General features: G+C 64.4%; 114 protein-coding genes and 1 pseudogene (1 of these 115 only partly in view). 50 read left to right on the forward strand and 65 right to left on the reverse strand.

What is annotated here, in order from left to right; translation table 11 throughout:
- A pseudogene (locus ESZ60_RS01825) lies at window positions 1–126 on the reverse strand (IS701 family transposase); the annotation flags it as partial.
- Window positions 127–605: 479 nt separating this feature from the next.
- Between ESZ60_RS01825 and otnK the strand changes: the two are divergent.
- From otnK to pdxY, 8 genes are all read left to right on the forward strand, one after another.
- On the forward strand, window positions 606–1,865 hold the full coding sequence (gene otnK, locus ESZ60_RS01830) for a 3-oxo-tetronate kinase (protein ID WP_134678711.1): 1,260 nt from the start codon (window positions 606–608) through the stop codon (window positions 1,863–1,865).
- Window positions 1,862–2,500 carry a 3-oxo-tetronate 4-phosphate decarboxylase gene (gene otnC / locus ESZ60_RS01835; RefSeq protein ID WP_134678712.1) on the forward strand — a complete coding sequence of 213 codons (639 nt, stop codon included), beginning with the start codon at window positions 1,862–1,864 and terminating at the stop codon, window positions 2,498–2,500. Before otnK ends, otnC begins: the two co-directional genes overlap by 4 nt.
- Before the next feature lie 378 nt (window positions 2,501–2,878).
- Window positions 2,879–3,100 (forward strand): glutaredoxin-like protein NrdH, encoded by a 222-nt coding sequence (gene nrdH / locus ESZ60_RS01840; protein ID WP_134678713.1) that lies wholly within the window; start codon window positions 2,879–2,881, stop codon window positions 3,098–3,100.
- Window positions 3,101–3,107: 7 nt separating this feature from the next.
- Entirely contained in the window at window positions 3,108–3,524 is a 417-nt protein-coding gene (gene nrdI, locus ESZ60_RS01845) for a class Ib ribonucleoside-diphosphate reductase assembly flavoprotein NrdI (protein WP_134678714.1), read from the forward strand.
- Window positions 3,506–5,632, forward strand: coding sequence for a class 1b ribonucleoside-diphosphate reductase subunit alpha (nrdE, locus tag ESZ60_RS01850; RefSeq protein ID WP_134678715.1), 2,127 nt, complete (start codon window positions 3,506–3,508; stop codon window positions 5,630–5,632). Before nrdI ends, nrdE begins: the two co-directional genes overlap by 19 nt.
- Window positions 5,633–5,705: 73 nt before the next feature.
- Entirely contained in the window at window positions 5,706–6,677 is a 972-nt protein-coding gene (gene nrdF / locus ESZ60_RS01855; protein WP_134678716.1) for a class 1b ribonucleoside-diphosphate reductase subunit beta, read from the forward strand.
- Between the two features lie 55 nt (window positions 6,678–6,732).
- Entirely contained in the window at window positions 6,733–7,413 is a 681-nt protein-coding gene (locus ESZ60_RS01860) for an MOSC domain-containing protein (protein WP_134678717.1), read from the forward strand.
- Complete coding sequence (gene pdxY, locus ESZ60_RS01865; protein ID WP_134678718.1) at window positions 7,410–8,246, forward strand: pyridoxal kinase; 837 nt, start codon at window positions 7,410–7,412, stop codon at window positions 8,244–8,246. The genes ESZ60_RS01860 and pdxY overlap by 4 nt, the downstream gene beginning before the upstream one ends.
- Here the strand turns inward: pdxY and ESZ60_RS01870 are convergent.
- The 11 genes from ESZ60_RS01870 to ESZ60_RS01920 all read right to left on the reverse strand — a co-directional run bounded on the left by ESZ60_RS01870 (window position 8,243) and on the right by ESZ60_RS01920 (window position 21,783).
- The gene (locus ESZ60_RS01870; RefSeq protein ID WP_134678719.1) at window positions 8,243–10,546 is read right to left on the reverse strand and encodes a Tex family protein; all 2,304 of its coding nucleotides are present in this window, start codon (window positions 10,544–10,546) and stop codon (window positions 8,243–8,245) included. The genes pdxY and ESZ60_RS01870 overlap by 4 nt on opposite strands.
- Window positions 10,547–10,608: 62 nt before the next feature.
- Window positions 10,609–12,138 (reverse strand): UxaA family hydrolase, encoded by a 1,530-nt coding sequence (locus tag ESZ60_RS01875; protein WP_134678720.1) that lies wholly within the window; start codon window positions 12,136–12,138, stop codon window positions 10,609–10,611.
- 11 nt (window positions 12,139–12,149) lie between these two features.
- Window positions 12,150–13,163 carry a zinc-binding alcohol dehydrogenase family protein gene (locus tag ESZ60_RS01880; RefSeq protein ID WP_209021222.1) on the reverse strand — a complete coding sequence of 338 codons (1,014 nt, stop codon included), beginning with the start codon at window positions 13,161–13,163 and terminating at the stop codon, window positions 12,150–12,152.
- Window positions 13,160–14,572, reverse strand: coding sequence for a mannitol dehydrogenase family protein (locus ESZ60_RS01885; protein ID WP_134678721.1), 1,413 nt, complete (start codon window positions 14,570–14,572; stop codon window positions 13,160–13,162). Before ESZ60_RS01885 ends, ESZ60_RS01880 begins: the two co-directional genes overlap by 4 nt.
- Window positions 14,569–15,768, reverse strand: a complete 1,200-nt coding sequence (gene uxuA, locus ESZ60_RS01890; protein WP_134678722.1) for a mannonate dehydratase — start codon at window positions 15,766–15,768, stop codon at window positions 14,569–14,571. The genes ESZ60_RS01885 and uxuA overlap by 4 nt, the downstream gene beginning before the upstream one ends.
- Window positions 15,765–16,820, reverse strand: a complete 1,056-nt coding sequence (locus ESZ60_RS01895; RefSeq protein WP_134678723.1) for an L-idonate 5-dehydrogenase — start codon at window positions 16,818–16,820, stop codon at window positions 15,765–15,767. The genes uxuA and ESZ60_RS01895 overlap by 4 nt, the downstream gene beginning before the upstream one ends.
- 9 nt (window positions 16,821–16,829) lie before the next feature.
- On the reverse strand, window positions 16,830–18,236 hold the full coding sequence (locus ESZ60_RS01900; protein ID WP_134678724.1) for a TRAP transporter large permease: 1,407 nt from the start codon (window positions 18,234–18,236) through the stop codon (window positions 16,830–16,832).
- Window positions 18,237–18,239: 3 nt separating this feature from the next.
- Window positions 18,240–18,812 carry a TRAP transporter small permease gene (locus ESZ60_RS01905; RefSeq protein WP_134678725.1) on the reverse strand — a complete coding sequence of 191 codons (573 nt, stop codon included), beginning with the start codon at window positions 18,810–18,812 and terminating at the stop codon, window positions 18,240–18,242.
- Window positions 18,813–18,875: 63 nt separating this feature from the next.
- Window positions 18,876–19,850 (reverse strand): sialic acid TRAP transporter substrate-binding protein SiaP, encoded by a 975-nt coding sequence (locus ESZ60_RS01910; RefSeq protein WP_134678726.1) that lies wholly within the window; start codon window positions 19,848–19,850, stop codon window positions 18,876–18,878.
- 40 nt (window positions 19,851–19,890) lie between these two features.
- Complete coding sequence (locus ESZ60_RS01915) at window positions 19,891–20,598, reverse strand: FadR/GntR family transcriptional regulator (protein ID WP_134678727.1); 708 nt, start codon at window positions 20,596–20,598, stop codon at window positions 19,891–19,893.
- A 132-nt stretch (window positions 20,599–20,730) separates the two neighbouring features.
- Window positions 20,731–21,783 carry an Ldh family oxidoreductase gene (locus ESZ60_RS01920; protein WP_134678728.1) on the reverse strand — a complete coding sequence of 351 codons (1,053 nt, stop codon included), beginning with the start codon at window positions 21,781–21,783 and terminating at the stop codon, window positions 20,731–20,733.
- 56 nt (window positions 21,784–21,839) lie between these two features.
- Between ESZ60_RS01920 and ESZ60_RS01925 the strand changes: the two genes are divergently transcribed.
- The 4 genes from ESZ60_RS01925 to ESZ60_RS01940 all read left to right on the forward strand — a co-directional run bounded on the left by ESZ60_RS01925 (window position 21,840) and on the right by ESZ60_RS01940 (window position 25,116).
- Window positions 21,840–22,805, forward strand: a complete 966-nt coding sequence (locus ESZ60_RS01925) for a GntR family transcriptional regulator (RefSeq protein WP_134678729.1) — start codon at window positions 21,840–21,842, stop codon at window positions 22,803–22,805.
- Window positions 22,806–22,840: 35 nt separating this feature from the next.
- Complete coding sequence (locus ESZ60_RS01930; protein ID WP_134678730.1) at window positions 22,841–23,749, forward strand: SMP-30/gluconolactonase/LRE family protein; 909 nt, start codon at window positions 22,841–22,843, stop codon at window positions 23,747–23,749.
- Between the two features lie 72 nt (window positions 23,750–23,821).
- Window positions 23,822–24,637 carry a thymidylate synthase gene (locus ESZ60_RS01935; RefSeq protein ID WP_134678731.1) on the forward strand — a complete coding sequence of 272 codons (816 nt, stop codon included), beginning with the start codon at window positions 23,822–23,824 and terminating at the stop codon, window positions 24,635–24,637.
- Window positions 24,637–25,116: a dihydrofolate reductase gene (locus ESZ60_RS01940; RefSeq protein ID WP_134678732.1), complete on the forward strand. Its 480-nt coding sequence runs from the start codon at window positions 24,637–24,639 to the stop codon at window positions 25,114–25,116. The genes ESZ60_RS01935 and ESZ60_RS01940 overlap by 1 nt, the downstream gene beginning before the upstream one ends.
- Here the strand turns inward: ESZ60_RS01940 and ESZ60_RS01945 are convergent.
- On the reverse strand, window positions 25,113–25,895 hold the full coding sequence (locus ESZ60_RS01945; protein ID WP_134678733.1) for a 3-hydroxybutyrate dehydrogenase: 783 nt from the start codon (window positions 25,893–25,895) through the stop codon (window positions 25,113–25,115). The two genes, ESZ60_RS01940 and ESZ60_RS01945, sit on opposite strands and share 4 nt — an antisense overlap.
- Window positions 25,896–26,172: 277 nt before the next feature.
- Here ESZ60_RS01945 and ESZ60_RS01950 point away from each other — a divergent pair, with 277 nt between their 5' ends.
- Genes ESZ60_RS01950 through ESZ60_RS01955 form a run of 3 tightly spaced genes read left to right on the forward strand, consistent with a single transcriptional unit; the run spans window position 26,173 to window position 28,510 of the window.
- Window positions 26,173–28,029 (forward strand): extracellular solute-binding protein, encoded by a 1,857-nt coding sequence (locus ESZ60_RS01950; protein WP_134678734.1) that lies wholly within the window; start codon window positions 26,173–26,175, stop codon window positions 28,027–28,029.
- The gene (locus ESZ60_RS21660) at window positions 28,026–28,160 is read left to right on the forward strand and encodes a hypothetical protein (protein WP_280633991.1); all 135 of its coding nucleotides are present in this window, start codon (window positions 28,026–28,028) and stop codon (window positions 28,158–28,160) included. The genes ESZ60_RS01950 and ESZ60_RS21660 overlap by 4 nt, the downstream gene beginning before the upstream one ends.
- Entirely contained in the window at window positions 28,160–28,510 is a 351-nt protein-coding gene (locus ESZ60_RS01955) for a hypothetical protein (RefSeq protein WP_134678735.1), read from the forward strand. The genes ESZ60_RS21660 and ESZ60_RS01955 overlap by 1 nt, the downstream gene beginning before the upstream one ends.
- Window positions 28,511–28,513: 3 nt before the next feature.
- On the opposite strand, the gene xth is transcribed toward ESZ60_RS01955, so the two are convergent.
- Both xth and ESZ60_RS01965 read right to left on the reverse strand, forming a co-directional pair.
- The gene (gene xth / locus ESZ60_RS01960) at window positions 28,514–29,299 is read right to left on the reverse strand and encodes an exodeoxyribonuclease III (protein WP_134678736.1); all 786 of its coding nucleotides are present in this window, start codon (window positions 29,297–29,299) and stop codon (window positions 28,514–28,516) included.
- Window positions 29,300–29,337: 38 nt separating this feature from the next.
- A complete protein-coding gene (locus ESZ60_RS01965; protein ID WP_167620036.1) occupies window positions 29,338–29,673 on the reverse strand; it encodes a HesB/IscA family protein in 336 nt (111 codons plus the stop codon).
- 74 nt (window positions 29,674–29,747) lie between these two features.
- On the opposite strand from ESZ60_RS01965, the gene ESZ60_RS01970 reads away from it, so the two are divergent.
- Window positions 29,748–30,881: a deoxyguanosinetriphosphate triphosphohydrolase gene (locus ESZ60_RS01970; RefSeq protein ID WP_134678737.1), complete on the forward strand. Its 1,134-nt coding sequence runs from the start codon at window positions 29,748–29,750 to the stop codon at window positions 30,879–30,881.
- Between the two features lie 19 nt (window positions 30,882–30,900).
- Here ESZ60_RS01970 and copM read toward each other — a convergent pair whose 3' ends face one another.
- Window positions 30,901–31,266, reverse strand: coding sequence for a CopM family metallochaperone (copM, locus tag ESZ60_RS01975; RefSeq protein ID WP_134678738.1), 366 nt, complete (start codon window positions 31,264–31,266; stop codon window positions 30,901–30,903).
- A gap of 159 nt (window positions 31,267–31,425) precedes the next feature.
- Here copM and ESZ60_RS01980 point away from each other — a divergent pair, with 159 nt between their 5' ends.
- The gene (locus ESZ60_RS01980) at window positions 31,426–31,848 is read left to right on the forward strand and encodes an OsmC family protein (RefSeq protein WP_134678739.1); all 423 of its coding nucleotides are present in this window, start codon (window positions 31,426–31,428) and stop codon (window positions 31,846–31,848) included.
- Window positions 31,849–31,887: 39 nt separating this feature from the next.
- Here ESZ60_RS01980 and ESZ60_RS01985 read toward each other — a convergent pair whose 3' ends face one another.
- Both ESZ60_RS01985 and ESZ60_RS01990 read right to left on the reverse strand, forming a co-directional pair.
- On the reverse strand, window positions 31,888–33,483 hold the full coding sequence (locus tag ESZ60_RS01985; protein WP_134678740.1) for a peptide chain release factor 3: 1,596 nt from the start codon (window positions 33,481–33,483) through the stop codon (window positions 31,888–31,890).
- Between the two features lie 32 nt (window positions 33,484–33,515).
- Window positions 33,516–34,265 carry an NAD kinase gene (locus tag ESZ60_RS01990; RefSeq protein ID WP_134678741.1) on the reverse strand — a complete coding sequence of 250 codons (750 nt, stop codon included), beginning with the start codon at window positions 34,263–34,265 and terminating at the stop codon, window positions 33,516–33,518.
- A gap of 142 nt (window positions 34,266–34,407) precedes the next feature.
- Here ESZ60_RS01990 and glyA point away from each other — a divergent pair, with 142 nt between their 5' ends.
- Complete coding sequence (glyA, locus tag ESZ60_RS01995) at window positions 34,408–35,691, forward strand: serine hydroxymethyltransferase (protein WP_134678742.1); 1,284 nt, start codon at window positions 34,408–34,410, stop codon at window positions 35,689–35,691.
- Window positions 35,692–35,709: 18 nt separating this feature from the next.
- On the opposite strand, the gene ESZ60_RS02000 is transcribed toward glyA, so the two are convergent.
- On the reverse strand, window positions 35,710–36,090 hold the full coding sequence (locus ESZ60_RS02000) for a hypothetical protein (protein WP_134678743.1): 381 nt from the start codon (window positions 36,088–36,090) through the stop codon (window positions 35,710–35,712).
- 71 nt (window positions 36,091–36,161) lie between these two features.
- Here ESZ60_RS02000 and ESZ60_RS02005 point away from each other — a divergent pair, with 71 nt between their 5' ends.
- Window positions 36,162–36,929: an alpha/beta fold hydrolase gene (locus tag ESZ60_RS02005; RefSeq protein ID WP_167620042.1), complete on the forward strand. Its 768-nt coding sequence runs from the start codon at window positions 36,162–36,164 to the stop codon at window positions 36,927–36,929.
- On the opposite strand, the gene ESZ60_RS02010 is transcribed toward ESZ60_RS02005, so the two are convergent.
- Window positions 36,926–37,225 (reverse strand): hypothetical protein, encoded by a 300-nt coding sequence (locus ESZ60_RS02010; protein ID WP_134678745.1) that lies wholly within the window; start codon window positions 37,223–37,225, stop codon window positions 36,926–36,928. The two genes, ESZ60_RS02005 and ESZ60_RS02010, sit on opposite strands and share 4 nt — an antisense overlap.
- 199 nt (window positions 37,226–37,424) lie before the next feature.
- Here ESZ60_RS02010 and ESZ60_RS02015 point away from each other — a divergent pair, with 199 nt between their 5' ends.
- Entirely contained in the window at window positions 37,425–37,601 is a 177-nt protein-coding gene (locus ESZ60_RS02015) for an entericidin A/B family lipoprotein (RefSeq protein WP_134678746.1), read from the forward strand.
- A gap of 56 nt (window positions 37,602–37,657) precedes the next feature.
- On the opposite strand, the gene ESZ60_RS02020 is transcribed toward ESZ60_RS02015, so the two are convergent.
- The 3 genes from ESZ60_RS02020 to ESZ60_RS02030 are packed head-to-tail and all read right to left on the reverse strand — an operon-like array spanning window position 37,658 to window position 41,370.
- Window positions 37,658–38,569 carry a hypothetical protein gene (locus ESZ60_RS02020; protein ID WP_134678747.1) on the reverse strand — a complete coding sequence of 304 codons (912 nt, stop codon included), beginning with the start codon at window positions 38,567–38,569 and terminating at the stop codon, window positions 37,658–37,660.
- A 40-nt stretch (window positions 38,570–38,609) separates the two neighbouring features.
- Entirely contained in the window at window positions 38,610–40,409 is a 1,800-nt protein-coding gene (lepA, locus tag ESZ60_RS02025) for a translation elongation factor 4 (RefSeq protein ID WP_134678748.1), read from the reverse strand.
- Window positions 40,410–40,461: 52 nt separating this feature from the next.
- Complete coding sequence (locus ESZ60_RS02030) at window positions 40,462–41,370, reverse strand: DMT family transporter (RefSeq protein WP_134678749.1); 909 nt, start codon at window positions 41,368–41,370, stop codon at window positions 40,462–40,464.
- An 80-nt stretch (window positions 41,371–41,450) separates the two neighbouring features.
- Between ESZ60_RS02030 and ESZ60_RS02035 the strand changes: the two genes are divergently transcribed.
- The 5 genes from ESZ60_RS02035 (at window position 41,451) to ESZ60_RS02055 (ending at window position 44,417) form a co-directional block, all read left to right on the forward strand.
- Window positions 41,451–41,636 (forward strand): heavy-metal-associated domain-containing protein, encoded by a 186-nt coding sequence (locus tag ESZ60_RS02035; RefSeq protein WP_134678750.1) that lies wholly within the window; start codon window positions 41,451–41,453, stop codon window positions 41,634–41,636.
- Window positions 41,637–41,791: 155 nt separating this feature from the next.
- On the forward strand, window positions 41,792–42,097 hold the full coding sequence (locus ESZ60_RS02040; protein WP_134678751.1) for a hypothetical protein: 306 nt from the start codon (window positions 41,792–41,794) through the stop codon (window positions 42,095–42,097).
- A 7-nt stretch (window positions 42,098–42,104) separates the two neighbouring features.
- Complete coding sequence (locus ESZ60_RS02045) at window positions 42,105–42,785, forward strand: NAD-dependent deacylase (protein ID WP_134678752.1); 681 nt, start codon at window positions 42,105–42,107, stop codon at window positions 42,783–42,785.
- Window positions 42,786–42,854: 69 nt separating this feature from the next.
- Entirely contained in the window at window positions 42,855–43,997 is a 1,143-nt protein-coding gene (locus ESZ60_RS02050; protein WP_134678753.1) for an alpha-D-ribose 1-methylphosphonate 5-triphosphate diphosphatase, read from the forward strand.
- 78 nt (window positions 43,998–44,075) lie between these two features.
- Window positions 44,076–44,417: a carboxymuconolactone decarboxylase family protein gene (locus ESZ60_RS02055; RefSeq protein ID WP_134678754.1), complete on the forward strand. Its 342-nt coding sequence runs from the start codon at window positions 44,076–44,078 to the stop codon at window positions 44,415–44,417.
- Window positions 44,418–44,614: 197 nt separating this feature from the next.
- Here the strand turns inward: ESZ60_RS02055 and ESZ60_RS02060 are convergent, their stop codons facing one another.
- Window positions 44,615–45,079, reverse strand: a complete 465-nt coding sequence (locus ESZ60_RS02060; protein ID WP_134678755.1) for a GatB/YqeY domain-containing protein — start codon at window positions 45,077–45,079, stop codon at window positions 44,615–44,617.
- A 165-nt stretch (window positions 45,080–45,244) separates the two neighbouring features.
- On the opposite strand from ESZ60_RS02060, the gene carA reads away from it, so the two are divergent.
- Window positions 45,245–46,390: a glutamine-hydrolyzing carbamoyl-phosphate synthase small subunit gene (gene carA, locus ESZ60_RS02065; RefSeq protein ID WP_134678756.1), complete on the forward strand. Its 1,146-nt coding sequence runs from the start codon at window positions 45,245–45,247 to the stop codon at window positions 46,388–46,390.
- Between the two features lie 248 nt (window positions 46,391–46,638).
- Window positions 46,639–48,714: a glycosyltransferase gene (locus ESZ60_RS02070; RefSeq protein ID WP_342365224.1), complete on the forward strand. Its 2,076-nt coding sequence runs from the start codon at window positions 46,639–46,641 to the stop codon at window positions 48,712–48,714.
- Window positions 48,715–48,729: 15 nt separating this feature from the next.
- Here ESZ60_RS02070 and ESZ60_RS02075 read toward each other — a convergent pair whose 3' ends face one another.
- Window positions 48,730–51,546, reverse strand: coding sequence for a [protein-PII] uridylyltransferase family protein (locus ESZ60_RS02075; RefSeq protein ID WP_134678757.1), 2,817 nt, complete (start codon window positions 51,544–51,546; stop codon window positions 48,730–48,732).
- Window positions 51,547–51,815: 269 nt separating this feature from the next.
- Here ESZ60_RS02075 and ESZ60_RS02080 point away from each other — a divergent pair, with 269 nt between their 5' ends.
- From ESZ60_RS02080 to ilvN, 3 genes are all read left to right on the forward strand, one after another.
- Window positions 51,816–52,649, forward strand: a complete 834-nt coding sequence (locus ESZ60_RS02080; protein WP_134678758.1) for an arginyltransferase — start codon at window positions 51,816–51,818, stop codon at window positions 52,647–52,649.
- A gap of 169 nt (window positions 52,650–52,818) precedes the next feature.
- Window positions 52,819–54,576: an acetolactate synthase 3 large subunit gene (locus ESZ60_RS02085; RefSeq protein ID WP_134678759.1), complete on the forward strand. Its 1,758-nt coding sequence runs from the start codon at window positions 52,819–52,821 to the stop codon at window positions 54,574–54,576.
- A gap of 25 nt (window positions 54,577–54,601) precedes the next feature.
- Window positions 54,602–55,162 (forward strand): acetolactate synthase small subunit, encoded by a 561-nt coding sequence (gene ilvN / locus ESZ60_RS02090; RefSeq protein WP_134678760.1) that lies wholly within the window; start codon window positions 54,602–54,604, stop codon window positions 55,160–55,162.
- A 4-nt stretch (window positions 55,163–55,166) separates the two neighbouring features.
- Here the strand turns inward: ilvN and ESZ60_RS02095 are convergent, their stop codons facing one another.
- Together ESZ60_RS02095 and ESZ60_RS02100 are read right to left on the reverse strand one after the other, a co-directional pair.
- The gene (locus tag ESZ60_RS02095) at window positions 55,167–55,511 is read right to left on the reverse strand and encodes a hypothetical protein (protein ID WP_134678761.1); all 345 of its coding nucleotides are present in this window, start codon (window positions 55,509–55,511) and stop codon (window positions 55,167–55,169) included.
- Between the two features lie 261 nt (window positions 55,512–55,772).
- Window positions 55,773–56,522, reverse strand: a complete 750-nt coding sequence (locus ESZ60_RS02100; RefSeq protein ID WP_134678762.1) for a M48 family metalloprotease — start codon at window positions 56,520–56,522, stop codon at window positions 55,773–55,775.
- A 146-nt stretch (window positions 56,523–56,668) separates the two neighbouring features.
- On the opposite strand from ESZ60_RS02100, the gene ESZ60_RS02105 reads away from it, so the two are divergent.
- Entirely contained in the window at window positions 56,669–56,923 is a 255-nt protein-coding gene (locus ESZ60_RS02105; RefSeq protein WP_134678763.1) for a hypothetical protein, read from the forward strand.
- Here ESZ60_RS02105 and ESZ60_RS02110 read toward each other — a convergent pair.
- Window positions 56,920–57,168, reverse strand: coding sequence for a DUF167 domain-containing protein (locus tag ESZ60_RS02110; protein WP_134678764.1), 249 nt, complete (start codon window positions 57,166–57,168; stop codon window positions 56,920–56,922). The two genes, ESZ60_RS02105 and ESZ60_RS02110, sit on opposite strands and share 4 nt — an antisense overlap.
- 143 nt (window positions 57,169–57,311) lie before the next feature.
- Between ESZ60_RS02110 and ESZ60_RS02115 the strand changes: the two genes are divergently transcribed.
- Both ESZ60_RS02115 and ESZ60_RS02120 read left to right on the forward strand, forming a co-directional pair.
- Entirely contained in the window at window positions 57,312–57,878 is a 567-nt protein-coding gene (locus tag ESZ60_RS02115) for a nitroreductase family protein (RefSeq protein ID WP_134679000.1), read from the forward strand.
- Window positions 57,878–58,561 (forward strand): EI24 domain-containing protein, encoded by a 684-nt coding sequence (locus tag ESZ60_RS02120; RefSeq protein ID WP_134678765.1) that lies wholly within the window; start codon window positions 57,878–57,880, stop codon window positions 58,559–58,561. The genes ESZ60_RS02115 and ESZ60_RS02120 overlap by 1 nt, the downstream gene beginning before the upstream one ends.
- Here ESZ60_RS02120 and ESZ60_RS02125 read toward each other — a convergent pair.
- Both ESZ60_RS02125 and mce read right to left on the reverse strand, forming a co-directional pair.
- Entirely contained in the window at window positions 58,558–58,818 is a 261-nt protein-coding gene (locus tag ESZ60_RS02125; protein ID WP_134678766.1) for a DUF1467 family protein, read from the reverse strand. The genes ESZ60_RS02120 and ESZ60_RS02125 overlap by 4 nt on opposite strands.
- Window positions 58,818–59,222, reverse strand: coding sequence for a methylmalonyl-CoA epimerase (mce, locus tag ESZ60_RS02130; protein ID WP_134678767.1), 405 nt, complete (start codon window positions 59,220–59,222; stop codon window positions 58,818–58,820). Before mce ends, ESZ60_RS02125 begins: the two co-directional genes overlap by 1 nt.
- A gap of 146 nt (window positions 59,223–59,368) precedes the next feature.
- Between mce and ESZ60_RS02135 the strand changes: the two genes are divergently transcribed.
- Window positions 59,369–60,100: a response regulator transcription factor gene (locus tag ESZ60_RS02135; RefSeq protein ID WP_134678768.1), complete on the forward strand. Its 732-nt coding sequence runs from the start codon at window positions 59,369–59,371 to the stop codon at window positions 60,098–60,100.
- Here the strand turns inward: ESZ60_RS02135 and ESZ60_RS02140 are convergent.
- The 7 genes from ESZ60_RS02140 to ESZ60_RS02170 all read right to left on the reverse strand — a co-directional run bounded on the left by ESZ60_RS02140 (window position 60,067) and on the right by ESZ60_RS02170 (window position 68,263).
- Window positions 60,067–60,783 (reverse strand): GNAT family N-acetyltransferase, encoded by a 717-nt coding sequence (locus tag ESZ60_RS02140; protein WP_134678769.1) that lies wholly within the window; start codon window positions 60,781–60,783, stop codon window positions 60,067–60,069. The genes ESZ60_RS02135 and ESZ60_RS02140 overlap by 34 nt on opposite strands.
- 23 nt (window positions 60,784–60,806) lie before the next feature.
- On the reverse strand, window positions 60,807–61,988 hold the full coding sequence (locus tag ESZ60_RS02145) for a DUF1501 domain-containing protein (RefSeq protein ID WP_134678770.1): 1,182 nt from the start codon (window positions 61,986–61,988) through the stop codon (window positions 60,807–60,809).
- 9 nt (window positions 61,989–61,997) lie between these two features.
- Window positions 61,998–63,365, reverse strand: a complete 1,368-nt coding sequence (locus ESZ60_RS02150; RefSeq protein ID WP_134678771.1) for a DUF1800 domain-containing protein — start codon at window positions 63,363–63,365, stop codon at window positions 61,998–62,000.
- A gap of 146 nt (window positions 63,366–63,511) precedes the next feature.
- Window positions 63,512–65,287, reverse strand: coding sequence for an aspartate--tRNA ligase (gene aspS, locus ESZ60_RS02155; protein WP_134678772.1), 1,776 nt, complete (start codon window positions 65,285–65,287; stop codon window positions 63,512–63,514).
- 60 nt (window positions 65,288–65,347) lie between these two features.
- Window positions 65,348–65,953: a CPBP family glutamic-type intramembrane protease gene (locus tag ESZ60_RS02160; protein ID WP_245155549.1), complete on the reverse strand. Its 606-nt coding sequence runs from the start codon at window positions 65,951–65,953 to the stop codon at window positions 65,348–65,350.
- Between the two features lie 26 nt (window positions 65,954–65,979).
- Window positions 65,980–66,768, reverse strand: coding sequence for a glycoside hydrolase family 25 protein (locus ESZ60_RS02165; RefSeq protein ID WP_134678774.1), 789 nt, complete (start codon window positions 66,766–66,768; stop codon window positions 65,980–65,982).
- 115 nt (window positions 66,769–66,883) lie between these two features.
- Window positions 66,884–68,263, reverse strand: coding sequence for an FAD-binding oxidoreductase (locus ESZ60_RS02170; RefSeq protein ID WP_134678775.1), 1,380 nt, complete (start codon window positions 68,261–68,263; stop codon window positions 66,884–66,886).
- Between the two features lie 96 nt (window positions 68,264–68,359).
- Here ESZ60_RS02170 and ESZ60_RS02175 point away from each other — a divergent pair, with 96 nt between their 5' ends.
- Window positions 68,360–70,054 (forward strand): chloride channel protein, encoded by a 1,695-nt coding sequence (locus ESZ60_RS02175; protein ID WP_425331300.1) that lies wholly within the window; start codon window positions 68,360–68,362, stop codon window positions 70,052–70,054.
- Between the two features lie 9 nt (window positions 70,055–70,063).
- On the opposite strand, the gene ESZ60_RS02180 is transcribed toward ESZ60_RS02175, so the two are convergent.
- From ESZ60_RS02180 to ESZ60_RS02190, 3 genes are all read right to left on the reverse strand, one after another.
- Entirely contained in the window at window positions 70,064–71,032 is a 969-nt protein-coding gene (locus ESZ60_RS02180; protein WP_134678776.1) for a DUF808 domain-containing protein, read from the reverse strand.
- 84 nt (window positions 71,033–71,116) lie between these two features.
- Window positions 71,117–71,479, reverse strand: a complete 363-nt coding sequence (locus ESZ60_RS02185) for a hypothetical protein (protein WP_134678777.1) — start codon at window positions 71,477–71,479, stop codon at window positions 71,117–71,119.
- A 17-nt stretch (window positions 71,480–71,496) separates the two neighbouring features.
- Window positions 71,497–72,018 (reverse strand): RNA polymerase subunit sigma, encoded by a 522-nt coding sequence (locus ESZ60_RS02190; protein ID WP_167620037.1) that lies wholly within the window; start codon window positions 72,016–72,018, stop codon window positions 71,497–71,499.
- Window positions 72,019–72,175: 157 nt separating this feature from the next.
- Between ESZ60_RS02190 and cobS the strand changes: the two genes are divergently transcribed.
- From cobS to ESZ60_RS02210, 4 genes are read left to right on the forward strand one after another with little or no spacing between them, the layout of a single operon-like run.
- Entirely contained in the window at window positions 72,176–73,150 is a 975-nt protein-coding gene (cobS, locus tag ESZ60_RS02195; protein ID WP_134679002.1) for a cobaltochelatase subunit CobS, read from the forward strand.
- Window positions 73,150–73,869, forward strand: a complete 720-nt coding sequence (locus tag ESZ60_RS02200; protein WP_134678779.1) for an aspartate/glutamate racemase family protein — start codon at window positions 73,150–73,152, stop codon at window positions 73,867–73,869. Before cobS ends, ESZ60_RS02200 begins: the two co-directional genes overlap by 1 nt.
- A complete protein-coding gene (gene cobT / locus ESZ60_RS02205; protein WP_134678780.1) occupies window positions 73,869–75,737 on the forward strand; it encodes a cobaltochelatase subunit CobT in 1,869 nt (622 codons plus the stop codon). The genes ESZ60_RS02200 and cobT overlap by 1 nt, the downstream gene beginning before the upstream one ends.
- Window positions 75,738–75,778: 41 nt before the next feature.
- Window positions 75,779–77,590, forward strand: a complete 1,812-nt coding sequence (locus ESZ60_RS02210) for an aminopeptidase P family protein (RefSeq protein ID WP_134678781.1) — start codon at window positions 75,779–75,781, stop codon at window positions 77,588–77,590.
- Window positions 77,591–77,627: 37 nt separating this feature from the next.
- Here ESZ60_RS02210 and ESZ60_RS02215 read toward each other — a convergent pair whose 3' ends face one another.
- A complete protein-coding gene (locus tag ESZ60_RS02215; RefSeq protein ID WP_134678782.1) occupies window positions 77,628–78,686 on the reverse strand; it encodes a DUF475 domain-containing protein in 1,059 nt (352 codons plus the stop codon).
- A 122-nt stretch (window positions 78,687–78,808) separates the two neighbouring features.
- Here ESZ60_RS02215 and ESZ60_RS02220 point away from each other — a divergent pair, with 122 nt between their 5' ends.
- Window positions 78,809–79,492, forward strand: coding sequence for a DUF1045 domain-containing protein (locus ESZ60_RS02220; protein ID WP_167620038.1), 684 nt, complete (start codon window positions 78,809–78,811; stop codon window positions 79,490–79,492).
- Window positions 79,493–79,565: 73 nt separating this feature from the next.
- Window positions 79,566–80,687: an amidohydrolase family protein gene (locus tag ESZ60_RS02225; protein WP_134678784.1), complete on the forward strand. Its 1,122-nt coding sequence runs from the start codon at window positions 79,566–79,568 to the stop codon at window positions 80,685–80,687.
- Between the two features lie 2 nt (window positions 80,688–80,689).
- On the opposite strand, the gene ESZ60_RS02230 is transcribed toward ESZ60_RS02225, so the two are convergent.
- From ESZ60_RS02230 to ESZ60_RS02265, 8 genes are all read right to left on the reverse strand, one after another.
- On the reverse strand, window positions 80,690–81,916 hold the full coding sequence (locus tag ESZ60_RS02230) for a glycerate kinase type-2 family protein (RefSeq protein WP_134678785.1): 1,227 nt from the start codon (window positions 81,914–81,916) through the stop codon (window positions 80,690–80,692).
- The gene (locus ESZ60_RS02235) at window positions 81,916–82,866 is read right to left on the reverse strand and encodes a 2-hydroxyacid dehydrogenase (RefSeq protein WP_134678786.1); all 951 of its coding nucleotides are present in this window, start codon (window positions 82,864–82,866) and stop codon (window positions 81,916–81,918) included. Before ESZ60_RS02235 ends, ESZ60_RS02230 begins: the two co-directional genes overlap by 1 nt.
- On the reverse strand, window positions 82,866–83,219 hold the full coding sequence (locus ESZ60_RS02240) for a tRNA-binding protein (RefSeq protein WP_134678787.1): 354 nt from the start codon (window positions 83,217–83,219) through the stop codon (window positions 82,866–82,868). Before ESZ60_RS02240 ends, ESZ60_RS02235 begins: the two co-directional genes overlap by 1 nt.
- Window positions 83,216–84,022 (reverse strand): pyrroline-5-carboxylate reductase, encoded by an 807-nt coding sequence (proC, locus tag ESZ60_RS02245; protein ID WP_134678788.1) that lies wholly within the window; start codon window positions 84,020–84,022, stop codon window positions 83,216–83,218. The genes ESZ60_RS02240 and proC overlap by 4 nt, the downstream gene beginning before the upstream one ends.
- 47 nt (window positions 84,023–84,069) lie before the next feature.
- Window positions 84,070–84,570: a type III secretion system chaperone family protein gene (locus ESZ60_RS02250; RefSeq protein WP_134678789.1), complete on the reverse strand. Its 501-nt coding sequence runs from the start codon at window positions 84,568–84,570 to the stop codon at window positions 84,070–84,072.
- 247 nt (window positions 84,571–84,817) lie between these two features.
- Entirely contained in the window at window positions 84,818–85,861 is a 1,044-nt protein-coding gene (locus tag ESZ60_RS02255) for a 5-(carboxyamino)imidazole ribonucleotide synthase (RefSeq protein WP_134678790.1), read from the reverse strand.
- Window positions 85,854–86,339 carry a 5-(carboxyamino)imidazole ribonucleotide mutase gene (gene purE, locus ESZ60_RS02260; protein WP_134678791.1) on the reverse strand — a complete coding sequence of 162 codons (486 nt, stop codon included), beginning with the start codon at window positions 86,337–86,339 and terminating at the stop codon, window positions 85,854–85,856. Before purE ends, ESZ60_RS02255 begins: the two co-directional genes overlap by 8 nt.
- 87 nt (window positions 86,340–86,426) lie before the next feature.
- Window positions 86,427–86,645, reverse strand: a complete 219-nt coding sequence (locus ESZ60_RS02265) for a YdcH family protein (protein ID WP_134678792.1) — start codon at window positions 86,643–86,645, stop codon at window positions 86,427–86,429.
- 169 nt (window positions 86,646–86,814) lie between these two features.
- On the opposite strand from ESZ60_RS02265, the gene ESZ60_RS02270 reads away from it, so the two are divergent.
- Window positions 86,815–87,225 (forward strand): Hsp20 family protein, encoded by a 411-nt coding sequence (locus ESZ60_RS02270; RefSeq protein WP_134678793.1) that lies wholly within the window; start codon window positions 86,815–86,817, stop codon window positions 87,223–87,225.
- Window positions 87,226–87,238: 13 nt separating this feature from the next.
- On the forward strand, window positions 87,239–87,466 hold the full coding sequence (locus ESZ60_RS02275) for a DUF1150 family protein (protein ID WP_134678794.1): 228 nt from the start codon (window positions 87,239–87,241) through the stop codon (window positions 87,464–87,466).
- Between the two features lie 70 nt (window positions 87,467–87,536).
- Here the strand turns inward: ESZ60_RS02275 and ESZ60_RS02280 are convergent, their stop codons facing one another.
- The 5 genes from ESZ60_RS02280 to trxB all read right to left on the reverse strand — a co-directional run bounded on the left by ESZ60_RS02280 (window position 87,537) and on the right by trxB (window position 92,762).
- Window positions 87,537–87,995, reverse strand: coding sequence for a hypothetical protein (locus ESZ60_RS02280; RefSeq protein ID WP_134678795.1), 459 nt, complete (start codon window positions 87,993–87,995; stop codon window positions 87,537–87,539).
- A gap of 97 nt (window positions 87,996–88,092) precedes the next feature.
- Window positions 88,093–88,899 carry a glycosyltransferase family 2 protein gene (locus ESZ60_RS02285; protein ID WP_134678796.1) on the reverse strand — a complete coding sequence of 269 codons (807 nt, stop codon included), beginning with the start codon at window positions 88,897–88,899 and terminating at the stop codon, window positions 88,093–88,095.
- Window positions 88,896–89,675: a hypothetical protein gene (locus ESZ60_RS02290; RefSeq protein WP_134678797.1), complete on the reverse strand. Its 780-nt coding sequence runs from the start codon at window positions 89,673–89,675 to the stop codon at window positions 88,896–88,898. The genes ESZ60_RS02285 and ESZ60_RS02290 overlap by 4 nt, the downstream gene beginning before the upstream one ends.
- Window positions 89,676–89,766: 91 nt before the next feature.
- On the reverse strand, window positions 89,767–91,476 hold the full coding sequence (locus ESZ60_RS02295; protein WP_134678798.1) for a bifunctional sulfate adenylyltransferase/adenylylsulfate kinase: 1,710 nt from the start codon (window positions 91,474–91,476) through the stop codon (window positions 89,767–89,769).
- A 272-nt stretch (window positions 91,477–91,748) separates the two neighbouring features.
- On the reverse strand, window positions 91,749–92,762 hold the full coding sequence (gene trxB / locus ESZ60_RS02300) for a thioredoxin-disulfide reductase (protein WP_134678799.1): 1,014 nt from the start codon (window positions 92,760–92,762) through the stop codon (window positions 91,749–91,751).
- Between the two features lie 164 nt (window positions 92,763–92,926).
- Here trxB and ESZ60_RS02305 point away from each other — a divergent pair, with 164 nt between their 5' ends.
- A complete protein-coding gene (locus ESZ60_RS02305) occupies window positions 92,927–93,427 on the forward strand; it encodes an Lrp/AsnC family transcriptional regulator (RefSeq protein WP_134678800.1) in 501 nt (166 codons plus the stop codon).
- A gap of 18 nt (window positions 93,428–93,445) precedes the next feature.
- Here the strand turns inward: ESZ60_RS02305 and pgeF are convergent, their stop codons facing one another.
- From pgeF to lgt, 3 genes are read right to left on the reverse strand one after another with little or no spacing between them, the layout of a single operon-like run.
- Entirely contained in the window at window positions 93,446–94,210 is a 765-nt protein-coding gene (pgeF, locus tag ESZ60_RS02310; RefSeq protein WP_134678801.1) for a peptidoglycan editing factor PgeF, read from the reverse strand.
- Window positions 94,194–95,252 (reverse strand): class I SAM-dependent methyltransferase, encoded by a 1,059-nt coding sequence (locus ESZ60_RS02315; protein WP_134678802.1) that lies wholly within the window; start codon window positions 95,250–95,252, stop codon window positions 94,194–94,196. The genes pgeF and ESZ60_RS02315 overlap by 17 nt, the downstream gene beginning before the upstream one ends.
- Complete coding sequence (lgt, locus tag ESZ60_RS02320; protein WP_134678803.1) at window positions 95,249–96,148, reverse strand: prolipoprotein diacylglyceryl transferase; 900 nt, start codon at window positions 96,146–96,148, stop codon at window positions 95,249–95,251. The genes ESZ60_RS02315 and lgt overlap by 4 nt, the downstream gene beginning before the upstream one ends.
- 122 nt (window positions 96,149–96,270) lie before the next feature.
- Between lgt and ESZ60_RS02325 the strand changes: the two genes are divergently transcribed.
- The gene (locus ESZ60_RS02325) at window positions 96,271–96,543 is read left to right on the forward strand and encodes an accessory factor UbiK family protein (protein WP_134678804.1); all 273 of its coding nucleotides are present in this window, start codon (window positions 96,271–96,273) and stop codon (window positions 96,541–96,543) included.
- Here ESZ60_RS02325 and ESZ60_RS02330 read toward each other — a convergent pair.
- A complete protein-coding gene (locus tag ESZ60_RS02330) occupies window positions 96,513–96,833 on the reverse strand; it encodes a DUF6476 family protein (protein WP_245155550.1) in 321 nt (106 codons plus the stop codon). The genes ESZ60_RS02325 and ESZ60_RS02330 overlap by 31 nt on opposite strands.
- On the opposite strand from ESZ60_RS02330, the gene ESZ60_RS02335 reads away from it, so the two are divergent.
- The 3 genes from ESZ60_RS02335 to ESZ60_RS02345 all read left to right on the forward strand — a co-directional run bounded on the left by ESZ60_RS02335 (window position 96,832) and on the right by ESZ60_RS02345 (window position 100,014).
- Window positions 96,832–97,890: an RluA family pseudouridine synthase gene (locus ESZ60_RS02335; protein ID WP_134678805.1), complete on the forward strand. Its 1,059-nt coding sequence runs from the start codon at window positions 96,832–96,834 to the stop codon at window positions 97,888–97,890. The genes ESZ60_RS02330 and ESZ60_RS02335 overlap by 2 nt on opposite strands.
- 60 nt (window positions 97,891–97,950) lie before the next feature.
- Window positions 97,951–98,856: an RNA polymerase sigma factor RpoH gene (gene rpoH / locus ESZ60_RS02340; protein WP_134678806.1), complete on the forward strand. Its 906-nt coding sequence runs from the start codon at window positions 97,951–97,953 to the stop codon at window positions 98,854–98,856.
- A gap of 141 nt (window positions 98,857–98,997) precedes the next feature.
- Window positions 98,998–100,014: a hypothetical protein gene (locus ESZ60_RS02345; protein ID WP_134678807.1), complete on the forward strand. Its 1,017-nt coding sequence runs from the start codon at window positions 98,998–99,000 to the stop codon at window positions 100,012–100,014.
- A gap of 2 nt (window positions 100,015–100,016) precedes the next feature.
- On the opposite strand, the gene ESZ60_RS02350 is transcribed toward ESZ60_RS02345, so the two are convergent.
- The 6 genes from ESZ60_RS02350 to ESZ60_RS02375 form a co-directional block, all read right to left on the reverse strand.
- Entirely contained in the window at window positions 100,017–101,060 is a 1,044-nt protein-coding gene (locus tag ESZ60_RS02350; RefSeq protein WP_134678808.1) for an SPOR domain-containing protein, read from the reverse strand.
- Between the two features lie 65 nt (window positions 101,061–101,125).
- Window positions 101,126–101,761, reverse strand: a complete 636-nt coding sequence (gene upp, locus ESZ60_RS02355) for a uracil phosphoribosyltransferase (RefSeq protein ID WP_134678809.1) — start codon at window positions 101,759–101,761, stop codon at window positions 101,126–101,128.
- Entirely contained in the window at window positions 101,758–102,726 is a 969-nt protein-coding gene (locus ESZ60_RS02360; RefSeq protein WP_134678810.1) for an adenosine deaminase, read from the reverse strand. The genes upp and ESZ60_RS02360 overlap by 4 nt, the downstream gene beginning before the upstream one ends.
- Complete coding sequence (locus tag ESZ60_RS02365) at window positions 102,723–103,916, reverse strand: phosphopentomutase (protein WP_134678811.1); 1,194 nt, start codon at window positions 103,914–103,916, stop codon at window positions 102,723–102,725. The genes ESZ60_RS02360 and ESZ60_RS02365 overlap by 4 nt, the downstream gene beginning before the upstream one ends.
- Window positions 103,913–105,196: a thymidine phosphorylase gene (locus ESZ60_RS02370; RefSeq protein WP_134678812.1), complete on the reverse strand. Its 1,284-nt coding sequence runs from the start codon at window positions 105,194–105,196 to the stop codon at window positions 103,913–103,915. The genes ESZ60_RS02365 and ESZ60_RS02370 overlap by 4 nt, the downstream gene beginning before the upstream one ends.
- Window positions 105,193–105,588, reverse strand: coding sequence for a cytidine deaminase (locus ESZ60_RS02375; RefSeq protein WP_134678813.1), 396 nt, complete (start codon window positions 105,586–105,588; stop codon window positions 105,193–105,195). Before ESZ60_RS02375 ends, ESZ60_RS02370 begins: the two co-directional genes overlap by 4 nt.
- Before the next feature lie 147 nt (window positions 105,589–105,735).
- Between ESZ60_RS02375 and ESZ60_RS02380 the strand changes: the two genes are divergently transcribed.
- Window positions 105,736–108,015, forward strand: a complete 2,280-nt coding sequence (locus ESZ60_RS02380) for an NADP-dependent malic enzyme (RefSeq protein ID WP_134678814.1) — start codon at window positions 105,736–105,738, stop codon at window positions 108,013–108,015.
- A gap of 103 nt (window positions 108,016–108,118) precedes the next feature.
- Window positions 108,119–110,023, forward strand: coding sequence for a propionyl-CoA synthetase (locus tag ESZ60_RS02385; RefSeq protein WP_134679004.1), 1,905 nt, complete (start codon window positions 108,119–108,121; stop codon window positions 110,021–110,023).
- Window positions 110,024–110,043: 20 nt separating this feature from the next.
- On the opposite strand, the gene aroA is transcribed toward ESZ60_RS02385, so the two are convergent.
- Window positions 110,044–110,076, reverse strand: the final stretch of a protein-coding gene (aroA, locus tag ESZ60_RS02390; RefSeq protein WP_134678815.1) for a 3-phosphoshikimate 1-carboxyvinyltransferase. The gene runs 1,299 nt beyond the window's last position; 33 of the gene's 1,332 nt are visible here — the last part of the coding sequence; its start codon lies off the right edge, out of view — the gene reads right to left on this strand; it ends in the stop codon at window positions 110,044–110,046.

Consider the following 110,076-nt stretch of genomic DNA (forward strand, 5'->3'; position numbering starts at 1 on the left):
GTCGAAAAACTGACCGGCCGATGCCGCAACCCGTTCCTGCGAAAACAGCGGCCGAATTCGAGCCTTCACCTCACGTAGCGAGGACGCCCAAAGCTCAAGCGTCTCTTCGACCGACAACCCCGCAATCCATGATCCCTAACTTACTCATGGTAGCGCATTGATTCAGATTGAAGCGAAAAATGCAACTGTAATGGAAGGTGTCAGCGTCCCGTCTTGCGCGGGGCCATTCCGGCGATCTCGGCGCATTCGGACCGGACGAATCCACGACCGCCCGCGGCATCATAGGGCCAATCCCTGCAAGCATGGCTCGAGCCCAATGGGCAGCAATTCGCGGCGGGCAATGCCCGCGCATTACGACTGCCCGCGCGATGATACGCAGTGATTTTCCGGTCACGAATGAGGCGATCCCGGTACCAGATTTCCGGCTCAACGGCACTGCTATCTGCGTGCCGATGCGAGAGTTTATCCGCTTGTGCCGCCATGGGCTGCCCGCTGGGCGCGCATATTAAACGCGCGACACGCGCTGCGGGCCTCTTGATGAACATCCGTTGACCCGATCCCCCCGCCCGGTTCTATATCGGCCGGGGAAAACGGGAGAGAGATCCATGGCCATCATCCTCGGTGCGATTGCCGATGATTTCACCGGCGCGACCGATCTGTGCAGCACTTGGGTCAAGGCCGGGCTGCGGGTCGTGCAGACCATCGGCCTGCCCGCGCCGGATGAGACCCCCGATGCCGATGCGGTGGTGATCGCGCTGAAATCCCGCACCATTCCGCCCACCGAGGCCGTCGCGCAATCCCTCGCCGCGCTGGACTGGTTGCGGTCGCAGGGCGTGCGGCAGATCCTCTTCAAATATTGCTCGACCTTCGATTCGACGCCCCAGGGCAATATCGGCCCGGTGACCGATGCGCTGATGCAGGCGCTGGGGCAAGAGATTGCCGTCATCTCGCCCGCCTTCCCGAAAAATGGCCGCACCATCTACAAGGGTCAGCTTTTCGTCGGCGACCTGCCCTTGGCCGAAAGCCCGATGAAGGATCACCCGCTGACGCCGATGCGCGACTCAAACCTGATCCGCTTGATGGATGCGCAGGCCTGCGGTCGAACTGGCCTCATTCCCTTGCAGATCGTCCGGCAGGGCCCCGAGGCGATCCGCGCGGCCTTTGCCACACTTTCCGCGCAGGGCTATCGCTATGCCGTCCCCGATGCCGTCGAGGATCAGGACATGCTGAGCCTTGGCCGGGCGCTGGCCGATATGCCGCTGGTCACCGGCGGCTCGGCGGTGGGGATGGGCCTGCCCCAGAACCTGCGCGAGGCCGGGGCCCTGGGGGCGGCGCTTGCCCCTGCCCTCCCTTCGGCCCCCGGTCGCGCCGTCGTGCTTGCGGGAAGCTGCTCGGCGGCGACTCGCGCCCAGATCGCCCATGTCGCGCCGCTCTGGCCCGATTACCGAATCGAGATCGACCGTGTCGCGGCGGGCGAGGACATCGCCGCCGAGGCTCTTGCCTGGGCGCAGGCGCAATCCGGGCCGATCCTGATCCATGGCTCTGCCGATCCCGAAGAAGTCGCCCGCAACCAAAGCCGCTATGGCGTGATGGCGGCTGGCGAGATGATCGAGCACACGCTTTCCGCGATTGCCCAAGGGCTATTCGCGATCGGTTTTTCGCGTTTCCTCGTCGCCGGGGGCGAAACCTCGGGCGCAGTGATCTCGGGCCTTGGGATCAGCGCATTGCAGATCGGCCCCGAGGTCTGCCCTGGCGTTCCATGGTGCGGCGCAAGGGTCGCGGGGCGCGATCTGGCGCTTTGCCTCAAATCGGGGAATTTCGGCGCGCCCGACATGTTCGTGCAGGCTCTGGAGATGCTGGAATGACCGAATCCCGCCAGCGCGATGAGATCGCGCGCCTCGCGAAATCGCTTTATGATCGTGGGCTGACCTTCGGGTCTTCCGGCAATATCTCGGTCAGGACCGAGGAGGGCTGGCTGATGACGCCGACCGGCTCGAGCATGGGGGCGATCGACCCGGCGCGGATCTCGAAGCTCGACGAGGCGGGAAACCTCATTTCGGGGGACAAGCCCACCAAGGAGAGCTTCCTGCATATGGCGATGTATCGCCAGCGCCCGCGCGCCGGCGCCATCGTGCATCTGCATTCCACCCATTCGGTCGCGGTCAGCTGCCTGCATGACATCGACCATAGCGATGTGCTGCCGCCGCTCACTGCCTATTACGTCATGCGAGTCGGCCGCCTGCCGCTGATCCCCTATTTCGCGCCGGGCGATCTGGATCTGGCCAGGGCGGTCGAGGAAATGGCCTCGGATCACCATGCCGTGTTGCTGGCAAATCACGGTCCGGTCGTGGCGGGAAAATCGCTCGAAGATGCGGTTTACGCGACCGAAGAGCTTGAAGAGACGGCAAAGCTTTTTCTGGCCCTGCAGGGGATGCGGACCCGCCCTCTGACCGCGGAACAGGTCGATGACCTGAGGGCACGATTCCCGCGCGATTTTTGATGTGGACGGATCGAAATGCGGGGGCTAGAACCTGCCCCCTCGACCGCTGGCGAGATCGCCGGATTGGGTCAAAAGCCGCGCGTGCGCAGGGGCGCTGCGCGCTTATCCGCATCTGGGGCAGAGAATCATCTGTTATCCGATCCGGTCTGAGTTCTGCATTTAGACCACAAGATATGGGTAGCGAAGCCCTTTCAATGTCTATATACTGGGGGAACGCGCCGACGAGAGGATGCGATTTCGAAAGAAATCCGGTCGAATCTCAGACGCGAATGTAACTGTAGGTAGTTCATGAATGACTGGTTCCGGCGAGCACTTCCGCGGGATTTCCGGTCATCGTCGTTGCCTGCAGAACCGTGACAAAGAAAAGGGACCAGAGGCATGAGCATCACCGTCTATTCCAAACCAGCCTGCGTGCAATGCACGGCGACCACGCGCGCGCTTGATGCCCGTGGTCTGGCCTATGACGTCGTGGATCTGACCGAGGATGACGCCGCCATGCAGATGGTCACCTCGCTCGGCTATCGCCAGGCCCCGGTCGTCATCGCCGGCGAAGAACATTGGGCGGGCTTCCGTCCGGACATGATCGGCCGCCTCTCCTGAGGTCGCGATGGGCGGGCTGGTCTATTTCTCTTCGGCATCAGGCAATACCGCGCGCTTCGTCGCGCGGCTGGGCTACGATGCGGAGCGAATCCCGGCCTCGCCCGCCGAGGCGATGCCCGAGCCGGCCTCGCCCTATGTGCTGATCTGCCCGACTTTTGCCGATGGCGAGGGTCGGGGTGCCGTGCCGAAACAGGTGATCCGCTTCCTGAACGATCCTGCCCGCCGCGCGGCTCTGCGCGGTGTGATCGCCGGAGGCAATCGGAATTTCGGCACGACCTTCGCCCTCGCGGGCAAGGTCATCTCTGACAAATGCAATATCCCGCTGCTTTATCGCTTCGAACTGGCGGGAACCGATCTTGATGTTGCCCGCGTGCAGTCGGGCCTTGAAAAATTCTGGGGGACAGAATGCTTGATGATGGCGTAAAGGCCGAGCTCGACTATCACGCATTGAACGCGATGCTGAACCTTTACGACAGTGAGGGCCGCATCCGCTTCGACGCAGATCGCAAGGCAGCGCATCAGTATTTCCTGCAGCATGTGAACCAGAACACGGTCTTCTTCCACTCGCTGGATGAGAAGCTCGATTACCTGGTCGAGGAGGGCTATTACGAGCCCGAAGTGCTGGATCAATATTCCAAGAACTTCCAGCGCGCGATCTGGGATGCCGCCTACAAGCGCAAGTTCCGCTTCCCGACCTTCCTCGGCGCGTTCAAATATTACACCAGCTACACGCTGAAGACCCGCGACGGTCAGCGCTATCTTGAGCGCTACGAGGACCGCGTCGTGATGGTCTCGCTGGCCTTGGCGCGCGGCGATGAGACGCGCGCGATGAGCTTCATGGAAGAGATCCTCTCGGGCCGCTTCCAGCCCGCGACCCCGACCTTCCTGAACGCGGGCAAGAAATCGCGCGGCGAGTTGATCTCGTGCTTCCTGCTTCGTCTCGAGGACAACATGGAATCGATCGGGCGCTCGATCAACTCGGCGCTGCAGCTCTCGAAGCGCGGCGGCGGCGTCGCCCTGATGCTGACCAACCTGCGCGAGGCCGGCGCCCCGATCAAGGGCATCGAGAACCAGTCCTCGGGCGTCATCCCGGTGATGAAGCTGCTCGAGGACAGCTTCAGCTATGCCAACCAGCTCGGCGCGCGCCAGGGCGCGGGCGCGGTCTACCTGAACGCGCACCACCCCGACATCCTGCGCTTCCTCGACACCAAGCGCGAGAATGCCGACGAGAAGATCCGCATCAAGACGCTGAGCCTCGGCGTGGTCATTCCCGACGTGACCTTCGAGCTCGCGAAGAAGAACGAGGACATGTACCTGTTCTCGCCGCATGACGTCGAAAAGGTCTATGGCGTGCCCTTCTCGGAGATCTCGGTCACCGAGAAATATGCCGAGATGGTCGATGACAAGCGCATCAAGAAGAAGAAGATCAACGCCCGCGAATTCTTCCAGACCCTGGCCGAGATCCAGTTCGAATCCGGCTATCCCTACATCATGTTCGAGGACACGGTGAACAAGGCGAACCCGGTTCACGGGCGCATCACCATGTCGAACCTGTGCTCGGAGATCCTGCAGGTCAACGAGGCCTCGGAATTCAACGAGGACCTGAGCTATTCGCATCTGGGCACGGATATTTCCTGCAACCTCGGCTCGCTGAACATCGCGGCGACCATGGACGGGCCGGATTTCGGCGCGACCGTCGAGGCCGCCATCCGCGCCCTGACCGCGGTGTCGGAAATGTCCTCGATCGACTCGGTGCCCTCGATCCGTCGCGGCAACGATGAGGCCCATGCCGTCGGCCTCGGCCAGATGAACCTGCATGGCTTCCTTGCCCGCGAGCGCATCCATTACGGCTCGCCCGAAGGAGTTGAATTCACCAGCGTCTATTTCGCCGCCGTCGCCTATCACGCGATCCGCGCCTCGAACCTGCTGGCACAGGAACATGGCGCGACCTTCAAGGATTTTGACAAGTCGAAATATGCCGACGGCTCGTTCTTCGACAAATACACCAACCGCGATTGGCTGCCGGTGATGGCCGATGTCGCCCGCGTCTTCGAGGGCATCCAGCTTCCGACCCGCGCCGACTGGGCGGCGCTGAAGGAACAGGTCATGGCGCATGGCCTCTACAACCGCAACCTGCAGGCCGTACCGCCGACCGGTTCGATCAGCTATATCAACAACTCGACCAGCTCGATCCACCCGATCGTCGCCAAGATCGAGATCCGCAAGGAAGGCAAGATCGGCCGCGTCTATTACCCGGCGGCGTTCATGTCGAACGAGAACCTCGAATATTACCGCGACGCCTATGAGATCGGCCCCGACGCGATCATCGACACCTATGCGGCCGCGACCGAGCATGTCGATCAGGGTCTGTCTCTGACACTGTTCTTCCCCGCCGAGGCGACCACCCGCGACATCAACCGCGCCCAGATCTATGCCTGGAAGAAGGGCATCAAGACGATCTACTATATCCGCCTGCGCCAGACCGCGCTGGAAGGAACCGAGGTGCAGGGCTGCGTTTCCTGCTCGCTGTGATCGGCCGTCGCGGTGGGGGCTGTCTGCCCCCACACCCCCGAGGATATTTGAACAAGAAAGAAAGGTTCTTCGGATGAAGGATCAACTGCTGCGGACCCCCTTGCGCGCCATCAACTGGAACCGCCTCGAGGACGAGAAGGATCTCGAGGTCTGGAACCGCCTGACCGTGAACTTCTGGCTGCCCGAGAAGGTGCCGCTGTCGAATGACGTGCAAAGCTGGGCCACCCTGCGCCCGGAAGAGCGCGAGCTGACCATTCGCGTTTTCACCGGCCTGACGCTTCTGGACACCGTGCAGAACACCATCGGCGCGCCCTCGATGATGCCCGACGCCCAGACCCCGCATGAAGAGGCCGTGCTCTCGAATATCTCGTTCATGGAGGCCGTTCATGCGCGCAGCTATTCCTCGATTTTCTCGACTTTGTGCCTGACCAAGGAGGTCGACGAAGCCTTCCGCTGGTCCGAGGAAAACCCGCATCTGCAAGCCAAGGCGCGGCTGATTCTTGAGGAATACAAGGCGGGCTCGAACCCGCTGAAGCGCAAGATCGCGAGCGTCTTCCTGGAAAGCTTCCTGTTCTATTCCGGCTTCTACCTGCCGATGTACTGGTCCTCGCGCGCGAAGCTGACCAATACCGCAGACCTGATCCGCCTGATCATCCGCGACGAGGCGGTGCATGGCTATTACATCGGTTACAAGTTCCAGCGCGCCGCCGAGAAGCTGTCCGCCGAGAAGCAGCAGGAGTTGAAGGATTTCGCCTTCGCGCTGATCTTTGATCTTTACGACATCGAGCAGAAATACACCGCCGAGCTTTATGACGGGATCGGCCTGACCGAGGACGTGAAGGCCTTCCTGCATTACAATGCCAACAAGGCGCTGCAGAACCTTGGCTATGAGGCACTATTCCCGCCCGCCGCTTGCGAGGTCAATCCCGCGATTATGGCGGCGCTGTCGCCGGATAGCGAAAACCACGATTTCTTCAGTGGCTCGGGCTCGTCTTATGTGATCGGCAAGGCCGTCGCGACCGAAGACGAAGACTGGGATTTCTGATCCTGACGCCCGCCGCTTTCGGCGGGCGTTTTCTTTTGAATGGCGGTTTCTTTCGATGCTCAAGATGACCTTGCTGACCGGCCGAGTGGCCCCTCTGCCCGGCTCGGCCCGGCTGAGCGGCATTGCCAAATCCCCGGTGGATCGGACCTTGCAGCTTGGCCCCACTGGTCTCGAGGGCGACGAGCAAGCCGATCTGCGCGTGCATGGCGGCATCGAAAAGGCCGTGCATCACTACCCGCGTGAGCATTATGCCGATTGGCAGGCCGATCTGGGTCCGCTGCCCCTTCTGGCCGCGCCGGGGGCTTTTGGCGAGAATATCTCGACGCTTGGGCTCATCGAAACAAGTGTGGCGGTGGGCGATATCTTTCGGATGGGAAGTGCGCTGGTGCAGGTCAGTCAGGGTCGCCAGCCCTGCTGGAAGCTGACCCAGCGCCTTGGCGTGCCGGACATGGCGCGGCGCGTGCAGGGTTCTGGCCGCACCGGCTGGTATTACCGCGTGCTTGAGCCCGGTCTTGTCGCGCCGGAAGACGCGCTGGAACTGGTCGAGCGCATCGCCCCGGATTGGAGCCTGCATCGCATCTGGCACGCTTTCTATATCGACCGGATGAATGCAGCCGAATTGCGCGGCATCGCGGATCTTGAGGTGCTGGCCGAGAACTGGCGGCGCTACGCGCAGAACCGGCTAGACAGCGGCCGCATCGAGGATTGGACACGTCGATTGAAGGGCAGCGCATGACCCCGCCGCTGGTGATTTCGGTGCAAAGTCAGGTCGTGATGGGCCATGTCGGAAACTCTGCCGCGGTCTTTCCGATGCAGGCGGCCGGGCTGGAGGTGGCACAAATCCCGACCGTGGTGTTTTCCAATACGCCCGACTATCCGACGCTTCGCGGTCGCGCGATGCCAGCCGATTTCTTTGCCGATCTTATTCAAGGCGTTTGGGAGCGCGGTCTGCCGCAACGCGCAAGCGTCATCCTTAGTGGCTATATCGGCTCGATCGAGGTCGGCTTGATGCTGTCCGAACTTGTCGCCAAGGCCAAGGAGGCAAATCCCGACCTGATCTATTTCTGCGATCCGGTCATGGGAGACGAGGTTCCCGGCCTTTATGTCCCGGTCGCGATCGCCGATATCTTGCGCGACGAACTGCTGCCGCAGGCCGATATCGCCTCGCCCAACCCGTTCGAGATCGCCTATCTGACCGGCCAGCCCATCGAGACGCTGGCCGACCTGCCCCGCGCCGCAAAATCGCTGGGAATGTCTCCGGGAGCCAGCCTGATTGCCACCGGATGTCAGTTGGTGGAAACCGAAGCAGGGATGCTCGAAAGCGTCGTCTTGGGGCCGGACGGGATCAGCCGACACCCAACGGCGCGCCTGCCTGTCGCGCTGGCAGGCACAGGAGATCTGTTCGCGGGACTGGTAGTCGCCGCCCGGGCGCGTGGCCGAAATCTGGCGGCGGCGGTCGAATTCGCGCAAGCACAGACCTCGCGCGCCTTGACTTGCGCCGCGCGCCTCGGCGCGAAAGAGGTGGTCCTGTCAGACCCCGAGTTCCGCGCCACGCTCTTGACGCTTTAGGGTTTTTTCAGCGCGTTCAACAGGGCCGCCCCAAGTGCCCCCGGCGTCGAGGATGCCGCGGGCTGCGCGGTTTTCGGGCCGCGCACGGGTTGGGATTTGGGGCTGCGCTCTGCCTGCGCCTCGCGGGCGCTGGTCCCGCCATCCTTGCGCATGGTCAGGCCGATACGCTTTCTGGGCACGTCCACCTCGGTCACGCGGACGCGGACCACGTCGCCGACCTTCACGACCTCATTGGGGTCCTTGACGAAGCGGTCGGCCAATTGGCTGATATGGACAAGACCGTCTTGATGCACCCCGATATCGACGAAGGCGCCGAAGGCCGCGACATTGGTGACCGTGCCTTCCAGCGACATGCCGGGCTTGAGGTCTTTGATATCCTCGACACCCTCGGCAAAGCTCGCGGTGACGAAGCTCGGGCGCGGGTCCCGGCCGGGCTTTTCCAGTTCCGACAGAATGTCGCGGATGGTCGGCAAACCGAAGCTGTCGTCGACGAATTGCTCGGCTCGGATGCCCTTTAACGCGGCAGCATCGCCCATGATCTGGCGGATGTCGCGCCCGCAAGCCGCGACGATCTTGCGGGCAACGCCATAAGCCTCGGGGTGGACGGAGGAGGCATCCAGCGGCTCTTTCCCGTCGCGGATACGCAGGAACCCCGCACATTGTTCAAAGGCGCGCGGTCCCAGCCCCGCCACCTTTTTCAGCGCCGCGCGCGAGGCAAAGGCCCCCTTGGCATCGCGGTAAGCGACAATGTTTTGCGCCAGCGACGGGCCAAGCCCCGCGACATGGGAAAGCAGCGGCGCTGAGGCAGTGTTCAGATCGACGCCGACCGCGTTCACCGCATCTTCGACCACTGCTTCGAGCGTTTTCGCAAGCTGGCGCTGGTCCACGTCATGCTGATACTGGCCGACGCCGATGGATTCCGGCGGCACTTTGACCAGTTCCGCCAGCGGGTCCTGAAGACGGCGGGCAATCGACACCGCGCCGCGCAGCGACACGTCCAGATCGGGGAATTCCTTCGCCGCGAGTTCCGAGGCCGAATAGACCGAGGCCCCTGCCTCGCTGACGATGACCTTGACCGGGGCTTTCACCCCTGCGGGCAGGCGCTTCAAGACATCGGCCACCATACGTTCGGTTTCACGGCTCGCGGTGCCATTGCCGATGGCGATCAGTTCGACCTTGTGGCGCAGGATTGTCGCGGCCAGCGCCGCCTCGGCGCCGCGCAGGTCGTTCTTGGGCTGGAAGGGGTAAAGCGTCGCCGTGTCCAAAAGCTTGCCGGTCGCATCGACCACGGCCAGCTTGACGCCCGTGCGGATGCCCGGATCAAGCCCGATGGTCACGCGCGGCCCGGCGGGCGAGGCCAACAGCAAGTCTTTCAAATTGCGGCCAAAAACCCGGATTGCCTCGGCATGGGCGCGGGTCCGCAGATCGGTGAGCAGATCGATATACATCGTATTCGAAAGCCGCACCCGCCACGCCCAGCCCGCGACTTTGCGCAACCATTGATCGCCCGGAGCCTGTCCGAGATTTCCCAGTGAAGCGGCGACGATACCTTCGGCCCGCGCCGCGCCGGTTTCCGGCTCGGGGGCGATCTCGATTGTCAGAACCTCCTCCTTGGCAGCGCGCAGGATCGCCAAGGCGCGGTGGCCGGGAATGGCGGACCATTTCTCGGTATGGTCAAAATAATCGCTGAATTTCGCGCCTTCGGCTTCTTTGCCCGGCGTGACCCTCGCGGTGATCTGGGCATCGGTCTGCATGAACCCGCGCAGACGCCCCAGAAGATCGGCATTTTCGGAAAGCTCTTCGACCAGAATATCGCGCGCGCCGTCCAGCGCGGCCTTTTGATCGGCGACATTCTCGGTCAGGTAGCTGGCCGCCAGCGCCGCCGGACCTGCCCCACGATTGTCCTGAATGGCGCGCAAAAGCGGCTCTAACCCGTTTTCCCGCGCGATCATCGCCTTGGTGCGGCGCTTGGGCTTATAGGGCAGGTAGATATCTTCCAGCGTGGCCTTGGTTTCGGCCCCGACAATGGCGCGGGTCAACTCATCCGTCAGCTTGCCCTGCCCCTTGATCGATTCAAGAATCGCCTTCCTGCGGGCCTCAAGCTCGCGCAGATAGGCCAGCCTTTCCGCGAGATTGCGCAGCTGCGTATCGTCAAGCCCGCCGGTCACTTCTTTGCGGTAACGGGCGACGAAAGGCACCGTCGCACCGCCATCCAGAAGCTCGGTCGCCGCTGCAACTTGCGCCGCAGAAGCATTGATTTCATTGGCAATCGTACGGGCGATCCGGTCGGTGGTGTCCATCGTCAGGCTCCTCAAGTTCGGAGGAATGTCATAGCCTGCGATGTCCCTTGCGCCAAGCCCGATCAGGTCACGATGCCGATCTGCCAAGGCACGAATTCATCCTGCCCATAGCCCAGCAGTTCACTTTTCGATTTCACCCCCGAGGCGCAGTCGATCATCATGCGGAAGATCACCTCGCCCAGTTCCTCGATGGTGGCCTCGCCCTCGATGATGGTGCCGCAATTGAGGTCCATATCGTCCTCTTGCCGCCGCCACGTCGCCGTATTGGTCGAAAATTTCAGCGACGGCGCCGGCACGCAGCCAAAGGCCGAGCCGCGACCGGTGGTGAAGCAGATCAGATTTGCCCCCGAGGCCACCTGCCCCGTCGCCGAAACCGGATCGTAGCCGGGGCTATCCATGAAGACCATGCCGTGTTCGGTCACCGGCTCGGCATATTCATAGACCCCGCGCAGGTTGGTGGTCCCGGCCTTGGCGACTGCGCCCAGCGACTTCTCAAGGATCGTGGTCAGCCCGCCGACCTTGTTCCCGGCCGAAGGGTTGTTGTTCATCTCGGCCCCGCCGCGGGCGGTGTGTTCCTTCCACCAGTCGATGCGGGCGATCAGCTTTTCGCCGACCTCCTGCGTCTCGGCGCGGCGGGTCAGCAGGTGTTCTGCGCCATAGATTTCGGGCGTCTCCGACAGGATCGCCGTGCCGCCATGGCTGACGAGGATATCGACGGCATGGCCGAGCGCCGGGTTCGCGGTGATGCCGGAATAGCCGTCGGAACCGCCGCATTGCAGGCCCACGACCAGTTCCGAGACCGGCACCGGCTCGCGCGTCACGGCATTGGCTGCCGCGAGCATGTCTTTGATCTGGGCAATGCCATGCTCGATGGTCTTGGTCGTGCCGCCTTGGTCCTGAATGGTAAAGGCTTTCAGCTTGGCCCCCTCGGCCAGACCGCCTTGCGCCATGATATCCGCGATCTGGTTCGTCTCGCAGCCAAGCCCGATGAACAGCACGGCGGCGAAATTCGGATGCGTGGCAAAGCCCGAGAGCGTCCGGCGCACGATCCGCATGGATTCGCTTTTGCCATCCACCGCGCAGCCGATGCCGTGGGTCAGCGCCACGACCCCATCGACATTCGGAAAATCGGCCAGAGCCTCGGGGCGGATATCGCGGCGGAAGTGATCTGCGATCGAGCGCACCACCCGCGCCGAGCAATTCACCGAGGAAATGATCCCGATATAATTCCGCGTCGCGATCCGCCCGTCAGGACGACGATATCCCATGAAGGTCATCGGTTCGTTCGCCGGAGCCGTGGGCCGGGCATCGACGCCGATGGCGTGATCCATCTCAACATCGGTCATGGCGAGGTTATGGACATGGATATGCTCGCCTGCCCGGATCAGGGTCGAGGCCAACCCGATGATCTGGTTGTAGCGGCGCACCGCCTCGCCCGCCGCGATGTCGCGCGTGGCGATCTTGTGGCCGGGAGGGATGTCGCCAAGCGTGGTAATGCCTTCCTCGGGCAGGCTCGTTCCTGCGGGGATCGGTTGCGTGGCGATGACGACATCGTCTTCAGGCCGCAGGCGGATGATGCGTGGCGCTGTCATGGCTTCGCTCCTTACAGGTCGATGATGGCCTTGATGACGCCCGCCTCGGGGCGCGACCAATCCTGAAATAGTTGCACCCCGTCCGAGAGGGAACCGCGATGGGTGTTCAGCGCGCGGGTCGGCACCCGGCCTGACCGCATCTGCGCCACGACCTCGGCAAAATCGTCGGGCTGCGCGTTGCGGCTGGCGATCAGTGTCGCCTCGCGCTTGTGGAATTCGGGATCCGAGAAGCGGATATCCTGCCGCACCACCGAAAGCAGCACATAGCGTGCGCCATGGGCGAGGAAACCGAAGCCGCGCTCGATCGGAGGCGCGGCTCCGGTCGCATCGATCACCACGTCGAACCAATCGTTATTGGTCTGGTTGGCGGCGTTCGTTTCGGCCTCCTGATCCGCGAACAGCACGGCATCCGCAGCAAGGCCGGACTGGGCGAAAGCCAGACGATCCTCGCGCGTGTCCATGACGGTGACATGCGCGCCGCGCGCCTTGGCGAAGATGATCGCGGACATGCCGATGGGGCCAGAGCCCGTCACCAGCACCCGATCCCGCGCGGTGATGCCGCCGCGCTTGACGCCATGCGCGCCGATGGCGAGAAACTCGATCATCGCGGCATCGTCCAACGGGATACCGTCCGCCGGGATGACGTTCTGCGCGGGCACCGAGATCAGTTCGGCCATCCCGCCATCGGTATGGACGCCCAGAACCTTGATATTGCAGCAGGCATTTGTCAGCCCAATGCGGCAGGCCTGACAGGTTCCGCAGGACAGGTAAGGCACGATATAGACCGCATCCCCGGCCTTCAGCGCGCTGCCCTCGGGCGCTTCCTCGACGGTGCCGGAAAGCTCATGCCCCATGACGCGGGGATATTCGAGGAAAGGATGCTTGCCGCCGAAGATATGGAAATCAGTGCCGCAGATGCCGACATGCCGGATGCGGACCAGCACCTCGCCCTCGCCGCGCTTGGGTTCGGGGCGCGAGATCAGGGCCAGCCGGCCCGGTTCTTCGCAGATCAGCGCTTTCATCATGCGCTCCTTTTCGAAGTCGAGAATTGCGAAAAGGCTGCGCCGACCGCATCGCGCCACAGGGCGTTGCCGGCCAGAGCAGCCGGGAACAGGCCGGGAAGCGCGAGGATCGCGGCGGCAGGGTCATCGGCCTGCGCGGCTGTCAGCAATTCGGCGCGGCGGGGGTCGTCGGCCTGCCCCCGCAGGCGCAAAGCCGCAATCCATGCCCCCACCACTCGGGCAAAGGGGGCGATATCCTGCGCAGCGGCGAGCGCGTCGGCGGCAGGTAACAGGATGCGCTGGGGCAGTTTCTGGCTGGTATCCATCGCGATCTGGATATTGCGATGCGCAATCGCCGGATTGGCGAAACGCGCCATAAGATCATCGGCATAGCGGTCCAGATCGATCCCCGCCACCGGGTCCAGCGTCGCCCTCGCCGCCTGCATATGGGCGCGGGCCTGCGCCGCCAAAGCAGGCACGGCCATGACATCGCGAACATGTTCCAGCCCGTTCAGAATGCCCAGATGCGCGATCAGCGTATGGGTGCCGTTCAGCATCCGCAGCTTCATTTTTTCATAGGGTTCGACATCGGCGACCATGACCGCGCCGACCTTGTCCCAAGCGGGACGGCCCTGCGGGAACTCATCCTCGATGATCCATTGGATGAAAGGCTCGGTCTCGATCGCCAAGGCGTCCTCGACGCCAAGCAGCGCCGCCGCACGGGCACGGGTGTCCTCGGTCGCGGCGGGGACGATGCGGTCGACCATCGTGCAGGGAAAGGATACTTCGGTCGCGATCCAGTCGGAGAGTTCGGGATCAGCGATGGCGGCGAATTCCGTGACCAACCGGTGCAGCACCCGCCCGTTCGAGGGCAGGTTATCGCAGGTCAGCACAGTAAACGGCGCAACCCGTTCAGCGCGACGACGCGCGAGGCCCGCGACCAGCAGACCGACCGCGCCCGAAGGGGTCGCAGGATTCGCAAGATCGGCGGCAATCGACGGATGTGCCGGGTCCAGCCCACCTGAAGCCGGATCGACGCCATAGGCTTTTTCGGTCACGGTCAGCGTCACGATGCGGATCGCCGGATCGGCGAGGTGGTCAAGCAGAGCGGACAGGTCGGAGGCGGCGCAAAGCCAATCCTCGGTCACGCCGATCACCTCGGCGCTGTCGCCATCGGGACCGCGCGTGATGACGGTATACAGCCCGTCCTGCGCCTCAAGTTCACGGATCGGGCTTGCGGAGCGCAAGTTCACCGCGATGATGCCCCAAGCTTCGGGATCGAGGTTCAGCGCGCGTTGGGTGTAGACCGCCTGATGCGCGCGATGAAACGCGCCGAAGCCCAGATGCAGGATGCCCGGCAGCAGCGTCGCGCGGTCGAATTCCGGCGCGGCGACCGTGTCTGGCAGAACGGATTGCGAGGAAAGGTGGCTCATGCGCAGGCCCCCAAACGCGGGTGCGACAGCGTGCGCTCGATTCCGCGCAATTCGGCAAGGCCCTTCAGACGACCGATGGCGGGATAGCCGGGCTGCGCACCCCGGGTCAGATCGTCGAGAATCTCCTGCCCGTGATCAGGGCGGATCGGGATCATGTGATCCTCGCGGCCCTCCTCGCGGCGGCGTTTTTCTTCGGCCAGAAGTGCTGCGATGACCTCGACCATATCGGTGCCGCCTTCGAGATGCTCATCCTCGAAGAAGGAACAGGGCGTGGTGTCGGCCTCGCGCGTCACGTTGCGCAGGTGGACGAAATGGATGCGGTCGGCGAAATCGCTGGTGATTTGCGGCAGGTCGTTGTCGGGACGCGCGCCAAGTGAGCCCGAGCAGAGCGTCACGCCATTCGCGCGGGCATCCACCTGCCCCAGCATATGGGCGTAATCCTCGCGGGTCGACAGGATGCGCGGCAGGCCCAGAAGCGGCCATGGCGGGTCATCGGGATGCGCGCAGATGTTGATGCCGACTTCCTCGGCGACGGGGACGACCTGCGACAGGAAATCGACCAGATTGCCCCGCAAGCGCGTGGCGTCGATGCCCTGATAGGTGCGCAGCTTGGCCAAAAGCTGGTTCAGAGAATAGCCATCCGCCGAGCCGGGCAGCCCCGCACCGATATTGCGACCAAGCTCGGCGACACGGGCATCGGACATGGCTTTGAAGCGGCGGGCGGCCTCGTCGCGCAGGGCCTCGGGATAGTCCTCAGCCGCGCCGGGGCGTTTCAGGATATGCAGATCGAAGGCTACAAAATCGGGCAGATCGAAGCGCATGGCGCGGGCCTGCTGATGCGTTTCCCAGCGCAGGTCGGTGCGTGTCCAGTCCAGCACCGGCATGAAATTGTAGCAGACCGTGCGGATGCCGCATTGCGACAGGCTGCGCAGGGTCTCTTGCCAATTCGCGACATGGGCGCGCCAGTCGCCAGTCTGGGTCTTGATGTCTTCCGACACGGGCACGCTTTCGACCACGTCCCATGTCAGGCCCCCGGAAAGGATTTCGTCCTGACGTTGGCGGATGCCTTCGACGGTCCAGGCCTCGCCGGTCGGGACGTGATGGAGCGCGCTCACGATGCCATGCACCCCGGCCTGCAGGGCGTCGCGGACGGTGACCTTGTCGACCGGGCCGAACCAGCGCCATGTGTATTTCATCGGTAGCTCTCCTCAGAGGCGAAGGTCAGCTGGACCTTGCAGGCGATGCTGCGATCCGAGGCCAGTTCGAACGCCTCGCGCGCGCGTTCCAGCGGCAGGCTGTGGCTGATGATCGGGCGGACGTCGATGGCGCGGGTGCCGATCAGGTGGACGGCCTCGGCGAATTCGGGATGGAAGCGCTGCGAACCGCGCCAGATGATCTCCTTGCCGACCAGCGCGTTCAACGGGATGGTCATGTCGCCAGAGACGCCGACCTGAATGATCGTGCCGCGTGGGCGGATTGCGGCAAAGGCGGTGCGCAGCGCCGGACCCGCTGCCGAGCAGTCGAAGATCAGGTCGATCTGGCCTTTGTCCTTTTGCAAGGGCTCCAGTGCTGTGGCGTCGGTTGCAACATTGATCGTGCTGGTCGCGCCCATCGCGCGGGCGCGCTCCAGCGCGGCATCGGTCAGGTCGGTGACGATGACCTCGCGTGCACCCGCATGCCGCAAAGCGGCAAGGACCAACAGCCCGATCGGCCCGGCCCCGGTGACCATGATCCGCTTGCCGGAAAGGTCGGGGGCTTGGGCCACGGCATGCAAGCAGACAGCGAGAGGCTCAGAACAGGCGGCCTCGCCTTCGGTCACGCCCTCGGGGAAGGCATGGACCTGACGCGCGGGCACGGTGAGAAGATCGCGGAACATGCCCTGCTCATGCGGCAGGCGCATCGCGCTGCCGATGAAATGCATGTCAAGGCAATGCACCGGCATGTCGCGCTGGCAATATTCGCACGCCCCGCAGGGCTGGGACGGGCTGACCGCGACCAGCGTGCCGGGGACCAGATCCACCCCCTCGCCCGCCTGAACCACCCGGCCCGATGCCTCATGCCCCGAGATGATCGGCTCGCGCACCCGGACCGGGCCGAAACCGCCATCATGGTAGTAATGCAGATCCGAGCCGCAGATCCCGCCCGCGGCCATGCGCAGCAAAACCTCGCCGGGGCCGGGAGGGGCGACCCGATCCGTCTCGACCCGCAGGTCATGCGCGCCGTAAAGACGCGCGACACGCGTTTGCATGACGACCTCCTATCGGATCAGGCCAAGCTGCGTCGGCAGCCAGAGCGTCAGTTGCGGGATGAAGGTAATCAGAAGCAGCGCCACAATGAGCGGAATCATCCAAGGCAGGATCGCCAAGGCCGTGCGCTCGACCGAGAGTTTCGAGATGCGTGACAGAACAAAGAGCACCATGCCAACCGGCGGCGTCAGCAGCCCGATCATCAGGTTCAGCGTCACGATCAGCCCCAGATGCACCGGGTCGATGCCATAGCGCGCAGCCACCGGCATCAGGATCGGCACAAGGATCGAGATCGCGGCGATGGTGTCGAGGAACGCCCCCACGATCAGCAACAGCACGTTCACGATCAAGAGGAAGGTCCACCAATTGTCGGTCAGCGCGAACATCGCATCCGAGAACAGCGTGGCCGCCTGCGATACGGTCAGCAGCCAGGCGAAGATCGAGGCGGCGGTGACGATGAACAGCACCGAGGCCGTTGTCTCGATCGTGTCGAAACTGGCCTTGGCAAGTGTGCGGAAGGTCATCGTGCGGTAACGCACGAGGCCCAGAAACAGCGACCACAGAACGGCGGCGACAGCGGCCTCGGTGGGGGTGAACCAGCCCATGGTCATGCCGCCGATCAGCAGGACCGGGGCCATCAGCGCCATGACCGCATGCCAGTCGAAATACCAGTCCAGAGCGATCAGCGCGGCAAGCCCGATCAGCACGGCGATGTTCACAGAAAGACCGGCCATGACCAGCAAATAGATCGCGACCGGGAAGCACAGGACAATCAGCACCTCAAGCCCCGCGCCCAGAAGCTGGCGCAGTTCAAAGGGCGTATCCGAGCCCCAGCCCTTGCGACGGGCAAAGATATAGACCGTCAGCATCATCAGCGAGGTCATCACTAGCCCCGGCAGGATGCCGGCCATGAACAGCGCCCCGATCGAGGCATTTGCCATCATCCCGTAGATCACGAAGGGCAGCGAGGGCGGAAAGATCGGCCCCAGCGTCGCCGAGGCGGCGGTGACCCCCACGGCGGCCTCGACCGGGTAGCCGTGATCCTTCATGGCCTTGATCTCGATCGTGCCGATGCCGGCGGCGTCGGCCAGTGCCGTCCCCGACATGCCGGAAAACACCACCGAGCCGATGATATTGACCTGCGCGAGCCCGCCTTTCATCCAGCCGACGAGCGACAGGGCAAAGTGATAGATCCGGCCGGTGACGCCTGCGATATTCATCAGGTTCCCGGCCAGGATAAAGAAGGGCACGGCGATCAGGGGGAAGCTCTCGACCCCCGCGATCATGCGCTGCGCCGCGATGATGTCGGGCGCGACATTATAGGTCAGCAGATAGGCGAGCGAGGCCACCGCCATCGACACCGCCACCGGCACGCCGATGATCATCAGGGCCAGAAATGAACCGATCAGAAGAAGCATGGGTCAGATCCCCGTATAGCCGGACTCGGCCGCTTCTTCGCGGACGGTCTTGCGGTGGGTCAGGTCGCGGACGAAGTTCTGAAGCGCGCGCAGCAGCATCAGCACGAAGGCTGCGAAGACGGTGTAGAACACATAGCCGCGCGGCAGGTCGATCGTGACCATGCGCTCGCTGCCGACGATGCCGATATAGCGCCACATCAGCCAGGACATATAGGCAAAGAAGCCGATCGAGATCACGTCCACCCCGATCTGCAACCAGCGGCCCACCCGTTGCGGCAGGAAATTATAGAGCAGGTCGACGATGATATGGCGGCACATCCGGACGCACATGACCGACCCCAGGAAAACGATCACGACCAGGCAGTTCGCCGCGATTTCCTCGGTCCAGGCCAGGCTGTTATTCAATGCGTAGCGCGTGAAGAACTGCAGGAAGACGCAAAGGGCCATGCCCCAGAACACCACGAGCGTGAGCCAGTCCTCGATGGCATAGGGCGAAAGATCGACGGGACCGCCATGCTCTTCGAAGGCATGCGCCATTTCTTCCACGCTGACGGGGGCGTGCTGCTGGTCTGCCATGTCACTGGCTCCGGTAATGGTTCGGGAAAACCCCGGTGCCAGGGACACCGGGGCAAATGGGGGTTACTGGACCGCGCGGATGGCTTCCCAGTCCTCTTTGACATAGCCGAAATCTTCGAGCTTCACGTTTTCCAGCACGGTCTTTTCGAAATCGGCCTTGTCGACCTCGGTCACGCCGATGCCCATGCCCTTGAACTTCTCGACCAGCGCGGCCTCGCGCTCTTCGACGATCTTGGTGCCGCGCTCGGCGGCCTCAAGCATGACCTCGGTAAAGATTTGCTTGTCCTCGTCGGAGAGGCTCGACCAAAGCTGTTTCGAGACGACCGTGTTCAGGTGATCGACGATATGGCCGGTCAGGGCGATATTCTTCTGAACCTCGTAGAACTTCTTGGCCTCGATGGTCGTGAGCGGGTTTTCCTGCGCCTCGACCGTGCCGTTCTGCAGCGCCAGATAGACCTCGGCAAAGGCGATGGGGGTGGTGTTCGCCCCGCAGGCGCGCGGCATCGCCAGATAGGCCGGAACGTCCGGAACGCGGATCTTGAGCCCGTTCATGTCGGCGCAGGCCTTGATGTCCTTGTTCGCGGTGGTGTGGCGCGTACCGTAATAGGTCACGGCGGTGATATGGTTCCCGGTCGCGTCCTCATAGCCCTGCGCGAGCTTCTTGAAGACATCGCTTTTCGTATAGGCGATCAGATGCGAGGGATCGCGGAAGATATAGGGGTAATAGGTCACCCCGATCGGCTTGTAATCGCGCGAGGCAAAGCTGGAGCCCGAGATAATGATGTCGACGGTGCCGAGCTTGAGCCCCTGGTTGATGTCGGATTCCTTGCCCAGCTGCGATGCGGGAAAGACATCGATCTTGTAGCGGCCATCGGTGCGCTTGGCGATCTCTTCGGCGGCCCAGACGGATTCCGTGTGGAACGGCTCGGATGTCTCATAGACATGGGCCCATTTCAGCGCGGTTTGCGCATGGGCTGCGATGGTGCTGGCCATCAGCATGGCGGCAACCCCAAAAAGGCCCTTCATCGTGAACTTCATGCATTCCTCCCAGTAGCGTTGAGTTCAGTCTTCTTGGCAGTCAGGCTTGCTGGTGACGTTCCACCAGAAAGCTTTCGGTAAATCTTCGCTGCGACTCACTCAGGTGGTGGCGCATCGCCTCGCGCGCGGCAGGTGCGTCGCCATCGGCGATGGCATCGCGGATCGCGCCATGTTCGGAAAGCGCCAGGCGCCAGGTGCGCGGTCCTTCAAAACGGCTCGAAAATTCCATGAAAAGCGCGGAAAGCCGTTTCTCGTAGATCTGTTGGGTAAAGTTGGCGAGGACCGAGTTCCCCACCCCGGCCGCGATCAGGATGTGAAATTGCCCGTCCAGCGCGACCAGCCTCGGCCTGTCCTCGAGCGCGGCCCCCATCTCGCGCAGGTTGTCGTCCAGCCTTGCGATCAATTCGGGGGAAGCATGGCGCGCGGCCTCTTCGGCGATCGCCGCCTCGACGATGCTGCGCGCCTGAAGGATTTCCAGCGGGCCCTCGGCGTCTATAGGGGCCGCGCCGCCCGCAGCCGGACCGGCACCGACATAAATGCCCGATCCCATGCGGATCTCGACTTGCCCCTCGACCTCGAGGGCGATCAGCGCCTCTCGCAGCGACGGGCGCGAGACGCTGAGCAATTCGGCCAGATCACGCTCGGAGGGCAGCCGCTCTCCGGGTGCGAGTTCCTGGCTGGCGACAAGCGCCATGATCTGATCAGCCACCTGCCGATACTGCCGGCGTGGGCGCGGGTCATTGAGCATCTTTCCTCCGCAACGCCGCCTCCTCGCGGCGTTTGGCCAAAACTGGTTTGACCAGTTTCAGATTAAGGTTCGATTTCCGCACCGGTCAAGAGATTTTTCAGGTGTAGGAAAACCACCCTCTGCGGGAACTGGTCAGGCCACCGGGGCGATATCAAAACGCCGGGCAAGTTCGTGGAAATGCTGCGCCGTCGTCGGGTCGAGCGGCACCCCGTTCCGTTCGCGGTCGCGTGCAACATCCCATTCCCTATCGCCCGGAGCCATGACGCGGCATCCTTCGCGGGCCGGGGAATTGCGCAAGCTCTCGACATATCGAGACATTCCCGCATGGAACTGGTCGCGGTCCAGGAATGCCTCGGGGTTCAGGGCCAGCATGAACGCGCCCATCTGACGCGGAGTCGCGAAATCCGGGCCATCCATCGGCAGAATGTCAAAGCTGAGCTTCATGCCGGTCAGCACGGCGCTGAAGATCTCGGCCACCCCACCCAGTGCCGCGCCCTTGAAGCCAAAGGCCCCGCCGAGCGGTGCCAGCATATCGACAAGCTGGGGGTCGGTCACGTCCCGGCCGGTCGGGTCCGAGGCGACCGAATCGGGCAGGTCCTGCCCGAGGCTCCGATAGAGCAGCACCCGGTTATAGGGGATCGAACTTGTCGCCATATCCAGGAACCACGGGTCGCCGCCTGGGGTCGGCACTGCGACCGAGATCGGATTGGTCCCGTGAAAACGCGCAGCCCCATCATGCAGGCGAACGAAACTGTCTGAATTACAAAAGCTTATCCCAATGAACCCGGCCTCGGCAGCAGCCAGCGAATAGGCCCCGGCGGGACCGAAATGCGAATTGTTGCGGATCGCGACGGCACCCAGACCGAATTGCCGCGCAAGTTCCACGGCACGTTCCATCCCCGTATAGCCGCCCAGCGCGCCTTGGGCGTGGTCCGCATCCAGCACCTCGACCGCGCCGAAGCCGCCGACCTTTCTCGGCTCGGGATTGCAGTTCAACCGCCCTCCTTCGAGCGCCTTGATGTAATGTGGCAGGAGGCGGACGCCATGGCTGTCCACGCCGAAACGCGTGCCATGCATCATGGATCGCGTGGCCGCGACGGCGGTCGCCTCATTCGCCCCTGAGGCCAGAAAGGCTGCACGGCAAAATCGTTCCAGTTCGCGCAGTCCGACATAATCTCCGGTCATTGTCTCCCCCTCAATTGTCTCTTGCACACAGTATCCATAGCAAGGATCATCGCACAATGGCCGAGATCAGCCGCCTTGCCCCCCGCCTCTATCAGCAGGCGACCGAGATGCTTTCCCGCGAGATTCGGGCGGGCGCTCTGCCGCATGGGACGATGGTGACGCAGATGGGGATTGCGGCGCGCTTCGGGATCAGCCGCGCCCCTGCGCGCCGCGCGCTCGAGGACCTGGCGGCGGTGGGTTTGCTTTTGCGGCTGTCCTCGGGGCGCTATCAGGTCCAGGGCTCCGCGCCGGGCGGCACGGGCGGCCCGGCATTGTCACGCCCGCAGCTTGTCGCGCAGCCCGGCTGGGAAATGCTCTATCCCGAGATCGAGATGGAAGTGGTTTCCCGCACGTCCTTTGGCAGTTGGCGTCTGAACGAGGCGCAGCTTGCCCGCCATTACGGTGTCAGCCGCACCGTCGCCCGCGATGTGGTGGCAAGACTGCAGAATCGCGGATTGCTGCGCAAGGATGACAGCGGCCGCTGGCTCGCTCCGGGTCTGACATCGCATCACATCGACGAATTGTTCGAACTGCGCTGGCTGCTCGAACCCGTGGCCATGGAAAAGGCGCTGCCGCATCTGCCCGCTGACATGCTGGGCGCGATGCAGGCCGAGCTAGAGGCCGCGATGGCCCCCGAAGCCGAGCGCAATGCCGCCCTGCTGGACCGGCTTGAACACCAGCTTCACGTCGAGCTTCTGTCCCATTGCGGCAATGACGCGCTGATCCGGGCGCTGCGACTGCCGCAATCCCTGCTGATCGCGCATCACATGCTCTATCAGCTGACGCTGGAGCTATTCGGCACGGAACCTTTCCTGGGCGAGCATCTGGAAATCGTCAATCGTATGGGCACTGGGGATCTGGAAGGCGCAAAGGCCGCGCTGGTCGCCCATCTGCGCATCTCGCGGCGGCGCTCGATGCTGCGCGTCGAGGCGGTCAGGGACATGATCCAGCCTGACCCGCTTGCCTATCTTGAACGCATTTGATGCTGTGAGACCATCACAAGAGACAGGAGCCGTCCATGACCGTTTATGAGCAGCGAGACCCCCGCTTTCGCGCGCTGATCCATGCCAATGCACAGCTGCGCCAGATCGGGACCGGCTTCGAATGGACCGAGGGTCCGGTCTGGTTCCCGGCGGCCCAGATGCTGCTTTTCTCGGACATTCCCGCCCATCGCATGATGCGCTGGACCGCCGAGACGGGTTGCTCGATCTTTCGCGAGGATTCGGATTATTCGAACGGGAACACCCGTGATCCGCAGGGCCGCCTTGTCACATGCCATCACGGGATGCGCGGGGTCGTGCGCACCGAACATGACGGCAGCCGCTCGATTCTCGCCTCGCATCACGGCGGCAAGCGTCTGAACTCGCCCAATGACCTGATCGTGCATTCGGATGGCAGCGTCTGGTTCACCGATCCGACCTACGGCATTCTTTCGAATCTCGAGGGCTACAAAGCGGACCCCGAACAGGAGGGCAGCTTCGTCTATCGCCTGCCGCCCGGGGGCGGCGCGCCGCGTGCCGTGATCACCGATTTCGTCCAGCCGAACGGATTGTGCTTCTCGCCCGATGAAAAGGTGCTTTACGTCGCCGAATCCGGCGGAAGCCAGGACCCCGAGGCTCCGCCAGCCATTCGCGCCTTCGATCTGGGACCGGATGGCGTGCTGACAAACCGTCGCGACTTTGCCCTGATCGACCGGGGGCGGCCCGACGGGATCCGCTGCGACGCGAATGGCAACCTGTGGTCCTCGGCGGCGGATGGCGTGCATGTCTTTGCCCCGGACGGGGTTCTGCTGGGCAAGATCCTGGTCCCCGAGGTCGTGTCGAACATCTGTTTCGGCGGGGCGCGTGGCAATCGGCTCTTCATTACGGCGACGACCAGCCTTTATCAGATTGCGGTCAATGCGGCTGCCGCGGACTGGCCCGCCTGACGCCGAGCGGCTGGAATTCGACCGCGCTATGCGCTAGTTCGCGATGGCAATCTGAACCGGAAGGAATCCCCGATGCGGCAATATCTGGATGCGCTGCGCTTAGTCCTTGACCAGGGCATGCCGTCGACAGACCGCACCGGGACCGGAACGATCTCGCATTTCGGGCTGCAATGCCGCTATCCGCTGGCCGAAGGGTTTCCGCTGGTCACCACCAAGAAACTGCATCTGCGATCGATCGTGCATGAGCTTTTGTGGTTCCTCTCGGGCGAGACGAATATCCGCTACCTCAAGGAAAACGGTGTCTCGATCTGGGACGAATGGGCGGATGAGAATGGCGACCTCGGGCCGGTCTATGGCCATCAATGGCGGCATTTCCCGACCCTCCGCGAAGAGGATGGGCGCGTCGTCACGGGCGAAGTCGATCAGATCGCCGAATTGGTCGAGCGCATCCGCAAGACCCCGGATTCGCGCCGCCTGATCGTCTCGGCCTGGAATCCCGGCGAGGTCGATCGGATGGCGCTGCCGCCCTGCCATACGCTGTGGCAGGTGCGCATCCAACAGGGCAAGCTGCATCTGCAGCTTTACCAGCGCTCGGCCGACATGTTCCTGGGCGTGCCGTTCAATATCGCCTCATATGCGTTGCTGACCCATATGCTGGCCCATGTCACGGGATACGAGCCAGGCGATTTCATCCATACGATGGGCGATGCGCATATCTATTCGAACCATATGGATCAGGTGGCGACCCAGCTTTCCCGCGACCCGCGCCCCCTGCCCCGGCTGCGCATCACCCGCGAGGTCAAGTCGATCTTCGATTTCCGCTTCGAGGATTTCGAGTTTCTCGATTACGATCCCGCCCCGGCGATCAAGGCCCCGGTGGCGGTCTGATGCTGACCCTGATCGTCGCCCGCGCCCGCAATTCCGCCATTGGCAAGGACAACCAGATCCCCTGGCATTCGCCCGAGGATCTGAAGATGTTCCAGCGCGAAACAACGGGCGGGGCTGTCATCATGGGCCGGCGGACCTGGGACAGCCTGCCCTTCAAGCCGCTGAAGAACCGGTTGAACATCGTCGTCTCGCGCGATCATGCGCTGGCCGAGAACGTCGCGGGATCTGGCCCTGAGGCGATCGCGCTGGCGCAGGAGGCAGGTTATAGCCGCATCTACGGCATCGGCGGCGAGGCGATCTATCGCGAGATGCTGCCCTTGGCCGACCGGCTGATGCTGACCGAGGTCGCGCTGGAGATCGAGGCCGCCGACGCCTTCTTCCCCCGCTTCGACGAAAGCGGATGGATCGAGCTGGCGCGCCGCCGGCTTCCCGGCGAGGGGCCCGAATTCACCCTGCGTGAGCTGGTCCGCCGCCGTTAAAGGGCGGTCCAGCCGCCATCGACGGAAATCGTCGTGCCGGTGACCTGATCGGCGGCGGCCGAGCACAGGTAGACCGCCGTGCCGCCCATCTGCTCGACCGTGGCGAATTGCCCCGAGGGCTGCCGCTGCAGCATGACCTTGGCGATGACCTCTTCGCGGCTCATGCCATGGGTCTTCATCTGGTCGGGGATCTGCTTCTCGACGATCGGCGTCAGCACGTAGCCGGGGCAGATCGCGTTGCAGGTGATCGGGTCGGTCGCGGTTTCCAGCGCGGTGACCTTGGTCAGGCCGACGATGCCGTGCTTGGCCGCGACATAGGCCGATTTGAAAGGGCTCGCGGTCAATCCATGCGCCGAGGCGATGTTGATGACCCGACCCCAGCCCGCCGCGCGCATCATCGGCAAGGCGATCGCCGTGGTGTGAAAGGCCGAGTTGAGGTTGATCGCAATGATTGCATCCCATTTCTCAACCGGAAATTCCGGGATCGGAGCGACATGCTGGATGCCGGCATTGTTGACGAGAATGTCGCAGCGCCCGGCCGTCTCGATCAGCGCGCGGCACTCTTCGGCTTTCGACATATCGGCCCGGATGTAACGCGCGGTGACGCCATGCTCGGCCGCGAGGCTCTTGGCCAGGGCATGATCCTCGGGACTGTCGGTGAAGCTGTTCAGGACGATATCCGCGCCCGCCTTGGCCAGTTCGACCGCGACGCCCAGTCCGATGCCCGAATTCGAGCCGGTCACCACCGCCATCTTGCCCGTCAGGAACCTTGCAAACATGACCTGTCTCCTCCGAATGCGTCACGGCGGCAGAATGGGGAAAATGCTGCAACTGCACAAGGTGGCGGAGGGGAGCGACAAGCCATAAAAAAAACGCCCGCACAAGGCGGGCGCCAGTCATGAGGCAGGTTTCATACAGGCAAGAAACCTATCGAGCAGTGATTTATCTATACGCTTTTCGCCAGATGAGTCCAATGGGTAAGTTTGCCACAGGGCGAATGGATCGCTAATCTGATCCCGGGCAAAACCAGCGACCCGAAAAACAGGGCGATCGAGCATGAGATTCTTCAAATTTTCTAACGAATCCGCGATCTGGCGGGTACTCGCCTTGGGCGTGTGTGTTGCAGCGATGCCGCTGGCAAGTGCCGCCGAACCGTCACATGCTATTGCAATGTATGGAGAACCGGCGCTGGAACCGGGCTTTTCGCATTTGCCTTATGCCAATCCCGATGCGCCCAAGGGCGGCACGATTCGACTGGCGGAATCCGGCAGCTTCGATTCGCTCAATCCTTGGATTCTGATGGGGAACCCGGTTTTTCCTATCTTCACCCAGCCGGGCCTGCTGGCCGAAACGCTGATGACGCGCTCGATCGATGAGCCCTTCACGCTTTACGGGTTGCTCGCCGAAACGGTCGAGACCGATCCGGACCGGACATGGGTCGAGTTCACCCTGCGTCCCGAGGCGCGTTTCTCGGACGGAACGCCCGTGACGGTCGAGGATGTGCTCTGGTCCTTCCAGACGCTGGGGACCAAGGGCCATCCGCGCTACATCGGTGTCTGGGCCAAGGTCGCCCGGATCGAGCAGACCGGCCCGCGCTCGGTCCGCTTCACCTTCAGCGTGGTGGACCGCGAACTGGCGCTTTTGATGGGAATGCGGCCCATCCTGAAAAAGGCGCAATGGGAAGGTCACGATTTCAGCCAGTCCGGCCTGACGCCGCCCATCGGCTCGGGGCCTTACATCATCGACAAGGTCGATCCCGGGCGCGCCATCTCCTTCCGTCGAAACCCGGATTATTGGGGCCGTGATCTGCCGGTCAATCGCGGGATGCATAATTTCGACGAGATCCGCTACGACTATTTCGGAGATGCCAATGCCATGTTCGAGGCCTTCAAGGCCGGCGAGATCGACATCTGGCGCGAATCCGTCGCCGCGCGCTGGGACCGGGACTTCGATTTCCCCGCCATGCGCGACGGCCGTGTGGTGAAATCCGAGATCCCGCATCAGCGTCCTTCGGGGATCATGGGTCTGGTGATGAACACGCGAAACCCGGCCTTCGCCGATTGGCGGGTGCGGCAGGCCCTGATCGACGCCTTCAACTATCGCTTCATCAATATGACGCTGTCGGGGGGCAAGGACCCGCGCATCACCAGCTATTTCTCGAATTCGGAACTGACGATGCAGCCCGGTCCCGCCACCGGCCGCGAGGCCGAGCTTCTCGCCCCCTTTGCCGCCGACCTGCCGCTCGGCACGCTCGAGGGCTATGCCCTGCCCGAAGGCGGCGAACGCCATATCGACCGCAAAGGCATCCGCGCCGCGCTGGACCTGCTCGCGCAAGCGGGCTGGACCGTGCAGCAGGGCGAATTGCGCAATGCGCAGGGCCGCCCCTTTGCCTTCGAGATCCTCTTGAACCAGTCGGGCAGCGCCATGCGTTCGGCCTCGGAGATGCGCCAGATTGTCGACATCTATGTCGAATCCCTGCGAAACCTGGGGATCCGCCCGCAGGTCACGCTGCTCGATTCCGCGCAATATGTCGAACGCACGAACAATTACCAATTCGACATGACCTGGTATGAACGCGGCCTGTCGCTGTCTCCGGGCAATGAGCAGATGCTGTATTGGGGCTCTGCCGGGGTGGAAAAATCCGGAACCCGCAACTGGATGGGCATGAAATCCCCCGCCGCCGAGGCGATGATCGCCGAGATGACCCGCGCCTCCAGCCTCGAGGATTATCGCAGCGCCGTTCGGGCGCTGGACCGGGTGCTGACGGCAGGGCGCTATGTCATACCGGTCAGCTATTCACGAATTTCTCGTTTGGCTCACAAATCCGACCTGCATTACCCTGAAAATACACCGCTTTATGGCGACTGGCCGGGATTCATGCCAGAAACATGGTGGCACGAGGAAAGGAATTGAGATTGACGCGCATCGCAACCCTTATCACCCTTCTGGCGTTGGCCGGATGTAACACTGTCGCCGGCGTGGGCGAGGACATCACCGGCGTCGCGCGCTGGGGACAGGGCATGATGGGAGGACCAGGTTACTGATGAAATGGGCACATGTCCAAGAGAACTGGCCAGCTTTCTTCGAGGCGATCCTTGAGAAATGGCCCGAGGCAGACGAAGGCGATCTGGATGAGATCGACGGCGACCAGCGCGCCTTCATCCGCTATATCTGCGAAGTGACAGGCCAGGAGGTCGCCGAGACAAGGGATGAGATCCGCGAATGGCTCGCGGGCGAGATCCCCTCGGATATCGTCATGGACCCGTCGCATGACAATCATTCGATCGCCTTGTCGTCCAAATATGTCGGCGAAGGCGAGGATGAATATGACGATGACGCGCGCTTCGGCGATGATGACGAAGTGCGCGGCGATGGTGACGAGAACCGTGTCTAGAAATCAGGCGTCGAGGTCGACCCAGACCGGGACATGGTCGCTGGGTTTGTCCTTGGCCCGCTCGTCGCGGTCGATGCCAAGGTCGATCAGCAGATCCTCGGCTTGCGGCGACAGCAGCACATGGTCGATCCGGATCCCGTTGTCTCTCTGCCAGGCACCCGCCTGGTAGTCCCAGAAGGTAAAGGGGCCGCGCGTATTGTCCGGATCGCGCAGTCGCACCGCATCCGACCAGCCATCATGGATGATGCGCCGCAGCGCTGCCCGGCTTTCGGGCTGGAATAGCGCGTCATTCACCCATTTCTCGGGGTGGGCGGCATCTCGCGGCTCGGGGATGACATTGTAATCGCCCAGCATCACCGCAGGGATTTCCATTTCGCGCAGCACGCGGGCGCGGGCGCGTAACCGCTCCATCCATGCGAGCTTATAGTCGAATTTCGGCCCCGGCTGGGGATTGCCATTGGGCAGATAAAGCCCGGCGATGCGCACCGCCTTCTGGCCCACCACCGTCGCCTCGATATAGCGCGACTGCTCGTCGCCCTCGTCGCCCGGCAGGCCGCGCATGACATCCTCGAGCGGCAGCTTCGACAGGATCGCGACGCCGTTGAAGCCCTTTTGCCCGTGGGTCTCCAGATGATAGCCCAGATCCGCGATCGGCTCGGCGGGGAAGGCCTCGTCCTGGGTCTTGATCTCTTGCAGGACGACGACATCGGGCTGCGCCTCGCTCAGCCAGCCGGTCAGGGTTTCGATGCGGGCGCGGACGCCGTTGATATTGAAGGTCGCGATTTTCATGCGCGCGAGACTAGCCGCGCGCAAAGCCTAAGGCCAGATCAGATCGAGAATGACGTGCCGCAGCCGCAGGACGAGCTGGCATTCGGGTTCTCGATCACGAAGCGCGCGCCGATCAATTCGTCGGTGAAGTCGATCACCGCCCCCGCAAGGAAGGGCAGCGAAACCGGATCGACCACGACGCTTTGCCCGTCCGCGGCAAGGATCAGGTCATCCTCGGCCGCCTCGTCAAGGCGGATATCATATTGAAATCCCGAGCAGCCGCCGCCCGAGACCGCGACGCGCAGCGGCCGGGCCGGGCCGCTGGAATTGATCTCGGCCAGACGCGCGAAGGCGCGGGATGTGACCTTGGGAGGCAGGTTCAGGTCCATGTTCATGCTGCGTTCTCGTTTCCGTCCGTGAATCTGAAATATAGGCTTCAGGTGAAGACCTCGCAAGGAATGCCGGACGAATGACTGCACCCTATGCCTGCAAACCCGAAGACAGCCGTGGCCGCCACTGGCCGGAACGCATGTCCACCTTTCGCAGCCCGTGGCAGCGCGACCGCGACCGGATCATCCATTCCTCGGCCTTCCGCCGCCTGAAGCACAAGACGCAGGTCTTTGTCGAGCATGAGGGCGATTATTACCGCACCCGCCTGACCCATACGATCGAGGTGGCGCAGGTCGCCCGCACCATCGCGGGCGTGCTGGGCCTGAACCCGGACCTCGCCGAGACGGTGGCGCTGGCCCATGATCTTGGCCACCCGCCCTTCGGCCATACCGGCGAGGACGCGCTGGCGGCCTTGATGCAGCCCTATGGTGGCTTCGATCACAATGCGCAGGCGCTCAGGATCGTGACCAAGCTGGAACGCCATTATGCCGATTTCGACGGGCTCAATCTGACTTGGGAAAGCCTAGAAGGCATCGCCAAGCATAACGGCCCGGTCACCGGCGACCTGCCCTATGCGCTGGCCGAGGTGAACGCCGAATGGGATCTCGAGCTTTCCGGCAATGCCAGCGCCGAGGCGCAGGTCGCCGCCGTCGCCGATGACGTGGCCTATAACCATCACGATCTGCATGACGGCTTGCGCGCGGGGCTTTTCACCGAAGAGGATCTGGCGGAACTGCCCGTCGTCGGCGAGGCCTTCGCCGAGGTCGACCGCCTGCATCCCGGTCTTGACGCCATGCGCCGCCGCCATGAGGCCCTGCGCCGCGTCTTTGGCGTCATGGTCGAGGATGTGATCGCCGTCGCCCAGAACCGCCTGACCGCGTTGCAGCCGCAATCGGTGCAGGACATCCGCGACATGGACGGTCCGATCATTCGCTTCTCGAAGCCGCTTTACCAGAATCTCAAGGCGATCAAGCTGTTCCTGTTCCAGCGCATGTACCGCGCGCCCTCGGTCGTGGTCGAACGCCAGCGTGTGACCGAGATGCTGAACGGGCTTTTCCCGCTATTCCTGAACGATCCCTCGCAGATGCCGGAACATTGGCTGGCGGCGGCTGAGGCGGCCGGAGACGAGACCGGCCGCGCCCGCGTCGTGCTGGACTATGTCGCCGGCATGACCGACCGCTTTGCCATTCAGGAGGCAGAGCGGCTTTTGTGACGGGCTGGGGCGCGGGCCCCTACTCGGTCTTGTCCTTCGCTTTCAGCCATTCCTGCATCATGGCGATCTCGGCTTCCTGCGCGCGAATGACCTCTTCTGCGAGCTTGCGCACCTCGGGGTCTTCGCCATGCTCCAGCGCGACCTTGGCCATGTCGATCGCGCCCTGATGATGCGGAATCATGCCGCGCATGAAATCGATATCGGCATTCCCGGTATATTCGATGGCCATGTCCTGATGCATCTTGTCCATCGCCTTCATGTAACCCTCGGTCGAGGGGGCAACGGCCTCGGCACCATGATCCATGGCGTGCACCGCATGGTCCTGCGCGATGGCGGGCATGGCGACCAGAGCGGCAAGCGCTGCGGCGGTAAAGGATTTGCGCATATGTTCCTCCTGCTTTGCGTGGCTTATCAAGCCGCTGTCGGTGCGGAATCGGAAATGACAAACCTGTCAGATGGCGCTTTCGTGACAATCTGCCGCAGATGAAACCGCGCGACGGCTCGCGCGTTGGGCCGCGAACCTCAGCCAAAAAGGAGACTGACCATGATCGTCAATTCCGGCTCTGCGAAATGGGAAGGCGGCATCAAGGACGGCAAGGGGCTTATCTCGACCAAGTCCGGCGCGCTTAAGGATCAGCCCTATGGCTTCAATACGCGCTTCGAGGGGCTGCCGGGCACCAACCCCGAGGAACTGATCGGCGCGGCGCATGCCGCCTGCTTCAGCATGGCTCTGTCTCTGATCCTGCAAGAGGCAGGCGTCACCGGCGTCCAGATCGAGACCAGTTCGGAAATCGGGCTGGCCAAGGAAGAGGGCGGTTTCTCGATCAAGACGGCCCATCTGACGACGCGGATCAAGGGCAATGGCGATGCCAGCCTGATCGAGGAATGCGCGCATAAGGCGGAAAAGAACTGCCCCGTCAGCAAGGTGCTGAATGCCGAGATTACGCTGGACGTGACGGTCGGCTGAGGCGGAATGAAGGACGGCGCCCAAGGGCGCCGTTTTCGATCAGACCATCATTTCCTTGGTCGCCGTCAGCTTCAATTCGGGATGATCGCGGCTCACGCGGTCGATATCCCATTGCAGCCGCGTGAGGTAGACCAGATCCCCGTCATGGTCCTGCGCCATATGGCCCTTGTTGGACTGGGCGAATTTCTCGACATCGTCCTTGGGCCCGGCGACCCAGCGGGCGCTGGTGAATTGCGAGGATTCGAAGCGCACGGGCAGCCCGTATTCGATCTCGATCCGGCTGGCCAGAACCTCGAATTGCAGCGCGCCGACGACGCCGACGATGAAGCCCGAGCCGATCATCGGCTTGAAGACCTTGGCCGCGCCCTCTTCGGCGAATTGCATCAGCGCCTTTTCCAGATGCTTGGCCTTCATCGGGTCGCCCGCGCGGACGGTCTGCAAGAGTTCCGGCGCGAAGCTGGGGATGCCGGTGAAGCGCAGCGTCTCGCCCTCGGTCAGCGCATCGCCGATGCGCAGCTGGCCGTGGTTCGGAATGCCGATGATGTCGCCCGCCCAGGCCTCTTCGGCCAGTTCGCGGTCGGCGGCAAGGAAAAGGACCGGGTTCGACACCGCCATGGGCTTTTTCGAGCGGACATGGAGCAGTTTCATGCCGCGTTCGAAGTGGCCCGAAGCAAGGCGCACGAAAGCCACGCGGTCGCGGTGCTTGGGGTCCATATTGGCCTGCACCTTGAAGACGAAACCGGTGACGGGCTTTTCCTCCGCGCCAATCTCGCGCTCGGCGGAATGCTGGGGCTGCGGCTCGGGGCCGAATTCACCGATGCCGGTCATCAATTCCTTGACGCCGAAGCTGTTGATCGCCGAGCCAAACCAGATCGGGGTCATGTGCCCTTCGAGGAAGCTCTGGCGGTCAAAGGCGGGCAGCAACTCGCGCGCCATCTCCAGTTCCTCGCGCAGCTTGGCAAGCAAGTCGGCGGGGACGTGATCGGCAAGCTTCGGATCGTCCAGACCCGAGATTTGCACGGTTTCCGCGACCTTGTTGCGGTCGGCGCGGTCCATGATCTCAAGGCGGTCGTTCAGCAGGTCGTATGCGCCGATGAAATCGCGGCCCATGCCGATGGGCCAAGACACCGGAGCCACGTCGATGGCGAGGTTTTCCTGAATCTCGTCGATGATCTCGAAGGTGTCGCGGCTTTCCCGGTCCATCTTGTTACAGAAGGTCAGGATCGGCAGATCGCGCAGACGGCAGACCTCGAAGAGCTTGCGGGTCTGGCTTTCGACGCCCTTCGCGCCGTCAATCACCATGATCGCGGCGTCCACGGCGGTCAGCGTCCGATAGGTGTCTTCCGAGAAATCGCTGTGGCCGGGCGTGTCGACGAGGTTGAAGCGGTATTGCCCGAATTCGAACGACATGGCGGATGCCGAGACCGAGATGCCGCGATCCTGCTCCATCTTCATGAAGTCCGAGCGCGTGCGCCGCGCCTCGCCCTTGGCGCGGACCTGACCGGCCATCTGGATCGCGCCCCCGAAGAGCAGGAACTTTTCGGTCAGCGTGGTCTTGCCGGCGTCGGGATGCGAAATGATCGCAAAGGTCCGGCGGCGGGCGATTTCGGGCGGAAGGACGGGTTGGTTGCTCATGCCCGGCCCTTTACCTTGCCGGGCGTCCAGCCTCAAACGAATTGTTCGCGCATCAGCCTTTCCTCCAGACCATGGCCGGGGTCGAAAAGCAGGCGGTGATTGATCGAGGTCTCGGTCCTGATCTCGACCCACAGGACCGAATCGACGCCGCGCGAATCGGCATCCGCCATGACCGGCCGCTTGTCGGGGTCGAGCACGTCGAAACGCAGCGTCGCCGAATTGGGCAGGATCGCACCTCGCCAGCGCCGCGGCCGGAAGGCGGCGATCGCGGTCAGCGCCAGCACATCCGAGCCCAAGGGCAGGATCGGGCCATTGGCCGAGTAGTTATAGGCGGTCGAACCGGCGGGCGTGGAGAGCAGCGCGCCGTCGCAGACCAGTTCCTCCATCCGCACCCGGCCATTGACCGAGATGCGCAGGCGCGCCGCCTGCGGCCCCGCGCGCAGCAGGCTCACCTCGTTGATCGCCAGCGCGCAATGCTCGTGCCCGTCGGTGGTGCCCGCCGTCATGGCGAGCGGGTTGATGGCGGTTTCCTCGGCGGCGGCGATGCGCTCGGGCAGGCCATCCTCGGAATAGTTGTTCATCAGGAAGCCGACCGTGCCGCGATTCATGCCGTAAACCGGCAATCCGCGATTCTGATGCATCACGTTCAGCATCAGCCCGTCGCCTCCCAATGCGACGATGACCTCGGCCTCGCGGATCGGAACATGACCGTAACGCGCCGAAAGGGTTTCGGCGGCGCCGGCGGCGGTCTCGGTGCTGCTGGAAATGAAATGCATCTTCATGCGCGCCATCTTGCCCCCGACGCGGCCCGGCGCAAGCCCCCGCGATACCATGGAAGATCTACCGCGCCCGCGTCGCATCCGTCCTAGCGGGCCGCGAGAAATCGGTCTATGAGGCGCGCAAGCCGCTTCACATGAGGACCAGATGACCGATACCGGATTCTTCACCGAGACGCTGGACAGCCGCGATCCCGAAATCTTTGGCGCCATCCGCAAGGAACTGGGTCGCCAGCGCGACGAGATCGAGTTGATCGCGTCCGAGAACATCGTCTCGAAGGCGGTGCTCGAGGCGCAGGGCTCGGTCCTGACTAACAAATATGCCGAAGGCTATCCGGGCAAGCGCTACTATGGCGGCTGCCAATATGTCGATATCGCCGAGAATCTGGCGATCGAGCGTGCCAAGCAACTCTTCGGCTGCGAATTCGCGAACGTCCAGCCGAATTCGGGCTCGCAGATGAACCAGGCCGTGTTCCTCGCGCTGCTGCAGCCGGGCGACACCTTCATGGGTCTCGACCTGAATTCGGGCGGCCACCTGACCCACGGTTCGCCGGTGAACATGTCCGGGAAATGGTTCAACGTCGTCAGCTACGGCGTGCGCCAGCAGGACCAGCTCTTGGACATGGAAGAAATCCGCAGGAAGGCGCTGGAAAGCAAGCCCAAGCTGATCGTCGCGGGTGGCACCGCCTATTCACGCATCTGGGACTGGGCCGAATTCCGCAAGATCGCGGACGAAGTCGGCGCCTACCTGATGGTCGACATGGCCCATATCGCGGGCCTCGTGGCCGGCGGCCAGCACCCCTCGCCGCTGCCGCATGCCCATGTCGTGACCACCACCACGCATAAATCGCTGCGCGGCCCGCGTGGCGGCATGGTGCTGACCAACGATGCCGACATCGCCAAGAAGATCAACTCGGCGGTCTTCCCCGGCCTGCAGGGCGGCCCGCTGATGCATGTGATCGCCGCCAAGGCCGTGGCCTTTGGCGAAGCGCTGCGCCCCGGCTTCAAGGATTACGCGGCCCAGGTCGTTAAAAACGCGCAGGCCATGGCCGATGAGCTGATGAAGGGCGGCATCGACATCGTTTCGGGCGGCACCGACAACCACCTCTGCCTCGCCGACCTGCGCCCCAAAGGCGTCACCGGCAAGGCGACCGAGGCCGCGCTGGGTCGCGCCCATATCACCTGCAACAAGAACGGCGTGCCGTTCGATCCGGAAAAACCCTTCGTGACCTCGGGCATCCGTCTGGGCGCGCCGGCAGGCACCACCCGCGGCTTCAAGGAAGAGGAGTTCCGCCAGATCGCCCGCTGGATCGTCGAGGTCGTCGATGGCCTTGCCGCCAATGGCGATGAGGGCAATGCCGAGGTCGAGGCCAAGGTCAAGGCCGAGGTCGAGGCGCTCTGCGCGCGCTTCCCGCTTTACGCCGATATGTAAGAAATCGGTCGCGCGGGCTCAGACGAGCCCGCGCGCCGTCACGATCCAAAGCGCGATCAGGCCGAGGATCATCAGACCAAAGACGATGCTCGCGGCGACGCCCAGCAAGCCACCTCCGATCCGCCCCGCCCGGCCCAGCGGCTGCAGATAGCCGGTCAAAGCTCGATAGGCCGTGTCGAATTTCTGAAAATCGACTTGCCGCGCCAGTTTCGGATGTCCGGCCATCAGATCGGCCCTTGCCATGAACTGCGCCTCGCGCCGCAGCTTGCGTGGCAGAGCACCGCCGCGCCGCTTCAGCATCTCACCCAGATCCACCCTGTGACCGCGCCGGACACCGCCGAAACGCGCCGCCATCAGGCTTGCCACCTCATCTGCCTTGGGCCTGATTTCATCTATCATGCTCACACCCTTTTTTTTCGAGGCTAGCGCCTCTGGCAGTCCTTCGCCAGTGCCGTTACGGTGCCGCCATGATGTTGAACATGACCCTGACCGGAGAGGATTCGACCCAAGCCCCCGTGCTTTTGGCACATGGGCTGTTCGGATCGGGAAAGAACCTTGGCGGGCTGGCGCGCAGGCTGGCCGAGACGCGACGGGTGATATCACTCGATATGCGCAACCATGGCGACAGTTTTCACGACCCCGACCACAGCTATCCCGCCTTGGCGGGCGATCTGGCAGAGATCATCCGCGCCCAGGGCGGTCAGGCCGATGTGCTGGGCCATTCCATGGGCGGGAAAGCCGCCATGATGCTGGCGCTGACGCATCCCGAACTGGTGCGCCGCCTCGCGGTTCTGGACATCGCGCCCTTTGCCTATGGCCATACGCAGACTCCCCTGATCGATGCGATGGAGGCGGTGGATCTGAGGGACCTGAAACTGCGCTCCGAGGCCGATCGCCGGCTGGGCGACTATGTCGATACGCCGGGTGTGCGCGCCTTCTTGCTGCAATCTCTGGATTTGAAATCGCTCCCGCCGCGCTGGAAGTTCAATCTCGCGACCCTGCGCGAACAGATGCCCACCCTCGTGGGGTGGCCCTCGGATGCGCCCAAGGCCACGTTCGACGGCCCCGTTCTGGTCCTGGCCGGTGCCGAATCCGATTATGTCCGCGAGCCACAGGTCGAGGCGATCCGCGCGCATCTTCCGCAGGCGAAGATCAGGTTCCTCGCCGGATCGGGCCATTGGCTTCATGCCGACCGCCCGAGCGAAGTGGCCGATACCGTCGCCGAATTCTTCGGCTAACAGCGCAAACCGACCCTGCCCTCTCCGGTGTCTCCGGGGATGCGGGTCTTGAGACTGTTGGCGATGGCTTTGCAACCGCTCGCCTCTTCGGCGGCGCGCATCATCAGGTCGGGAACGCGCCTGCGATCCTTGCGCGAAAGATAGCCAAGGCGGATCACCTCGGCCTCGTTCGGCTTTACGAAGACCGAAAAACGGATGTCTTCAACGTCGAGGTCATGCCGCCGGGCACCTAGATATTCCGGCGCGGGCGAGGCGCAGGAGGCGAGAAGAAGCAAGGCAAGGATCATCGGGCGCATGTCCCATTGATCCGCGAAACAGGTTAACCAATGCCTAACGATCTGACGCGCCAGCGTTCGGCGGGCATCCGCGCATCCTCTCGGGAAAGCGGGCATTTCCGCCGATCATCCGCCCATCTCGCGCTTGTGTGAGCGGCAATCCCGCCGCGCTTGGCCTAGGCTCGATCCCCGAAGAGCAGTCAACGACAAGGAGCAATCAATGCGCCGTTTTATTCCCCTTGCGCCAATTCTGGCCGTAATGGCCCTTTCCGCTTGCGAGACCATGCAGGGCGCGGGCCGCGACATGCAGACCGCAGGCGCCCTGCTGACCGATCAGGCGGCAAACAGCCAGACCCAGATCGGGCAACAGCCCTACGCTTCACCCCCGCCCTATTGACGCGAGGTGGAAACCCGGGGCGGCCCCTTATCTTGCGAGACCGCCTCTCTGAACCCCTATGGCAGATCTGGACATGCCTGAACGAAGTAAGCGTGATGCCAATCACCAAGCCTTCGATTGGCTCTGACCTCGGACCATAAGCTGCTGGAGCATCGCACCAATTCATGGCTCATTTGAGCCGAGGCAATCGCGGTTTCCAGGTGTGACGGCCATCTGCGCGCGAGTAATTCACGCTCCAGAATAGCCATCGCGAAGTTTGTAAAGATCAGGATCGCATCCAGCACGAGGTCAAACACGCGCGCGTGAACGAATTCACGTTCCCGCTCGGGTTTGAGTACCACATCGACGAAATGGCGAAAGTAATAGTTGCCAGCTTGGTAGGAGGGGTGAACGGCCTCGGAGAAGTAGCCATATTCCCGGCCCTGATATTCCGCCCGAGCAACCTTCGCCGCATCTGGAAGCTTTGATTGCTCACTCCAAAAGGACTGCGCCTGTTTGGTGTACTTTCCCTTGCTGCGGGCCCAGTAGCGATCAGCCTTATTTCGGGTCTCGAACATTTCTACCGCAGCATCGTCGCTCCCCACGAGCCAGGTAGCCATTCTTTCGCCTTCGTAAACACAGCGGGCCAGAGCACGCAGAGACACTTCGTGTCCGGCCGCCGCTGCGGGCAGAAAAGTAACCAATAACTGCTCAAGATAACCCGACATGCTGCATCGGCTAGAAATGACAGGATCGAGATGCTCTGTTTCACCTCGCGACAGCGCTCGCGCTTGAATGCAACTATTCAAAAATAGATTGTGCGCCCAAACGGCCAGTTCGAGTGCGAGCATGTAATTGCAGCCGACTTGTCCGTATGTACGAATATACCTTACGTCCGAAAGTGGCGGAGGAGGATAAATTCCGTACTTCCGTAGCCGCAGATATTTACTTAAGCATTCATCCAAATTGGCGATCCCGGTCTCGGACATGAGATCGCCATATCTCTTATGAAACGGGCTCTTGGCCGCCTCACCCATCCATCTTGAGCGCTTGGATAAACGCCGTCTGCGGGATTTCGACCTTGCCGAATTGCCGCATCTTCTTCTTACCGGCCTTCTGCTTCTCCAGAAGCTTCTTTTTCCGCGTGGCGTCGCCGCCATAGCATTTCGCGGTCACGTCCTTGCGCATCGCCGAGAGCGTCTCGCGCGCGATCACGCGGCTGCCGATGGCGGCCTGAATCGGGATCTTGAACATGTGGCGCGGGATCAGCTCTTTGAGCTTCTCGACCATGACGCGGCCACGGCTTTCCGCGCGGTCGCGGTGGACCATGATCGACAGCGCATCGACCGGCTCATCGTTTACCAGAATCGACATCTTCACGAGGAAATCCTCGCGATATTCGCTGATCTGGTAGTCGAACGAGGCATAGCCCTTGGTCACCGATTTCAGGCGGTCGTAGAAGTCGAAGACCACCTCGGCCAGCGGCAGGTCATAGACCACCATGGCCCGGTTCCCCGCATAGGTCAGATCCATCTGGATGCCGCGACGGTCCTGGCACAGCTTCAGCACGTCGCCCAGATATTCGTCCGGCACCATGATCGTCGCTTTGATGCGCGGCTCTTGGATGTGGTCGACATAGGTCAGGTCGGGCATGTCGGCGGGGTTGTGCAGATCGCGCACTTCGCCGTCCTTCATGTGCAGCTTGAACACGACCGAGGGCGCGGTGGTGATCAGGTCGAGATCGTATTCGCGCTCCAGACGGTCGCGGATCACCTCGAGATGCAGCAGGCCAAGGAAGCCGCAGCGGAAGCCGAAGCCTAGGGCAGCCGAAGTTTCCATCTCATAGCTGAAGCTTGCATCGTTCAGCGCGAGCTTTTCGATCGCGTCACGCAGCGCCTCGAAATCGTTCGCATCGACCGGGAAAAGCCCGCAGAACACCACCGGTTGCGCAGGCTTGAAGCCCGGCAGAGGCGTGTCGGTGCCCTTTTTCTCATGGGTGATGGTGTCGCCGACGCGAGTGTCGCGGACCTGCTTGATGGATGCGGTCAGCACGCCGATCTCGCCCGGCCCGAGTTCCGCGATATCGACCATCGCCGGCTTCAGGACCGCGAGCTTGTCGATGCCGTAAAGCGCGCCCGTCTGCATCATCTTGATGCGGTCGCCCTTGCGGATCACGCCATCCATGACGCGGATCATGACGACGACGCCCAGATAGGCATCATACCAGCTGTCGACCAGCATGGCCTTCAGCGGCGCGTTGCGGTCGCCCTTGGGGGCCGGCAGGCGGGTGACGATGGCTTCCAGCACGTCCGGAATGCCGAGGCCGGTCTTGGCCGAGATCTCGATCGCGTCATGGGCGTCGATGCCGATCACGTCCTCGATGTTTTCCTTGACCCGGTCCGGCTCGGCGGCGGGAAGGTCGATCTTGTTCAGCACCGGGACGATGTCATGGCCCGCGTCGATCGCTTGGTAGACGTTTGCCAGCGTCTGCGCCTCGACGCCTTGGCTGGCATCGACGACCAGAAGCGAGCCCTCGACCGCGCGCATCGAGCGGCTGACCTCATAGGCGAAGTCGACATGGCCGGGGGTGTCGATCAGGTTCAACACATATTTGCGACCATCCTTGGCCGGATATTCGATCCGGACGGTATTGGCCTTGATGGTGATGCCGCGTTCGCGCTCGATATCCATGCTGTCCAGCAGCTGGGCTTTCATGTCGCGTTCGGCGACCGTGCCCGTCATCTGGATCAGCCGATCGGCCAAGGTGGATTTGCCGTGGTCGATATGGGCCACGATCGAGAAGTTTCTGATGAGATCAAGGTCGGTCATGGCGCGGCTATACTGGGGAAATGGGTTTGCGGGAAGAGGGAACGCACGAGGGTCAGCTGCGCAGCGGTGAGAGCCCTGCGTCACGAAGCTGGCGGCGGCGCAAGAGCGCCTCCCGCCACATCGCGTAGCAGCCCGAGGCGACGATCAGACCTGCGCCACTGAGCGTCAGTGCATCGGGTCGCTCGCCAAAGACGATCACGGCAAGCGTCAGCGCAAAGACGAGGCGGGCATAGCGGAAGGGCGCAAGCGCCGCAGCCTCGCCGATGCGGGTGGCAGTGACCAGTAGCGCATAGCCCGCGACGCCGACCGCTATGCAGCCCGCGAATTGCAGGGCCTGCAGCGGGCTCGGGATGACGAATTCCTGCCCCAGCACGATCCCCATCGCGATCGAGGCCAGCAGGATGGCAAAGAAGGCCGAGGCCGCAAGCTGCAGCGAGTGGATCTGCGAGGGGACGCGCCGGGTGACGAGGTCGCGCGCGGCAAGGCCGATCACCGCGACCAGCGCCATCAGCGAGGCGGGCTGGAAATCGCCAAGCCCCGGCCGCAAGACCAGCAGCACCCCAAGGAAGCCGACGCCGATCGCGGTCCAGCGCCTCCAGCCGACCGGCTCGCCCAAGAAAACAGCCGCGCCCAGCACGATCGCGAGCGGCAGCGCCTGCATGATCGCCGCGGTCGAGGACAGTTCCGTCAACGCCAATGCCACCACGATCCCGATGGAGCCCACGGCTTCCGAGACATTGCGCAGCACGACCTGCGGGCGGATCAGGTCACGGGTCCACATGTTCCCGCCCTGCATCTTCAGCATGGCCCAGAAACAAAGCCAGCCCAAAAGGCCGATGATGCCCAGCACCTCGGCAAAGGGCAGGCCCTTGGACAGCAGCTTGATGAACATGTCCTCGACGGCGAACAGCACCATCGAGACGAGCATCAGCGTCGCCGCACGAAAATTTTCGCCGCCCATCGAAAGGACCTCGGTTGTAGGAATTGCAGAGCCTGCCATATGCCGCGATGATCTGGCGGTCCAGATGGAAAGGAACGACGATGCGCTTCCATGTCGAAGATATGAGTTGCGGCCATTGCAGCGCGGCCATCGAGCGTGCCATCGCCGAGGCCGGGGGCCGTGCGCAGAGCGATCTGTCGCGCCGCTCGGTCGAGATCGAGGGCCTCGACGCCGCCCGGGCCGCGCAGGTGATTCGCGATGCCGGATACAGTCCGGAACCCGCGTGACGGCACATCTTGCGGCCAGTTTCCGCCACCCCGCCAAGACTGGCCAGACCAGCGCGATTGAGCCAAAGCGCATTTCCTGTTAACCTTCGCCGGATAAGACGCGGCCTCGTGAGGGTGTCCAGCCCCGCCGCATGATCCGATCCGAGGAGACAGTGATGTTGAACCGCCTGATCATCGCCGCGGCCGCGGTGGCCCTGACCGCGCCGCTTGCCGTTGCCGGCCCCATTGACAGCGCCTGTGCGAAATCCGACCGACGCGCGAGCAATCGCAACCTCTGCGGCTGTATTCAGCAGGTCGCGAACCAGACGCTGTCGCGCTCGGACCAGCGGCGTGCGGCGCGATTCTTTACCGATGCGGACGAGGCCCAGACCGTGCGCATGTCCAAGACCGTCGCCGACAACGCCTTCTGGGACCGCTACATGCGTTTCGCCTCGGCCGCCGAGGCCTATTGCGCGCGCTAGGCCACAGATGCGCATCGCCGTTCTGACCGGTGCCGGGATCTCGGCCGAAAGCGGGCTCAGGACGTTTCGCGACACGGAAGGCCTGTGGGAGGATCACCGCGTCGATGACGTGGCCACGCCCGAGGCCTTTCAGCGCGATCCAGTGCTTGTGCATCGGTTCTACAACATGCGCCGGGCGGATGCGGCCCGCGCCCAGCCCAATGCCGCGCATCGGGCCTTGGCCAAGCTGGCGCTGCGCCATGACGTGACCCTGATCACGCAGAATGTCGACGACCTGCATGAGCGCGGCGGTTCCCCGGATGTGATCCATATGCATGGCAGCCTGCTCTGCGCGCTTTGCGCCGCCTGCGGCAGGCGCTGGCCCGCGCCTCTGACCATGCGATCGCTCGATCTTTGTCCGCATTGCGGTAAGGCGCAGACCCGCCCCGACATCGTCTGGTTCGGCGAGACGCCCTATCACATGGAGGAAATCTGGCAATCGGTCGAGGCAGCCGAGCTGTTCGCGGCAATCGGCACCTCGGGTCAGGTCTATCCGGCCGCGGGATTTGCCCAGCATGCGCGCCGGTCAGGCGCGAAAACGGTCGAACTGAACCTGTCGGCCTCGGCCGTCAGCCGGGATTTCGACGAACACCGGATCGGCCCCGCGTCGCAACTGGTGCCGCAATGGGTGGCGGAACTCTGCGTCTGACGGCCAAGCGCGCTTGACGCTGCCAGCGCAATCCGCCACCCATTCCGGGATCGAGCCGGAAAGACCCGAATGACCCAGACCGTCCTTGCCAATGCCCGCCTGATCCTGCCCGATACGGTTCAGACGGGTGCCCTGATCGTCGAGAACGGCCTGATCACCGAGATCCGCAGCGGCGACACCGTGCCCCCGGGCGCCATCGACCTGAGCGGCGATTTCCTGGCTCCCGGCATGGTCGAATTGCATACCGACAATCTGGAACGGCACATGCGTCCGCGCCCCGGCGTGGATTGGCCCCATGCCGCGGCCATCGTCGCGCATGACGCGGAACTTGCCGGATGCGGGATCACGACGGTCTTTGACGCGATGCGCGTGGGATCGGTGGTGAGCGACGGCCCAGACCAGGATTACGAGAAATACGCCCGTGAACTGGCCCATGAGTTGATCGACCTGCGGCGCGAGGGCGCGCTCAGGATCAGTCATCTGCTGCATCTGCGCGCCGAGGTCTGCTCGGAGACGCTGATCGCGGAACTCGATGAATTCGGCCCCGAGGACCGCGTCGGCATCATCAGCCTGATGGATCACACGCCCGGTCAGCGCCAATTCCGCGATATCTCGAAACTCGCGCAATATGTGCAGGGCCGCTACAAGCTGTCGGACGAGGCCTTTGCCGAGCATGTCGCGCGGATGCAGGCCCTGCGCGACCGTTACGGCGACGCGCATGAGGCGGCGGCGGTCGAGGTCGCGCACCGCCTGGGCGCGGTGCTGGCAAGCCATGACGACACGACGGCCGAACATGTCGCACGCTCGGCCGGTTATGGCGTCCGGCTGGCAGAGTTCCCGACCACGCGCGAAGCGGCGCAGGCCTGCCACGATCACGGCATCATGGTGATGATGGGCGCGCCGAACCTGATCCGCGGCGGATCGCATTCCGGCAATGTCTCGGCCGCGGAACTGGCGCGGACCGGGCATCTCGACATCCTCTCCTCGGATTACGTCCCGGCCGGGCTGCTGGGCGGCGCGATGATCCTGGCCGAGATCTGGGAGGACTTGCCCCGCGCCATCGCCACGGTCACCGCCAACCCCGCCCGCGCTGGCGGGCTTGCCGATCGCGGTCGCATCGCACCCGGCCTGCGCGCCGACCTCATGCGCTTCCGACTGGTGGCCGGGCGGCCGGTCACGCGCGGCACCTGGGTGCGCGGCGAGCGCGCCTGACCCAAACCGATTGATCTGGATCATTTCGCCTTTCCCGTCCGTTGCACCATACTGGCTGCGGATCGACGAGAGGCTGCCATGAGCTATTCCGACAAGATCGAAGAGATGCGCAACGAACTGCGCGTGATGAACCGCGCCATTCCCGACACGATGAAGGGCTTCGGCGCGCTGTCCAAAGCGGCCAAGGAAAGCGGCACGCTGGATTACCGCACCAAGGAGATGATCGCCCTTGGCATGGCGATCGTGCAGCGCTGCGAGCCCTGCATCCTGTTTCACGTGGAAGGGCTGATGAAGGCCGGAGGCACGCGCGAAGAGCTGGGCGACGTCATCTCGATGGCGATCCAGATGAGCGGCGGGCCCGGCGTGATGTATGCGGGTCATGCCATGGCCTGCTGGGACGAACTGGCGGCCAAGGCCTGACGGCACTGGATTGGCCCGGCAGCCGCCGAAATCCCCCCGTTTCTTGACCTGAGTCAAGGAAAGCCGGGCGATTCGCTGGCACAAGGGCCTCAATGCCACGGATGGGCGGACATTCTCCCGCCCGGTCCCGTAACCGGATCTGAGGGGGTCTGGCGACAGGAGGGGGCGAGGCCTGGCCTCGCCCCCGGCATTCATGCTCAGGCCATCAGCCGGTCCTTGACCAGCGGACCGACCGCTCCGAAATCCATCTGTCCGGCATGGCGGTTGCGCAATTCGGCCATGACCCGCCCCATGTCGCGAATGGAATCGGCTCCCAGCTCGGCAATGACCTTGTCGATGGCGGCGCGGGCTTCCTCATCCGTAAGCTGACGCGGCAGATAGGTCTGAATCACCTTGATTTCGTCCTGCTCACGCTCGGCGAGTTCCAGGCGGCCGCCTTCCTCATAGGCCTTGGCCGATTCCTGGCGCTGTTTGACCATCTTGGAGAGGATGGCGGTCAGATCGGCATCCGAAAGCCCGCTTTCGTCCCCGCCTTCGCTGCGTGCGGCGATTTCACGATCCTTGATCGCGGCCGAGATCAGCCGCAGGGTCGACAGCCGGGCCGATTCCTTGGCCTTCATCGCCTCTTTGGTGTCTGCCGTGATGCGTTCGCGCAATCCCATGTGATCCTCGCTTTGTGACTGAACCGGCGTATTGCCGGGTCTTCGCCTCCCGCGTCAACCCGTCCCCGGCGCAGCGGTTCCTTCTGCCCCAAGGCGCAAGCTCGTACCTTGACGCCAAGGGGCGCTGACACTAGGTTCCCGCCGATTTACCCGGAGAGAGTGACGATGGCCCAGAAACCGACTGCATGTCTTGCGCTTGCCGACGGAACCGTTTTCTACGGACAGGGCTTCGGCGCCACCGGAGAGGTCGTTGCCGAGCTGGTCTTCAACACGGCGATGACCGGCTACCAAGAGATCATGACCGATCCGTCTTATGCAAGCCAGATCGTAACCTTCACCTTTCCCCATGTCGGAAATACCGGCGTGACCGAGCAGGATGACGAGGCCCCCGAGCCGGTCGCCTCGGGCATCGTGGTGAAATGGGATCCGACCGAGCCCTCGAACTGGCGCGCCACCAGCCATCTGGTCGAATGGATGGAAAAGCGTGGCCGCATCGGCATCGGTGGCATCGACACCCGCCGCCTGACCCGCGCCATCCGCCAGCAGGGCTCGCCGCATGTCGTTCTGGCGCATGATCCGAATGGCGAATTCGACATTGCCCGCATGGTCGCAAAGGCGCGCGACTGGAAGGGCCTTGTCGGGCTCGACCTCGCCAAAGAGGTCAGCTGCACACAAAGCTATCGCTGGGACGAAGGCCTCTGGGCCTGGCCGGGCGAGTTCGGCAAGACCGAAGAGCAGAAACCCTTCCGCGTCGTCGCGCTGGATTACGGCGCGAAGCGCAATATCCTGCGCTCGCTGGCGCAAAGCGGCGCCGAGGTCATCGTGCTTCCCGCAACCGCCACCGCCGAGGAGGTTCTGGCCCATGAGCCCGAGGGCGTGTTCCTCTCGAACGGTCCGGGCGATCCGGCCGCGACCGGGGCCTATGCCGTGCCGATGATCCGCTCGCTTCTCGAAAAGGACCTGCCGATCTTTGGCATCTGCCTTGGCCACCAGATGCTGGCTCTGGCTTTGGGTGCGAAGACGGTGAAGATGGGTCACGGTCATCACGGCGCGAACCATCCGGTGCGCGACGTGGAAAGCGGCAAGGTCGAGATCACCTCGATGAACCACGGTTTCGCGGTCGATGCGCAAAGCCTGCCCGAAGGCGTGATCGAGACGCATGTCAGCTTGTTTGACGGTTCGAATTGCGGGCTGCGCATGACCGACCGTCCGGTTTTCTCGGTCCAGTATCACCCCGAGGCCAGCCCCGGCCCGCAGGACAGCGCCTATCTCTTCGACCGTTTCGCCGAGGCGATGCGCGCCCGCCGCTGACGTAATATCCTTGATGCGGACCGCGCCTTCGGGGCCGGTTTCCCATTCTGCATGCAGGGCGGCCCCGGACGTAACGGGGCCGCCTTTTCCGTCACATTCTGGTCAAACCCTCCGGGATCGCGCTCAATCCGCTGATTTTTATGAAATGTTGCGCTTTCTCTGGCGTGGTCCGGCAGCGGCACGGCCATGCTTAACCCGTCCTTAACCCTTCGCGGGGAAAACAGGGGGCGCATAGGACGGGAATCACGATGGCCAGCATCCGCGCGCTTGCGACAGAACCGATCGACCTGACCCTCGACGGCATGGCCTCGGGCGTGACAGAGGCTGGCGTGGTCAGCACGCGCGATCAGCGCCCCTTGGGCCAGATGCTGATCGAGGATGGCGCCGTCCAGCCGCGCGACCTGCTCAAGGCGCTTGCGATGCGCCAGCGGCAATCCGTCCGGCTGGGCGAAATCCTTCTTGCCAATGGCTGGGTCGAGGAACCGGCCCTGCTCCGGGCGCTGACACGGCAATGGCGTGCTCCGATCATCGATCTGGTGAAAATGCCGCCGGACCCGCGCCTGATCGACGCATTGGGTGCCGGCTTCTGCCTGGCCAAAGGCGTTGTGCCCTGGCGGCGGGTCGGCGGCGTCACCTATATCGCCACCGCGCGGCCCGACGAATTTGCAGACCTGCAGAAACGGCTGCCTCGGGATATGGGCGAGTTCCGGATGCTTCTCTGTTCCGAGAATGCCGCGCGCGAGGCGCTTTTGCAGACCCGCCGCACCCTGCTGGCCCGGCAGGCGGAAACGCGGCTGCCCGGCGCGTTCAGTTGCCGGACCCGCGATGAACGGCAAACCAGACGCCTGGCGATCGCCCTTGTCGCGCTGGCCGGGCTTGGCCTTGCGTTCAAGCCCGGCGCGGTGATCGCGGTCCTGACCCTCTGGGCGGTGCTGACGCTCTTTGCCTCGATGTTGCTCAAGCTCTTCAGCTTTGCCGCGATCCTCAAGCGCAGTTCGGCAGAAGGCGCGATCCGGCGCGAAATCGCCTCGGGACGGCTTGCGCGCCCGCAAATGACCGCCCCCCTTCCCGTGATCTCGGTCATGGTGCCGCTGTTCGCCGAGGCCAATATCGCCGAGCGGTTGATCTCGCGCCTCGCACAGCTCGACTATCCGCGCGAGTTGATGGACATCCTTCTGGTGGTCGAAACCACGGACAAGGTGACCTGCGCGGCATTGGAAACCGCCATGCTGCCGCGCTGGATGCGGGTGGTGACCGTTCCCGAAGGGCCGGTGCAGACCAAGCCCCGTGCGCTGAATTATGCATTGAATTTCTGCCGGGGGCAGATCGTCGGGATCTGGGACGCCGAGGACCGGCCCGAGCCGGACCAGTTGCACAAGGTCGCCCGCGGATTTCACGAAGCCGCGCCCGACGTCGCCTGCCTGCAAGGCGTGCTCGATTATTACAATCCCCGCAGCAACTGGCTGGCGCGCGCCTTCACGCTGGAATATGCGGCGTGGTTTCGTGGCACCTTGGCCGGTGCGGCGGCTCTGAACCTCGTCGTGCCGCTGGGCGGGACGACCCTGTTTTTCCGCCGCGCGCTTCTGGAGAATGTCGGCGGCTGGGACGCCTGGAACGTGACCGAGGATGCCGATCTGGGCGTCCGTCTCGTGCGGCATGGCTACCGCACCGAGATGCTCGACAGCATCACCCATGAAGAGGCGAATTGCAGGCTCTTGCCCTGGATCAAGCAGCGCTCGCGCTGGCTCAAGGGCTTCGCGATGACCTGGGGCGTGCATATGCGCGATCCTGTGGGCCTGTGGCGCGATCTTGGCCCGCGCCGCTTCCTCGCGCTGCAGGTCCAGCTTGCGGCCTCGGTCTCGCAATATCTGCTGGCGCCCGTGCTCTGGAGCTTCTGGCTGCTCTGCACCAGCTGGCCGCATCCGGTTCGCAGCATGCTCGAAGGGCATATGGCCGGGAGTATCATCCCCGTCTTGCTTGCGCTTTTCTTGGCCTCCGAGGTTCTCAATATGGTGATCGCGGCGTGGGCGGTGCGCGGGAAGGAGCATCGCCATCTCTGGCCCTGGGTTCCGAGCCTGCACCTTTATTTCCCCTTGGGCTGCCTTGCCGCCTGGAAGGCGATGCACGAAATCATTCGAAAACCCTTCTATTGGGACAAGACCCAGCACGGGATCTATGATGCCGCGAGCGACGCGCCCGCCGCCCCGGCAGAGGCCCCACCAAAAGCCCGACTCATCCCGATGCAAGGAAAAGCCCAAGCCCCGCGGCGCCAGCCCCTGGCCCCCGGTCCGGTTGAACTCGACCTGATCGGACAGGTCGGTTGACGGATCGCCCGGGGCTCAGGTCTGGGCCGGTTCGGTCTGGGATAATGTCCTGTCGATGATCCCCCCGGCGCTGTCCACAACCTCGGCCAGCCTCGCCGACAGCCCGGCCAGATCGGCCATCCCGGTTTCACGCAGCAGGAAGGCCTGACCGCCCGCCCCCAGATTTTCCATGTTCAGGGGGCGCTCGGTCAGAAGCCGGCCCGAGCATTGCAGGTTCCACAGAAACCGCCGGGCCGAGGCCAGGGTTTCCGCCGCATGGCGGTCGATCAGCCCGCTGCGGGACCCGGCCCGCAACTGGGCGGCGACCGCCCGGGGCGACGCGCCGGATCGCAGCGCTAAGGATTGCGCCAGTAATTCGATGTCCTGCAGACGGCCGCGACCGATCTTGGCTTCCCATTCCCCATCCGGGGCCTTGGCGGCAAAGATGCGTCTGCGCATTTCCGCCAGATCCGAAAGGACCCGCGAATCGCCGCCCCTTGCGGACAGGACCTCGACGCGCAGTTCCTCGACCTGCCGGGCCAGCCCCGCGCCATCCGCACCACATGAGGCGATAGCGCGCGCGCGCGTCAGGGCAAGATGCTCCCAGGTCCAGGCCTCGTCCATCTGATAGGTGCGGAAGGACTGGATCGAGGTCGCGACCGGCCCCTGCCGCCCCGAGGGACGCAGCCGCATATCGACCTCATAAAGCCGTCCGGCCGAGCTTGGCGCCGACAGCGCCGTGATCATCGCCTGGGTCAGCCGGGCATAATAGGCGCGCGGCGCGAGGGGCTTTGCCCCTTCGGATGTGTCCTGCCCATCCGCATCATAGATCACGATCAGGTCCAGATCAGAACCCGCATTGAGTTGGCGCGCCCCCAAGGAACCCATGCCGAGCAGAACTGCCCCGCGCCCCGGCGGGGGACCGTGCCGGCGCGCGAATTCCGCGCTGACGATCGGAAACAGGGTGACCAGAACCGCATCCGCGATATCGGCATATTGCGCGCCGGCCTCTTCTGCGTCGATCAGGGCACGAAGGTGATGCACCCCGGTGCGGAACTGCCATTCATGGGCCCATCGGCGGGCCTCGTCCAACGCGCGCTCGTAGCTGCCGCCCGAGGCCTGGGCCGCCTGGTTCAGATGAAACTGCAACTGGTGCTGCAGGCCCTCTGCCCCCGGCCAGGGCGAAAAGAAGCTGCCCCCCAGCACCGCGTCGAGAACACCCGGATGCCGCGCCAGATAGGCGGCGAGTCCGGGGGCGACACCGCAGATGTCGGCGATCAGGTCGATCAGTTGCGGATTGGCCTCGAAGAGCGAGAAAAGCTGGACGCCGGCCGGCAGGCCCGAAAGGAACGCATCAAAGCGCAAAAGCGCATCCGGGCCATGATCGCTGCCGATCAGCCGGGTCAGAAGATCAGATTCGATCCGGGCAAAGACCTGGCGTGCCCGCTGCGAGCGCAGGGCGGGATAGGAACGCCAGCGCTCGACCATCGCCTGCGCCTCTGGCGCAAGCTTCGGCAATTCCCTCTGCTTCTCATTTGCAAAGAAACTCGCGGTCAGGGTCTCGACGCGTTCGAGCCGCGCAACGATCCCGTCCGACCATGCCGCGACATCGCCCGCGCCCATCATATGCGCGATATTGGCCAGACCCTCGGCGCTCTGCGGCAAGAGATGGGTCTGCGCATCATTCACCATCTGGATACGATGCTCGACTTCGCGATGCGCGCGGTAATGCGCGGTCAGTTCCTCGGCGACATCCTGCGGGATCCAGCCCTTTGCGGCAAGTCGCGCCAGCCCCTCGACCGTGCCCCGCACGCGCAGATCCGGATCGCGGCCACCGGCGATCAGTTGGCGGGTCTGGGTAAAAAACTCGATCTCGCGGATCCCGCCCCGACCGAGTTTCATGTTATGGCCCAAAGCCTCGATCCGGCCATGCAGGCCCTTGTGATCGCGGATACGGCGGCGCATGTCCTCGGTGTCCTGGATGGTCGCGAAATCCAGATGCCTGCGCCAGACAAAGGGCGTCAATTCGTGCAGAAAACGCGCGCCTGCCGCGAGGTTTCCGCCGCAGGGCCGCGCCTTGATATAGGCGCTGCGCTCCCAGGTGCGACCCTCGGCCTCGTAATAGGCCAGCGCCGCGGCAATGGACATGCAGACCGGGGTGACCGCCGCATCGGGGCGCAGCCGCAGGTCGGTCCGGAACACGTAACCCTGATCGGTATTGTCCGAGAGCGTCGCCGCCGCGCGGCGGGTGGCGCGGATCAGGGCGGCCCGGGCATCGAATTGATCCTCTGGTGCATAGGCCGTCTCGTCATAGAGCACGATCAGGTCGATATCCGAGGAATAGTTCAACTCGCCCGCACCCATCTTGCCCATGGCGAGCGCGGTGATGCCGCCGGCCTCGCTTTGGGTCCGGGGCAGCTTGCCGCGGGCGCGCTCTTGCTCGACATGGACGCGCAATGCGAGGTCTGTGGCCCGATCGGCCAGCGCCGTCAGCGCCCCCGTCACCGCTTCGAGCGACCAGATCCCGGCCAGATCCAGAAGCGCGGTCCAAAGCGCCACGCGCCGCTTGGCACGCCGCAGCGCCGGGCCGAGATCCTCGGCCGAAAGCGCCTCGAAGCCCGCGGTTTCGCGATGCGCAATGTCATGCTGCCCCACCCCCTCTTGGGCCAGAGCGGCGGTCAACCACCCGCTTTCATGCGCGATCAGGCCCGCCAGATAGGGGCTGCATCCTGCCGCACCGCGAACCAGCGCCGCCATTTCGGGTGCAAGTGGTCCTAGCAGGTCCAGGGCCGACTGACCGCGGGCCGGATCGAAGGGAATCGGAAATCGGGTGATCTTCTGCGCAAGTGTCATATCCGCAGCCTATCCGCCGCCCCGGCAAGGTCAATCGCAGCCCTGTTGCGAACCACACCGACTGGCGGCATTCTTCGACGGGGCAGGATGCGACCCTTGCGCGCAGTTCGCCTTTTCCGTGCTTGGACTCGCCGAGATCTGTTGTTACGCTTTGCCGACTTCCACTCCGAGTAAACTGCTTGGGCATTTCCGCCGATGCGCGCAAGACTGGCCAGATACGTCACCTTTCGAAGCAAGGCCGCCGGCCGGGCACGGGTGGAGTCCACCTGATGCGGCATACCCTGCCCCATGCCCCGCAATTCTATGTCACCGCCCCGCAACCCTGCCCCTATCTGCATGGCCGGGCCGAGCGGAAGCTGTTCACCGCCCTTGCAGGCGATTCAGCCAATGATCTGAACAATGCGCTTTCGCGTCAGGGCTTCCGCCGCTCGCAGAACGTGCTTTACCGGCCAAGCTGCGAAAGCTGCGTCGCCTGCATGTCGGCGCGGATCCGGGTAGCGGATTTCGCGCCCTCGCGCACGCAGCGCCGCGTGCTGCGGCGCAATGACAACCTGCGCCGGCAAGCGACCAGCGCCTGGGCAACCGAAGAGCAATACGAACTCTTTCGCCGCTATCTCGACGACCGCCATGCCGATGGCGGGATGGCGGATATGGATATTTTCGAGTTCGCCGCGATGATCGAGGAAACTCCGGTCCGCACCCGGGTCATCGAATATCGGCTGGGCGAACCGGGGCGGCCGCCCTCGCAGGACGATCAGTTGATCGCGGTCTGCCTCACGGATGTGCTGGATGACGGGCTGAGCCTCGTTTACAGCTTCTACGACCCCAGGCTGCGGGATTCGAGCCTGGGGACCTATGTCATCCTCGATCATGTCGCGCTGGCCCGTGCGGCCGATCTGCCCTTCATCTATCTGGGCTATTGGGTGCCGGGCAGCCGCAAGATGGATTACAAGGCCCGCTTTTCGTCGCTTGAGATCTACAAAGGCGGCGTCTGGCAGCCGATCGGCGAACCGGATCAGCACAATTCCGACATCCACCCGCTGTCGATCGATCCGATTGTCGAGCAGGTGGCGCGCATCAACCTGCCGATCAAGCAGCGTTAGTTTCAAGAATCCCCTACTCGCGGAAATTAAGTTTCAATTTTTTGCGCGATGCGGTCATTTTCTTGGCGAAACGGCATTGACCCTCATGGGCGCTCCCCCTAGGTTCCGGCGGCGCGGCGGCAGGCATGGGCCTGCACGGAACGCATGGAACAGCGAATGGAGGATGGGCATGTCTCGTAGCATGACCGGTGCAAGAATGGTGATCGAAGCTCTGCGGGATCAGGGCGTCGACACTGTATTCGGCTATCCGGGTGGTGCGGTCCTACCCATCTATGACGAGATCTTCCAGCAAAACGACATCAAGCATATCCTGGTCCGCCACGAGCAGGGCGCGGTCCATATGGCCGAGGGCTATGCGCGGTCCACCGGCAAGCCGGGTGTCGTGCTGGTGACCTCGGGTCCGGGCGCGACCAATGCAGTGACCGGCCTGACCGATGCGCTGCTGGATTCGATCCCGCTCGTGGTATTGTCGGGTCAGGTTCCGACCTTCCTGATCGGCACGGATGGGTTCCAAGAGGCCGATACCGTCGGCATCACCCGCCCCTGCACCAAGCATAATTGGCTGGTGAAGGAGACCGACGACCTGGCGGCGACGATCCACAAGGCCTTCCATGTCGCGACTTCGGGCCGTCCCGGCCCCGTGCTGGTCGATATCCCGAAGGACGTGCAATTCGCCACCGGCGAATATGTCGGCCCGAAACAGATCGAGACGCCCAGCTATCAGCCCGCTAAAAAAGGCGATCTCGACGCGATCACGCGCCTTGTCGAGCTGATGGAAAAAGCCGAGCGCCCGATCTTCTACACTGGCGGCGGCGTCATCAACTCCGGTACCGGCGCGAGCCAGCTTTTGCGCGAGATCGTCGAGGCCACCGGCTTCCCGATCACCTCGACGTTGATGGGCTTGGGCGCCTACCCGGCCTCGGGCGGCAAGTGGATCGGGATGCTCGGGATGCACGGCCTTTATGAGGCCAATATGGCGATGCATGACTGCGACCTGATGATCGCCGTCGGCGCGCGTTTCGACGACCGCATCACCGGCCGCGTCAAGGATTTCAGCCCTGACTCGATCAAGGCTCAGATCGATATCGATTCGAGCTCGATCAATAAGGTCATCCATGTCGACCTGCCGATCGTCGGCGATGTCGGCCATGTGCTCGAGGACATGCTGAAGGTCTGGAAGGCCCGCGGCCGCAAGACCAATGCCGAGGGGGTCCGGAAATGGTGGGCCCAGATCGAGCAATGGAAGGCTGTGAAATGCCTGACCTATCGCAATTCGGAAAAAACCATCAAACCGCAGCACGCGCTGGAACGCCTGCAGGCCCTGACCGCGCATCGCAAGGACCGCTACATCACCACCGAGGTCGGCCAGCACCAGATGTGGGCCGCGCAATTCCTGCATTTCGAGGATCCGAACCGCTGGATGACAAGCGGAGGCTTGGGCACCATGGGCTATGGCCTGCCGGCCTCGATCGGCGTGCAGGTCGCCCATCCCGAGGCGCTGGTCGTCAATGTCGCGGGCGAAGCCTCCTGGCTGATGAACATGCAGGAGATGGGCACCGCCGTGCAGTTCCGCGCCCCGGTCAAGCAGTTCATCCTGAACAACGAGCGCCTGGGCATGGTGCGGCAATGGCAGCAGCTCCTGCATGGCGAGCGCTACAGCCAGAGCTGGTCCGAGAGCCTGCCCGATTTCGTGAAGCTGGCCGAGGCCTTCGGCTGCAAGGGCCGGCTGGTCAGCGACCCGGCGGACCTGGACGACGCCATCCAGGAGATGTTGGAATATGACGGGCCCTTCATCCTCGACGTGATGGTTGAGAAGCACGAGAACTGCTTCCCGATGATCCCCTCGGGCAAGCCGCACAATGAGATGATTCTGGGCGAAGCCTCGACCGAGGACGCCATCGTGGGTGCCGGCGGCGCGCTGGTCTGAGATTCAAGACAAGGAATTCAAGAACATGGCGGCATTGAAAATCGAACAGGGCGCGTCAAGCCATTCGGCCTATGACCTGCGCGACCCGAACGCCCAAGTGATCGAAAGCCATACCCTCGCGGTGCTGGTCGATAACGAGGCGGGCGTGCTCGCCCGCGTCATCGGTCTGTTCTCGGGGCGCGGCTTCAACATCGACAGCCTGACCGTGGCCGAGGTGGACCATCTGGGCCATCGCTCGCGCATCACCATCGTGACCCGCGGCACGCCCGCGGTGATCGAGCAGATCAAGGCGCAACTGGGCCGCATCATTCCGGTGCATGAGGTTCATGACCTGACTGTCGAGGGGCCGAGCGTCGAGCGCGAACTGGGTCTGTTCAAGGTTTCCGGAAAAGGGGACAAACGGGTTGAGGCCCTGCGCATCGCCGAGATTTTTCGCGCGAATGTCGTAGATTCGACGCTGGAAAGTTTTGTCTTCGAAATGACCGGCACACCCGAGAAACTGGACGCTTTCGCCGAACTGATGCGCCCCTTGGGCCTTTCGGACCTGGCCCGGACCGGGGTGGCCGCGCTGGCGCGCGGCATCTGACGGATTATCCCGCGGCCGCCACTTTCAGCGGCAGCGGGAGCGGCTTCTTCCGCCCTTCGCCACCTGAGACCACACGCAAGGCAGGCTTGCCGGGTGGCGACGTCTCCATTTCACGCAAGAGCCCCGGCAAGTCGGGACGCTGTCTGGGCGACATCAGCGAGACACGTCGTGCCAGACGATGTTCCGCGACATACTCGCTTTCAAGCTCGACCAGATCTCCCACTTCCGGCCATTGATCTTCGATGATCAGATTTTCCCGGCCGCGCAGATAGGCCAGCGCCGCATGGTCCTCGCACCAGATGATCGCGCTTTCTCTCGCGCGATCACTCCATAAAATCACTCCGATCACAATATTCCCCCGGTAATCGCGCCCCATTTTCGGCGGGCCACCGCTACAATCTGAAGGGGAGGGTATTGGCAAATCTTCGCTCAAGGAAGGAATATTTCGAGCAACTCCTCGCCGATGCGTTAACCTAAATTAATTTTCTTGGGAACCAAATCGTTCGATCTGCGTTTAAGCGTCCCGGTGTGGAATATTCTCCTTGTATAACAAAATCTTGCGCATCAGCCAAGAGGGCTGCTGCATCCTTGCCACAGTCTTTGGCTATTTTTACCGCACCCGACCCGAGCGGTAATCTGCCACGGCCCGGCTGACCTGCTGCATGCGCGCGTCCCGCGACGGATGCGTGCCCAGAATTCGGTCGCCGGGATCGGGGATACGCGCGAAAAACTGCGCGCCATGTTCCGGATCATAGCCCGCGTTCTGCGTGATGATCGCGCCCAGATAATCGGCCTCGAGTTCCCAATCCTTCGAATAGTAGCGCGCGCCGAATTGCGCACCCATCTTCTGCGCGCTGGCGATGGCGTCGGGATTGCCGCCATAGGCGCTGGCCAGCCCTCCAAGGATCACCGCCCCCATCGCGGCTGCGCTGCTCTTGCGGTCGATATGGCCCAAGATGTGGTGGCTGGCCTCATGCCCGACGACAAAGGCCAACTCGTCCCCGTTGCGGGCCTCACCAATCAGGGACAGAGTAAAGCCGATGATCGGCCGTCCCTGCTCGTCCACCGTCTGAAAGGCATTGGGCTCGAGGCCAGAGCGATCATCGACAATGAACTGAAAGTCGCAATTGATGGGCTGCGTGCGCCGTTGCAGGCATTCACGCTCGACGGCGGGCTCCATCCGGTTGATCACCTCGATGAAGGACCGTGCAGAGCTGCGCGCGTCACTGCCGTAAGAGGGCGTGGCAACCGGCGTGGCGGGCATGGGGCGCGCGGGCACCTGAGGCGGCAAGCCGGGCTGAACCGCGCATCCTGCCAGCGTCAGGGTCGCGAAAGCCATCGCCTTGCAAATTTTCGACATGCCAGATCTCCCGCCTGCTATTCCGGCGGAGCCTTCCGCGCGTCGCGCCACTTTACCCGCAGCCGATATGCCGCGCCAAGGCCCGGACTTGCCCCGCCGTGCGGTTCACGCGAAAGTTGAGGTGCAACTGCCTAGAAAGGCCCGATATGTTCACCATCGAGCATGAATTCGACGCGACCGTCATCACTCTGGTCGACGAGCTGCCCCGGGGCAGCGGGGCGGCGACCCGTCCCCTGAACGAGGATGTCGTCATCCAGAGTTTCGACGATCGGGTCATCATCGAGCAATATGACCCCGACACCGGCGAACTGGCGCAGATCGTCTTGACCATCGAGCAGCTCGACGAATTGCGGGCGGCGCTGAATCTGCCAGAGGGCAACTATCGCCTCGAGCGGCGCTAGTCGATCCGGAACACCTTGTCGCGCGCGCTGGCGCCCCGGATCAGGACCAGTCGCGACTTTGCCACGCCCAGGCTTTTCGCCAAGAGCTTGATCACCGCCGCATTGGCCTTGCCATCTTCGGGGACGGCGGTGACATGGATGCGGATCACGTCGCCGTCCAGCGTCAGGGCATTGCGGGAAGCGCGGGGCGTGACGCGCACGGCGATCTCGGCACCGCTGCGGGCATATTCAGTCAGATCGGTCATGACTTTCACAAACCCATTTTGGCCGGGCGGATCAAGTGAAACGCGATGCCGCCCGTCCTGGATCGGCGACGGGGCTTGACCCCCGCAGCCCAGATGCGCATCTCGGATGCCAAACAATGCCCATTCAGATTTCGAGGTCCTTCGTGCAATATAGCGATCCCGCAACTCTTTCCTTCCTGCGTAGCCGCCGCTCCCATCCGCCCAAACTGCTTTCCGGCCCGCCCCCTACGCGCGAGGAGATCCTCGACCTGCTTTCGATTGCCGGTCGCGTGCCCGATCACGGCAAGCTCGAACCCTGGCGCTTCGTCGTGCTGGAGCGCGCGACGCTCGACCGTCTCGCGCCGCTGCTGGCGGAATATGTCGCCGCCTCTGGCGCGGATGAGGCGGCTGTCGAAAAGGCCCGCTCGGCATTCGATTCCCCGGTCATCGTGGCCGTCGTCTCGACCCCGGTCGCTAGCCCCAAAATCCCCCAATGGGAACAGGTCATGTCCTCGGGCGCGGTCTGCCTGCAATTGCTGAATGCGGCGCTGGCCGCGGGCTATGGTGCGGCATGGCTTTCCGGCACGGCCACCCAGTCCGAATTTGCCGAAGCCCATCTGGGCGTGGAACCCGGCGAGCAAGTCGTCGGACTTGTGCATATCGGTCAGCGCGGCGCGACCCCGCCCGAGCGACCGCGCCCCGATATCGCGGCAAAGACGGTGTTTCTGTAATGGTCCTGACCAGCCTGACCCGAGCCTGGGGCGATCTGTTCCGAACTCGGATCTTCGGCGTGCTGGTCCTGGGCGTGGCGCTGACACTTCTGCTGTTCGTGCTGCTTCAGGCCGGGGCCTTCTGGGCGATCCGCGCCTTTTCACCCGAGACATTGACCCTGCCCTGGATCGGCACCCTGCCCTTGGGCAATGCGCTGTCCTGGGGCTCGCTGCTGCTGTTTCCGCTGATGTCGATTTTCCTGATGGCACCGGTCACGGCCGGTTTCGCGGGGCTCTTTGCCGAGCGGGTCGCAGAGGTGGTCGAAGAGATCCATTATCCCGGCGCAAAGGGCCTGCCCGTGCCCTTCTGGGACGGGCTGAGGGAATCCGTGGCGATCATGGGCGCGGTTCTGCTGGTCAGCATTCTCAGCCTTGCCCTCACGCCATTTCTGGGGCCGCTCAGTCCGGTTCTGTTCTATCTTGGCAATGGCTGGCTGCTTGGCCGCGAATTCCTGCAGATGGCGGCGCAGCGTCACCTGCATCCGCAGCAGGCCAGCGCTGAACGCCGACGCATGGGGCGGCAGGCGACGATGCTTGGCGTTCTGATCGCTCTGCTTCTGAGCGTTCCGTTTCTGAACATCGTCGTCCCGGTGCTTGCCGCGGCGGGATTCACCCATCTGTTCCACCTGGGCCAGAGGCGTTAACCGGCCCAGTTCTCGATATCGGCGCGGGTGATGACCCCGCCAAGAATGACATAGGCGATCGCGGCCCAGATCAGGGCCGCGATCAGCGTCGCCCAGATCATCTTGCGCTTCAGCTTCGGCTCATGCGGTGCGCCCGCGGGCGTGCCGGGCGTCACCGCGCCGACATCGGCCTGGCTTTGCTGTCCGATCGGCAAAAGGACGAAGAGCACCAAAAACCACAATACGGCGTAAAGGACGATGCCTCCGGTCAGATTCATCAGACTTGCTCCAACTCGATCAGGCAGCCGTTGAAATCCTTGGGGTGCAGGAACAGAACGGGCTTGCCATGCGCGCCGATCCTTGGCTCGCCCGAGCCGAGCACGCGCGCACCTTCCGAGGCCAATTGATCGCGCGCGGCCAGGATATCCTCGACCTCGAAACAGATGTGATGGATGCCGCCTGCGGGATTCTTTTCCAGAAAGCCGCTGATCGGGCTGTTCTCGCCCAAGGGATGCAGCAATTCCAGCTTGGTATTGGGCAGGTCGATAAAGATCACCGTCACGCCATGCGCGGGCTCATCCTGCGGCGCACCGACCGTTGCGCCGAGCGTCTGGGCATATTGCGCCGCCGCCGCATCCAGATCGGGCACGGCGATCGCGACATGGTTCAGCCTTCCGATCATCGGTTTCTCCTCCTGTTTCGGCTGTTTTTAGGATGGAGGCTTGCGGGCGAAAAGGAAAATCGCCCCCGCCCGGCGCGGTTAACGACTTCTTAGGCGAATCGGACGAATTTGATGAAAGAGATTATCTCTTTTGAAGGATTCTGGCGATGACGGACGATCTGACGAAGGACCTGACCGAAATTCCGGTATGGCGCGCGGCATTGCCCGACCGCCCGCTCAGCGGATTGACCGTTCTGGTGGTCGAAGATTCCAGATTCGCCTCGGAAGCGGTGCGGCTCCTGTGCCTGCGCTCGGGGGCGCGGATCCGGCGCGCCGATTCGATGCGTTCGGCGCTGAAGCATCTGCAGACCTACCGGCCCGGCGCGATCATCGTCGATATCGGATTGCCCGATGGCGACGGGCTCGAGATGATCCGCGATCTGAGCCAGGCCAGCCCGCGGGTTCCGGTGATCCTGGGCATCTCGGGGGACAGCGCGCATCGCGCGGCGGCGCTGGAGGCGGGGGCGGATAATTTCCTTGCCAAGCCCATCGAAAGCCTTGCCGAATTCCAGCACGCAATCCTGTCCGCGCTGCCGGTCGAAGCACGGCTCGCCGGGCCGCGATCCCTGCCCGATGACCTGGTCACGCCGGACGAGACGCCCCTGCGCGAGGATCTGGCCCATGTCGCCCAGATCCTCGCGATGGCCGATGATGTCAGCGCCATCGACTACATCGCGCGGTTTCTGGCGGGCGTGGCGCGTTCGGCCCATGACAGCCCGCTCGAGGATGCGGCGATCGCCCTTGCCCGCGACCATGCCGATGGCCAGCCCCTGGCAATGGATCTCGCGCGGATCAGCACCATGGTTCACGACCGGCTGTCCGCGGCTCCCCGGGCCTGAAGCGCCTCGCGCGTCAATTCGGACAGGCGCGAGATCTGGCTGCCATCCGAACGGAAATTCCCGGGCGCAAGCCAGGCCGCATAGACGGGCCGCAAGAGCGGCCAGTCTTTGTCCAGGATCGAGAACCACGCAGAGTCCCGGTTCCGGCCCTTGACGATCATATGCTGGCGGAACGTCCCCTCTGGGCTGAAACCGTATCGCCCGGCGGCCCGAATCGAGGCTTCGTTCAGGGCATTGCATTTCCACTCGACCCGACGATAGCCCTGCTCGAAGGCCCAGCCAATCATCAGCATGAGCGCCTCGCTGCTACCGGGGCTGCGCTGAAAGGCGGGCGCGATCTGGATATGCCCGATCTCGATCACGCCATTGGCTCGGTCGATGCGCAGGAACGAGGCGATCCCCTGGACCTTGGCCGTACCCACTGCGCAAATCGCATAGAAGAACGGGTCGGGCTTGCCCGCGACGGATTTCTGCCAGCTCAGATAGGCCGCAGCGTCCGGGAACGGTCCATAGGGCATATAATCCCACAGGGCGTCATGGCCGCGATTGGCCAGATAGAGATCCTCGGCATGGCGCGCCGGATCCAGCGGCTGAAGCTCGACGAACCGGCCATGCAGAACGGGTCCGGGCAGAGGCGGAGGCATGAAATCCGGCACTGTCGCGCCGAGCGGGCGGTCGGTCATTCGGGCCTCTTGGGCAAAAGCGATCAGGCCAGCATCTGCGGATCGCTGCCAAGTTCAAGCCCTGGAAATATCTGACGTTCCAGCGCATCGGTCCCGGTACCGAAAAGGCCCCGCATCGCCCAGGCGGCATAGGCGCGAATGTCGCGCGTCGGCATCAGGTCGCGATCGGCATAGAGCTGCCCCTCGCCCAGACCCGGCCAATCGCCATAGGCGCGTCCACCCTTGACCGCGCCCCCGGCCATGATCAGCGCGCCGCCGGTGCCATGATCCGTCCCGCCCGATCCGTTTTCGCGCACGGTCCGGCCGAATTCCGTCATAGCCAGAACGGTGGTGCTGCCCCAGTTTTGGCCCAGCCCATCGCGCAGCGCGAGGATCGCCGCGGCGAGCTTGTCGAGCGCCCCCGCAATGACCTTTCCCTGATTGGCATGGCTGTCCCAGCCGGCGATGGAAAAGGCGGCGATACGCGCCGTTTCATTCAGCCGGGTCGCGGCGAATGCCCCCAGTGCCATGGCATCGGCCGTCGGCCCCTTGCCGCGCTCGGTCTCGATGCCGCTATCCGCGATGCCGAAAGCGTCGCGCGAGGCCTCGCGGAACAGGGGGTCGTCGTGATAGACGTGATCGAGCAGCATCTGCGCCTGGGGCGACATGGCCAGCGTCGTATCGGGCGCCCAGCCCATATGCGCCGCCTGGCCGCTGAGGATCTTCATCTGTTCCAGCCCGACGGCATAGGCCGTCTCGGCCGTTGCCTGTGGCATGGCCTGCAAAAGCCGGTTCAGCCAGCCTCCCACGCGCCAGTCGATCGGAAGGTCATTGCCCGTCCCGGCCTCAAGCAGGTCCTGCCCGTCGAAATGGCTGCGCTTGTCGCGGTAAGGCGTGGATACGGCATGGGCAAAGGCCAACTCGCCCTTTTGCCAAAGCGGCATCAGCGGGCCAAGGCTGGGATGGAGGGCATAGAACCCGTCCAGATCCAGCGCCCCCTGCCCCGGCCCGACCGAGACGGTGCTGCGCAGCTTGGCCAGCATGGGATCGCCATAGGGCTGGATGGCGTCCAGCCCATCCATCGCGCCGCGAAGGATAATCACCACCAGCCGGTTATCCGTAGGCAAGGCCGCGAAGGTGATCGAGGTCATCAGCGGATGGGCCGCGGCTGAGCATCCGATCAGCGCGGCGGATTTCATGAACAGACGCCGGTTGAGCGAGATCATAAGAGCCTCCTATCGGCGGTTGAAATCGGTCGAAGCCAGGACCAGCCCGACGCCTTCGGCCTGGCTCTCGGCCTTGGGCACGGCCCAGGCCAGCGCCTCGGAACCGGTCCCGCCGAGCGCGGTGCCCAGGAATTCGCGCGGATCGGGCACGCGCTCCAGCATCCGCCTGGGCATGGTCATCGACCAGCTGATCCGGGCCGCCAGCAGTTGCGGCGCAAGCCATGCCTCGGGCGCCTCGGGCCAGCCATCCGGGCCATTCGGTCGCCACCACCTTTGCCCCATGCGGATCATCGGGTCAAAGCAGGTCTGGGCGAGGTTCTTGAAGTTCAGATCCATGACCTGCGCGCCGGTCATCCCCAATGCCCGCAACCCCGCGGCCAGCAGATCGAAGGGCTGGCGCACCTTGTGCCGAAAACACGCGGCCAGTTCCGGATGCTCGGCCAGGACACGATAGACCTGCGGCAGATCGCCATTGCTGTCCTGCCAGGCACCCGCAAGGGCCCCCACCATCTCATCCGAGGGATTGTCCGAAACGAAATGCACCGCGAGCTTGCGCGCCATGTAGCGCGCGGTCTCGGGGCGGCGTGCAATATCGCGAAAAGCCGCGCGAATATCCTCGAAACTGCCGGATTTTCCTCCGTAGCTGCGCCCCAGAACCGTTTCGGCCCCCGGCTCGGCGATTTGAGGGCGATAGGCGAAACCGTCCTTGGGGCTGTAGCTCAGCCCGGTCAGCAATTCCGCAAGCTCGCGCACATCGTCCTGCGTATAGGGCGCGCCAACCCCCATCGAATGCAGTTCCAGCGCCTCGCGGGCAAGGTTTTCGTTCAGGCCCAGCCCCTTGTCCTTCCTGCGCCGCGCCGCGGCCGAATTCGGCCCGCGGCTCTGCGTCTGGTTCAGATAGATCAGCATCATCGGATGCGTGTCCGCCGCCGCGAACATGTCCTCGAACCGGCCATTGACATGCGGTCGGATCGCCTCGTCCACAAAGGCCATGACAAGGGGGTTCTTGCCCGACCCATTCATCGGATTGACCGTGAAATGGTCGGTCCAGAACTGCACCAGCCTTTCGCCGAACCCGCTGTGCGCGTCCACTGCCCGGGCCAGACGGCGCTGCAGGTCGCGAACCTGCAACTGTCCCAGCCCGCGGTCATATTTGCGATAGATCTCGCGCCCGTCCTCGGTGTCGCGGCGCGCCTTGCGCAACGCGTCCCATTTCAGCGCCTGCTCGCGCGCCATCTCGGTGCTGACCGCGTCCGCGCCCGGCCCGACGGAAGAGAGCCCGGCAAGAACCTCATCGACGGTCTGGGGAGGCGGCGACAGCGGCGACAGGCCGAAACCCAGCCTGATCGCTGCCATCTCGGGGTAAGGGATGTTCATGCGTCACCCGAAGCGAAATCCAACTCGCCTCGTTATGCCATGAAGCTGCCGCAGGTTCAGTTCACGCTTTTGGCAGCGCTGCATTGCAGCAGGGATTTGCCGAAAACCGCCAAGGTTTTCGGCATGTTTCAAGTTCTTGTCCGAAATCACTCTTTCGGGAGGCTGCGCAGGCGCAATTCGCGCATCTGCTCATTGGTGGGCTCGGACGGTGCGCCCATCATCAGGTCCTCGGCGCGCTGGTTCATCGGGAACATGATGACCTCGCGGATGTTTTGCTCATCGGCCAGCAGCATGACGATACGGTCGATGCCCGCAGCACAACCACCGTGGGGCGGAGCGCCATAGCGGAAAGCCTTGACCATGCCGCCGAAACGCTTCTCGACCTCGTCATGGCCGTAGCCGGCCAGTTCGAAGGCCTTGAACATGATCTCCGGCTTGTGGTTCCGGATCGCGCCCGAGATCAGCTCATAGCCGTTGCAGGCGAGGTCGTACTGGTAGCCCTTGACGCTCAGCGGGTCGCCCGACAGCGCGTCGAGGCCGCCCTGCGGCATCGAGAACGGGTTGTGGCTGAAGTCGATGCGGCCATCGTCGCCCTTCTCGTACATCGGGAAATCGACGATCCAGGCGAATTTGAACTGACCTTCGTCGGTCAGGCCCAGTTCCTTGCCGATCTCGTTGCGGGCGCGGCCAGCGACGGCCTCGAAGTTCTCGGGCTTGCCGCCGAGGAAGAAGGCGGCGTCGCCCTCACCCAGACCAAGCTGGATGCGGATGGCTTCGGTTTTTTCAGCACCCAGCGCCTTGGCGATCGGGCCGGCGGCCTCGGTCGAGCCATCCTCGGCCTTGCGCCAGAAGATGTAACCCATGCCCGGCAGACCCTGCTGTTGGGCAAAGGCGTTCATGCGGTCGGCGAATTTGCGCGAACCACCGGTCGGGGCCGGGATCGCGCGAACCTCGGTGCCTTCCTGCTCAAGCAGCTTCGCGAAGATCGCGAAGCCAGAGTCGCGGAAGTGATCCGAGACGATCTGCATCTCGATCGGGTTGCGCAGGTCCGGCTTGTCGCTGCCATATTTCAGCATCGATTCCGCATAGGGAATGCGCGGCCATTCGGTGTCGACGCGGCGACCATTTCCGAATTCCTCGAACAGGCCCTGAATGACAGGCTGGATCGCGGCGAAGACGTCCTCTTGCTCGACGAAGGACATCTCAAGGTCAAGCTGGTAGAAGTCCGTCGGCGAGCGGTCGGCGCGCGGATCTTCGTCGCGGAAGCAGGGCGCGATCTGGAAATACTTGTCGAAGCCCGCAACCATGATCAGCTGTTTGAACTGCTGCGGCGCTTGCGGGAGCGCGTAGAACTTGCCCGGATGCAGACGCGAGGGCACGAGGAAGTCGCGCGCGCCTTCGGGGCTGGATGCGGTGATGATCGGCGTCTGGAACTCGGTGAAGCCCTGATCCCACATGCGGTTGCGGATCGAGCGCACGACCTTCGAGCGCAGCATGATGTTGTTGTGCAGCGTCTCGCGGCGCAGGTCGAGGAAGCGATAGGTCAGGCGGGTTTCTTCCGGATAGTCCTGATCGCCAAAGACCGGCAGCGGCAGGTCGTCGGATGCGCCCAGCACTTCCATGTCGGTGGCATAGACCTCGATCTCGCCGGTCGGCAGCTTCGGGTTCACCAGCGAGGCGTCGCGCAGCTTGACCTTGCCGTCGATGCGGATGACAGTCTCGGCGCGCAGCTTCTCGAGCCCGGCGAATGCGGGCGAGTCGCTGTCGGCGATGACCTGGGTGATGCCGTAATGGTCGCGCAGGTCGATGAACAGCACGCCGCCGTGATCCCGGACCCTGTGGACCCAGCCGGACAGACGGATTTCGGACCCGGCATTCGCGGCGGTCAGCTCGCCGCAGGTATGGCTGCGATAGACGCTCATCTTGATTTCCCCTTGGTTTCAGCGCCCGCATCAAGCGCGCCAGACCAAGGAAGTCAAGTTCTAGAAGGGTCGCACGACGTTGCCCGAGTAGAAATAGGCGCCCATTCCCACGGTGAACAGCACGTTTCCCGCCACGGCATGCAAAAGCCAAGCCGCCGGAAAGCCAAAGCGCAGATAGGCGCGGGCAAAGAACCAGCCGCCCAAAAAGGTCAGGGCGGCCACGATCCACGACCAATACATCAGATGCGCAAAGGCGAAGATCCCGGCATTCAGCGCAATCGCGCCCCTGCCCTGCGGCAACAGCGCCGCGTAGCGGTGAAAGAAGAGCGGGCGAAAGATCAACTCTTGCGGCAGTGCCGAGAGGATCGGGTAAAAACACCAGACCACCAGCAGAAACTCGGGGCGGTTCTTCAGCATGTTGAAAAGCGCGCCCGAGCGCCCGAACCATAAAATCGCGACGCCCAGGGCAAAGGTGATGAGCGCCATTCCGGCAATCTCGCGCCAGGGCAGGCGCGACCAGCCCCGCACCAGGCTGTGCCAGTCAAAGCCTCCGGTGCGCCACAGGAGCCCGAGGCCGACAAGGCTGAACAGGGCAAGCGCCTCGAAAAGCAGATGCCCCGGCATGAACAGCGCGATGGCAAGTGGCGCCCCTAAATAGAGCGCCACAAATTCGGCCCAAAGCCTTTGCCGTCTTATTGCAGTCGGCGCTGAAGCCATAGGCGCCACTGGGCCGGACTGCCGTCAAAGACGTTCAGATCGACATTGCCCCGGATGCCAGGCACGATCCCCGTGCCGGAATATTGCCAGAAGCTGTAGCGCTGGCCGGGATAGACGATGCGCGGATGGCCCGCGACCGAGCGCAGCCAGAATTCTTCGGGCCAGGAGGCCAGATTGTTGTCGCGGTAGAAATCGACCGTGGTGTAGATGATCGGCCGTTGGCCGTAATGGCGATGCAGGATGTCCTTGAAGATTTTCGCCTCGCGCAGAACCTCATGGCTTGGCGGGCGGCGCGGACAGGTCTTGGAGGCCGTCCATTCAAGGTCGATCACCGGCGGCATCGCCCCGCGTTCACGTGGAACATTGGCGATGAACCAGGCCGCCTGCTGCGACCCGGAGCGGCAGAAGTAAAAGTAATGATAGGCACCGCGGGGAATGCGGGCCTGCGCCGCCTCGGCCCAGTAGCGGCGGAAATTCGGATCGGCATGGTCCCCGCCCTCGGTCGCCTTGATGAAGGCGAAGCTGATCCCCGAGCCCCTCACCTGCGCCCAGTTGATATCCCCCTGATAGCGCGAGATGTCGATGCCATGGACCATGTGGTCATAGGGATGCCCCCCGACCCAGGCATGCGGCGCGGAATCGCCGAATTTCGGCCCCGCCCCCGCGCCCGTCACCACCGCCTTCGGCGCCCGCGTTCCACCCCCTCCACAGGCCGCCAGCGCGACGACCAGAAGGATACCCAGTACTCTGCCCAGAAATTTCATGACTGCCCCTTACCCTCGCCCGTGTATCCGGCGCTTGAGGTCTTTATCGCAAAGGCGCAGGTTTCTGTCACGATGGCGTGACGGTCACGAAAGCGTCAGGGTCGCATTCCTCGGGTCAGATGGGCTCCGGGATCAGCTTGCCGGGATTCATGATGTTCTCGGGGTCGAGCGCCGCCTTGATCGCCGACATGACCCCGATCGCCGCGCCGTGCTGGGCATGCATCAGGGGGCGCTTGCCGATGCCCACGCCATGCTCTCCGGTGATCGTGCCGCCCACGGCCAGCGCGCGCTCGGCCATGCGCAGGGCGACGCGCTTGGCGGCGGCCAGTTCTTCGGCATTGTCGGGCATGATCAGTAGCTGCGAGTGGAAGTTTCCGTCTCCGACATGGCCCACCATCGGCCCCAGAAGCCCTTCGGACCGGATATCGGCGGCAGCGGCGGCGACCGCCTCGGCCAGATGCGACATCGGCACGCAGACATCGGTGACGACTGCGGTCGCGCCCGGGCGCAGGGCCAGACAGGCGCGATAAGCGCCGTGCCGCATCTTCCACAGGGCAGCGCGCGCCTCGGGCGTCGTCGCCCAGTCAAAGCCCTTGCCACCGAATTCGGAGGCCAGTTCCCCGAACCGTTCGGCATCGTCCTTGACCGAGGTCGGCGAGCCGTGGAATTCGACCATCAGATGCGGCCCCTCATGCAACTGGCTGCCGGAATATTGGTTGAAGGCCCGGGCCGCATCACCATCGACGAATTCGATCCGGGCCATCGGAATGCCCGACTGGATGGTCGCGGTGACACATTCGACCGCCGCTTCCAGCGTGGCAAAGGCGCAGACCGCTGCGGCAACCTCTTCGGGTTGGCCATGCAGGCGCAGGGTCAGTTCGGTGATGATGCCGAGCGTGCCCTCGGAGCCGACGAACAATCCCGTCAGGTCATAGCCCGCGCTGGATTTCGCGGCCCGCGTGCCGGTGCGGATGACCGTGCCATCGGCCAGCACCACCTCGAGCGCCAGAACATTGTCGCGCATCGTGCCGTAGCGCACCGCCGCCGTCCCGCTGGCCCGGGTCGCGGCCATCCCGCCCAGACTGGCATTGGCGCCCGGATCGACCGGAAAGAACAGCCCCGTCGCGCGCAATTCAAGGTTCAGCGCCTCGCGGGTGACGCCGGGCTGGACCGAGACCTGCAGATCTTCGGCTCGGACCTCCAGCACGCGGTCCATTTTCATAAGGTCCATGACGATGCCGCCTTGCGTGGCGAGCGCATGGCCCTCGAGCGACGTTCCGGTGCCCCAGCCGATCACCGGCACGCGATGCTGGTGGCAGATCCGCATCACCGCCGAGACCTCCTCGGTCGAAACCGGCCAGACCACGGCCTCGGGCGGTAGCGCGCGGTGAAAGGTTTCGGATTCGTTGTGCAGGTCGCGATCGGCCTGGGATTGGGAAAAGCGTGCGCCGAGCAATTGGCCCAGCGCAGCGGCGGCCTGATCGGGTATCGGCATTCTGTCCTCCTCACAGCATTCGGTGGTTGATAATCCCGCTCTTGCCCCAAGGGCAAGATTGGCCGGATAAACGCGGCAGGCGGAACTTGGATCGACATGCAGGACAAGCGGCAGGATCATATGCCGAAAGGCTGGGGGCGGCAGGGCTATCGCCATCTGCGGCGAAATCTTCGCCGGGGCTGGAGCGTTCTGCTGGCGCGAGGACCGGGACAGATCGAGTTCTGGCTGATCGCGCTGTTGATCGGGATCTTTGCTGGCCTTGCGGCGCTGGTTTTTCGCATCGGCATCGGCACGCTTCAGCGGCTGGCCTATGGAACGGACGATCTGACCATGGCGAGCGTCGCAGGCCACCTGCCATGGTGGTGGGTGTTGGCGGTCCCGATCCTGGGCGGGCTGGCCGTCGGGCTGATCCTTGACCGGTTCACACCGGATGGCCGGGTCCGGGCCGTGGCCGACGTGATCGAGGGCGCGGCCCTCGAAGGCGGCCGCGTCGAGATCCGCGAGGGGCTGGCCTCTGCCGCAGCCTCGGTCATCACCTTGGGAACCGGTGGCTCTTCGGGACGCGAAGGACCTGTCGTCCACCTTGCCGGCGTGATCTCGACCCTTGTCGCCAACCGGATCAAGGCGACCCCGGTGACCGGGCGGGAATTGCTGGGCTGCGCCGTGGCCGGTGCCGTCGCGGCCAGTTTCAACGCGCCGATCGCGGGCGCGCTTTTCGCCCATGAGGTGGTCTTGCGCAATTTCGCCATGCGCGCCTTTGCCCCCATCGCCATTTCGGCGGTGGCCGGGACGGTGATCAACCGGATGCGCTATGGCGGGGTAACCGAATTTCAGCTGCCCGCAGGCGGAGGGCTGGGCTTTTACATCGAACTGCCCGCCTTCATGCTGCTTGGGCTGGTCTGCGCCCTAGTGGCGGCGGGGCTGATGGCGGGGATCTTTCGCGCCGAGACCATCGCCAACCGCATCATGGCCCGCACCGGCTGGCCGCGATGGCTGCGGCCGACCCTTGCCGGTGCGGCCCTGGGCATGATCGCCATACCCTACCCCCATATCATCGGCGTCGGCTATGAGGCGACCTCGGCGGCGTTGACCGGCCGTCTGGATCTGTGGACGGCGGTGGTCTTTGCCCTCGTCAAGGCCGTGGCCGTGGCGATCACGCTGGGCGGGCGCATGGGGGGCGGGGTGTTTTCACCGGCACTGGTCATGGGGGCGCTGACCGGGCTGGCCTTTGGCATTCTCGCGACCGCGATCGCACCCCATGCGTCGGGCAATGAGACGCTTTATGCTTTGGCCGGAATGGGCGCGGTGGGCGCGGCGGTGCTGGGCGCGCCGATCTCGACGGCGATGATCGTCTTTGAACTGACCGGAGACTGGCAGACCGGCATCGCGGTGATGACGACGATCTCGCTTTCCACCGCGCTTGCCTCACGCATGGTCGAGCGGTCCTTTTTCCTGACCCAACTCAAGCGCCGGGGCGTGCATATCGCCGAGGGGCCACAGGTCTGGCTGCCGCGGCAGATGCGCGTGACCGCAGTGATGCGCGAGATCGGCAGCAAGACCGCCCCCGCGGCCGACCTTCTGCGCAACATGGTCGCGGACGGGCAGATGGTCGCGGATCAGACAACGCTGGGCGAGGCGCTCAGCCTGTTCGACCGCACGGGCGCGGCCTTCTACCCGATCGTGCGGCAGGACGGGGCATCCCCCGAGATCCTCGGCGCCGTCTACCATATCGATGCGCTGCGGGGCCTGGCGACCGCGCTTGGGGCGGTCGCCGCCGAGCAGCACGGCTGACGGATTGGATCAGGCGCTTATGCCGAAGAGACCGCGCAACGCGCCAATCGTCGGCGACACGACATGATTGGCCACGGGAATGAGGATGATACCCAGGACCAGCCCGAAGATCCCGTCGAAGAAGGCGGTCGTGGCCCAGGCCGCCAATCCCGGTGCGGCGGGCAGGGCATGGGCTGCGGCTTCCGCCATGTGATGGACCCAGAGATAGGGCTGATGCTGCCCCATCTCATGCAGCCCGTGGACCACGATCTGCCCGCCGACCCAGATCATCGCGGCCGTGCCGACAATGGTCAGCAGCTTCATGAAACCGGGCATGATCTTGACGATGCCGCGGCCCAGACCGGCCAGGTTTCCGCCGCTCTCATGCAGATGCAGGCCCAGATCATCCGCTTTCACGATCAGCGCGACGAACCCATAGACCGCAACCGTGATGCCTATCGCGACGATCGCGAGGATCAACGCCTCTTTCCAGATCGGATCGCCATCCGGGATCGCCGCCAGCGCAATGGTCATGATTTCGGCCGAAAGAATGAAGTCGGTCTTGATCGCGCCCTTCACGCGCTCTTCCTCGAGGCCCGCCCCGCCATCGGGGGTCGCCTGCAGATGTGGCTCGTTGACTTGGTGATGGCTCAGCGCGTGCAGGACCTTTTCAGCCCCCTCGAAGCACAGATAGGCCCCGCCGAGCATCAACAAGGGGGAGATCGCCCAAGGCGCAAAGGCCGACAAGAGCAGCGCCACAGGCAGCAGGATGACCAGCTTGTTGAAAATCGACCCGCGCGCGATCTTCAGCACGATCGGCAGTTCTCGGGCGGCCGAGAAGCCATGGACATATTTCGGCGTGACCGCCGCATCGTCGATCACTGCTCCGGCGGCCTTTGCCCCTGCCTTGACGGCCTGGCCTGCAACATCGTCCACCGACGCGGCCGCGATCTTGGCAATTCCCGCGACGTCGTCCAGCAGCGCCAGCAATCCGCTCATGATATCCCCATCAATGTCATATTCGCACCGTGGCGAAGGAACGCCGCCCCGGCAAGGCGGGTTCACGCCGGGGCGCGAAAAGCCCTATGGCATTGTTGCAAGGATCGCACCGACAAGCGCCACCGCCGCAGAAACCGCCAGCAGCAATCGCCAGGGGCGCTGCCACCAATGGATGCGGCTGTCCGGCTCGGTGCTGAGCGGGGCGGCAACGAAACCCAGCTCCTCGCGGATGCGCTGGCGGGCGCGGGCCGGCGGCATGACCGGAACCAGATCATCCGCAATCCCGGACATGCGCCCCTGCCATTCCCGCAGCCGCGCGGCGAATTCCGGATCCTGCGCAAGCCGCGCGATCAGCATCTGAGCCTCATCCCCTTCGACGAGACCCAGCGCGAGTTCGGCGGCGAGGATCTCGTCGAGGTCGGTCGGGGCGTCTTGCTGCTCTTCCATCCCTGCACTCATTCCCGTCATGCCGAAAGCCGCGACAGCGCTCCGCGCAGCCATCGCCGCAGATCGGCGGCCGTGACGGATTCCCGGCTGGCCAGATCCTGATAGCTTAGCCCCTCAAGGTAGATCTCGCGAAGCGCCATCGCCTCTTCCTCGTTCAGCGCTGCAAGGACCGGTGCCCGCGCGCCCGAGGCGGTGGCGGCCGGAAGCGCGGCAAGCGCGCCCGCACTGCGCGGCTGCTGGCCCTCGGCGAGTTCGATCCGGCGCTGCCGCTGCCGCCCGAGCGCATGGGTTCGTGCGAGGGTGGTCAGCCATCTCGTGCCGGTCAGCGGCTGATCCGGGCGGGCCTTGGCCTGTCGCCAGATTTCGACATAGGTTCTTTGCAGGGCGGCCTCTGCCTCTGGGCGATCCTTGAGGATCGACAGGCACAAGGCGTAAATCCGCGCCGATGTCGCCGCATAGAGCGCGTCGAAGGCCTCGCGGTCTCCGCTCGCGGTCCTGGCGATCAGGTCGTCAACGGTATTGCTGCGCGCGTCGGGCAAGGGGCATTTCCTCAAGCTGGCGGTCGCGGGCGAGAGTATGGAGCCTCGCCGCGGGCGTCAACGCAACCGGGCGGCAATGTTCCGCCGATGCGCGCGGCGCTTGCGCCTGCCCCGCGAATGCGCGATCAAGACGCCGATGCGACGAAAGGGCCTGACCATGCTGGACGTGAACGCGAAACCCACCGAGGAAATCGACCTGCGCGAGGTCTTCGGCCTCGACAGCGACATGAAGGTCAAGGGCTTTGCCGAACGAACCTCGCGCGTGCCCGAGATCGACCCGACCTATAAATTCGATCCCGATACCACCATGGCGATCCTCGCGGGCTTTGCCTATAATCGCCGCGTGATGATCCAGGGCTATCACGGCACCGGGAAGTCCACCCATATCGAGCAGATCGCCGCCCGCCTGAACTGGCCCTGCGTGCGCGTCAACCTCGACAGCCATGTCAGCCGGATCGACCTGATCGGCAAGGACGCGATCAAGCTCGTCGATGGCAAGCAGGTCACGGTCTTTCACGAAGGCATCCTGCCTTGGGCCCTGCGCAACCCGACCGCGATCGTCTTTGACGAATATGACGCGGGCCGCGCCGATGTGATGTTCGTGATCCAGCGCGTGCTGGAGGCCGACGGCAAGCTGACCCTGCTGGATCAGAACGAAGTCATCACGCCGAACCCCTATTTCCGCCTGTTCGCCACCGCGAACACCGTGGGCCTTGGCGACACGACCGGCCTTTACCACGGCACGCAGCAGATCAACCAGGGCCAGATGGACCGCTGGTCGCTGGTCTCGACGCTGAACTACCTGAGCCACGATGCCGAGGCCGCCATCGTTCTGGCCAAAAACCCGACCTATAACACCGAGAAGGGCCGCAAGATCATCAACCAGATGGTGACCTTGGCCGACCTGACCCGCACCGCCTTCATGCAGGGCGACCTGTCCACGGTCATGTCGCCCCGGACCGTCATTGCATGGGCGCAAAACGCCCGCATCTTCGGCGACAATATCGGCTACGCCTTCCGCCTGACCTTCCTGAACAAATGCGACGAGCTGGAACGCCAGACGGTCGCCGAGTTCTACCAGCGCCTGTTCGATGAGGAACTGCCGGAAAGCGCGGCGGTCAAGGCGGGGTGATGACGGGCAATGCGGACAGGACCGGGCTTCATGTCGGACTGATCGCAGGTCTCGGCCCTGCGGCGACCGTCGCCTATTACCAGAAACTGTCCGAGATTGCCGCCGCGCGGGGGCATCGGCTTGAACTGACGATGGTTCAGGCCGAGATCCGCGAGGTCGCTGCGAATAATCATGCCAATCGCAGTGCCGAACAGGCCACGATTTTCGCCAGTCTTCTCGGGAGGCTGAAAGCCGCCGGGGCGGATTTCGCCTCGATCCCGGCGATCGGGCCGCATTTCTGCTATGAGGAGCTGAAGCCTCTCAGCCCGCTGCCTTTGCTCTCGGCCATTGCGCCGCTGGACGCGTATTGCGCCCGGCAGGGCTATCGCCGGATTGGCCTTCTGGGCACGGCGCGCGCCATGCAGACGCGGCTTTTCGGGCAGATGAGCACGACCGAGATGTTGGTTCCTTCGAACCTCGACGCCGTCGGCAAAACCTATCAGGACATGGCGACCGATGGCCGTTGCAGCGACGAGGCGCGGCAGATGTTCTTCGCTGCCGGGGCCGAGATGATGCAGAATGGGGCCGAAGCCATTGCCTTGGCCGGAACCGATCTGCTGCTTGCTTTCGATGGCCGCGATCCGGGCTTCCCGGTGATCGACGTGCTGGAAATCCATGTCGAGGTCTTGGCCGATCTCGCCACCGGGCGCAAAACCTTGGCCGAGGCCGGAGTGCAGTGATGAAAAAATCCGACAACCCCGCCGATCCGTTCAAGAAGGCCCTGACCGAGGCCACCCGCGCCTTGGCTGAAGAGCATGAGTTGAACATCACCTTCAGCGCCGATCCTCCGGGCTATTCGGGCGATACGATGCGCCTGCCGCAGGTCAGCCGCCGGATGACACGCGACGAGGTGCTGCTGGCGCGCGGCACAGCGGATGCGCTGGCGATGAAACTGCGCCACCATGACGCCGCGACCCATGCGAAATACGCGCCCGCAGGTCCAATGGCGCGCGACCTGTATGAGGCGATGGAAACCGCGCGCTGCGAGGCGCTTGGCGCGCGCGACATGCCCGGCGCGCTCTCGAATATCGACGCCAAGCTGGGGCAAGAGGCCGACCGCAAGGGCTATGGCCAGATCAAGGCCCCGGCGGATGCGCCGCTTGCGGTCGCTGCGGGCTATATCGTGCGACAGATGGCGACCGGGCGCGCTTTGCCCGCCTCGGCTCAGCATGTGGCCGACCTGTGGCGGCCCTTTGTCGAGCAGCAGGCGGGCGGGGATATTCAGGACCTCGCACATGCACTGTCGGACCAATCCTCCTTTGCCCGGCTTGCGCGCAAGGTGATTGCCGATCTCGGCTATGGCGACCAATTGGGCGAAGACCCCGACGAGCCGCAAGAAGACGAGGCCGAGGAAAACGCCGAGCAGGACGAGGAATCGGGCGATAACCAATCCCGCGACCAGTCGCAGGATGAGGATGCCGAGGCGAGCCCCGAGCGCACGCAGGAGCAGCAGCAGGATGAGCGTCAGGCGCAGGTCAGCATGGATGACCAGTCCGACGAGGAAATGGCCGATGAGGCCGAGATGTCCGAGGCGGAAAGCCCGCCCGACATCCCGCCTCCTGTCAGCGATGCCAGCGCCGATTACCGCATCTATGCGCAAAGCTTTGACGAGGAAATCCGCGCCGAAGACCTCGCCGACCCGGCGGAGTTGGAACGCCTGCGCGCCTATCTCGACAAGCAGTTGGAGCCCCTGCGCGGCGCGGTTTCGCGGCTGGCCAACAAGCTGCAGCGTCGCCTGCAGGCACAGCAGAACCGCAGCTGGGAATTCGACAAGGAAGAGGGCGTCTTGGATGCCGGACGCCTCGCCCGCGTGGTCGCGAACCCGACCACGCCGCTCAGCTTCAAGGTCGAGAAGGATACCGAGTTCCGCGACACCGTGGTGACGCTGCTTCTGGACAATTCCGGCTCGATGCGGGGGCGCCCGATCTCGATCGCCGCGATCTGCGCCGATGTTCTGGCCCGTACGCTGGAGCGTAGCCAAGTCAAGGTCGAGATCCTCGGCTTCACCACCCGCGCATGGAAAGGCGGGCAAAGCCGCGAGCAATGGCTCGCGAATGGCCGTCCCGCGCAACCCGGCCGCCTGAACGATCTGCGCCATATCATCTATAAATCCGCCGATGCGCCGTGGCGGCGGGTGCGGCCCAATCTGGGCCTGATGATGAAAGAGGGGCTGTTGAAGGAAAATATCGACGGCGAGGCGCTGGAATGGGCGCATCGCCGCCTTGCCCGCCGTCCCGAGGCGCGGCGCATCCTCATGGTGATCTCGGATGGTGCGCCGGTCGATGATTCGACCCTGTCGGTGAACCCGGCGAACTATCTGGAAAAACACCTGCGCGATGTCATCGCCATGATCGAGAAGCGCAAACAGGTGGAGCTGCTCGCCATCGGCATCGGCCATGACGTGACCCGCTATTACCAGCGCGCCGTCACGATCACCGATGCCGAGCAATTGGCGGGCGCGATCACCGAACAGCTTGCCGCGCTTTTCGAGGCCGATCCGCGCAAACGTGCCCGCGTGCTTGGCCAAGGCGCGATGCGCCGGGCCTGACGCGGCTGAAATACACCTGAGAAGAAAAAGAAGGGGTGCCCATGTTCCAGAGTTACGACAGCCATTCCAACCCGGCCCAGCATGTGCCGCGTCTGGCCGCTTTGCGTGTCGAGTTGCAAGCCCGTGGCCTTGACGGCTTCCTCGTGCCCCGTGCCGATGCGCATCAAAGCGAATATGTCGCGGATCGCGATGCGCGGCTGGGCTGGCTCACCGGCTTCACCGGTTCGGCGGGCTTTGCCATCGTGACGCCGGATCAGGCGGGCGTTTTCATCGACGGCCGCTACCGCGTTCAGGTGAAATCCGAGATCGATCTGGGCCATTTCACCCCGGTCAACTGGCCCGAGACGAAAGCGGCGGTCTGGCTGCGCAAGGCCCTGCCCGAGGGCGGCCGGATCGGTTTCGATCCGTGGCTGCATACCCGCCGCGAGATCCGCGAGATAGAGGCCGGCCTCGTCGGCTCCGAGATCGCGCTGGTGGCGGTCGAGACCAACCCGATCGACGCGATCTGGAAGGACCAGCCCGAGGCTCCGATCGGCGCGGTCCGGCTCTGGCCCGATGCCCTTGCCGGTGAGACTGCCGCCGAGAAGCGCGTGCGAATCGGTGCAAAGCTGCGCGATGGCAAGGCCAATGCGGCGGTGCTGACCCTGCCCGATTCGATCTCGTGGCTTCTGAACATTCGCGGCGCGGATGTGCCGAAGAACCCGGTCGTCCTGTCCTTTGCCATTGTCGAGGCCGATGGCCGCGTCGCGGTCTTTGCCGATCCGCGCAAGTTCTCCTCGGATATCCGCGTGGCACTCGGCAACGAGGTCACGATCCTGCCGCCCGAGGCGCTGACGCCCGCCCTGACCAACCTGACCGGCCCGGTCGTGGTCGATGCCGGCACCGCGCCCGAGCAGGTCTTCCGTCTGATCGAAAGCATGAAGACCGAAATCGTCGAAAGCCTCGACCCGGTCATCATGCCGAAGGCCACCAAGAACGCCTATGAGATCGCGGGCATGCGCAGCGCGCATCTGCGCGACGGCGTGGCGGTGACCGAACTCTTGTGCTGGCTCGACGCGCAGGCCCCCGGCATCGGCGAGAAGCCCCTGACCGAGATCGACATCTGCCGCAAGCTCGAAGAATTGCGCGTGGCGCAGGGCATTCTGGATATCAGCTTCGATACCATCCTGGGCTCGGGCCCGCATGGCGCGATCAACCACTATCACGTTTCGGAGGACAGCAATCGCCGCATCCTTCCCGGCGAGATCGTGCTGGTCGATTCCGGCGGCCAATATGGCGACGGCACGACCGACATCACCCGCACTTTGCCGATGGGCGATTTCGACCCCTCGATCCGGATGCCCTATACCCGCGTACTGCAAGGCATGATCGCGGTCTCGCGGGCGAAATTCCCGCGCGGCGTCGCGGGGGCGCATCTCGACGCGCTGGCCCGTGCGCCGCTCTGGATGGAGGGGATGGATTACGATCACGGCACCGGTCACGGCGTCGGCGCGGGGCTTTCGGTGCATGAGGGTCCGGTGCGGATCTCGCGCATCTCGGATATCCCGCTGCAACCGGGGATGATCCTCTCGAACGAGCCGGGCTATTACCGCGAGGGCGAATACGGCATCCGCATCGAAAACCTGATCGTCGTGCAAAAGACCGACAGCGTCGATGGCCGCGACATGCTCGATTTCGAGACCCTGACCATCGCGCCTATCGACAAACGCCTGATCGACCCCTCGTTGATGTCGCGCGCCGAGATTGAATGGCTTGACGCCTATCACGCATGGGTGCGGACCGAGCTTGACCCGCTGGTCGCGGACAGCACGCGCGGCTGGCTTGAGGCCGCCACCAGCCCGCTTCTGGGCTGAACTCCGATAAGGCGCCGCACCTCGCGGCGCCTTTTTCTCATTCGCTCTCGGCCCATTCCGGGTGACGGCGGCGCCATTCCAGCGAATTGATGAAGGCGACCGCGATGAAGCCTGCGCCCAGAAGCCCCGTCACGAATTCCGGTATATGGGTCAGGGTCTGGATGAACATAATGATCGACAGCACGAAGATCGACCAGAAGGCCCCGTGTTCAAGATAGCGGAACTGGGCGAGCGTGCCCTTTTCGACCAGCATGACGGTCATGGAACGCACATACATCGCGCCGATCCCCAGCCCGATGGCGATGAGGAACAGGTTCTGCGTCAGGGCAAAGGCCCCGATGACGCCATCAAAGCTGAACGAGGCGTCCAGCACCTCGAGATAGAGGAACGCGCCGAAACCGCCCCGCGCCATGTCCCCGGCCGATACCCCCCCGCCCCAGCGATCCAGCACATGGCCCAGAGCATCGACCATCAGATAGGTGATGACCCCCCATGTCGCGGCGACGATGAATTGATGCTCTTTCTCGGCGGGCAGGAAATGCAAGACGACCATCATGCAGACGAGGACGAAACCCACCTCCATGCCGCGGATCTCGCCGATCTTGCGCAGGGCGGTCTCGACGCCGGCGATCCAATGCACATCCTTGCTCTGGTCAAAGAAATAATTCAGCGCGACCAGCATCAGGAAGGCGCCCCCGAAACCCGCGATGGGCAGATGCGCCTCGTGGATGATACGGGCATATTCCCTGGGCTGGGTTGCGGCCATGCGCAGGGCTTCGATCGGGCCGAGATGCGCAGCGATCACCACGATGAGAAGCGGAAAGATCACCCGCATCCCAAAGACCGCGATGACGATCCCCCAGGTCAGAAAGCGCCGCTGCCAGAGGGGCGTCATCTGCTTGAGCTTGTTTGCGTTGACGATCGCATTGTCGAAGCTGAGCGAAATTTCCAGCACCGCTAGCACCGTGGCGATCAGGAAAAAGGACAGGCTGCCCGAGCCGGTTCCCGAGTATTGCCAGCCGATCAATGCCGCAAGGGCCAGTCCCGCCCCGGTCACGATAAAGGGCCAGGTCAAGTAGCGTAGCGTGGATTTCATCCCGCATTCCTGATTGTCGATCAGATGAGCTAGCCATAATCTCGCGCCGTTCCTGGGGCAAGCCGTGACCGCAAGATTGCGCCCATCATCTGGCAGACATGCCTGAAATGCAGGAGAAACCGATGAATTTCAGGCGCTTTGCCCTGTATCACCTGCCCGATGGCCCACTTGGCGCCTTCGGCAGCGCCTGGCTGGGCTGGGATGCCCGCCAGCGGGAAAAGCCGACCCGTCCCGCCTTAGCCGGACTGCCCGATCGGGCCGAAAGCCTGACCTCGACGCCGATGCGCTACGGATTTCACGCCACGCTCAAGGCTCCGTTCCGGCTTCGCCCCGAGGCCGCGATCGCGGATCTTGCCCGGCGCACGGAATTGCTCTGCGATCACCTGTCGCCCTTTGCGCTGGATCTGGAACTCCGGGCGGACTGGGGATTCGTGGCCCTGCTGCCGCGCCACCAGCCGCCCGAGCTTCTGGCGCTGGAACAGGCGCTGGTCACCCGGCTCGACGATCTGCGCGCCCCGCTCACGCCCGCCGAGCGCGAACGCCGGCAACCCGAGCGCCTGCCCGAGACAGCCCGCGCGCATCTGGACCATTGGGGCTATCCTTTCGTGCTGGACCTGTTCCGCTATCACCTGACGCTTTCGAACGGGCTGCCGCCCAATCGGGCCAGCACCCTTCTGGCCGCGCTGGAAAGGCCCCTTGCACCCTTGATCGCCGCGCCCCTGCGGGTCGATCGCGTCGCGCTCTTGGGCGAGGATGAGAGCAGACATATGGTGCTTATCGAGGAATTTCCTCTGCGCGGCCCCTGATCGCACCCGCAATGTCACGCAGGTTTCATGCCGCAGGGGCATAGTCCAGTTCGACAACCGCGCCGAGACGTTCATGCCCATCCTTCCCCCTATCCGTTTCGTTGGTGCCACGATCCTGCGCGAGGGCGAATTGCGCCAGAGATCCGTCTCGATCGCGGCAGGGCGCATCACCCGGGGGCCGCTGCCTGCCGTGGACATGTCGGGCTTTCTGATCCTGCCGGGCATCGTGGACATGCTCCACCTGCCGCCGACGGGGGGCGATGCGGCGATGCGGCTGCGTCGCTGTCGCGTGGCTGCGGCCGGGGCCGGGATCACCACGGCATGGGTCGCGCCGCATTGGGCCTGGGATGGCGGCAGCGAAAGCCCGGAATCGGCGCAGGATTTCCTGCATCTGCTGCAGCGTGGCAGCGCCCCCGATCTGCGTCCCGCGCTGAGGATCGAAAGCGGTCGCAGCGACACGACCGCGCGGCTGACCGCGCTTTGCGACGAGATCCGCCCCGAGCTTTGCTGGTTCCAGAACGACCTTGCCCGTCTCTCGGACCTCTTGCAGCACGATCCGCAGCGTTTCGCGCAGGCCGCGACCGAGATCGGCATGGCGGCAGATGATCTGGCCTTGGCCTTGAAGGCCGCCACCGAAAACCGGCGCGATGTGCCACGCCACCTGTGCCGACTTGCGGAACATTTCGATGCGCTTGCCACCCGCTATGGCAGCATCGGCGACACCGGCGGGGCCATGCGCGAGACACATTCGATGATCGGCGCAAGCCTTGCCGCCTGCCCCGCCGCCCATTCCGCCGCAGCCGCCGCCGGGGCGATGGGCGATCCGGTCCTGCTTTCCGCCGCGGATGAGGACCGGCTGAACGACATGCTGCGCAGCGGGCTTGGCGATGCCATCGTCTCGGATGGCCATCCCGACAGGCTGGCGCGGCTCGCCTTGTCGCTTTCCGGCGCGGATCTTGCGGATCTGCCGCGCATCTGGGCGATGCTTTCGGCGCGCCCGGCCGAGATCATGGGCTTTGCCGATCGCGGCCGGCTGGATCTGGCCTGTCGGGCGGATCTGGTCATGATCGCGGCCAAGAGCGGGCGCGTCGAGGCGACCATCTCGGCGGGGCGGCTGATCCATCTCGGCGGCGTGGCCCGCGCGCGTTTTGCCGCGGCCAGCCTGACCGGCGGTTCGCGCATTGCCGCCGAATAGGCTCAGGCCCGGACCAGCACCGCAAGATCAGCGACATTCGTTCCCGTGGCCCCGGTCACGACCAGCGCGCCCCCCGCCTGCAAAGCCGGGGTCGAATCGTTATTCCCCAAGGCCGCCACCGGATCGACACCGCTGGCCCGGATCGCGGCCAGACTCCCCGGCCCGACCAAACCGCCCGCCGCCTCGCCCGGCCCGTCGCGCCCGTCGCTTCCGACCGAGGCAAAGGCCCAGTCGAAAGGCGCGGGCCGATCCTCGGCCAGCAGCGCGAGGCGCAAGGCCAGTTCCTGATTGCGCCCGCCCATGCCGCTGCCAACCAGCCGCACCGTGGTTTCGCCGCCGAAGGCCAATGCCTGTCCGGGACGCAATCCGCCCGCCAAGGCCCAGATCGCCGCCGCGCAATCCTGCACATCGCCCTCAAGCGGGATCGGCGCGGGATCGGCCCCGGCCGCGACCATTGCGGCAAGGGAAATCGCATTCGAGCCGACGAGGATATTGCGTGCCTCGGTCAGCGGGCGTGGATCGTCGGGCCGGGACAGCGCCATGCGGGCGGGTTCCGGCATCTGCTCCCAGATGCTCAGATGCCGCGCGAGTGCTGCGGCCTCGGCGCGGGTCCCGACCGGCGCAACCGTCGGCCCCGAGGCGATCACCCGCAGATCGTCGCCCGGAACATCCGACAGGATCAGCGCGGTGACCGGAGCCTTCGACAGCCGCAGCCAGCCGCCGCCCTTCAGCCGCGACAGGCCCTGCCGGATCAGGTTCACCTGCGAAATATCCGCCCCCGAGGCCAGCAGCAACCGGTTCACCGCCTGCTTGTCGGCAAGACTCATGCCCTCGGCGGGCGCGGGCAGCATGGCCGACCCCCCGCCCGAGATCAGCGCCAGAACCCGGTCACCGGACACAAGCGATTGCAGAATGGCGATGACCGCATCCGCCGCCGCCGCCCCGTCCGCATCGGGTTGGGGATGGCCCGCGCGCATCACCCGCGCGCCGGGCAGCGACGCGTCGTTTCCGGCATTGGTCACGACCAGAGCCTCCGACCCCGGCAAGGCCCGCAGGGCGGCCTCGGCCATGGCGCGCGCCGCCTTGCCAAGCGCGATGATCTGCCAGCGCCCGCCGGGCGCGGGCGGATCGGCCAAGACTTCGGCCATGCCGCGCGCGACCGCGGCGGCGGGATCGGCGGCGGCAATACCGGCCTCGATCAGCGCCATGGCACGCTCGGCAGGCCGCATCAGTTCACCGGGTTGGGCAGGGCGCGCCCCTCCGAGAAGGCGACGAGATTGCTCAACGCCTTCATCGCCATGGCGGTGCGGACCTCTTCGGCGGCAGTGCCGAGATGCGGCAGCAGGGTCACGTTCTCCATCCCGCAAAGCGCGGGCGAAACCAAGGGCTCGCGCTCATAGACATCGAGACCCGCGCCCGCGATCAAGCCTGATTGCAGCGCCGCGACCAGAGCGGCCTCATCAACGACATCGCCGCGCGCGATGTTAATGAGGAAAGAATGCGGCCCCAGCAGCGCCAATTCCCGCGCCCCGATCAGATGCCGCGTCGCCGCCCCGCCCGGCACGGCGATGACCGCGAAATCGGATTGCCGCAGCAACTCGTCCAGCCCCTCGACCTGACGGGCCGGCAGATCCAGCGCCGAAACCATCGAGCGGTTATGGAAAAGCACCTCCATGCCGAAGCCGAAATGACAGCGCCGCGCAATGGCCTTGCCGATCCGGCCCATGCCGATGATGCCGACCGTCGCCCCGGTGACGTGACGGCCCAGAAGCTGGGTCGGCTGCCACCCGGTCCAGCCGCCCGCGCGCAGCAGCCGCTCGCCCTCGCCCGCGCGGCGCGCGGTCATCAGGATCAGTGTCAGCGCGATGTCGGCGGTGGCCTCGGTCACCGCATCGGGCGTGTTCGAGACCGCGATCCCCGACTTCGCCGCCGCAGCCACGTCGATATGATTATAACCCGCGCCGAAATTCGCGATCAACCTGCAGCGCAGATCGCCTTGGAATGCCTCGGCGGCGAAACGGTCGCCAAGGGTCGGCATGATGGCGTCGAATTCACGCATGGCCTCATGCGCCTCTTCGGGGGAAAGCCCGTCCTTGCGATCAAGGATCTTGGCATCGAAACGCTCGGAAAGCGCGCGTTCTGCCGCATGGGTCATGCGGCGCGTGACAAGTATGCGCATCAATACATCCTTCCGCCGATCGGGACCGGCTTGTCGGGGGTGATCAGCACGACCTCGCCGGATTCGTCGGGCAGGCCCAGCACCAGCACCTCGGACATGAAGGGGCCGATCTGGCGCGGCGGGAAATTCACCACCGCCAGCACCTGCTTGCCGATCAGCGCCTCGGGGTCGTAATGGCGGGTGATCTGGGCCGAGGACTTGCGCTCTCCGATCTCGGGGCCGAAATCGAGCCACAGCTTGATCGCGGGCTTGCGCGCCTCGGGAAAAGGCTCGGCGCGGGTGATCTTTCCGGTGCGGATATCGACGGCGGCGAAATCGTCCCAGCCGATCTGGGCGGCTTGCGGCTTGCTCATTTGCCAAGCTCCCGGCCACGCGCGGCGGCGGCGGCGATGGTGCGGCGCATCAAGGGCGGCAGGCCATGCTCGGCATCCATCAATTCGCGCAGACCGGCGGCGGTGGTCCCGCCCGGAGAGGTCACGTTCTCGCGCAGTTTCGCGGGGTCTTCGTCCTCATGCACTGCCAGTGCCCCGGCCCCGGCGACGGTTGCCCGGGCCAGCGCCAGCGCCAATTCGGGGGAAAGCCCCTCGGAAATACCTGCGCCGGTCATCGCCTCGATCATGTGGAAGACATAGGCCGGGCCCGAGCCGGAAAGCGCGGTGACGGCATCCATCTGATCCTCGGCCTCGAGACGGACGACGCGGCCCACGGTTGCAAGCAGCGCCTCGGCCAGATCCATCTCGGGCGCACCCGCCTTGGCATTGCCGATGATCGCGGTGATGCCCTGCCCTATGGCCGCAGGCGTGTTCGGCATCGCGCGCACGATGGGCGAGGCCGGGAAGGCCGCCTCATAAGCCGCGATGGTGACCCCCGCTGCAACCGACAGCACCAGCGTCTCGGCACCGAAGCCCGCCAATTGCGGCAAGACGCCCGCCATCATCTGCGGCTTGACCGCGATGACCAGTACGGCGGGCGATTGCGGCAAGGTCCCGTTCACCGAAACGCCAAGCTGCGTGAGTTCCGGGCGCGGGTTCGGATCGACCACATGCACCGCGCCGGGTTCGAGCCCGTTTTTCAGCCAGCCATCCAGCAGCGCGCCGCCCATGCGACCGCAGCCGATCAGGACCAGCCCGCGCGCGTTCAATGCCGAAATATCCATTGCATTCCCCCTGCTTCGCCGCCCGAACCGGATGTCAGGGGCGGCTCTCAGGCCCGTCCGTAGGCTTCGGACATGGCGATGTCCAGAGCCGCCTCGGGCGAGGCATCGCCCCAGCAGGCCAATTGGAAGCAGGGATAGAAGCGCTCACAAGATTGGATCGCATTGCCGATCATCTGGTCGATCTGCTCGGGGCTCGCGATCGCATCGCCCGACAGCACCAGACCATAGCGCCAGACCATCAGCTTCTGCTGCGCCCAGAAGGTGAAGCCGCCATCCCAGACCTGATCATTCGCAAGGTTCAGCACTTCGTAAAGCGCAGACAGGCGCTCGGTCGGAGGGTCCATGTCGAAGGTGCAGATCAGGCGCAGGACCTCTTCGCGCGGCGACCATGCGAGGGTGATTGAGTAAGTCCGCCAGAGCCCCTCGACCGGGATCGCGATCTGATCTTCGGCGAGACGGTCGAAGTCCCATTCGCGATGGGCCGCGACACATTCGACGATGTCGATCGGGTGGATCTCGTCGCTGTGGATGAAGTCTACCTGCGCCATCTTCCCCCTGCCTTTCCAGAGTGGGCCGTCCCCATTCGCTGGGGTTTGCGACTACACCCGGCGTATCCTCCCGGATGTGCCTACCATATATCGTGTTCTCAAACCACGAGGGTGTAAAGCGAAAATTCGGTTACCGCTTGGGTTTCGCTGCAGGCGCAGTATAGCGCAGAATCTCATCTCGCAGATGCAGAAACGGCGCGGGTGAAATGCCCGCGCCGTCTGGATTCGTTGAATTATTTCGTCGCGCCTAGAGAACGCGGTTCACATGGCCCATCTTGCGGCCGGGCCGGGCATCGCCCTTGCCGTAAAGATGGATCTGGGTGCGCGGCTGTTTGAGCAAATCGGGGATTCGGTCGATGTCATCGCCGATCAGGTTCTCCATCTCGACATCGGCATAGCGCTGGCCATCGCCCAGCGGCAGACCGGCAACCGCGCGGATATGCTGCTCGAACTGGTCGACGGCGCAGCCCGCCTGAGTCCAATGGCCCGAATTATGGACCCGAGGCGCGATCTCATTGACGATCAGCCCCTCGCGGGTGACGAAAAGCTCGACCCCCATGACCCCGACATAATCGAGCGCATTCACGATGCGCGCCGCGATCAGCACGGCATCGGTCAGCAGCGATTGCGACAAACCGCAGGGCACGGTGGTGGTGCGCAGGATGCCCTCGCGATGGACATTCAGGCCGGGATCAAAGGCCGAGACCTGACCGTCAGCACCGCGCGCCACGATGACGCTGATCTCGGCCGAGAACTCGACGAAGCCTTCCAGCACCGAGGGCGCGCCGGTCCAGTCGCGGCTCTCGGCATCCTTGAAGCGGATCTGGCCCTTGCCGTCATAGCCCATGCGGCGGGTCTTGAGGATCGCGGGCGCGCCCAGTTCGGCCAGCGCGGCGGGCAGGTCGGTTTCGGTTTCCACATTGCGATAGGGCGCAGTGCGCAGACCGATCCCGGCGAGGAAATCCTTCTCCGTCAGCCGGTCCTGCGAGACCGCCAATGCGCCGCGGTTCGGGCGGATCGGGCGGATCGATTCCAGAAGGTCCAGCGCGGCGGTCGGGACATTCTCGAATTCATAGGTGATGACATCGACGCCTTCGGCAAAGGCGCGCAAGGCGGCCTCGTCCTCATAGGGCGCATTGGTCACGGCATGGGCGACATCGGCGGCGGGCGAGGCGCCCGGCTCATAGACATGGCAGCGATAGCCGAGGCGGCTCGCGGCCACGGAAAGCATCCGGCCCAATTGCCCGCCGCCAAGGATGCCGATGGTGGAACCCGGTTTCAGTTCAGTCATCTTTCGGCTCCTCGGGGATCGAGGCCGACAGCGCCTCGCGCCACGCATCCAGACGCGCGGCGAGTTCGGGATCGTTGATCGCAAGGATGCCCGCGGCCATCAGCCCGGCATTGGCCGCGCCCGCCGAGCCAATTGCCATGGTCGCCACCGGATAGCCCTTGGGCATCTGCAGGATGGAATAGAGCGAATCGACCCCCGACAGCGCGCGGGTCTGGACCGGCACGCCGATCACCGGCACGCGGGTCTTGGAGGCCATCATGCCCGGCAGATGCGCAGCACCTCCCGCCCCCGCGATGATCACCTTGAGGCCGCGCGACACCGCCGTCTTGCCGTATTCCCACAAGCGGTCCGGCGTGCGATGGGCGCTGACGATCTTGGTCTCGTAGGCGATCCCCAACTCGTCCAGAATGGTGGCTGCCTCGCGCATGGTGGGCCAGTCCGACTGGCTGCCCATGATGATTCCGACGGGTTTTTCCATGAGATCGCCCCTTCTCGCGCATGTTTCCCCCGCCCTAATGCGCGCGCGGGCCAGATGCAATCAGCCGATGGGGGCAGGCCGGGGAGATCAGGCGATAATGTCGGGGGTCAATTCATCCTCGAGCCGCGAGATGCGGTCCTTGAGGGCGAGTTTTTGCTTTTTCAGCCGCTGCAGGGTCAGCGAATGGGTCAGGCTCTGATCCGAAAGCGCCGCGATCGCCTCGTCGAGATCCCGATGCTCGCGCCTCAGCACGGCAAGGCGCGTGCGGGCGATCTCTTCATGGGACATCTCGTGCTGGGCGTTCATTTCGGGCCTCGGGCTGGACTGCGCCCGTTATAACGCAGCACTTCCGCACTGTTAATGCCCTTGCTGTCGCAGCACTTGCGCATGCTTACCTGCGCCCACATATTCAATCTGCCGGATTGCCGCTTCGGGGTCCGGCCGACAGTCGCTTTGATGCAAAGGGCTTGGGGATATGACCAAGATCAGTCTGGCCACTCATCCGTTCCTGCTGGGGTTCGACCAGCTTGAACGACTGGCCGAACGGGCCGCCAAGGGGGCCGAGGGCTACCCGCCCTACAATATCGAACATCAGGGGCCGAACGGTTTCCGCATCACTCTGGCCGTGGCCGGGTTTTCCGAGGACGACCTGTCGATCACGCTCGAGGACCGCCAATTGGTGATTCGCGGTCGTCAGGCCGAGATCGACGAGGACCGGGTCTTCCTGCATCGCGGCATCGCCGCGCGGGCCTTCCAGCGCAGCTTCGTGCTGGCCGATGGCGTCGAGGTCGTCTCGGCGGGCATGGAAAATGGCCTGTTGAATATCGATCTGCGTCGCGCTGTTCCCGACAGCATCGTGCAGACCATTCCGATCAGCCGCAAATGAAAGGGGATCGCACATGAACGAGAAATTCGATTTCGAGGCCGAGGCCTCGGGCAATACCGTCTATATCCGCCGGGTCGAGCTTGACAGCCTGCCCGACGAGGTGCGCAGCCAGGTTCCGGATGTGGACGCGCTTTATGCCGTTCATGGCATCGATGGCGAGCGCCTTGCGCTGGTCAAGGACCGCAAAATGGCCTTCATGCTGGCGCGCCAGAACGAGTTGGAACCGGTCAGCGTCCACTGATTCGACATGTCTGGAAAAATGAGAAGCGCCGCCCCAATGGCGGCGCTTTTGCTTGATTTCGCGGTGTTTTCTACATGCTTGGCTGGACGGTCGTGGCCATGGTCCCGCCTGTCGTCGCGGTTCCGGTCGGCGAGGCGATCGCGGCATCCGCGGCAGCCACCTCTTCGGTCGTGGCAGGACGGGTGCTGGCACGCTGATAGGTCTGGGTCGCCGGAATTTCCTGAATGATGCCGCCCGGCCCGCAGGTCGCGGTGAATTCGGTCAGACCACCCTCTGTCGGCGTCTCGCTGTAGGTCGCGACCGTGCCATCGACGCAGCCCCGGTCCAGAACCTGCCGCACCACCTGCTGACTGAAATTCGCCGGATCATAGACCCCAACCAGATTTCCGTCCGAGACAGTCACGACGAAATGGTTGCGATTGGCGGGTGCGGCCTCATCCGTGGTGTCGGCGCAGCCGGCCAGGATCGCGCAAGAGGCGAGGACCGCCCCCAACCCAGCAATTCTGAAATTCTGGCTTAGTCCAGTCATGGCGATCATCCTTATGATGGTTCCGAAAAATCTGGCTTCGTCGTGGCTTAACGATGCCAGAGCACAAGGGTTGCATCAACAGGAGTGATCGGCAGCCTCAGCCGGGAAAGCCGTATCGGCCAATCATCGCGCGCACCGCGCGGTCATTGCCATCTCCGGCCAGATTGCCGCCGCGCAGATTCTGTTCCTGCGTGCCGGGCCATTCGGTGATGCGGAAGCGGCCGCCGATCTTTTCCGGGCGCGATCCGGCCAGGCGGTGCATCCAGTATAGCCAGACATCATCGGCCGAGGGCGCAAGGCGCTGGAACAGCGCGACATCGGTCACCTCGGGATGAAACACCCCCGGCGCATAGAGCACGCCCCCGACCCCGGTCGGAAAGATCAGCGGCGAGCGCTCGGGGGCCTCGATATTGCGGCGCCAGTCGTCATAGCTGCGGACCTTTCCGTCCTGCAGCGTAACGCGATGCGCGCGGTGACAAACGACACCCGAATCCACCCGCGCCACCAGCCGCGCCAGCCAGTCGGCGGGGTAATAGACATCGTCGTCGGCGGTCACGATATGGGCGCCGGGCGATTCCAGCAGCAGCGGAATGATCTTCTTGTAGGAACGCCAGTCCGGGCAGCTGCGGATCTCGACGCCCGGGACACGGGCCGATTGCGGCAATTGCGCGGCATCGCCCTCGGCCAACCAAAGAATCACGCGATCGGCCCGCAGGCTCTGCGAGACCAGCGAGCGCAGCACCAGATGCAGGCTGCCAAAGCGCGGCGGAAAACTCGTCAGACTGATGACCAGTTCGGAGGGCAGGCCATGCGGCGCGCCGATGACCTCGCGCGCGGCGATCTCAGCCTCGGCTGCACGGATGCGACGCGCGTGCTTCCAGCGCCGGAAAGCATCGGCGATCATCCCTGCCAGGCCTCGCGCAGCCAGTCGATATTGCCGATGCGGCGATACCATTTGCTGCCCCGCCCCGCGAAGACATCCTCCATCTTGGGCGCGCCGGCAAAAAGCACGATCCGCGCGCCCTCGGGCAGCTTGGGATCATCCAGATAGCTCAGAAGGTTGCGCGGCACGCAATGGTTCTTGAAGCTGACGCACCATTCCCGCGGCCAGTAATGCAGATTGCCATGCGCAGCCAGTTGGGCCGACTGGAATTGCTGGCTGATCTCGTAGCCCGCGGTCGCGGCGGCGGGATCGGCGAGATAGGCGTCGAGGATATAGCTATGCGCGCCCACCTCGTAGCGAAAGACCGAGGAGTTGCCGACCGAATGCAGGAAGCGGTCGCGGCCGGGATTGACCTTGCGCAGGGGCTTGGCCCGGAACAGGTCGTCGTCCCGGATGATGAAGAACTTGCCCGGCAGGTCGAAGAACGGCCCCAGATCGTCCACCACCACCAGATCCAGATCCAGAAACAGCGCCGTCATGCCGGTGAAGCCGCCCAGATCGGGGCGGAACAACGCGAGCTTCCGCCAACGCGTGTCGCCATGGCCCTTGGGCAGGCCCAGTTCGGGCAGAGGCAGCGCCTCGACACCGGGATCGATCCCCGCGGCATCGTCGGTAAAGCAGATGAACCGATGCGGCCGGTCCAGATGGCGCTTCACCTGACGGTAAAGCCGGTTCACGTCCTCGGCCCCGTAGATTGTGCCCCATTTCATGGTCAGGATGAGGACGGGATCGGACATCTGCACACCTTCTTGGCTCATCCCCCCGCGATAGGCGAAGGGGCCGCGCCGGTCAACGCCGGCGCGGCCCCCTTTGATGACGAAGCGGCGCTTACTCGACGCCGATCAGGCCCATCTGCTCGATCTTCAGCAGCACCTGCTGGGCCGCGTAATCGACATCGAAGCCCTCGGTCTGGATGCGCAATTCGGGATTCGTCGGCTCTTCATAGGGGTCCGAAATGCCGGTGAATTCCTTGATCTTGCCCTCGCGTGCCAGCTTGTAGAGGCCCTTGCGGTCACGGCGCTCGCATTCCTCGAGGCTGGTCGCGACATGGACCTCGATGAAGGCGCCGCCTGCCTCGACCATCTCGCGCACGGCGCGACGGGTCGCGGTATAGGGCGCGATCGGGGCGCAGATGGCGATGCCGCCATTCTTGGTGATCTCAGAGGCGACATAGCCGATGCGCTTGATGTTGATGTCGCGATGCTCTTTCGAGAAGCCCAGTTCGCTCGACAGGTGCTTGCGCACCACGTCGCCATCCAAGAGCGTGACCGGACGACCGCCCATCTCCATCAGCTTGACCATCAGCGCATTGGCAATGGTCGATTTGCCCGAACCCGAGAGCCCGGTGAAGAACAGGGTGAAGCCCTGCTTGCTGCGCGGCGGCGAGGTGCGGCGCAACTGGGTCACCACCTCGGGGAAGCTGAACCATTCCGGGATTTCGAGGCCTTCGCGCAGGCGGCGGCGCAGTTCGGTCCCCGAGATGTCAAGGATAGTCGCACCCTCTTCGACCTCGTCGCGGGGCTCGTATTGGGCGCGCTCCTGGACATAGACCATCTGCTTGAAGTCGACCATCTCGATGCCGATCTCGTCCTGGTGCTTGCGGAAGAGTTCCTGCGCGGCATAGGGGTGGTAGAAATCCTCGCCCTGGCTGTTCTTGCCCGGGCCGGCATGGTCGCGGCCGACGATCATGTGGGTCAGGCCGTGATTGCGGCGGATGATGCCGTGCCAGACCGCCTCGCGCGGGCCGCCCATGCGCATCGCCAGGTTCAGAAGCGACAGATGGGTGGTGGCCTGCGGATATTTGTCCAGCACCGCCTCGTAGCAGCGCACGCGGGTGAAATGGTCCACGTCGCCCGGCTTGGTCATGCCGACGACCGGATGGATCAGCAGGTTGGCCTGAGCCTCGCGCGCGGCGCGGAAGGTCAGTTCCTGATGGGCGCGGTGCAGCGGATTGCGGGTCTGGAAGGCGACGATGCGGCGCCAGCCCAGCTTGCGGAAATAGGCGCGCAACTCGTTCGGCGTGTCGCGGCGGGCGCGGAAATCGTAATGGGTCGGCTGCTGGATGCCGGTGATCGGGCCGCCCAGATAGACCGGACCCGCGACATTATGCAGGTAGTTGACCGACGGATGGGCCAGGTCATCGGCGCCAAAGACCTTCTCGGCCTCGCGCGATTTGTCCGGCGACCATTTGTCCGTAATGGACAGGATCGCGAGGATCACGCCTTCCTGATCGCGCAGGGCGATATCTTGCCCCGGCTCGACCTTGTCGGCGAAATCTTGGCTGACATCGAGGTTGATCGGCATCGGCCAGAGCGCCCCCGAGGCGAGGTGCATATCCTCGACGACGCCATTGTAATCGGCCTCGGTCAGGAACCCCTTGAGCGGGTGGAAACCGCCATTCATCAGCAGTTCCAGGTCGCAGATCTGGCGCGGGGTCAGATCCCAGGACAGCATATTGCCGGCCTCGGCCTTGAGCTTCTGCGCGGATTCCGCGCTGACATAGAGTTCGGGAATCGGAGCAAGGTTCGGCAATGTCATAAGCTTCTCGACAGTTGATGTGGCATTCCTGCGCCGTCATGGCTGATGCCCTGCATTTGCAACGCCGTGATGACGCGAGGCATCCTTCCTTCGCCATTACCGATGCGGTCCCGGCGTTTCAACCGCGGCTTTCGAAAAGCGCGGCTTCCGCGACCCATAAAGCATAAAATGCGCGAAGTTGCGGCGAACAAGCTGTTCGATGAGCGGGCTTCCCCCATCTCCTGCATTCCGGGACAGCGACCTGCCCCGGAACGATGTCACCCTGCCCGGCCTCAGGCAGGAATTTCCGCCGTATTTTCATTCGGCGCCCCCGCCATGCCCAATTCGGCAAGGAAACGCTCGGCATCCAAGGCCGCCATGCAGCCCATTCCGGCCGAGGTCACGGCCTGACGATAGACATGGTCGGTCAGGTCGCCCGCGGCAAAGACGCCGGGGATCGAGGTCCGGGTCGTGCCCGGCTCGACCTTCACATAGCCGCCGTGATGCAGTTCCAACTGGTCCTTGACCAGTTCCGAGCTGGGTGCATGGCCGATCGCGACGAAGACGCCATCCGCGCCGACAAGTTGCTCAGCCCCGGTCTTGACGTTGCGCAGGCGCACGCCGGTGACGCCGAGCGGCGCCTCGGTGCCCTGCACCTCGGCCATCTCGTGATCCCAGATGATCTCGACCTTGGGATGCTTGAACAGGCGGTCCTGCAGGATCTTCTCGGCGCGCAGGCTGTCGCGGCGATGCACAAGGGTCACCTTGCTCGCGAAATTGGTCAGGAACAGCGCCTCTTCGACGGCGGTATTGCCACCGCCCAGCACCACCACCTCGCGGCCACGATAGAAGAAGCCGTCGCAGGTCGCGCAGGCCGAGACACCGAAGCCCTTGAACTTTTCCTCCGAGTCGAGGCCCAGCCAGCGGGCCTGCGCGCCGGTCGCGAGAATCACGGCATCGGCGGTGATTTTCGCCCCCGAATCCAGCTCGGCGACGAAAGGTCGCACCTGCAGGTCCAGCCGGGTCACCGTGTCGATGAAGATGCGCGCACCCATGGCCTTGGCATGGGCTTCCATCTTGATCATCAGGTCGGGGCCCTGGATCTCGGTTTCTCCCGGCCAGTTCTCGACTTCGGTGGTGATGGTCAACTGTCCGCCGGGCTGCATGCCCTGGATCAGGACGGGCTCGAGCATGGCGCGCGAGGCATAGACGGCGGCGGTGTAACCGGCCGGGCCGGAGCCCACGATCAGCACGCGGGTATGCTTGGGCAGGGTGTCAGGGGCGGAATTTGCAGGGGCGTGGGACATGACAACTGGACCTTTCGGAATTCGCGCCCTAGGTAATCACCCCCGCCGCGTCATGCAATGCGCCGCCAAGCTGGCCGCATCGGCGGAAATAATATTGCGCAACATCACCCGGACAGGTAGCTTCCGGCATGAATTCGGCCCGATTGCGGCCCAAGAGGAAAAACATGAGCGGCGCCCGACTAGACGAGATCGACCGGAAAATCCTTGCCGAGCTTCAGGCCGACGGAAGGATGACCAATGTCGAACTGGCCCGGCGGGTTGGGATCTCGGCCCCGCCCTGCCTGCGCCGCGTCCGCACGCTGGAGGAAGCCGGTTATATCCGCGGCTATCACGCCGATATCAACCCCGGCGAACTGGGCTTCGAGGTCAAGGTCTTTGCCATGGTCCGCCTGCACAGCCAGTCCGAGCGCGACCTCTCGGCCTTCGAGGCGCTGGCCCGCGACTGGCCGCTGGTCCGGGAATGCCACATGCTGAATGGCGAGATCGATTTCATCCTGAAATGCGTCTCACCGGATCTGCCGAGCTTTCAGCGCTTCCTGACCGAAAACCTGACGGCTGCGCCCAACGTGGCCTCGGTCAAGACGAGCCTCGTGATCCGCTGTGCCAAGGATGAGCCGGGCGTCCCCTTCGAGGTGGTCGAGACCCGCGCCGCAGCCATTGGCTGAACCGGCCGCGGGCCGATCTCACAAGGCGATCACCGAGATCAGCCGCCCGTAATCCGCCTCGTGCTGATGGGTGCTGCGGCGATAGGAATAGAAGCGCTCGGGCTCGGAATAGGTGCAATGGCGTGTCCATTCCGCCTCGACCCCGGCCTCGCGCAGGCGCATCAGGCCGAAGCCCGGCAGGTCGAACATCGGCCTGCCATTCGGCCCGCCGGCAAAGAAGCGATGGTGGCCCGGATCCTCTGCCGTCACCTCATCCATGAATTCCGGACCGACCTCATAGGATTTCTGGCTGATGCAGGGGCCGATCACGGCGCGGATGCGGCGCGCGCCCAGATCGGTCATTGCCCCCACGGTCGCCTCGATCACGCCCGAGACAGCACCCCGCCAGCCAGCATGGACCGCGCCGATGACCCCGGCTTCCGGATCGGCCAAAAGGATCGGCTGGCAATCGGCGGTCAGCACCGCCAGCGCGACGCCAGGCTGGTCGGTGACGATGCCATCGGCCCGCTTATGCGAAAAGGAGGACGGATCGTCCCCGGCGCGGATGACGGCCACATCCGGGGAATGAACCTGATGCACGGTGGCCATGCGCGCCAGCGGCAGGCCGAGCGCCTCGGCGGCGCGGGTCCGGTTGATGGTCACGATCTCACCCTGATCGCTTGAGCCATAACCGCAATTCAGCCCGGAAAACAGCCCCGAGGACGCGCCCCCCTTGCGAGTGAAAAAGCCGTGCCGCACGGGTCCGAGCAGCGGATGGGTCAGGATCTCAAGCGTGGTCTGCATATGGCTCCAGGGCGTCGAAACCGGGGGGCAAAGGGGCCTTCGGCGGCCAGAATGCCAGAACTTTGAATAGCTGACCCATTTCCGCCTGCGCGGTCAAGCGATGAAGCGCGGCTTTGGCCCCGCTATCCCCGGCTTGGGCCAGCCGTTCGGCGCGGGCCGCGATTCCCAGCCGTGTGAGCCATTCGCCCTGCGTCGCCATGCGCGAGACCTGCGCCCCCGCCGCCTGCCCCGCCAAGGCCAGAGACGCGAAATCGACATGCGCCGTCAGATCGGCCTCGCCGGGATTTTCCAGCGGGTTCTCGGGGCGATGGGCGCGGAGCGCCTGAAAGCTGTCGCCTTGCCCGTCCCAATTGCCGTAATCGATCAGGATCGCCGCGCCGCCATGCGCCGCGATCCGCCCCGCGATTTCGCGGACGATGGGCGCGGCGGCGGGACAGGTCTCGCGGATCTCGCCCAAGGGCGCATCCGGACCGGGCGCGGGCGCGGCAAGGCCAAGCACCAGACGCCCCTCGGGGTCGAGGGCCACGATGCGCTCGGCCCATCCTTCGGGCTGGCGCTGAAACTGGCGGATGGGCAGCGCGTCGAAAAACTCGTTCGCGACAAGAAACAAGGGCATACGGGGCAAGTCGCCCGCTTGATCGAGATGGGTGATCTCGCCCAGCTTCTCGCGCTGGATCTTGCGCAGATGCGGCGAGGCCTCGATCAGCGTGACCTGCGCCGCCTCGCGCATTCCCGGCACGGCGCGGATGGTGCGCAGGATGTCGGCCATCAGCGTGCCGCGCCCCGGACCGATCTCGGCCAGGACAAAGGGCGAAGGCGCGCCCTGATCCAGCCAGCTTTGCGCCAGAGCCAGGCCGATCATCTCGCCGAACATCTGGCTGATCTCGGGTGCGGTGGTGAAATCCCCCGCCGCGCCAAAGGGATCGCGGGTCGCGTAATAGCCATGCTCGGGATGGAGCAGGCAAAGCTGCATATATTCATCCAGCCGCAGCGGCCCCGAAAGCCGGATGCGCGCGGCGATCAGGCGCGCGAGCGGCGTCATGCAGCAGCCCCGGCGACCTCGGCGACCGGAGGCCGCATCCGCGCGCGCAGGATGAAGGCCAGCCCGATCAGGATCATCGGCAGGGACAGAAGCTGTCCCATGCTCAGGCCCCAGACCGGGCCGCCCAGCACATGGCCCAGCGGATTGTCCGGCGTGATGAATTGCGCATCGGCCTGACGGAAGAACTCGACGATGAAGCGCGAAAGCCCGTAGCCCAAGACGAAGACGCCAAGGCAAAGCCCCGGACGGCGCAAGGCCCCCCGGCGCACCAGCGCGAAGAGGACGACAAGCAGCAGGACGCCCTCAAGGACGGCCTCGTAAAGCTGGCTCGGATGGCGGGCGCAAAGCCCGGTCACGCCGGGGCAAAACTGCGCGGCCTCGCCCGGAAAGATCACGCCCCAAGGCAGATCGGTCGGACGGCCCCAAAGCTCGGCATTGATGAAATTCGCAAGCCGCCCCAGCCCCAGCCCCAACGGCGCGGCCAGCGCCATGGCATCGGCCAGACGCAAGGGCGGGATGCCGTGCTTGCGGCAATAGAGATACGAGACGAGCACGACGCCCAGAAAACCGCCATGAAACGACATGCCGCCATGCCAGAGTTGCAGGATCTGGGCGGGATGCGACAAGTAATAAGCAGGCTCGTAGAACAGAACGAACCCGAGCCGCCCGCCCGCGACGACGCCCAGCACGACCCAGGTCAAAAGCTCCTCGGCCTGCTCGGGACGCATCGGCGCGCGGTCGCCCCAGAGCGCCGGGCGCCGCATCAGCCAGACGAGAATGCGCCACCCCGCGATCAGCCCGACGAGATAGGCCAAAGCATACCAGCGCAGCGCCAATTCGATACCGAACAGGTTGATGGTGAAGATTTCGGGCGAAATGTCGGGAAAGGGGATCATGGGCTCCTCGTCATCGGCGGGCAGGCTAGCTGTCGCCGGACCCGTGTCAACATGCGCCGCCCGATTGAACCGCGGCCTTGCCGGGGCCATATAGGGCGGAACCCGATTACGAAAGGCCCGCCATGACCGCCAATAACCGTTTCTTCGACGATCTCTCGAAATTGATGACCAATGCGATGGGCGTCGCGCAAGGCGCCAAGGACGAGGCCCAGACCGCCTTCAACAGCTGGATCGACCGTTGGCTGGCGGATCGCGACTTTGTGACCCGTGAGGAATTCGAGGCCGTGCGCGAGATGGCCATCAAGGCCCGCGCCGAGAATGCGGCGCTGCAGGCCCGTCTGGACGCGCTCGAGGGCAAGGCCCCTCAGGGCGCAGAGACCGGGGCCGACGCCTGATCCTTCAGCCGGCCCTGCTGGTCGTAGAGCAGGATCTCGCCCGCCTCCGTCACCACCACGATCCAGTCGCGGGCAAAGGTAATGGCGGCGGGTTGCGCCCCATCGGGCAAAGCGATCTGGTCGGGAAGCTGCGGCAAGGGCGCCTCGGAAAGGCGCAGCCACAGCAAGGCCACGATCGCCAGAATGCCCAGACCCATCACCGCGGCCAGCGAGGTCACGAGGAGACGCAGCCAGCGCAGCATCGGCAGCGCTTCCTCGGGCCCCTGATCCGCCCTATCATCCCGTGCCATGACCGAAATCCTCATCCACGTCCCCGAGGGACTTTCCGACCGGCTAGATAAGGCCCTTGCCAGCCTCGCGCCAGAGGAGGCGGCCCTTTCCCGTTCGCGCCTGTCCAAGCTCATCGCCGAAGGGGCGGTTTTCGGCCCCTCGGGTCAGGTCACCGACGGCAAGGCGAAAGCCCTGCCCGGCGAATATCACATCGAGATCGGCGAGCCCGAGCCGCTGGAAGCCCAGCCCGAGGATATCCCGCTGTCCATCGCCTATGAGGATGACGATCTGATTGTGGTCGACAAGCCCGCAGGCATGGTCGTCCACCCCGCCCCCGGCGCGCCGAACGGCACGCTGGTCAATGCGCTTCTGGCGCATTGCGCCGACAGCCTTTCGGGCATTGGCGGCGCGGCGCGGCCCGGCATCGTCCATCGCATCGACAAGGAGACCTCGGGCCTTCTGGTCGTGGCGAAATCCGACCGGGCGCATCAGGGTCTTGCCAAGCAATTCGCCGATCACTCGGCCCATCGCCGCTATCTCGCACTGGCGCATGGTATGCTCGATCCGGCCGATGCGCGGCTGCGCGGGCTGAAGGGGCTGGTTTTCGAGCCGGGCGGCGTCCTGCGCATCACGACGCTTCTGGGACGCCACCCGAGCGACCGGCAGCGGCAGGCCGTCAGCTTCGACCGGGGCCGCCACGCGGTGACCCGGGCGCGGCTGATCGAGGGCTTCGGCGCGCCCCCCTCGGTCATGCTGGTGGAATGCCGGCTCGAAACCGGGCGCACGCATCAGATCCGCGTCCATATGGCCCATGCCGGGCTGGGACTGATCGGGGATCCGGTCTATGGCGGCGCGCGCAGGCCCTCGGTCAAGGCGCTGGGGGCCGAGGCAGCAGCCGCGATCACGGCTTTTCCGCGTCAGGCGCTGCATGCGGCGGAGCTTGGCTTCGAACATCCGGTCAGCGGCGAAAAACTGAATTTCACCAGCCCCTTGCCCGCCGACATGGCGGCACTTCTCGATCATTTGCGTGGCATGACCGGCGCGGGGTCTTCCCTGTCGGAACCGGGCGCGTCATGATCGCGTTCACATTGACCCGCCTCGGATCGACGCGCTTCGACGCGGGATAAGGAATTTCACATGGCCAGCTACGAGAACCTTCCCGCCCCCAGCCCCGAACAGGGCCTCAACCGTTACCTTCAGGAGATCCGCAAGTTTCCCCTGCTGGAACCGGAAGAGGAATATATGCTGGCCAAGGCATGGGTCGATCACGAGGACCCCAAGGCGGCGCAGCGTCTGGTCACCAGCCACCTGCGCCTCGCGGCCAAGATCGCCATGGGCTATCGCGGCTATGGCCTGCCCCAGGCCGAGGTGATTTCCGAGGCGAATGTCGGTCTGATGCAGGCGGTCAAGCGCTTCGACCCGGAAAAGGGCTTCCGCCTTGCGACCTACGCGATGTGGTGGATCCGTGCCTCGATCCAGGAATATATCCTGCGCTCCTGGTCCTTGGTGAAGATGGGCACCACCTCGGCGCAGAAGAAGCTGTTCTTCAACCTGCGCAAGGCCAAGTCCAAGCTCGGCGCGCTGGAAGAGGGCGATCTGCGCCCTGAGAATGTCACCCAGATCGCGCATGACCTGAACGTGTCGGAGCAGGAAGTCATCGACATGAACCGCCGCCTGTCGGGGGGCGATGCCTCGCTGAATGCGAGCGTCGGTTCGGCGGATGGCGAATCGGCGGCGCAATGGCAGGACTGGCTGGAAGACGACACCGCCAATCAGGCCGAGGCATTCGCCGAGGCCGACGAGATGTCGGCCCGGCGCGAATTGCTGATCTCGGCCATGGATGTGCTGAACGATCGCGAAAAGGACATCCTGATGGAGCGGCGCCTGCGCGACAATCCGATGACGCTCGAGGATCTCTCGACGCGCTACGAAGTCTCGCGCGAGCGGATCCGCCAGATCGAGGTGCGGGCCTTCGAAAAGCTGCAGAACCGTATCCGCGATCTTGCGCGCGAGCGGGGAATCCTGCCCTCCGAGCAGGTGTGATCGCCCGGTCCCCGAAATGACCGCCCGGTTTCGCGCCAGAGCAGGCGACTTAAATTCATGCGCCCATAGCGTCGCTTGGTTGACGCCTGCCAAGGGGCTCTTATGCTCGGTTCCGTGCAGCGGGGGGGCCGTGGCGCGAGCATGACGGCGCTTAATCAATATCAGCGGCTGGAGGCCACGGGACGCTGGCGCGAGACGGTCGCGGCCAAGGCCCGCGATGTCATCGTCTCGTTTGGCGATGCGACTTTGGTGCTGAGCGATCCGGGTTCGGACTTGCCCCTTGCCCATTGGTCCCTGCCCGCGGTGATGCGGCTCAATCCCGGCGAACAGCCCGCGCGTTACGCCCCTGGGGCCGATGATGGCGAAATGGTCGAAATCGAGGACGACCTGATGATTTCGGCCATCGAAAAGGTCCATCACGTCATCGAATCGAACCGGCCGCGCCGGACGCGGGTGCGCCATTGGGTGCTGCTGCTTGCTCTGCTGGGTGCGGCGGTCGCGGGACTGTTCTGGCTGCCCTCGGCCCTGTTGCGCCACGCGGTGGATATTGCGCCCCCCGCGCAACGTGCCGAAATCGGCCAGATGGTTCTGGCCGAGATCGAAAAGACGACGGGCAGCGGCTGCTCGCGCCCCTCGGGCGACATGGTGCGCCGCCGCCTCGCGCAGCGCCTGATCGGACCCGAGGCCGATATCGTCGTCCTGCCCGGCACGCTGGAGGCGGCCCGCCGGCTTCCCGGTCCCGTCACGGTGATCGGCCAGAATACCATTGCCGGTCCGGACAGCCCCGAGATTGCGGCTGGACATGTCCTTGCCGCGCAGGCCGCGACATTGGACGCCGATCCTCTGCTTGAGGCGCTGCGTTTTGCCGGAACGCGCGCCACATTCGAACTGCTCACAAAAGGCAGCCTGCAACCGGCCGCATTGGCAGGCTATGGCGAATATCTGCTGTCCCGCCCGGCGGCGCGGCCGGATGACGAGATCCTCCTGGGTTATTTCGCGCGGGCCGAAATATCGAGCGAACCCTATGCCCGCGCGCTGGACCCGACGGGCGAGGCCGTGCTGGGGCTGATCGAGGCCGATCCGTTCCGGACCCAGACGCCCAAGCCGGTCCTGTCGGTCCGGGAATGGCAGGCCCTGCGCGAGATCTGCGACCAATAGGCTCATCGCGCCACGGCCTGGGCGAAACCGGCCTCGCGAAAGCGGAACAGAGCTTGCGCGATCTGGCCACGGCTCACGAAGGGGCCGGCAAGCAACAGCACCGATCCTGTGTCGTCATCCGGGGCGCGTCCTCTCAGCAAGGGGTAGCCAAGGCGGGCCGCGCGGCGGGCCATGCCCTCGGCCGCGCGACGATTCGGAAAGCGGCCGATCTCGACATGCCGGGCATCGGCTGGAATCGTCGTCGAGGGCCTGGCCGATCTGGCGAGGCCGCGTGAGATTTCGCGTGCCTGTTTCACGTCGCGGGGCTGGCGGGTTTGCGGCTTTTTGCATTGTGCTTCTCCTTTGGGACCGCATCCCGGCCGGACCTGCGCAGCTGCGTCACGCGCGGGCACCGAAACGGGCGTGGATGCGGACACGGGTATGGCTGTGGGCACGGGTCGCACGAATACGAGATGCGCCAGCGTCAGCGGTGACAGCCCGTCGCAATAGCCCGCGCTGGGATCTCGCCCAAGCCGCGTCGACGCTGCGACGTCATCATTTCCGAGCAGCCGGCATAGCCGCGGATTGGGGTGAAGATCCATTCCCATCGCCCGAGCAAGCGCCGGAGCAGCCCTGATCTCGGCTTTCAGCTCGTCGAGCGGTCCGGTGGGAACGGGTTCGGGGCCCATATCGGGCAGGGCCGTCAACGGGTCGCGATCGCTTGTCAATTCGCCCGGTTCCAGCCGGGCAAAGACGGTTTTCGCCAGTTCCTCTTCGATCAATTGCCCCCGGCTTTTGGCCGCATCGGGATCATGGATGCGAAGCCGGGGACGTCCGTTCAGGCCCCGGATCGTGGCCGAGGGCGGATATCCGCAGGTCAGGTCACCGTCGCGGCTCAGAAGCGCGTCCCATCGACCGCTTTCGCTCTTACGGAACACGCAGCCCTTGCTGTCGATATATTGCCGGGCCGGAAAATCCGGTGGGGGCATTTCGGCGGGCCGATGTTCGGCCCGCGCGTGCAGCGGCAAAAGCCATGCAAGAAACAGCCAGAGTGCCAGACGAACCATTTCCGCCCCCGTTCCATCCTGTGGACGGGATAGCCCACAGAATTGAACGGCGGGTTAATGCCCGATCATTTGGTCCCGAACATCCGGTCGCCCGCATCGCCAAGGCCCGGCACGATATAGCCATGATCATCCAGCCGCTCATCGAGCGAAGCGGTCACGATCGGCACATCCGGATGCGCCTCCTGCATCCGCTTGACCCCTTCCGGCGAGGCCAGCAGGCACAGGAAGCGGATGTTCTTCGCGCCCTCGCGCTTCAGCATGTCGATGGCCGCGACCGAGGAATTGCCGGTGGCCAGCATCGGATCGACGACGATGGTCATGCGGGAATCCAGCTCTTTCGGAACCTTGCAGTAATATTCGACCGGCTGCAGCGTCTCGGGATCGCGATAGAGCCCGATGAAGCCCACCCGCGCCGCCGGGATCAGTTCCAGGATCCCGTCCATCAGCCCGTTGCCGGCGCGCAGGATCGAGATCAGGGCCAGCTTCTTCCCTTCCAGCAGCGGGGCCTGCATCTCCTGCAGGGGGGTCTCGATGGTGACGGTGGTCATTTCCAGCTCGCGCGTGACCTCATAGGCCAGGAGCAGGCTGATCTCGCGCAGCAGGCGGCGGAAGCTCGCGGTCGAGGTGGACTTGTCGCGCATCAGGGTCAGCTTGTGCTGGACAAGCGGATGATCGACGACGGTCAGATGCTGCTGGGTCATGAAAGCTCCTGTTTCAGGCGGTCCCTGGTTTCATTGTCGCAGAAGGCGGCCTCGGCGGCCCAGAGGTTCATCTGGCGGAATTCCTCTTCCGCCCAGCCGAACCGGTCTGCGAGCATGTCATATTCACGCGAGAGCGTGGTCCGAAAGAAAGGCGGGTCATCGGTCGAGACCGTGACGCGTACCCCGGCATCGGCGAGACGTGCAATCGGGTGACTAGACCAATCCGGCACGACACCCAATGCGACATTCGAGCCGGGGCAGACCTCGAGGGTGATCCCCTTCTCGGCCAGATCGCGGACCAGCGCCGGGTCCTCGATCGCGCGGATGCCGTGGCCGATGCGGCTGACGCCGAGATCGAGCGCGTCGCGGATCGATTGCGGCCCGCCCCATTCGCCCGCATGGGCGGTGAGGCCCAAGCCTGCCTCACGCGCGCAATCGAAGGACCATGCGAAATCCTTGGCCTCGCCGATATCCTCGGCCCCGGCAAGGCCAAGCCCGGCAACCCAGCCGCCCGAGGTTTCGGCGGCGCAGATCGCGGTCTTTTTCGCCCGGTCCGGCCCGTAATGGCGGATGCAGGTCAGGATGGCGCGGCTTTCGACGCCCGACAGAGCATATTCACCCGCGACCTCTTCCATCGCGCCCAGATGGTCCTGCCATGCGGCCAGATCACCGCCACCGCAGAATTCGGGCGAGACGAAAAGCTCGACATAGATCGCGCCCTGCTCGCCGCATTCGTTCAGCACCGCCGAGAGCAGCCGGGCATAATCGGCCGGCCCCTCGACGACGCTGGTCGCGGCCTCGTAGACGCGCAGGAAATCGTTGAAATCGCCATAGCTGTAACGGCCTTGGTCGTCGAACATGCCGCGCAATTCACGGTGACGCTCCTTGGCGAGGCCGCGAATGAAAGCGGGCGGGGCCGCCCCCTCCAGATGCAGGTGCAACTCGATCTTCTTTTGCATGCTCATAGAAAGGACCTTCCCGGCCCGACCGGGGCCAGCTTCAAATGTGCCGCGACCGAGGCGGCGAGATCGGCAAATCCCACTTGCCCTATGGCGCGGGGGCAAAGCCCCCAGCCCAGCACCGGAACGCGCTCGCGGGTGTGATCGGTTCCGGGCCAGCTCGGGTCATTGCCGTGATCGGCGGTGAAGATCGCGAGATCGCCGGGCCGCAGCCGCGACAGAAACCGCCCGGCGATGCCGTCGAACCATTCGAGCGCGCCCGCATAGCCCGCAATATCGCGGCGATGCCCGTAAAGGCTGTCGAATTCGACGAAATTGGCGAAGGTCAGGCTGCCCGGCTCGGCTTCATCGGCGAGGCGGATCAGATGCTCTGCCAGATCGGCATCGGACTTGCCCTTGTGCAGATGAGTGATGCCGCGATGCGAGAAGATGTCGCCGATCTTGCCGATGGCATGGGTGACGCGGCCCGCCGCCTCTGCCGCATCCAGAATGGTCCGGCCCGGAGGCGCGATGGCATAGTCGCGCCGGTTCGGCGTGCGGCTGAACTGCCCCTCTGCCCCGATGAAGGGCCGGGCAATGACACGCCCTACCCGCATCGGATGGACCATCGCAGCGACCGCCTCGCAGAGCCGGTAGAGCCGGTCGAGGCCGAACGCCTCTTCATGCGCGGCGATCTGCAGGACGCTGTCGGCGGAGGTGTAGCAGATCGGCCAGCCGGTCCGCAGGTGTTCGTTGCCGAGACGGGCGATGATCTCGGTCCCCGAGGCATGCTCGTCGCCAAGGATGCCTGCCGTTCCCGCCGCCTGCGCGATCCGGGCGGAAAGGTCAGGCGGGAAACTGGGCCGGGTATCCGGGAAATAATGCCAATCCCAAGGCACCGGGACGCCCGCGATTTCCCAATGGCCCGAGGGCGTGTCCTTGCCGGGCGAGACTTCGCTCGCCGCGCCCCAGAGCCCCTGCGGCTCGGCCCCGAGGCCCGGCGCTTCCGCGCCGCTGGCGAGGCGCAGGGCCGCGCCAAGCCCCAGCGCGTCCAGATGCGGCATGTGCAGGGGCCGGGCCTGCGCGATATGGCCGAGCGTATTCGCCCCCGTGTCGGGCACCGTGCCATTGAAGAAGCGCGCCGCATCGGGCGCGCCGCCGATGCCGACGGAATCCATCACGATCAGGAAGGCGCGGGATGCAGGCTGGGCACTCATTCGGGCGAAACCTCGTTGCGGATCAGCGGGCCGGGAGCCGGTCCGTCCCCCATCAGATAGGCCGCCTGCACCGTGGCGATGGCAGCTTCGGCTGCGGCATCGCTCGCGGCATGGACAAAGCCCAAGGGCTGGTCAGGACCGGCCTCTTCGCCGATGCGCCGCAATTGCGCAAGCCCGACGCGCGAATCGATGCGATCGCCGGCATGGAGCCGCCCGCCGCCCAGGGCCACGACGGCATGGCCGAGGGACTCGGTGTCGATGGCCGCGACCCGGCCGCGGGCCGGGATCGGGCGGATCACCGGCGCGGGCGGAAGATAGGCGTCGGGCCGCTCGATCAGGTCGGCGGGACCTCCCTGCGCCACCACCATGCGGGCGAAACGCTCGGCGGCCCTGCCCGAGGTCAGCGCGGCCTCGGCCCCCGCGAGGCCGACGATGCCCAGACAGGCTTCGGACAAGGCCAGCGACAGCTCGGCCAAGGCCCCCTGCCCGCCTTGCAGGACGGCAATCGCCTCGCGCAGTTCCAGCGCGTTCCCGGCGGCGCGGGCCAAAGGCTGGTCCATGTCGGTGACATAGGCCCTCGTGTGGCAACCCGCCCCATTGGCCGTCGCGACCAAAGCGCGGGCGAGGTCCATCGCGGCATCAGACGTGCGCAGGAAGGCCCCCGAGCCCTGCTTGACATCCAGCACCAAGGCATCCAGCCCCGCCGCCAGCTTCTTCGACAGGATCGAGGCGGTAATCAGGTCAATCGAGCCCACCGTCGCGGATTCGTCGCGGATCGCGTAAAGCCGCGCATCGGCCGGGGCGAGATCCTTCCCCGCCGCGACGATCGCGCAGCCGAGATCCGCGACGATGCGGCGGAACTCTTCCTCGGGCAAGGCGGTGCGGAAACCGGGAATCGCCTCCAGCTTGTCGAGCGTGCCGCCGGTATGGCCAAGGCCGCGCCCCGAGATCATCGGCACATAGGCCCCTGAGCAGGCGACAAGTGGCGCAAGGATCAGGCTGACCGTATCGCCGATGCCGCCGGTTGAATGCTTGTCCACCACCGGCCCCGGCAGATCCCAGCGCAGCACATGGCCGGAATCGCGCATGGCGCGGGTCAGGGCGACGCGCCCCCCCTCGCCCAGACCCGCCAGCAGCACCGCCATGGCAAAAGAGCCCGCCTGCGCATCGCTGACCCAGCCTTCGGCGAGGCCCCGGGCGATCAGCCGCGCGCCCTCCTCATCCAGCCCGCGCCCGTCGCGGACCCCCGCAATCACCGGACGCGGATCGGCTTGCGTCATTCGATACCCGACATATGCGAAATGTCGAACCGCCCCGGCAGCAATTCGCCAACGGTGGTGGCCAGCGTGACTCCGCCGGTCGTCGCCAGCAGGACCGGCGTGTCGGCACGGCCGAATTCCGCGAGCTTCTGGCGGCAGCCGCCGCAGGGCGGCACCGGGGTCGGGCTGTCGGCGATCACCGCGACCTCTACGAGCTCGGTCTCGCCCGAGGCGACCATCAGCGCGATGGCCCCGGCCTCGGCGCAGGTGCCTTCCGGATAGGCGACATTCTCGACATTGCAGCCGTGATAGACCTGCCCCGAGGCGCCGCGCACCGCCGCGCCCACCTTGAAGCGGGAATATGGCGCATAGGCCCGCTCGCGCACGTCGCGCGCCGCATCAAGAAGCGTCATTCCCGCACCTTTCACATAGCCGTCATTCGCCGGATCATCATTGCGCCCGGCCCCGGCCTGTTGCAAGTCCAAGCCATTCGGACGCGCCCTCTGTTCGCCGCGCCAAAAATAGTTTAACGCTGAACCATCTTGAGAGGAGGTCGCATCATGGAAGAACGCAGGCAGGATAATGCCCGGCAGGCCGCGCTGGATTACCACGAGTTTCCCCGCCCCGGAAAACTCGAGGTGCGCGCCACCAAACCGCTTGCGAATGGACGCGACCTGAGCCGGGCCTATTCGCCGGGCGTGGCCGAGGCCTGTCTGGAAATCAAGGCCGATCCCTCGACCGCGGCGCGCTATACCTCGCGCGGGAACCTCGTCGCCGTGGTCTCGAACGGCACGGCGGTGCTGGGCTTGGGCAATATCGGGGCCCTCGCCTCGAAGCCGGTGATGGAGGGCAAGGCGGTCCTCTTCAAGAAATTCGCCAATATCGACTGCTTCGACATCGAACTCGACCAGCCCGACCCCGAGAAGCTCGCCGAGATCGTCTGCGCCATGGAGCCGAGCTTTGGCGCGATCAACCTCGAGGACATCAAGGCCCCCGACTGCTTCATCGTCGAGAAAATCTGCCGCGAGCGGATGAACATCCCGGTCTTCCACGACGACCAGCATGGCACGGCCATTGTCGTTGGCGCGGCAGCCACCAATGCCTTGCGCATCGCGGGCAAGAAATTCGACGAGATCAAGGTCGTCTCGACTGGCGGGGGTGCTGCGGGCATCGCCTGCCTGAACATGCTGCTGAAGCTGGGCGTGAAACGCGAGAATGTCTGGCTTTGCGATATCGCGGGCCTCGTCTATGAGGGCCGCGAAGAGCAGATGACGCCGCAAAAGGCGGAATATGCGCAGAAAAGCGATCTGCGCACACTCGATGACGTGATCGGCGGCGCAGATCTGTTCCTTGGCCTCTCCGGCCCCGGCGTGTTGACCCCCGGGATGGTCGCCAAGATGTCGAAGCGCCCGATTGTCTTTGCGCTGGCGAACCCGACCCCCGAGATCCTGCCCGAGGATGTCCGCACCGTCGCCCCAGACGCGATCATCGCGACGGGCCGTTCGGATTACCCGAACCAAGTGAACAACGTCCTGTGCTTCCCCTTCATCTTCCGTGGCGCGCTGGATGTTGGTGCGACCACGATCAATGACGAGATGCAACTGGCCTGCATCGAGGGCATCGCGGCGCTTGCCCGCGCCACCACCTCCGCCGAGGCCGCGATGGCCTATCGCGGCGAGACGCTGACCTTCGGCACCGATTACCTGATCCCGAAACCCTTCGATCCGCGCCTGATCGGCGTCGTCTCGACCGCCGTCGCCAAGGCCGCGATGGAAACCGGCGTCGCCACCCGCCCGCTCGAGGACATCAATGCCTATAAGCGCCAGCTTGACGGCTCGGTCTTCCGCTCGGCCCTGATTATGCGCCCGGTCTTCGAGGCCGCCGCCACCGCCCATCGCCGCATCGTCTTTGCAGAGGGCGAGGATGAGCGCGTGCTGCGCGCCGCCAATGCCATGATCGAGGAGACCACCGACGTTCCGATCCTGATCGGCCGCCCCGAAGTCATCGAAATGCGTGCCGAGCGCGCCGGCCTTCCGATCCGCCCCGGCCGCGATTTCGAGATCGTGAACCCGGAAAATGATCCGCGCTATCGTGACTACTGGGGCACCTATCACGAGCTGATGGCCCGTCGCGGCGTCACGCCCGAGGTCGCCCGCGCCATCATGCGTACCAATACCACCGCCATCGGCGCGGTCATGGTGCACCGCAACGAGGCCGACAGCCTGATCTGCGGCACCTTCGGGCAATATCACTGGCACCTGAATTACATCAATCAGGTCCTCGCCCGCGACGGACTGCGGCCGCATGGCGCGCTGTCCCTGATGATCCTTGAGGACGGACCGCTGTTCATCGCGGATACGCAGGTCCATCACACGCCCGATCCGCAGCAACTGGCCGAGATCACCATCGGGGCGGCCCGCCATGTCCGCCGTTTCGGCCTGACGCCCAAGATCGCGCTCTGCTGCCATTCGCAATTCGGAAATCTCGACACCGATTCCGGTCGCCGGATGCGCGCCGCCATGGAGATCCTCGAAGCGAAGGGCGTGGATTTCGTGGTCGAAGGCGAGATGCATATGGATGCCGCCCTTGATCCGGCGGTGCGCGAGCGGTTGATGCCGCAATCGCGGCTCGAAGGCGCAGCGAATGTGCTGGTCTTTGCCAATACCGATGCCGCTTCGGGCGTGCGCAACGCGCTCAAGATGAAGGCCAATGGCCTTGAGGTCGGCCCGATCCTGATGGGCATGGGCAACAAGGCGCATATCGTGACGCAATCGGTGACGACGCGCGGCCTTCTGAACATGAGCGTTCTCGCGGGCACCCCGGTCGGGTCCTACGGCTAGGCCGCGACATTCTGTCATCGCGCTTCGGCTCGACCGCTAACATCCTTGCCCGCAGCGTTGCTGCGGGCATTATTCCTTCAAACCTTGGGGAGGAGGAATGAGGATGGCTTATCGCGAGGTCTACGACGCCTGGAAGGCCGATCCCGAGGCGTTCTGGATGCAGGCGGCTGGGGCGATTGACTGGGTCCGCGCGCCCTCGAAGGCGCTCTTCGATGAAAACGCCCCGATCTATGAATGGTTCTCGGACGGGATGGTCAATGCCTGCTGGAACGCGGTCGACCGCCATGTCCTGGCGGGTCGCGGCGATCAGGTCGCGATCATGCATGACAGTCCCATCACGCTCTCGACCAAGGGCATCACCTATCGCCAATTGCAGGACCGCGTCGCCTCGCTGGCCGGGGCGCTGCGGATGCGCGGCATCGAAAAGGGCGACCGCGTCATCATCTATATGCCGATGATCCCCGAGGCGCTCGTCGCCATGCTGGCCTGTGCCCGTCTTGGCGCGATCCATTCCGTGGTCTTCGGGGGTTTTGCCGCGCATGAACTGGCCGTCCGGATCGACGATTGCACGCCCAAGGCGATGATCGCGGCCTCATGCGGATTGGAACCCGACCGCGTGGTGCATTACAAGCCTCTGCTAGATCAGGCGATCGAACTGGCCAGCCACAAGCCGGAGTTCTGCGTCATCTACCAGCGCGAGCAAGAGGTCGCGAAGCTGGTCGAGGGCCGCGATTTCAACTGGCACGGCTTCCAATATGGCGTGCGTCCCGCTGAATGCGTTCCGGTCGAGGGCAATCACCCGGCCTATATCCTTTACACCTCGGGCACGACCGGCCAACCCAAGGGCGTCGTCCGCGACACGGCGGGCCATCTGGTGGCGCTGCAATGGTCGATGAAGAACGTGTTCAATATCGAGGCCGGAGATCGCTTCTGGGCCGCCTCGGATGTCGGCTGGGTCGTTGGCCACAGCTATATCTGCTATGGCCCGCTGATCGCCGGGGCGACCACCGTCGTCTTTGAAGGCAAGCCCGTCGGCACGCCGCATCCCGGCGTCTTCTGGCGCACCATCCAGAACAACCGAATCAAGAGCTTCTTCACCGCCCCCACCGCCTTGCGCGCCATCCGCCGCGAGGACCCGGAAGGCAAATGGATCAAGCGCTACAAGCTGCATGACCTGCAGGCGCTGTTCCTTGCCGGTGAGCGCGCCGATCCCGAGACCGTGTCATGGGCGCGCGAGCATCTCGGCGTGCCGGTGATCGACAATTGGTGGCAGACCGAGACCGGCTGGCCCATCGCCGCCAATCCGATCGGGATCGAGACCGTCCCGGTCAAGCTAGGCAGCCCCTCGGTCCCGATGCCCGGCTATGACGTGCAGGTGCTCGACGAGGCGGGCGAGCCGGTGCCGCCCGGCACGCTGGGCGCCATCGCCATCCGCCTGCCGCTGCCGCCCGGCACGCTGCCGACGCTCTGGAATGCCGAGGAGCGCTTCCGCAAGGGCTATCTCGACCGCTTCCCCGGCCATTACGAGACCGGCGACGCGGGCTATATCGACGAGGACGGCTATCTCTACGTCATGTCGCGCACCGATGACGTGATCAATGTCGCGGGCCACCGGCTTTCGACCGGCGCGATGGAGGAGGTGCTGGCCACCCATCCCGCCGTCGCCGAATGCGCGGTGATCGGGGTCGCGGATGCGCTGAAAGGCCAGGCCCCGCTCGGGCTCCTTTGCCTCAAGGCCGGGGTCGAGATGCCGCATGAGCAGGTGGTGCGCGAAGTCGTGAAGCTCGTGCGCGAACGGATCGGCCCGGTCGCCGCCTTCCGCACCGCCTGCGTCGTGCAGCGCCTGCCCAAGACACGCTCGGGCAAGATCCTGCGCGCGACGATGACGCGGATCGCCGACGGGGTCGAGTTCAAGATGCCCGCCACCATCGACGACCCCGCGATCCTCGACGAGATCCGGGCGAGTCTGTCCACGCTCGGTTATCCCGCCGTCGCGAAGACGGGATAGCCCTCAGGCGCGGGGCTCGCTCAGGCGATCTCCGCGCCGAGCGCCTTCATCAG

It is taken from the genome of Paracoccus ravus (genome assembly GCF_004522175.1).
Classification (GTDB): domain Bacteria; phylum Pseudomonadota; class Alphaproteobacteria; order Rhodobacterales; family Rhodobacteraceae; genus Paracoccus; species Paracoccus ravus.

Bases quoted from the DNA above. Each gene is read 5' to 3' on its own strand.
- otnK (WP_134678711.1), top strand. From the start codon at position 606: ATGGCCATCATCCTCGGTGCGATTGCCGATGATTTCACCGGCGCGACC.
- otnC (WP_134678712.1), top strand. From the start codon at position 1,862: ATGACCGAATCCCGCCAGCGCGATGAGATCGCGCGCCTCGCGAAATCG.
- nrdH (WP_134678713.1), top strand. From the start codon at position 2,879: ATGAGCATCACCGTCTATTCCAAACCAGCCTGCGTGCAATGCACGGCG.
- nrdI (WP_134678714.1), top strand. From the start codon at position 3,108: ATGGGCGGGCTGGTCTATTTCTCTTCGGCATCAGGCAATACCGCGCGC.
- nrdE (WP_134678715.1), top strand. From the start codon at position 3,506: ATGCTTGATGATGGCGTAAAGGCCGAGCTCGACTATCACGCATTGAAC.
- nrdF (WP_134678716.1), top strand. From the start codon at position 5,706: ATGAAGGATCAACTGCTGCGGACCCCCTTGCGCGCCATCAACTGGAAC.
- ESZ60_RS01860 (WP_134678717.1), top strand. From the start codon at position 6,733: ATGCTCAAGATGACCTTGCTGACCGGCCGAGTGGCCCCTCTGCCCGGC.
- pdxY (WP_134678718.1), top strand. From the start codon at position 7,410: ATGACCCCGCCGCTGGTGATTTCGGTGCAAAGTCAGGTCGTGATGGGC.
- ESZ60_RS01870 (WP_134678719.1), bottom strand. From the start codon at position 10,546: ATGGACACCACCGACCGGATCGCCCGTACGATTGCCAATGAAATCAAT.
- ESZ60_RS01875 (WP_134678720.1), bottom strand. From the start codon at position 12,138: ATGACAGCGCCACGCATCATCCGCCTGCGGCCTGAAGACGATGTCGTC.
- ESZ60_RS01880 (WP_209021222.1), bottom strand. From the start codon at position 13,163: ATGATGAAAGCGCTGATCTGCGAAGAACCGGGCCGGCTGGCCCTGATC.
- ESZ60_RS01885 (WP_134678721.1), bottom strand. From the start codon at position 14,572: ATGAGCCACCTTTCCTCGCAATCCGTTCTGCCAGACACGGTCGCCGCG.
- uxuA (WP_134678722.1), bottom strand. From the start codon at position 15,768: ATGAAATACACATGGCGCTGGTTCGGCCCGGTCGACAAGGTCACCGTC.
- ESZ60_RS01895 (WP_134678723.1), bottom strand. From the start codon at position 16,820: ATGCAAACGCGTGTCGCGCGTCTTTACGGCGCGCATGACCTGCGGGTC.
- ESZ60_RS01900 (WP_134678724.1), bottom strand. From the start codon at position 18,236: ATGCTTCTTCTGATCGGTTCATTTCTGGCCCTGATGATCATCGGCGTG.
- ESZ60_RS01905 (WP_134678725.1), bottom strand. From the start codon at position 18,812: ATGGCAGACCAGCAGCACGCCCCCGTCAGCGTGGAAGAAATGGCGCAT.
- ESZ60_RS01910 (WP_134678726.1), bottom strand. From the start codon at position 19,850: ATGAAGTTCACGATGAAGGGCCTTTTTGGGGTTGCCGCCATGCTGATG.
- ESZ60_RS01915 (WP_134678727.1), bottom strand. From the start codon at position 20,598: ATGCTCAATGACCCGCGCCCACGCCGGCAGTATCGGCAGGTGGCTGAT.
- ESZ60_RS01920 (WP_134678728.1), bottom strand. From the start codon at position 21,783: ATGACCGGAGATTATGTCGGACTGCGCGAACTGGAACGATTTTGCCGT.
- ESZ60_RS01925 (WP_134678729.1), top strand. From the start codon at position 21,840: ATGGCCGAGATCAGCCGCCTTGCCCCCCGCCTCTATCAGCAGGCGACC.
- ESZ60_RS01930 (WP_134678730.1), top strand. From the start codon at position 22,841: ATGACCGTTTATGAGCAGCGAGACCCCCGCTTTCGCGCGCTGATCCAT.
- ESZ60_RS01935 (WP_134678731.1), top strand. From the start codon at position 23,822: ATGCGGCAATATCTGGATGCGCTGCGCTTAGTCCTTGACCAGGGCATG.
- ESZ60_RS01940 (WP_134678732.1), top strand. From the start codon at position 24,637: ATGCTGACCCTGATCGTCGCCCGCGCCCGCAATTCCGCCATTGGCAAG.
- ESZ60_RS01945 (WP_134678733.1), bottom strand. From the start codon at position 25,895: ATGTTTGCAAGGTTCCTGACGGGCAAGATGGCGGTGGTGACCGGCTCG.
- ESZ60_RS01950 (WP_134678734.1), top strand. From the start codon at position 26,173: ATGAGATTCTTCAAATTTTCTAACGAATCCGCGATCTGGCGGGTACTC.
- ESZ60_RS01955 (WP_134678735.1), top strand. From the start codon at position 28,160: ATGAAATGGGCACATGTCCAAGAGAACTGGCCAGCTTTCTTCGAGGCG.
- xth (WP_134678736.1), bottom strand. From the start codon at position 29,299: ATGAAAATCGCGACCTTCAATATCAACGGCGTCCGCGCCCGCATCGAA.
- ESZ60_RS01965 (WP_167620036.1), bottom strand. From the start codon at position 29,673: ATGAACATGGACCTGAACCTGCCTCCCAAGGTCACATCCCGCGCCTTC.
- ESZ60_RS01970 (WP_134678737.1), top strand. From the start codon at position 29,748: ATGACTGCACCCTATGCCTGCAAACCCGAAGACAGCCGTGGCCGCCAC.
- copM (WP_134678738.1), bottom strand. From the start codon at position 31,266: ATGCGCAAATCCTTTACCGCCGCAGCGCTTGCCGCTCTGGTCGCCATG.
- ESZ60_RS01980 (WP_134678739.1), top strand. From the start codon at position 31,426: ATGATCGTCAATTCCGGCTCTGCGAAATGGGAAGGCGGCATCAAGGAC.
- ESZ60_RS01985 (WP_134678740.1), bottom strand. From the start codon at position 33,483: ATGAGCAACCAACCCGTCCTTCCGCCCGAAATCGCCCGCCGCCGGACC.
- ESZ60_RS01990 (WP_134678741.1), bottom strand. From the start codon at position 34,265: ATGAAGATGCATTTCATTTCCAGCAGCACCGAGACCGCCGCCGGCGCC.
- glyA (WP_134678742.1), top strand. From the start codon at position 34,408: ATGACCGATACCGGATTCTTCACCGAGACGCTGGACAGCCGCGATCCC.
- ESZ60_RS02000 (WP_134678743.1), bottom strand. From the start codon at position 36,090: ATGATAGATGAAATCAGGCCCAAGGCAGATGAGGTGGCAAGCCTGATG.
- ESZ60_RS02005 (WP_167620042.1), top strand. From the start codon at position 36,162: ATGTTGAACATGACCCTGACCGGAGAGGATTCGACCCAAGCCCCCGTG.
- ESZ60_RS02010 (WP_134678745.1), bottom strand. From the start codon at position 37,225: ATGCGCCCGATGATCCTTGCCTTGCTTCTTCTCGCCTCCTGCGCCTCG.
- ESZ60_RS02015 (WP_134678746.1), top strand. From the start codon at position 37,425: ATGCGCCGTTTTATTCCCCTTGCGCCAATTCTGGCCGTAATGGCCCTT.
- ESZ60_RS02020 (WP_134678747.1), bottom strand. From the start codon at position 38,569: ATGTCCGAGACCGGGATCGCCAATTTGGATGAATGCTTAAGTAAATAT.
- lepA (WP_134678748.1), bottom strand. From the start codon at position 40,409: ATGACCGACCTTGATCTCATCAGAAACTTCTCGATCGTGGCCCATATC.
- ESZ60_RS02030 (WP_134678749.1), bottom strand. From the start codon at position 41,370: ATGGGCGGCGAAAATTTTCGTGCGGCGACGCTGATGCTCGTCTCGATG.
- ESZ60_RS02035 (WP_134678750.1), top strand. From the start codon at position 41,451: ATGCGCTTCCATGTCGAAGATATGAGTTGCGGCCATTGCAGCGCGGCC.
- ESZ60_RS02040 (WP_134678751.1), top strand. From the start codon at position 41,792: ATGTTGAACCGCCTGATCATCGCCGCGGCCGCGGTGGCCCTGACCGCG.
- ESZ60_RS02045 (WP_134678752.1), top strand. From the start codon at position 42,105: ATGCGCATCGCCGTTCTGACCGGTGCCGGGATCTCGGCCGAAAGCGGG.
- ESZ60_RS02050 (WP_134678753.1), top strand. From the start codon at position 42,855: ATGACCCAGACCGTCCTTGCCAATGCCCGCCTGATCCTGCCCGATACG.
- ESZ60_RS02055 (WP_134678754.1), top strand. From the start codon at position 44,076: ATGAGCTATTCCGACAAGATCGAAGAGATGCGCAACGAACTGCGCGTG.
- ESZ60_RS02060 (WP_134678755.1), bottom strand. From the start codon at position 45,079: ATGGGATTGCGCGAACGCATCACGGCAGACACCAAAGAGGCGATGAAG.
- carA (WP_134678756.1), top strand. From the start codon at position 45,245: ATGGCCCAGAAACCGACTGCATGTCTTGCGCTTGCCGACGGAACCGTT.
- ESZ60_RS02070 (WP_342365224.1), top strand. From the start codon at position 46,639: ATGGCCAGCATCCGCGCGCTTGCGACAGAACCGATCGACCTGACCCTC.
- ESZ60_RS02075 (WP_134678757.1), bottom strand. From the start codon at position 51,546: ATGACACTTGCGCAGAAGATCACCCGATTTCCGATTCCCTTCGATCCG.
- ESZ60_RS02080 (WP_134678758.1), top strand. From the start codon at position 51,816: ATGCGGCATACCCTGCCCCATGCCCCGCAATTCTATGTCACCGCCCCG.
- ESZ60_RS02085 (WP_134678759.1), top strand. From the start codon at position 52,819: ATGTCTCGTAGCATGACCGGTGCAAGAATGGTGATCGAAGCTCTGCGG.
- ilvN (WP_134678760.1), top strand. From the start codon at position 54,602: ATGGCGGCATTGAAAATCGAACAGGGCGCGTCAAGCCATTCGGCCTAT.
- ESZ60_RS02100 (WP_134678762.1), bottom strand. From the start codon at position 56,522: ATGTCGAAAATTTGCAAGGCGATGGCTTTCGCGACCCTGACGCTGGCA.
- ESZ60_RS02105 (WP_134678763.1), top strand. From the start codon at position 56,669: ATGTTCACCATCGAGCATGAATTCGACGCGACCGTCATCACTCTGGTC.
- ESZ60_RS02110 (WP_134678764.1), bottom strand. From the start codon at position 57,168: ATGACCGATCTGACTGAATATGCCCGCAGCGGTGCCGAGATCGCCGTG.
- ESZ60_RS02120 (WP_134678765.1), top strand. From the start codon at position 57,878: ATGGTCCTGACCAGCCTGACCCGAGCCTGGGGCGATCTGTTCCGAACT.
- ESZ60_RS02125 (WP_134678766.1), bottom strand. From the start codon at position 58,818: ATGAATCTGACCGGAGGCATCGTCCTTTACGCCGTATTGTGGTTTTTG.
- mce (WP_134678767.1), bottom strand. From the start codon at position 59,222: ATGATCGGAAGGCTGAACCATGTCGCGATCGCCGTGCCCGATCTGGAT.
- ESZ60_RS02135 (WP_134678768.1), top strand. From the start codon at position 59,369: ATGACGGACGATCTGACGAAGGACCTGACCGAAATTCCGGTATGGCGC.
- ESZ60_RS02140 (WP_134678769.1), bottom strand. From the start codon at position 60,783: ATGACCGACCGCCCGCTCGGCGCGACAGTGCCGGATTTCATGCCTCCG.
- ESZ60_RS02145 (WP_134678770.1), bottom strand. From the start codon at position 61,988: ATGATCTCGCTCAACCGGCGTCTGTTCATGAAATCCGCCGCGCTGATC.
- ESZ60_RS02150 (WP_134678771.1), bottom strand. From the start codon at position 63,365: ATGAACATCCCTTACCCCGAGATGGCAGCGATCAGGCTGGGTTTCGGC.
- aspS (WP_134678772.1), bottom strand. From the start codon at position 65,287: ATGAGCGTCTATCGCAGCCATACCTGCGGCGAGCTGACCGCCGCGAAT.
- ESZ60_RS02165 (WP_134678774.1), bottom strand. From the start codon at position 66,768: ATGAAATTTCTGGGCAGAGTACTGGGTATCCTTCTGGTCGTCGCGCTG.
- ESZ60_RS02170 (WP_134678775.1), bottom strand. From the start codon at position 68,263: ATGCCGATACCCGATCAGGCCGCCGCTGCGCTGGGCCAATTGCTCGGC.
- ESZ60_RS02175 (WP_425331300.1), top strand. From the start codon at position 68,360: ATGCAGGACAAGCGGCAGGATCATATGCCGAAAGGCTGGGGGCGGCAG.
- ESZ60_RS02180 (WP_134678776.1), bottom strand. From the start codon at position 71,032: ATGAGCGGATTGCTGGCGCTGCTGGACGACGTCGCGGGAATTGCCAAG.
- ESZ60_RS02185 (WP_134678777.1), bottom strand. From the start codon at position 71,479: ATGGAAGAGCAGCAAGACGCCCCGACCGACCTCGACGAGATCCTCGCC.
- cobS (WP_134679002.1), top strand. From the start codon at position 72,176: ATGCTGGACGTGAACGCGAAACCCACCGAGGAAATCGACCTGCGCGAG.
- ESZ60_RS02200 (WP_134678779.1), top strand. From the start codon at position 73,150: ATGACGGGCAATGCGGACAGGACCGGGCTTCATGTCGGACTGATCGCA.
- cobT (WP_134678780.1), top strand. From the start codon at position 73,869: ATGAAAAAATCCGACAACCCCGCCGATCCGTTCAAGAAGGCCCTGACC.
- ESZ60_RS02210 (WP_134678781.1), top strand. From the start codon at position 75,779: ATGTTCCAGAGTTACGACAGCCATTCCAACCCGGCCCAGCATGTGCCG.
- ESZ60_RS02215 (WP_134678782.1), bottom strand. From the start codon at position 78,686: ATGAAATCCACGCTACGCTACTTGACCTGGCCCTTTATCGTGACCGGG.
- ESZ60_RS02220 (WP_167620038.1), top strand. From the start codon at position 78,809: ATGAATTTCAGGCGCTTTGCCCTGTATCACCTGCCCGATGGCCCACTT.
- ESZ60_RS02225 (WP_134678784.1), top strand. From the start codon at position 79,566: ATGCCCATCCTTCCCCCTATCCGTTTCGTTGGTGCCACGATCCTGCGC.
- ESZ60_RS02230 (WP_134678785.1), bottom strand. From the start codon at position 81,916: ATGCGGCCTGCCGAGCGTGCCATGGCGCTGATCGAGGCCGGTATTGCC.
- ESZ60_RS02235 (WP_134678786.1), bottom strand. From the start codon at position 82,866: ATGCGCATACTTGTCACGCGCCGCATGACCCATGCGGCAGAACGCGCG.
- ESZ60_RS02240 (WP_134678787.1), bottom strand. From the start codon at position 83,219: ATGAGCAAGCCGCAAGCCGCCCAGATCGGCTGGGACGATTTCGCCGCC.
- proC (WP_134678788.1), bottom strand. From the start codon at position 84,022: ATGGATATTTCGGCATTGAACGCGCGCGGGCTGGTCCTGATCGGCTGC.
- ESZ60_RS02250 (WP_134678789.1), bottom strand. From the start codon at position 84,570: ATGGCGCAGGTAGACTTCATCCACAGCGACGAGATCCACCCGATCGAC.
- ESZ60_RS02255 (WP_134678790.1), bottom strand. From the start codon at position 85,861: ATGACTGAACTGAAACCGGGTTCCACCATCGGCATCCTTGGCGGCGGG.
- purE (WP_134678791.1), bottom strand. From the start codon at position 86,339: ATGGAAAAACCCGTCGGAATCATCATGGGCAGCCAGTCGGACTGGCCC.
- ESZ60_RS02265 (WP_134678792.1), bottom strand. From the start codon at position 86,645: ATGAACGCCCAGCACGAGATGTCCCATGAAGAGATCGCCCGCACGCGC.
- ESZ60_RS02270 (WP_134678793.1), top strand. From the start codon at position 86,815: ATGACCAAGATCAGTCTGGCCACTCATCCGTTCCTGCTGGGGTTCGAC.
- ESZ60_RS02275 (WP_134678794.1), top strand. From the start codon at position 87,239: ATGAACGAGAAATTCGATTTCGAGGCCGAGGCCTCGGGCAATACCGTC.
- ESZ60_RS02280 (WP_134678795.1), bottom strand. From the start codon at position 87,995: ATGACTGGACTAAGCCAGAATTTCAGAATTGCTGGGTTGGGGGCGGTC.
- ESZ60_RS02285 (WP_134678796.1), bottom strand. From the start codon at position 88,899: ATGATCGCCGATGCTTTCCGGCGCTGGAAGCACGCGCGTCGCATCCGT.
- ESZ60_RS02290 (WP_134678797.1), bottom strand. From the start codon at position 89,675: ATGTCCGATCCCGTCCTCATCCTGACCATGAAATGGGGCACAATCTAC.
- ESZ60_RS02295 (WP_134678798.1), bottom strand. From the start codon at position 91,476: ATGACATTGCCGAACCTTGCTCCGATTCCCGAACTCTATGTCAGCGCG.
- trxB (WP_134678799.1), bottom strand. From the start codon at position 92,762: ATGTCCCACGCCCCTGCAAATTCCGCCCCTGACACCCTGCCCAAGCAT.
- ESZ60_RS02305 (WP_134678800.1), top strand. From the start codon at position 92,927: ATGAGCGGCGCCCGACTAGACGAGATCGACCGGAAAATCCTTGCCGAG.
- pgeF (WP_134678801.1), bottom strand. From the start codon at position 94,210: ATGCAGACCACGCTTGAGATCCTGACCCATCCGCTGCTCGGACCCGTG.
- ESZ60_RS02315 (WP_134678802.1), bottom strand. From the start codon at position 95,252: ATGACGCCGCTCGCGCGCCTGATCGCCGCGCGCATCCGGCTTTCGGGG.
- lgt (WP_134678803.1), bottom strand. From the start codon at position 96,148: ATGATCCCCTTTCCCGACATTTCGCCCGAAATCTTCACCATCAACCTG.
- ESZ60_RS02325 (WP_134678804.1), top strand. From the start codon at position 96,271: ATGACCGCCAATAACCGTTTCTTCGACGATCTCTCGAAATTGATGACC.
- ESZ60_RS02335 (WP_134678805.1), top strand. From the start codon at position 96,832: ATGACCGAAATCCTCATCCACGTCCCCGAGGGACTTTCCGACCGGCTA.
- ESZ60_RS02330 (WP_245155550.1), bottom strand. From the start codon at position 96,833: ATGGCACGGGATGATAGGGCGGATCAGGGGCCCGAGGAAGCGCTGCCG.
- rpoH (WP_134678806.1), top strand. From the start codon at position 97,951: ATGGCCAGCTACGAGAACCTTCCCGCCCCCAGCCCCGAACAGGGCCTC.
- ESZ60_RS02345 (WP_134678807.1), top strand. From the start codon at position 98,998: ATGACGGCGCTTAATCAATATCAGCGGCTGGAGGCCACGGGACGCTGG.
- ESZ60_RS02350 (WP_134678808.1), bottom strand. From the start codon at position 101,060: ATGGTTCGTCTGGCACTCTGGCTGTTTCTTGCATGGCTTTTGCCGCTG.
- upp (WP_134678809.1), bottom strand. From the start codon at position 101,761: ATGACCCAGCAGCATCTGACCGTCGTCGATCATCCGCTTGTCCAGCAC.
- ESZ60_RS02360 (WP_134678810.1), bottom strand. From the start codon at position 102,726: ATGAGCATGCAAAAGAAGATCGAGTTGCACCTGCATCTGGAGGGGGCG.
- ESZ60_RS02365 (WP_134678811.1), bottom strand. From the start codon at position 103,916: ATGAGTGCCCAGCCTGCATCCCGCGCCTTCCTGATCGTGATGGATTCC.
- ESZ60_RS02370 (WP_134678812.1), bottom strand. From the start codon at position 105,196: ATGACGCAAGCCGATCCGCGTCCGGTGATTGCGGGGGTCCGCGACGGG.
- ESZ60_RS02375 (WP_134678813.1), bottom strand. From the start codon at position 105,588: ATGACGCTTCTTGATGCGGCGCGCGACGTGCGCGAGCGGGCCTATGCG.
- ESZ60_RS02380 (WP_134678814.1), top strand. From the start codon at position 105,736: ATGGAAGAACGCAGGCAGGATAATGCCCGGCAGGCCGCGCTGGATTAC.
- ESZ60_RS02385 (WP_134679004.1), top strand. From the start codon at position 108,119: ATGGCTTATCGCGAGGTCTACGACGCCTGGAAGGCCGATCCCGAGGCG.